The sequence below is a fragment of the Actinomadura flavalba DSM 45200 genome (genome assembly GCF_000374305.1).
GTDB lineage: Bacteria > Actinomycetota > Actinomycetes > Streptosporangiales > Streptosporangiaceae > Spirillospora > Spirillospora flavalba.
Genome location: NZ_KB894094.1, coordinates 591,505 through 705,063, shown reverse-complemented (window position 1 = coordinate 705,063; position 113,559 = coordinate 591,505). Strand labels below are relative to the sequence as shown.

The 113,559-nt window shown below is 73.8% G+C and carries 105 protein-coding genes and 1 pseudogene (2 of these 106 cut by a window edge); 56 read left to right on the top strand and 50 right to left on the bottom strand.

Annotated elements, in window-relative coordinates; translation table 11 throughout:
* Window positions 1-884 carry the 3' portion of a D-cysteine desulfhydrase family protein gene (locus tag C229_RS0112820; RefSeq protein ID WP_018655482.1) on the top strand. It extends 112 nt beyond the left edge of the window, so only the last 884 of its 996 coding nucleotides appear in the window; its start codon lies beyond the left edge, outside the window; its stop codon occupies window positions 882-884.
* 167 nt (window positions 885-1,051) lie between these two features.
* Here C229_RS0112820 and C229_RS0112815 read toward each other — a convergent pair whose 3' ends face one another.
* The 4 genes from C229_RS0112815 to C229_RS0112800 form a co-directional block, all read right to left on the bottom strand.
* On the bottom strand, window positions 1,052-1,246 hold the full coding sequence (locus C229_RS0112815; RefSeq protein ID WP_018655481.1) for a hypothetical protein: 195 nt from the start codon (window positions 1,244-1,246) through the stop codon (window positions 1,052-1,054).
* A gap of 119 nt (window positions 1,247-1,365) precedes the next feature.
* Window positions 1,366-3,174, bottom strand: coding sequence for an endonuclease/exonuclease/phosphatase family protein (locus tag C229_RS0112810; RefSeq protein WP_026313730.1), 1,809 nt, complete (start codon window positions 3,172-3,174; stop codon window positions 1,366-1,368).
* 110 nt (window positions 3,175-3,284) lie between these two features.
* Window positions 3,285-4,373 carry an alcohol dehydrogenase catalytic domain-containing protein gene (locus C229_RS0112805; RefSeq protein WP_018655478.1) on the bottom strand — a complete coding sequence of 363 codons (1,089 nt, stop codon included), beginning with the start codon at window positions 4,371-4,373 and terminating at the stop codon, window positions 3,285-3,287.
* 36 nt (window positions 4,374-4,409) lie between these two features.
* A complete protein-coding gene (locus C229_RS0112800; protein WP_026313729.1) occupies window positions 4,410-4,601 on the bottom strand; it encodes a ferredoxin in 192 nt (63 codons plus the stop codon).
* Window positions 4,602-4,700: 99 nt separating this feature from the next.
* Here C229_RS0112800 and C229_RS0112795 point away from each other — a divergent pair, with 99 nt between their 5' ends.
* Window positions 4,701-5,390, top strand: a complete 690-nt coding sequence (locus C229_RS0112795; protein WP_018655476.1) for a class I SAM-dependent methyltransferase — start codon at window positions 4,701-4,703, stop codon at window positions 5,388-5,390.
* A gap of 48 nt (window positions 5,391-5,438) precedes the next feature.
* Here C229_RS0112795 and C229_RS0112790 read toward each other — a convergent pair whose 3' ends face one another.
* The 9 genes from C229_RS0112790 to C229_RS0112750 all read right to left on the bottom strand — a co-directional run bounded on the left by C229_RS0112790 (window position 5,439) and on the right by C229_RS0112750 (window position 14,990).
* Window positions 5,439-6,566 carry a prenyltransferase gene (locus tag C229_RS0112790; RefSeq protein WP_018655475.1) on the bottom strand — a complete coding sequence of 376 codons (1,128 nt, stop codon included), beginning with the start codon at window positions 6,564-6,566 and terminating at the stop codon, window positions 5,439-5,441.
* On the bottom strand, window positions 6,556-7,317 hold the full coding sequence (locus C229_RS0112785) for a class I SAM-dependent methyltransferase (RefSeq protein ID WP_240487241.1): 762 nt from the start codon (window positions 7,315-7,317) through the stop codon (window positions 6,556-6,558). Before C229_RS0112785 ends, C229_RS0112790 begins: the two co-directional genes overlap by 11 nt.
* A gap of 43 nt (window positions 7,318-7,360) precedes the next feature.
* Complete coding sequence (locus tag C229_RS0112780) at window positions 7,361-8,653, bottom strand: glycosyltransferase family 4 protein (protein WP_018655473.1); 1,293 nt, start codon at window positions 8,651-8,653, stop codon at window positions 7,361-7,363.
* A gap of 28 nt (window positions 8,654-8,681) precedes the next feature.
* Complete coding sequence (locus C229_RS0112775) at window positions 8,682-9,914, bottom strand: cytochrome P450 (RefSeq protein ID WP_018655472.1); 1,233 nt, start codon at window positions 9,912-9,914, stop codon at window positions 8,682-8,684.
* A gap of 25 nt (window positions 9,915-9,939) precedes the next feature.
* Window positions 9,940-11,190, bottom strand: coding sequence for a cytochrome P450 (locus C229_RS0112770; RefSeq protein ID WP_026313728.1), 1,251 nt, complete (start codon window positions 11,188-11,190; stop codon window positions 9,940-9,942).
* Between the two features lie 141 nt (window positions 11,191-11,331).
* Window positions 11,332-12,489: a steroid 3-ketoacyl-CoA thiolase gene (locus C229_RS0112765; RefSeq protein WP_018655470.1), complete on the bottom strand. Its 1,158-nt coding sequence runs from the start codon at window positions 12,487-12,489 to the stop codon at window positions 11,332-11,334.
* Window positions 12,490-12,553: 64 nt separating this feature from the next.
* Window positions 12,554-13,795 carry a cytochrome P450 gene (locus C229_RS0112760; RefSeq protein ID WP_018655469.1) on the bottom strand — a complete coding sequence of 414 codons (1,242 nt, stop codon included), beginning with the start codon at window positions 13,793-13,795 and terminating at the stop codon, window positions 12,554-12,556.
* A gap of 122 nt (window positions 13,796-13,917) precedes the next feature.
* Window positions 13,918-14,562, bottom strand: coding sequence for a dihydrofolate reductase family protein (locus tag C229_RS0112755; protein ID WP_018655468.1), 645 nt, complete (start codon window positions 14,560-14,562; stop codon window positions 13,918-13,920).
* Window positions 14,563-14,585: 23 nt separating this feature from the next.
* The gene (locus C229_RS0112750) at window positions 14,586-14,990 is read right to left on the bottom strand and encodes a VOC family protein (RefSeq protein WP_026313727.1); all 405 of its coding nucleotides are present in this window, start codon (window positions 14,988-14,990) and stop codon (window positions 14,586-14,588) included.
* A gap of 243 nt (window positions 14,991-15,233) precedes the next feature.
* Here C229_RS0112750 and C229_RS0112745 point away from each other — a divergent pair, with 243 nt between their 5' ends.
* Window positions 15,234-16,040, top strand: a complete 807-nt coding sequence (locus C229_RS0112745; protein ID WP_155884775.1) for a hypothetical protein — start codon at window positions 15,234-15,236, stop codon at window positions 16,038-16,040.
* Here the strand turns inward: C229_RS0112745 and C229_RS34930 are convergent.
* Window positions 16,029-17,696, bottom strand: a complete 1,668-nt coding sequence (locus tag C229_RS34930) for a serine/threonine-protein kinase (RefSeq protein ID WP_051108948.1) — start codon at window positions 17,694-17,696, stop codon at window positions 16,029-16,031. The two genes, C229_RS0112745 and C229_RS34930, sit on opposite strands and share 12 nt — an antisense overlap.
* Before the next feature lie 400 nt (window positions 17,697-18,096).
* On the opposite strand from C229_RS34930, the gene C229_RS0112735 reads away from it, so the two are divergent.
* Both C229_RS0112735 and C229_RS32805 read left to right on the top strand, forming a co-directional pair.
* Window positions 18,097-18,507, top strand: coding sequence for a cell division protein SepF (locus C229_RS0112735; protein ID WP_018655465.1), 411 nt, complete (start codon window positions 18,097-18,099; stop codon window positions 18,505-18,507).
* 99 nt (window positions 18,508-18,606) lie between these two features.
* Window positions 18,607-19,131, top strand: a complete 525-nt coding sequence (locus C229_RS32805) for a hypothetical protein (RefSeq protein ID WP_018655464.1) — start codon at window positions 18,607-18,609, stop codon at window positions 19,129-19,131.
* 42 nt (window positions 19,132-19,173) lie between these two features.
* On the opposite strand, the gene C229_RS0112725 is transcribed toward C229_RS32805, so the two are convergent.
* A complete protein-coding gene (locus C229_RS0112725; protein ID WP_018655463.1) occupies window positions 19,174-20,049 on the bottom strand; it encodes a LysR family transcriptional regulator in 876 nt (291 codons plus the stop codon).
* A gap of 81 nt (window positions 20,050-20,130) precedes the next feature.
* On the opposite strand from C229_RS0112725, the gene C229_RS0112720 reads away from it, so the two are divergent.
* Entirely contained in the window at window positions 20,131-21,339 is a 1,209-nt protein-coding gene (locus C229_RS0112720; protein ID WP_051108961.1) for an MFS transporter, read from the top strand.
* 489 nt (window positions 21,340-21,828) lie between these two features.
* Here C229_RS0112720 and C229_RS0112715 read toward each other — a convergent pair whose 3' ends face one another.
* The 3 genes from C229_RS0112715 to C229_RS30330 form a co-directional block, all read right to left on the bottom strand.
* Window positions 21,829-22,587: a maleylpyruvate isomerase family mycothiol-dependent enzyme gene (locus tag C229_RS0112715; RefSeq protein ID WP_026313725.1), complete on the bottom strand. Its 759-nt coding sequence runs from the start codon at window positions 22,585-22,587 to the stop codon at window positions 21,829-21,831.
* Between the two features lie 139 nt (window positions 22,588-22,726).
* Window positions 22,727-22,969, bottom strand: coding sequence for a FitA-like ribbon-helix-helix domain-containing protein (locus C229_RS0112705; protein ID WP_026313724.1), 243 nt, complete (start codon window positions 22,967-22,969; stop codon window positions 22,727-22,729).
* Window positions 22,970-22,984: 15 nt separating this feature from the next.
* Complete coding sequence (locus C229_RS30330; RefSeq protein ID WP_018655458.1) at window positions 22,985-24,109, bottom strand: cytochrome P450; 1,125 nt, start codon at window positions 24,107-24,109, stop codon at window positions 22,985-22,987.
* 888 nt (window positions 24,110-24,997) lie between these two features.
* On the opposite strand from C229_RS30330, the gene C229_RS0112695 reads away from it, so the two are divergent.
* The 5 genes from C229_RS0112695 to C229_RS0112675 are packed head-to-tail and all read left to right on the top strand — an operon-like array spanning window position 24,998 to window position 30,315.
* Entirely contained in the window at window positions 24,998-26,023 is a 1,026-nt protein-coding gene (locus C229_RS0112695; RefSeq protein WP_018655457.1) for a 3-oxoacyl-ACP synthase III family protein, read from the top strand.
* A complete protein-coding gene (locus tag C229_RS0112690; RefSeq protein WP_018655456.1) occupies window positions 26,023-26,775 on the top strand; it encodes a glycosyltransferase family 2 protein in 753 nt (250 codons plus the stop codon). Before C229_RS0112695 ends, C229_RS0112690 begins: the two co-directional genes overlap by 1 nt.
* Window positions 26,772-27,917: a cytochrome P450 gene (locus tag C229_RS0112685; protein ID WP_018655455.1), complete on the top strand. Its 1,146-nt coding sequence runs from the start codon at window positions 26,772-26,774 to the stop codon at window positions 27,915-27,917. Before C229_RS0112690 ends, C229_RS0112685 begins: the two co-directional genes overlap by 4 nt.
* The gene (locus tag C229_RS0112680; RefSeq protein ID WP_051108947.1) at window positions 27,914-29,395 is read left to right on the top strand and encodes a class I adenylate-forming enzyme family protein; all 1,482 of its coding nucleotides are present in this window, start codon (window positions 27,914-27,916) and stop codon (window positions 29,393-29,395) included. The genes C229_RS0112685 and C229_RS0112680 overlap by 4 nt, the downstream gene beginning before the upstream one ends.
* Entirely contained in the window at window positions 29,392-30,315 is a 924-nt protein-coding gene (locus tag C229_RS0112675) for an NAD-dependent epimerase/dehydratase family protein (protein ID WP_026313721.1), read from the top strand. Before C229_RS0112680 ends, C229_RS0112675 begins: the two co-directional genes overlap by 4 nt.
* A 60-nt stretch (window positions 30,316-30,375) precedes the next feature.
* Here the strand turns inward: C229_RS0112675 and C229_RS33550 are convergent, their stop codons facing one another.
* Together C229_RS33550 and C229_RS0112670 are read right to left on the bottom strand one after the other, a co-directional pair.
* Window positions 30,376-30,594 (bottom strand): hypothetical protein, encoded by a 219-nt coding sequence (locus C229_RS33550; RefSeq protein WP_081639846.1) that lies wholly within the window; start codon window positions 30,592-30,594, stop codon window positions 30,376-30,378.
* 38 nt (window positions 30,595-30,632) lie between these two features.
* Window positions 30,633-30,857: a hypothetical protein gene (locus C229_RS0112670; RefSeq protein WP_018655452.1), complete on the bottom strand. Its 225-nt coding sequence runs from the start codon at window positions 30,855-30,857 to the stop codon at window positions 30,633-30,635.
* Window positions 30,858-31,057: 200 nt separating this feature from the next.
* Between C229_RS0112670 and uraD the strand changes: the two genes are divergently transcribed.
* From uraD to alc, 11 genes are read left to right on the top strand one after another with little or no spacing between them, the layout of a single operon-like run.
* Window positions 31,058-31,561, top strand: coding sequence for a 2-oxo-4-hydroxy-4-carboxy-5-ureidoimidazoline decarboxylase (uraD, locus tag C229_RS0112665; protein WP_018655451.1), 504 nt, complete (start codon window positions 31,058-31,060; stop codon window positions 31,559-31,561).
* Window positions 31,558-31,875, top strand: coding sequence for a hydroxyisourate hydrolase (gene uraH, locus C229_RS0112660; protein WP_018655450.1), 318 nt, complete (start codon window positions 31,558-31,560; stop codon window positions 31,873-31,875). The genes uraD and uraH overlap by 4 nt, the downstream gene beginning before the upstream one ends.
* A 1-nt stretch (window position 31,876) precedes the next feature.
* Entirely contained in the window at window positions 31,877-32,740 is an 864-nt protein-coding gene (pucL, locus tag C229_RS0112655) for a factor-independent urate hydroxylase (protein WP_018655449.1), read from the top strand.
* 7 nt (window positions 32,741-32,747) lie between these two features.
* On the top strand, window positions 32,748-33,623 hold the full coding sequence (locus C229_RS0112650; protein ID WP_018655448.1) for an FAD binding domain-containing protein: 876 nt from the start codon (window positions 32,748-32,750) through the stop codon (window positions 33,621-33,623).
* Window positions 33,623-34,093: a (2Fe-2S)-binding protein gene (locus tag C229_RS0112645; RefSeq protein WP_018655447.1), complete on the top strand. Its 471-nt coding sequence runs from the start codon at window positions 33,623-33,625 to the stop codon at window positions 34,091-34,093. Before C229_RS0112650 ends, C229_RS0112645 begins: the two co-directional genes overlap by 1 nt.
* Entirely contained in the window at window positions 34,090-35,445 is a 1,356-nt protein-coding gene (locus C229_RS0112640) for an 8-oxoguanine deaminase (RefSeq protein WP_018655446.1), read from the top strand. The genes C229_RS0112645 and C229_RS0112640 overlap by 4 nt, the downstream gene beginning before the upstream one ends.
* A complete protein-coding gene (locus tag C229_RS0112635; RefSeq protein ID WP_018655445.1) occupies window positions 35,445-37,748 on the top strand; it encodes a xanthine dehydrogenase family protein molybdopterin-binding subunit in 2,304 nt (767 codons plus the stop codon). Before C229_RS0112640 ends, C229_RS0112635 begins: the two co-directional genes overlap by 1 nt.
* 14 nt (window positions 37,749-37,762) lie before the next feature.
* Entirely contained in the window at window positions 37,763-38,512 is a 750-nt protein-coding gene (locus C229_RS0112630) for a hydroxypyruvate isomerase family protein (RefSeq protein WP_018655444.1), read from the top strand.
* Complete coding sequence (locus tag C229_RS0112625) at window positions 38,509-39,636, top strand: glycerate kinase (protein ID WP_033424240.1); 1,128 nt, start codon at window positions 38,509-38,511, stop codon at window positions 39,634-39,636. The genes C229_RS0112630 and C229_RS0112625 overlap by 4 nt, the downstream gene beginning before the upstream one ends.
* 39 nt (window positions 39,637-39,675) lie before the next feature.
* Window positions 39,676-40,971 carry an allantoinase AllB gene (allB, locus tag C229_RS0112620; protein ID WP_051108946.1) on the top strand — a complete coding sequence of 432 codons (1,296 nt, stop codon included), beginning with the start codon at window positions 39,676-39,678 and terminating at the stop codon, window positions 40,969-40,971.
* Window positions 40,968-42,095, top strand: coding sequence for an allantoicase (alc, locus tag C229_RS0112615; RefSeq protein WP_240487217.1), 1,128 nt, complete (start codon window positions 40,968-40,970; stop codon window positions 42,093-42,095). The genes allB and alc overlap by 4 nt, the downstream gene beginning before the upstream one ends.
* A 72-nt stretch (window positions 42,096-42,167) precedes the next feature.
* Here the strand turns inward: alc and C229_RS34925 are convergent, their stop codons facing one another.
* On the bottom strand, window positions 42,168-42,398 hold the full coding sequence (locus C229_RS34925; RefSeq protein WP_018655440.1) for a DUF397 domain-containing protein: 231 nt from the start codon (window positions 42,396-42,398) through the stop codon (window positions 42,168-42,170).
* A 142-nt stretch (window positions 42,399-42,540) separates the two neighbouring features.
* Here C229_RS34925 and C229_RS30325 point away from each other — a divergent pair, with 142 nt between their 5' ends.
* Window positions 42,541-44,394: a serine hydrolase domain-containing protein gene (locus C229_RS30325; RefSeq protein ID WP_081639845.1), complete on the top strand. Its 1,854-nt coding sequence runs from the start codon at window positions 42,541-42,543 to the stop codon at window positions 44,392-44,394.
* On the opposite strand, the gene C229_RS0112600 is transcribed toward C229_RS30325, so the two are convergent.
* Window positions 44,373-44,825, bottom strand: a complete 453-nt coding sequence (locus C229_RS0112600) for an NUDIX hydrolase (protein WP_018655438.1) — start codon at window positions 44,823-44,825, stop codon at window positions 44,373-44,375. The genes C229_RS30325 and C229_RS0112600 overlap by 22 nt on opposite strands.
* A 169-nt stretch (window positions 44,826-44,994) precedes the next feature.
* Window positions 44,995-45,609 carry a TetR family transcriptional regulator gene (locus tag C229_RS0112590; RefSeq protein WP_155884773.1) on the bottom strand — a complete coding sequence of 205 codons (615 nt, stop codon included), beginning with the start codon at window positions 45,607-45,609 and terminating at the stop codon, window positions 44,995-44,997.
* A gap of 217 nt (window positions 45,610-45,826) precedes the next feature.
* Between C229_RS0112590 and C229_RS0112585 the strand changes: the two genes are divergently transcribed.
* From C229_RS0112585 to C229_RS0112565, 5 genes are read left to right on the top strand one after another with little or no spacing between them, the layout of a single operon-like run.
* Window positions 45,827-47,437, top strand: a complete 1,611-nt coding sequence (locus C229_RS0112585) for an AMP-binding protein (RefSeq protein ID WP_018655435.1) — start codon at window positions 45,827-45,829, stop codon at window positions 47,435-47,437.
* Window positions 47,437-48,516 (top strand): acyl-CoA dehydrogenase family protein, encoded by a 1,080-nt coding sequence (locus C229_RS0112580; RefSeq protein ID WP_018655434.1) that lies wholly within the window; start codon window positions 47,437-47,439, stop codon window positions 48,514-48,516. The genes C229_RS0112585 and C229_RS0112580 overlap by 1 nt, the downstream gene beginning before the upstream one ends.
* Before the next feature lies 1 nt (window position 48,517).
* Window positions 48,518-49,690 carry an acyl-CoA dehydrogenase family protein gene (locus tag C229_RS0112575; RefSeq protein WP_018655433.1) on the top strand — a complete coding sequence of 391 codons (1,173 nt, stop codon included), beginning with the start codon at window positions 48,518-48,520 and terminating at the stop codon, window positions 49,688-49,690.
* Between the two features lie 9 nt (window positions 49,691-49,699).
* The gene (locus C229_RS35760; RefSeq protein WP_018655432.1) at window positions 49,700-50,968 is read left to right on the top strand and encodes an OB-fold domain-containing protein; all 1,269 of its coding nucleotides are present in this window, start codon (window positions 49,700-49,702) and stop codon (window positions 50,966-50,968) included.
* Entirely contained in the window at window positions 50,965-52,128 is a 1,164-nt protein-coding gene (locus C229_RS0112565) for a lipid-transfer protein (RefSeq protein ID WP_018655431.1), read from the top strand. The genes C229_RS35760 and C229_RS0112565 overlap by 4 nt, the downstream gene beginning before the upstream one ends.
* Here C229_RS0112565 and C229_RS0112560 read toward each other — a convergent pair.
* Together C229_RS0112560 and C229_RS34920 are read right to left on the bottom strand one after the other, a co-directional pair.
* Window positions 52,125-52,769: a TetR family transcriptional regulator gene (locus tag C229_RS0112560; RefSeq protein WP_018655430.1), complete on the bottom strand. Its 645-nt coding sequence runs from the start codon at window positions 52,767-52,769 to the stop codon at window positions 52,125-52,127. The two genes, C229_RS0112565 and C229_RS0112560, sit on opposite strands and share 4 nt — an antisense overlap.
* A 71-nt stretch (window positions 52,770-52,840) precedes the next feature.
* Window positions 52,841-54,058: an RNA polymerase sigma factor gene (locus C229_RS34920; RefSeq protein WP_018655429.1), complete on the bottom strand. Its 1,218-nt coding sequence runs from the start codon at window positions 54,056-54,058 to the stop codon at window positions 52,841-52,843.
* A gap of 192 nt (window positions 54,059-54,250) precedes the next feature.
* Between C229_RS34920 and egtA the strand changes: the two genes are divergently transcribed.
* Genes egtA through egtD form a run of 4 tightly spaced genes read left to right on the top strand, consistent with a single transcriptional unit; the run spans window position 54,251 to window position 58,429 of the window.
* Window positions 54,251-55,444, top strand: coding sequence for an ergothioneine biosynthesis glutamate--cysteine ligase EgtA (gene egtA / locus C229_RS0112550; RefSeq protein ID WP_026313718.1), 1,194 nt, complete (start codon window positions 54,251-54,253; stop codon window positions 55,442-55,444).
* Window positions 55,441-56,733 (top strand): ergothioneine biosynthesis protein EgtB, encoded by a 1,293-nt coding sequence (egtB, locus tag C229_RS0112545; protein ID WP_018655427.1) that lies wholly within the window; start codon window positions 55,441-55,443, stop codon window positions 56,731-56,733. The genes egtA and egtB overlap by 4 nt, the downstream gene beginning before the upstream one ends.
* The gene (gene egtC, locus C229_RS0112540) at window positions 56,733-57,494 is read left to right on the top strand and encodes an ergothioneine biosynthesis protein EgtC (RefSeq protein ID WP_018655426.1); all 762 of its coding nucleotides are present in this window, start codon (window positions 56,733-56,735) and stop codon (window positions 57,492-57,494) included. Before egtB ends, egtC begins: the two co-directional genes overlap by 1 nt.
* Window positions 57,479-58,429: an L-histidine N(alpha)-methyltransferase gene (gene egtD, locus C229_RS0112535; protein WP_018655425.1), complete on the top strand. Its 951-nt coding sequence runs from the start codon at window positions 57,479-57,481 to the stop codon at window positions 58,427-58,429. Before egtC ends, egtD begins: the two co-directional genes overlap by 16 nt.
* 22 nt (window positions 58,430-58,451) lie before the next feature.
* On the opposite strand, the gene C229_RS0112530 is transcribed toward egtD, so the two are convergent.
* The 3 genes from C229_RS0112530 to C229_RS0112520 form a co-directional block, all read right to left on the bottom strand.
* Window positions 58,452-59,198 (bottom strand): SGNH/GDSL hydrolase family protein, encoded by a 747-nt coding sequence (locus C229_RS0112530; RefSeq protein WP_051108945.1) that lies wholly within the window; start codon window positions 59,196-59,198, stop codon window positions 58,452-58,454.
* A 163-nt stretch (window positions 59,199-59,361) separates the two neighbouring features.
* Complete coding sequence (locus C229_RS0112525; RefSeq protein WP_018655423.1) at window positions 59,362-59,904, bottom strand: cysteine dioxygenase; 543 nt, start codon at window positions 59,902-59,904, stop codon at window positions 59,362-59,364.
* The gene (locus tag C229_RS0112520; RefSeq protein WP_026313717.1) at window positions 59,894-60,814 is read right to left on the bottom strand and encodes an amidohydrolase family protein; all 921 of its coding nucleotides are present in this window, start codon (window positions 60,812-60,814) and stop codon (window positions 59,894-59,896) included. The genes C229_RS0112525 and C229_RS0112520 overlap by 11 nt, the downstream gene beginning before the upstream one ends.
* Window positions 60,815-60,927: 113 nt before the next feature.
* On the opposite strand from C229_RS0112520, the gene C229_RS0112515 reads away from it, so the two are divergent.
* Window positions 60,928-61,935 carry a LacI family DNA-binding transcriptional regulator gene (locus tag C229_RS0112515; RefSeq protein ID WP_018655421.1) on the top strand — a complete coding sequence of 336 codons (1,008 nt, stop codon included), beginning with the start codon at window positions 60,928-60,930 and terminating at the stop codon, window positions 61,933-61,935.
* A 4-nt stretch (window positions 61,936-61,939) separates the two neighbouring features.
* On the opposite strand, the gene C229_RS0112510 is transcribed toward C229_RS0112515, so the two are convergent.
* Window positions 61,940-63,400 carry an aromatic amino acid ammonia-lyase gene (locus C229_RS0112510; protein ID WP_018655420.1) on the bottom strand — a complete coding sequence of 487 codons (1,461 nt, stop codon included), beginning with the start codon at window positions 63,398-63,400 and terminating at the stop codon, window positions 61,940-61,942.
* 308 nt (window positions 63,401-63,708) lie between these two features.
* Between C229_RS0112510 and C229_RS0112505 the strand changes: the two are divergent.
* The 4 genes and pseudogenes from C229_RS0112505 to C229_RS0112490 all read left to right on the top strand — a co-directional run.
* A pseudogene (locus C229_RS0112505) lies at window positions 63,709-64,452 on the top strand (ABC transporter ATP-binding protein); the annotation flags it as partial.
* 101 nt (window positions 64,453-64,553) lie between these two features.
* The gene (locus C229_RS0112500; protein ID WP_018655418.1) at window positions 64,554-65,297 is read left to right on the top strand and encodes an ABC transporter permease; all 744 of its coding nucleotides are present in this window, start codon (window positions 64,554-64,556) and stop codon (window positions 65,295-65,297) included.
* On the top strand, window positions 65,294-65,992 hold the full coding sequence (locus C229_RS0112495; RefSeq protein ID WP_018655417.1) for an ABC transporter permease: 699 nt from the start codon (window positions 65,294-65,296) through the stop codon (window positions 65,990-65,992). Before C229_RS0112500 ends, C229_RS0112495 begins: the two co-directional genes overlap by 4 nt.
* A gap of 50 nt (window positions 65,993-66,042) precedes the next feature.
* Window positions 66,043-66,951: an ABC transporter substrate-binding protein gene (locus tag C229_RS0112490; protein ID WP_018655416.1), complete on the top strand. Its 909-nt coding sequence runs from the start codon at window positions 66,043-66,045 to the stop codon at window positions 66,949-66,951.
* A gap of 559 nt (window positions 66,952-67,510) precedes the next feature.
* Here C229_RS0112490 and C229_RS0112485 read toward each other — a convergent pair.
* The 3 genes from C229_RS0112485 to C229_RS0112475 form a co-directional block, all read right to left on the bottom strand.
* Window positions 67,511-67,828 carry a helix-turn-helix domain-containing protein gene (locus tag C229_RS0112485; protein ID WP_018655415.1) on the bottom strand — a complete coding sequence of 106 codons (318 nt, stop codon included), beginning with the start codon at window positions 67,826-67,828 and terminating at the stop codon, window positions 67,511-67,513.
* A gap of 58 nt (window positions 67,829-67,886) precedes the next feature.
* Window positions 67,887-68,324, bottom strand: coding sequence for an Hsp20/alpha crystallin family protein (locus C229_RS0112480; protein WP_018655414.1), 438 nt, complete (start codon window positions 68,322-68,324; stop codon window positions 67,887-67,889).
* A gap of 657 nt (window positions 68,325-68,981) precedes the next feature.
* Complete coding sequence (locus C229_RS0112475) at window positions 68,982-69,752, bottom strand: IclR family transcriptional regulator (protein ID WP_026313716.1); 771 nt, start codon at window positions 69,750-69,752, stop codon at window positions 68,982-68,984.
* Between the two features lie 92 nt (window positions 69,753-69,844).
* On the opposite strand from C229_RS0112475, the gene hutH reads away from it, so the two are divergent.
* From hutH to C229_RS0112435, 8 genes are all read left to right on the top strand, one after another.
* Window positions 69,845-71,389, top strand: a complete 1,545-nt coding sequence (gene hutH, locus C229_RS0112470) for a histidine ammonia-lyase (protein ID WP_026313715.1) — start codon at window positions 69,845-69,847, stop codon at window positions 71,387-71,389.
* A 582-nt stretch (window positions 71,390-71,971) separates the two neighbouring features.
* The gene (hutU, locus tag C229_RS0112465) at window positions 71,972-73,627 is read left to right on the top strand and encodes a urocanate hydratase (protein WP_026313714.1); all 1,656 of its coding nucleotides are present in this window, start codon (window positions 71,972-71,974) and stop codon (window positions 73,625-73,627) included.
* Window position 73,628: 1 nt separating this feature from the next.
* Complete coding sequence (locus C229_RS0112460; RefSeq protein WP_018655409.1) at window positions 73,629-74,831, top strand: allantoate amidohydrolase; 1,203 nt, start codon at window positions 73,629-73,631, stop codon at window positions 74,829-74,831.
* A gap of 100 nt (window positions 74,832-74,931) precedes the next feature.
* The gene (locus tag C229_RS0112455) at window positions 74,932-76,284 is read left to right on the top strand and encodes a formimidoylglutamate deiminase (protein ID WP_018655408.1); all 1,353 of its coding nucleotides are present in this window, start codon (window positions 74,932-74,934) and stop codon (window positions 76,282-76,284) included.
* On the top strand, window positions 76,281-77,435 hold the full coding sequence (hutI, locus tag C229_RS0112450; RefSeq protein WP_018655407.1) for an imidazolonepropionase: 1,155 nt from the start codon (window positions 76,281-76,283) through the stop codon (window positions 77,433-77,435). The genes C229_RS0112455 and hutI overlap by 4 nt, the downstream gene beginning before the upstream one ends.
* 52 nt (window positions 77,436-77,487) lie before the next feature.
* Window positions 77,488-78,057: a TerD family protein gene (locus tag C229_RS0112445; RefSeq protein ID WP_018655406.1), complete on the top strand. Its 570-nt coding sequence runs from the start codon at window positions 77,488-77,490 to the stop codon at window positions 78,055-78,057.
* Between the two features lie 16 nt (window positions 78,058-78,073).
* Entirely contained in the window at window positions 78,074-80,170 is a 2,097-nt protein-coding gene (locus C229_RS0112440) for a TerD family protein (protein ID WP_018655405.1), read from the top strand.
* Between the two features lie 66 nt (window positions 80,171-80,236).
* The gene (locus tag C229_RS0112435) at window positions 80,237-80,782 is read left to right on the top strand and encodes a ferritin-like domain-containing protein (protein WP_018655404.1); all 546 of its coding nucleotides are present in this window, start codon (window positions 80,237-80,239) and stop codon (window positions 80,780-80,782) included.
* On the opposite strand, the gene C229_RS0112430 is transcribed toward C229_RS0112435, so the two are convergent.
* The 3 genes from C229_RS0112430 to C229_RS0112420 are packed head-to-tail and all read right to left on the bottom strand — an operon-like array spanning window position 80,779 to window position 83,450.
* Window positions 80,779-81,264 (bottom strand): flavin reductase family protein, encoded by a 486-nt coding sequence (locus tag C229_RS0112430; protein WP_018655403.1) that lies wholly within the window; start codon window positions 81,262-81,264, stop codon window positions 80,779-80,781. The two genes, C229_RS0112435 and C229_RS0112430, sit on opposite strands and share 4 nt — an antisense overlap.
* Window positions 81,249-82,952 carry a signal peptide peptidase SppA gene (gene sppA, locus C229_RS0112425; protein ID WP_026313713.1) on the bottom strand — a complete coding sequence of 568 codons (1,704 nt, stop codon included), beginning with the start codon at window positions 82,950-82,952 and terminating at the stop codon, window positions 81,249-81,251. Before sppA ends, C229_RS0112430 begins: the two co-directional genes overlap by 16 nt.
* 21 nt (window positions 82,953-82,973) lie before the next feature.
* Window positions 82,974-83,450 (bottom strand): PaaI family thioesterase, encoded by a 477-nt coding sequence (locus C229_RS0112420; RefSeq protein WP_018655401.1) that lies wholly within the window; start codon window positions 83,448-83,450, stop codon window positions 82,974-82,976.
* A 147-nt stretch (window positions 83,451-83,597) separates the two neighbouring features.
* On the opposite strand from C229_RS0112420, the gene C229_RS0112415 reads away from it, so the two are divergent.
* Complete coding sequence (locus tag C229_RS0112415; protein WP_018655400.1) at window positions 83,598-84,476, top strand: NUDIX hydrolase; 879 nt, start codon at window positions 83,598-83,600, stop codon at window positions 84,474-84,476.
* Window positions 84,477-84,480: 4 nt separating this feature from the next.
* Here the strand turns inward: C229_RS0112415 and C229_RS0112410 are convergent, their stop codons facing one another.
* The 3 genes from C229_RS0112410 to C229_RS0112400 form a co-directional block, all read right to left on the bottom strand.
* Complete coding sequence (locus tag C229_RS0112410; protein ID WP_018655399.1) at window positions 84,481-84,843, bottom strand: ACT domain-containing protein; 363 nt, start codon at window positions 84,841-84,843, stop codon at window positions 84,481-84,483.
* Between the two features lie 9 nt (window positions 84,844-84,852).
* Window positions 84,853-87,102: a 1,4-alpha-glucan branching protein GlgB gene (gene glgB, locus C229_RS0112405; RefSeq protein WP_026313712.1), complete on the bottom strand. Its 2,250-nt coding sequence runs from the start codon at window positions 87,100-87,102 to the stop codon at window positions 84,853-84,855.
* A gap of 328 nt (window positions 87,103-87,430) precedes the next feature.
* Window positions 87,431-87,637 carry a hypothetical protein gene (locus C229_RS0112400; protein WP_018655397.1) on the bottom strand — a complete coding sequence of 69 codons (207 nt, stop codon included), beginning with the start codon at window positions 87,635-87,637 and terminating at the stop codon, window positions 87,431-87,433.
* A gap of 141 nt (window positions 87,638-87,778) precedes the next feature.
* Between C229_RS0112400 and C229_RS0112395 the strand changes: the two genes are divergently transcribed.
* Window positions 87,779-88,537 carry a GntR family transcriptional regulator gene (locus tag C229_RS0112395; protein WP_018655396.1) on the top strand — a complete coding sequence of 253 codons (759 nt, stop codon included), beginning with the start codon at window positions 87,779-87,781 and terminating at the stop codon, window positions 88,535-88,537.
* A gap of 33 nt (window positions 88,538-88,570) precedes the next feature.
* Here C229_RS0112395 and C229_RS0112390 read toward each other — a convergent pair whose 3' ends face one another.
* The 6 genes from C229_RS0112390 to C229_RS0112360 all read right to left on the bottom strand — a co-directional run bounded on the left by C229_RS0112390 (window position 88,571) and on the right by C229_RS0112360 (window position 95,673).
* Entirely contained in the window at window positions 88,571-88,984 is a 414-nt protein-coding gene (locus tag C229_RS0112390; protein WP_018655395.1) for a VOC family protein, read from the bottom strand.
* A complete protein-coding gene (locus tag C229_RS0112385; protein ID WP_018655394.1) occupies window positions 88,981-89,847 on the bottom strand; it encodes a helix-turn-helix domain-containing protein in 867 nt (288 codons plus the stop codon). Before C229_RS0112385 ends, C229_RS0112390 begins: the two co-directional genes overlap by 4 nt.
* Before the next feature lie 43 nt (window positions 89,848-89,890).
* Window positions 89,891-90,187 (bottom strand): WhiB family transcriptional regulator, encoded by a 297-nt coding sequence (locus C229_RS0112380; RefSeq protein WP_018655393.1) that lies wholly within the window; start codon window positions 90,185-90,187, stop codon window positions 89,891-89,893.
* A gap of 322 nt (window positions 90,188-90,509) precedes the next feature.
* Window positions 90,510-91,802 (bottom strand): maltokinase N-terminal cap-like domain-containing protein, encoded by a 1,293-nt coding sequence (locus C229_RS30320; RefSeq protein WP_033424239.1) that lies wholly within the window; start codon window positions 91,800-91,802, stop codon window positions 90,510-90,512.
* A 2-nt stretch (window positions 91,803-91,804) separates the two neighbouring features.
* Window positions 91,805-93,541 (bottom strand): maltose alpha-D-glucosyltransferase, encoded by a 1,737-nt coding sequence (treS, locus tag C229_RS0112370; protein WP_026313711.1) that lies wholly within the window; start codon window positions 93,539-93,541, stop codon window positions 91,805-91,807.
* Between the two features lie 146 nt (window positions 93,542-93,687).
* Window positions 93,688-95,673 carry an alpha-1,4-glucan--maltose-1-phosphate maltosyltransferase gene (locus C229_RS0112360; RefSeq protein WP_018655390.1) on the bottom strand — a complete coding sequence of 662 codons (1,986 nt, stop codon included), beginning with the start codon at window positions 95,671-95,673 and terminating at the stop codon, window positions 93,688-93,690.
* Window positions 95,674-95,942: 269 nt separating this feature from the next.
* Between C229_RS0112360 and glgP the strand changes: the two genes are divergently transcribed.
* The gene (glgP, locus tag C229_RS0112355; protein WP_018655389.1) at window positions 95,943-98,495 is read left to right on the top strand and encodes an alpha-glucan family phosphorylase; all 2,553 of its coding nucleotides are present in this window, start codon (window positions 95,943-95,945) and stop codon (window positions 98,493-98,495) included.
* 87 nt (window positions 98,496-98,582) lie between these two features.
* Here glgP and C229_RS34195 read toward each other — a convergent pair whose 3' ends face one another.
* Genes C229_RS34195 through C229_RS0112340 form a run of 3 tightly spaced genes read right to left on the bottom strand, consistent with a single transcriptional unit; the run spans window position 98,583 to window position 100,076 of the window.
* Window positions 98,583-98,756: a hypothetical protein gene (locus C229_RS34195; RefSeq protein WP_018655388.1), complete on the bottom strand. Its 174-nt coding sequence runs from the start codon at window positions 98,754-98,756 to the stop codon at window positions 98,583-98,585.
* Window positions 98,743-99,744 (bottom strand): hypothetical protein, encoded by a 1,002-nt coding sequence (locus tag C229_RS0112345; RefSeq protein WP_018655387.1) that lies wholly within the window; start codon window positions 99,742-99,744, stop codon window positions 98,743-98,745. Before C229_RS0112345 ends, C229_RS34195 begins: the two co-directional genes overlap by 14 nt.
* Window positions 99,745-99,773: 29 nt before the next feature.
* Complete coding sequence (locus C229_RS0112340; protein WP_018655386.1) at window positions 99,774-100,076, bottom strand: hypothetical protein; 303 nt, start codon at window positions 100,074-100,076, stop codon at window positions 99,774-99,776.
* A gap of 154 nt (window positions 100,077-100,230) precedes the next feature.
* On the opposite strand from C229_RS0112340, the gene C229_RS0112335 reads away from it, so the two are divergent.
* Window positions 100,231-101,376 carry a sensor histidine kinase gene (locus C229_RS0112335; RefSeq protein WP_169513830.1) on the top strand — a complete coding sequence of 382 codons (1,146 nt, stop codon included), beginning with the start codon at window positions 100,231-100,233 and terminating at the stop codon, window positions 101,374-101,376.
* 123 nt (window positions 101,377-101,499) lie between these two features.
* Here the strand turns inward: C229_RS0112335 and C229_RS0112330 are convergent, their stop codons facing one another.
* Window positions 101,500-102,261, bottom strand: a complete 762-nt coding sequence (locus C229_RS0112330) for an SWIM zinc finger family protein (RefSeq protein ID WP_018655384.1) — start codon at window positions 102,259-102,261, stop codon at window positions 101,500-101,502.
* Entirely contained in the window at window positions 102,258-105,353 is a 3,096-nt protein-coding gene (locus tag C229_RS0112325; protein ID WP_018655383.1) for a DEAD/DEAH box helicase, read from the bottom strand. The genes C229_RS0112330 and C229_RS0112325 overlap by 4 nt, the downstream gene beginning before the upstream one ends.
* A 101-nt stretch (window positions 105,354-105,454) precedes the next feature.
* On the opposite strand from C229_RS0112325, the gene C229_RS0112320 reads away from it, so the two are divergent.
* The 7 genes from C229_RS0112320 to C229_RS0112290 all read left to right on the top strand — a co-directional run bounded on the left by C229_RS0112320 (window position 105,455) and on the right by C229_RS0112290 (window position 113,433).
* Window positions 105,455-106,228, top strand: coding sequence for an enoyl-CoA hydratase/isomerase family protein (locus tag C229_RS0112320; protein WP_018655382.1), 774 nt, complete (start codon window positions 105,455-105,457; stop codon window positions 106,226-106,228).
* Window positions 106,229-106,385: 157 nt separating this feature from the next.
* Window positions 106,386-107,153: an SDR family NAD(P)-dependent oxidoreductase gene (locus C229_RS0112315; RefSeq protein WP_026313709.1), complete on the top strand. Its 768-nt coding sequence runs from the start codon at window positions 106,386-106,388 to the stop codon at window positions 107,151-107,153.
* A 118-nt stretch (window positions 107,154-107,271) separates the two neighbouring features.
* Complete coding sequence (locus C229_RS0112310) at window positions 107,272-108,219, top strand: acyl-ACP desaturase (protein ID WP_018655380.1); 948 nt, start codon at window positions 107,272-107,274, stop codon at window positions 108,217-108,219.
* A 136-nt stretch (window positions 108,220-108,355) separates the two neighbouring features.
* A complete protein-coding gene (locus tag C229_RS32800; protein ID WP_051108944.1) occupies window positions 108,356-110,170 on the top strand; it encodes a serine/threonine-protein kinase in 1,815 nt (604 codons plus the stop codon).
* A gap of 23 nt (window positions 110,171-110,193) precedes the next feature.
* Complete coding sequence (locus tag C229_RS0112300) at window positions 110,194-111,444, top strand: protein kinase family protein (RefSeq protein WP_033424238.1); 1,251 nt, start codon at window positions 110,194-110,196, stop codon at window positions 111,442-111,444.
* 235 nt (window positions 111,445-111,679) lie between these two features.
* Window positions 111,680-112,459 carry an electron transfer flavoprotein subunit beta/FixA family protein gene (locus C229_RS0112295; RefSeq protein WP_018655379.1) on the top strand — a complete coding sequence of 260 codons (780 nt, stop codon included), beginning with the start codon at window positions 111,680-111,682 and terminating at the stop codon, window positions 112,457-112,459.
* A gap of 23 nt (window positions 112,460-112,482) precedes the next feature.
* On the top strand, window positions 112,483-113,433 hold the full coding sequence (locus tag C229_RS0112290) for an electron transfer flavoprotein subunit alpha/FixB family protein (RefSeq protein WP_018655378.1): 951 nt from the start codon (window positions 112,483-112,485) through the stop codon (window positions 113,431-113,433).
* Window positions 113,434-113,501: 68 nt separating this feature from the next.
* Here the strand turns inward: C229_RS0112290 and C229_RS34915 are convergent, their stop codons facing one another.
* Window positions 113,502-113,559: the end of a serine/threonine-protein kinase gene (locus C229_RS34915; protein ID WP_051108943.1), read on the bottom strand. The gene runs 1,703 nt beyond the window's last position; the window shows 58 of its 1,761 coding nt (coding positions 1,704-1,761); its start codon lies beyond the right edge, outside the window; it ends in the stop codon at window positions 113,502-113,504.

The window sequence follows — 113,559 nt, the reverse complement described above, 5'->3', positions numbered from 1 at the left end:
GCGGCCCGGACGTCTGGATCAAGCGGGACGACTGCACGGGCCTGGCGTTCGGCGGCAACAAGACCCGCAAACTGGAGTTCCTGCTGGGCCGGGCGAAGGCCGAGGGGCACGACACGATCGTCACGTTCGGGGCGGTCCAGTCGAACCACGCGCGGCAGACGGCGGCGGCGTGCGCGCGGCTCGGGCTGCGCTGCGAGCTGGTGCTGAACCGGTCGGTGCCGAGGTCGGACGCGCTGTACGAGACGAACGGCAACGTCCTGCTGGACGGCCTGCTCGGCGCGAACGTCCACCTGGTGGACGGGCTGGACGAGACCGTCGCCGTGCTGGAGGAGATCGGCCCGGCGCACGTCGTCCCCACCGGCGGTTCGGACGCGACGGGCGCGCTCGGCTACGTCGCGGCGGCGGCCGAGTTCGCCGCGCAGCTCACCGCGCCCGGCGGCCCCGGGCACGTGGACCGGATCGTGGTGGCGTCGAGCACGACGGGCACGGCGGCGGGTCTGGTGCTGGGCCTGGCCGAGGCGGGGGTGACGGCGGAGGTCGAGGCGATCTGCGTCTACGAGCCCGCCGACGTCACCCGCGCCGCGCTGGACGCGCTGCTCGCCGACACGGCGGCGCTGCTGGACGTGCCCGTCCCGGCGGGCGGCTACCGGGTGCGCGACGACTGGTTCGGCCCCGGTTACGGCGTCGAGACGCCGGAGATGGCCGGTGCCGTCCGGCTGTTCGCCCGCACCGAGGGCGTGCTGCTCGACCCCGTCTACTCGGGGAAAGCCGCCGCCGCGCTGGCCGGGCTCGCGCACGCGGGGGAGGTCGGCGCCGGGGAGACCGCCGTGTTCTGGCACACCGGCGGCGCCCCGGGCCTGTTCGTCTATCCGGACGTGTTCTGAGCGGCGTCAGCCGTTGCAGCCGCAGCCGCACCCCTTGGGGCACGAGCAGCCGCCGCCGTGTCCGCAACTACATGCTTTGACCATGCCGGGACGGTAACGCCGCGCACACGCCCCGGACTATGGCCGTGACGGCAGGGCATCCTGCCCCTGCCGTCACGTTCCGGGCGTCACGGGTCGATGTGGAGGTCGACGCCCAGCAGGATGAGGAACCACAGCAGGACGGCGAGGATGGCGCTGAAGACGCGCTTGACCAGGTCGGGCGTGATGTAACCCCGGTCCCAGGCGACGAACAGGCCGATGAGCAGGTAGATCAGCCCGACCAGGCCGATGCCCCGGCGCCCGTAGCCGTAACGGCGCACCATGGGTGCTCCTCTCGTGGCGGCAATGACGCCTCGGAGGTCCCCCGCAAGATCCAGAAGAAACACGAAGCTCTTTCAGGACCGTTCCGAAAGCGTGCCTGGAACGTCCGAAATGATGGTGATCAGGGCGCTGCCTCGATCCGGACGAGCGCCGGATCACGCTCTCCGGCCCGGTCCGCGAACTCGGCCGTCCGGTGCACGATGTCCGTCTCGTGCCGCCGCGCGGCGAGCGGCGGGCTCACCAGGATGTGGTCGAGCGCGCGGGCGTGGCCACCGGCGACCGACGTGTACCGGCGCGGCTCGGGCACCTCGCCGGTCAGATCGCGCAGCCCCGTCTCCCCGGTCAGCCGCTTGACGGGCCCGCCGTCGCCCGGCTCGTTGAGGTCGCCCGCGACGATCACCGCCGCGTTCCGGTCCGCCGCGCGCACCGAGTTCACGAACCCGGCGAGCACCCTGGCCTGCTCGTCGCGCCGGGCCGTGCTCGGCCGCGCGGGCGGCTGGTGCCGCCCGAACGCGGGCTGGTCGTCGGTGATCGCCGGGTACCACTGGCCCGCCACGACGATGAGCGGGCGGCCCCGCCACGTCAGCTCGCCCGCGACGGGCTTGCGCGTCTCCCGCCACGCCGGGTCGGCGGGCGCGACCCGGCCGGGACTGTGCGACAGCCGGACCCCGCCCCCGGCGGGCACCGCCCGGACGGGCGCGTTCGCGGCGCCGGGCCGGTCCACGAACGTCAGCCCCCGGTCGGTGCGGAACAGGAACCCCAGGCGCGGGTTGGCGCCGGTCTCGCCGCCGTCGGCGTTGTCGCGCGGCGCGATCGACCGCCAGTCGTAGGCGGGCCCGCCCACCGCGCTGATCGCGGTGATCAGCTCGGCGGCGGACTGGTCGGCCTCGGTGGTGCCGTCGTCGGCCGGGCCGCTGTTGTCCTGAAGCCCGGCGATCGTGATCAGGTCGGGCGCGGCCAGTCCCTCGGCGATGTCGCGGGCCAGGACGAGCAGCCGCTCGGCCGGGGTGTCGGGATGCAGGCCCGCCAGGTCGAGGGTGGCGATGGCCAGCTCCCCGGGCCGCTGCGCGCGGGCCGTCTCGCGGGGCAGCCCGCCGTCCTGGCGGCGCGGCGCGGCGGTGAGCAGCAGCCGGAAGTCGCCCCGGCCGTAGTCGAGGACGCCGTCGTTGGCGCCGGGCAGCCGGTCCCCGACGTTCATCGCGGGCAGCGGCGCGAGCGCGTCGTCCAGCAGGACGCGTTCGGGGCTGGGCGTCCCGGCGCGCTGGAGCAGCCCGCCGCGCGCGGTGCGGTCGCGGGTGCCCGCGCCCCCGGCGGGCAGCACCGGCACCTCGCCCCACCGGGACGGCCCGGCGGCGACGGCGTCCACCACGCGGACCCGCATCCCCTCCAGCGACTCGTAGAAGTCGACGGCGTTCCGCTTCACGTCGAATGCGCGGCGCTCCACGTCGTGCGCGGGGCCGGGGGAGACGGCGGGCGGCGCCTTGCGCCCGCCGGGGCCGAGCACGACGGGCGGCGGCAGCGGCACCCCGCGCGCCGTGACGGCGACGGCCGTGGCGTCGATCTCGGTGCGGGACAGGTGCGCGGCGGCGCCCGGACCGGCCCGGTACTCCCCGACGCGCCCGTCCACCCGGACGGCGTCGCCCACCGCGACCCGCGCGGACGTGCGGTCGAACACGAACACGGCCTCGGAGGTGGCGTCGTCGCGGTCGGGCGCCGGGTCCTGCATCCAGAACCCGGTGCCGTCCCGGGCGGTCACGACGCCGGTCACGCCCGCGACGGGCCGTCCGGCGAGCGGCGAGACGTGCCCGCCGCCCTGCACGTCGCGGATGCGGGGCGCGGCCGGGGCACCGGCACTGGCGGGGGTGCCCGCCAGCGGCAGCGTGACCATGACGGCCGCGAGCACCGCTCCGGCCTCCCGCGCTCCGCGCACCCGTCCTCCCGAGATCGCTTCGTGGTGAGAGGTCCCATTGCAGCACGGATGGACGGTCCGAGACGGTGTTCTTCAGGACACAGTGGGCGTGTCCGGTGGAAACAGTGTCCTCAGTCGAAAAGCACGACCTGGCGGATCACGTCGCCCGCGCGCAGCGCCGCGACCGCGTCGTTGATCTCCTCGAAGCCGATGCGGCGCGAGATGAGGCCCTCGATGTCGAGCCGTCCCGCGCGCCACAGGTCCACGAAGCGCGGGATGTCGCGTTTGAGGTCGCAGCCGCCGTAGAGGGACGCCTTGAGCGACTTGCCGTCGAACAGCAGCGTGAAGGCGTCGGTGGTGAAGGCGTCGTCGGCCGCGCCCGCCCCGACGACGATGACGTCGCCGCCGCGCCGCGTCGCGCCCCACGCCGTCGCGATGGCGGCGGACTTCCCGACGACCTCGAAGACGTAGTCGAAGCCCTGCCCGGCGGTGAGGAGGTTCTTGGTGTCCTCCAGGCTGTCGAGCGTGGCCGTGTGCGTCGCGCCGAACCGCTCGGCGACCGGGTGCTTGGCCTCGTTGGGGTCCACGGCGAGGATCGTGGCCGCGCCGGAGATCCGGGCCCCCTGGATCACCGACAGCCCGACGCCGCCCGCGCCGATCACCGCGACCCGCGCGCCCGGCTCGACCTTCGCGGTGTTGACGACGGCGCCGACCCCGGTGGGGATGCCGCAGCCGAGCAGCGCCGCGTACTCGAACGGGACGTCGTCGTCGATCTTGATGACGCCCTGCCAGGGGAGCACGACCTCCTCCGTCCACGTGCCGGTGCCGGCCATGCCGTAGGCGGGGGTGCCGTCGCCGAGCCGGAACGCGGGCTCGCCGAACGACCGCGCGATGAACGTCATGCACAGGTACGGCTCGCCGCGCAGGCACTCGGGGCAGGCGCCGCAGTCGGGCGTCCAGTTGACGACGACGTGGTCGCCCGGCGCGACGGACGTCACGTGCGCGCCCACCTCGCTGACGACCCCGGCCCCCTCGTGCCCGACGACGGTCGGCGGCACGGACGGCAGCACCCCCGTCATCGTGGACAGGTCGGAGTGGCAGACGCCCGTCGCCCTGATCCGCACCTTCACCTGATCGGGCCCGGGTTCGACGGTGGTGACGTCGTCGCGCAGGTCGAGTTCCTTGTCACCGACGGCGTGCAGGACGGCGGCACGGGCCATGGGTTCAGCCTCCACAGTGAGGGGGTGGGACGGGGCCTACTCTTCGATGCTCAACGCGGCCTTGGGGCAGGACCGGACGGCGTGCCGGACGCGGTCGGCCTCCCCGGCGGGCACGTCGGGGGCGAGGATCACCAGCTCGTCCTCGTCGGTGAGGTCGAACACCTCGGGGGCCAGTCCGACGCAGACGCCGTTGGCCTCGCAGACCAGGGGGTCGACGGTCACTCTCATCGCCTTCTCCACCCCGAAAGTAGAACACGTTCCAGTCTCTGGGGGCAAGGGTGCGGAGCAGTCGTGGATCTTCGCTAGAGTGCGCGCCGGAGGCGATAGATGACTGAGCACACCACCGCGCGGCCCCCCGCCCCGCCCCCCGCCATGCCGGCCGACCTGCTGCGCGCAGCCCGCGCCGCCAAGGGCTTCATGCCCGAGGTCGAGGGCGTCGCGCTCTACGAGACGGCGGTGGAGTTCGGCGCCCGCCACCCCGGCGCCCCGCTGCTGGAGGTCGGGACGTACTGCGGCAAGTCGGCCGTCTACTTCGGCGCGGCCGCCCGCGAGACCGGCGGCACGCTCGTCACGGTCGACCACCACCACGGCTCGGAGGAGAACCAGGCCGGCTGGGAGCACCACGACCCGTCCCTGGTCGACCCCCTGACCGGCCGCATGGACACCCTCCCCAAGTTCCGCGCCACCATCGGCGCCGCCGGGCTGGAGGACGAGGTCGTCGCCATCGTCGGCGCCTCCCGCACCGTCGCCCGGTTCTGGCGCACCCCCCTCGCCCTGCTGTTCATCGACGGCGGCCACGCCGAGGAGTGGGCGCAGGCCGACTACGCCGACTGGGCCCCGCACGTCCTGGTCGGCGGCGCCCTCGCCATCCACGACGTCTTCGCCGACCCCGCCCACGGCGGCCAGGCCCCGTTCCACGTCTACGAACGCGCCCTCGCCTCCGGCGCCTTCACCGAACACCGCGCCGAGGGCTCGCTCCGCGTCCTCGAACGCACCTCCGACATCCCCGTGGCCTGACGCGACGAGGGGGCGGCCGCCGGGCCGCCCCCTCGTCGCGTCTCGCCGTCAAAGCCGTGTGCGCACCGGATTCGCGACGAATCCCAGCTCACACCCGCAGGCCGCCGGGTCCGCCGCGATGGACGGGCCCAGCGGACGTCCCGCGATCTCCTTGAAGAGGCGGGCGCCCGGGGAACCGTCGTGCAACGCGTCGGCGGCCAGCACGACGGCGGCGGCCGTGTAGGTCGAACGGTCGCCCGGGAAGTGCCGCTCGTTCGCGAACTGCCAGCCCGTCCAGTACGAGCCGTCCTCGTGCCGCAGGTGCTGGATCGTCGTGAACAGCTCCAGCGCCCGCGCCCGGTCGCCGGCGGCGTCCAGCGCGAGCACCAGCTCGCAGCTCTCGGCGGCCGTCACCCACGGCTGGTCCGACACGCACCGGCACCCGATGCCGGGCACGACGAACGTCTCCCACCCCTGCGCGAACCGCGCCGTCGCGGCCGGGCCGCGCAGGGCGCCGCCGAGCACCGGGTAGTACCAGTCCATCGAGAAGCGCGACTTGTCAGCGAACGCCTCGGGGTGCGCGGCGACGACGTGGCCGAGCTGGTCGGCGGCCAGCTCCCAGTCCGGCCGGGGCTCCCCGATGCGCTCGGCGAGCGCGACCGCGCACCGCAGCGCCTGGTAGATCGACGAGCACCCGGTCAGCAGCGCGTGATCGGCGGCCTCGCCGTTCTCGTGCCTGATCCACAGGATCTCGCCGCGCCGCGTCTGGAGCCCGAGCGTGAACTCGATCGCGCGCCGGACGGTCGGCCACATGGCGCGGGCGAACGCCTCGTCGCCCGTCATCTCCAGCTCGTGCCAGACCCCGACCGCCACGTAGGCGGCCTGGTTGGACTCCCCGCCGGGCTCGGTGACCTTGCCGAGCACCCACTTGGCGGGCCACGACCCGTCCGGGCGCTGCACGCTGGCCAGCCAGGTGTACGCGCGGCGGGCCGCGTCGTTCAGCCCCGCGACGGTGAGCGCCATCGCGGCCTCGACGTGGTTCCACGCGTCGACGTGCCCGGGGACGCCGTCGGTCGGCGTGAACCACGGGATCGCTCCGGACGGTTCCTGCTGGGCGGCGATGCTGCGCGCCGTGGCGACGACGTCGTCGGCGGTCAGCACGCCCGGCACGGACGGCGGCACGATCTCAGACAGCATCCGCCGTCTCCTGGACGGGGGCGGTGGACTCGGCGGCGGAGCCGGGCTTGGTGAAGTACACCACGACGCTCTTGCCGATCAGCGGGTTCATGACGCGCTCCGCGACGCGCGTCGCCAGCGGCCGCTTCATGATGTCCCACACCAGCACCTGGTGGTACGCCTTGGCGAGGGGGTGCTTGTCGTTGTCCACCCCGACCGCGCACTTGATCCACCAGTACGGCGCGTGCAGCCCGTGCGCGTGGTGGTGCCCGCCGACGCGGAACCCGATCGACTTGAGCTTGGCCTCCAGCTCGGCCCGCGTGTAAATGCGGACGTGCCCGCCGGGCGCGGTGTGGTAGTCCTCCGACAGCGCCCAGCACAGCCGCTCGGGCAGCCACGCCGGGACGGTCACGGCGAGCTGCCCGCCGGGCCGCAGCACCCGCAGCAGTTCGCGCATGGCGCGCATGTCGTCGGGGATGTGCTCCAGCACCTCCGACGCGATGATCTTGTCGAAGTGGCCGTCGGGGAAGGGCAGGTCGAGCGCGTCGCCCTGCACGGTCGTGGCGTTGCCGCCCTCGGGCACCTCGCCCTCCAGCCGCATGGCCCCGAACATCGTCTCGACACCGGCCAGCTCGTCGGCGTCCATGTCGAAGGCGACGACGTCGGCACCCCTGCGGTACAGCTCGAACGCGTGCCGCCCGGCACCGCATCCCATGTCCATGACGCGTTCGCCGGGGGTGACGCGGAACCGCTGGAAATCCACGGTCAGCAGGGTCGTGCTCCTTCCGTACTGGGGACGCCCGCGCGGGTGTCCCTCATGCCTTGCGCCTGCTCGCGGCGGCGAGCCGCAGGTAGTCCCGCTGCCGGATGGCGGCGCGGTAGTGGTCGACGGTGGCCTGCGCCACCGCGCGCCAGGCGTACCGCTCCTGGACCCGGGCGAGCCCCGCCGCGCCGCGTTCGGCGCGCTCGGCGGGGGAGTCGTGCAGCCGCCGCAGGACGGTGGCGAGTTCCTCGACGTCGCCGGGCGGCACCAGGACGGCCGCGTCACCGACGACCTCGGGCAGCGCGCCCGCGCGGGACGCCACCAGCGGAGTCCCGGACGCCATGTGCTCGACGGCGGGCAGCGAGAACCCCTCGTACCGGGACGGCACGACGGCGATCTCGGCGGACGCGAGCAGCTCGCCCAGCTCCGCGTCGCTGACGCCGGACACGAACCGGACGCGGTCGCCGAGGGCGAGTTCGCGGATGAGCCGTTCGATCGGGCCGTCCTTGCGCGGCTTGCTGACCACGACCACGTGCACGTCGCGCTCGGTGGCGACCTTGGCGACGGCGCGCAGCAGCACGTCCACGCCCTTGATGGGCGCGTCGGCGCTGGCCATCGCGACGATGCGGCCGGGGACGCGCTCGCCGCGCGGGTGGAAGATCTGCGTGTCGACGCCGAGCGGCAGGATCTCGATGTCGCGCGGGTCGACCCGGAAGTCCTTGACGATGTCGACCTTGGACGAGCCGGACACCGTCAGCACCGGCCCGATCCGCCGCGCGACCTGCGCCTGCATGCCGACGAACCCGTACCAGCGGCGCTTGCCGAGCTTCTGGCCGAGCCCTTCGGCGGCCTCCAGCTCGATGCGCCGGTCGACCGAGATGGGGTGGTGGATGCTGGTGACGAGCGGCAGCCCGAGCCGGCCGATGCCGAGGTTGCCGAACCCGAGCACCTGGTTGTCGTGGACGACGTCGAAGTCGCGGCGGCGGCGCCGCAGCTCGCGCAGCACGCGGAGGCTGAACGTCAGCGGCTCGGGGAAGCCGCCGGTGCGCATGTGGGCGAACTCCAGCACGTCGATCCAGTCGCGGAACTCGCCGCGCGCGGGCGTGCGGAAGGGGTCCTCGTCGCGGTAGAGGTCCAGCGAGGGGACCTTGGTGAGGACGATGTCGTCGCGGTCCAGCTCGGGATAGGGCTGCCCGGAGAGGACCTCCACGCGGTGACCGAGATCGCTCAGCTCGCGGGTCAGATGCCGCAGATAGACGCCCTGGCCGCCGCAGTGGGGCTTGCTCCGGTAGGAGAGCAGCGCCACGCGCAGGGGACCGTCGGACGTCTGGACCGCCTCAGTCACGCCAGCCCTCGCCCACGCAGCACTCCCGTCACTCGCGGGGCACCGGGCGCACGCGCACCGGCATCCCCTTGATGCCATTGATGAAACTAGACCTTAGCCTCCGCACGTTACCCGACAGTTCGATATTGGGCATGACGTCCAAAAGTGTTCGTAAGAGCACACGCAGCTCAAGCCGGGCCAGGTGGGCGCCCAGGCAGAAGTGCGGGCCGCCGCCGCCGAAGCCGAGGTGCGGGTTGGGATCGCGGCCGACGTCGAACACGTCCGGACGGTCGAACACGGCCGCGTCGCGGTTGGCCGAGGCGTAGAACACGACGACCTTGTCACCGGCCGCGATGCGCCGCCCGCCCAGCTCGGTGTCGGCCGTCGCCGTCCGCCGGAAGAGGTTCACCGGCGTCACCCAGCGGACGATCTCGTCGGCGGCCGGGGCCACGAGCGCGGGGTCGGCGCGCAGCCGCGCCCACTGCCCGGGATGCTCGAAAAGTGCCAGCATTCCACCGGACGCGGCGTTGCGGGTCGTCTCGTTGCCCGCGACCGACAGCAGCATGACGAACAGCTCGAACTCGTCGCCGGTGAGCACGGTCCCGTCGGGGGCCGGTTCGAGCAGCCGCGTCACGATGTCGTCGCGGGGCTCGGCCCGGCGCCGCTCGGCGAGCCGCGCCGCGTACGCGTACAGCTCGGTGGCGGCCTGCATGCCCGCCTCGGGCCCGGTCTGGAACTCGGGGTCGTCGGCGCCGATCAGCGTGTTGGACCAGTGGAAGATCTTCTCCCGGTCCTCGGCGGGGGCGCCGAGCAGTTCGCAGATGACCAGCAGCGGCAGCGGCGCCGCGATGTCGGTCACGAAGTCGGCCGTGTCGCCGCGCCGGGCGACGTCCGTCACCAGGTCACGGCAGATGTCCTCGATGTGCTCGGCCAGCGCGCCGATCGCCCGGGGCGTGAAGCCCCGGTTGACCAGGCCGCGCTTGCGGGTGTGGTCGGGCGGGTCCTGGTTGAGCATCATCATGCGCTGGAGCGCGAGGTTCTCCGGATCGGGCTCGTCGAACAGCGCCAGCCGCTCGTGCGAGGAGAAGAGATCCGGACGGCGCGAGACGTGGACGACGTCGGCGTGCCGCGTCACCGCCCAGAAGGGCGGGTTGCCGCGCGCCGGGTCGCCGTGGTGCCGGTGGACGGGGTCGTGCTCGCGCAGCCAGGCGAGCTGCGCGTACGGGACGCCTCCCTCGGCGTAGACCTGCGGGTCGGCCAGCTCGATGTCGGGCGCGGCCATGGGACCTCCTCGCGGGGCCGGGGCGTCAGGTGCCGTGCCGAGCGGACGGCGTGAACTCCACGCGCAGCTCCTTGACGCCGTTGACGAAGTTGGACCGCAGCCGGCGGGCCGGGCCCGCCGGGCGGATGTCGGGCAGCCGGTCGAGCAGGGTGTCGAACAGGACGGCCAGCTCCAGCCGTGCCAAATGGGTGCCCAGGCAGAAGTGGGGCCCGCCGCCGCCGAAGCCCAGGTGCGGGTTCGGGTCGCGGCCGACGTCGAAGGTGAACGGGTCGTCGATGGCGCGTTCGTCGCGGTTGGCCGAGCCGTAGAACAGCACGACCTTGTCGCCCTTCCTGATCTCCCGGCCGCCGAGCACGGTGTCGGCGCGGGCGGTGCGGCGGAACAGGTTGATCGGGCTCGTCCAGCGGACGATCTCGTCCGGGGCGGTGCGCAGCAGGGACCGGTCGGCGCGCAGCCGCTCCCACTGGTCCGGGTGGTCGAAGAACGCCTGCATGCCGCCCGCCGAGCCGTTGCGGGTCGTCTCGTGCCCGGCGATGACGAGCATCAGCAGGAAGAGCTGGAACTCCTCACCGGACAGCCGGTCGCCGTTCTCGTCCGGCTGGAGCAGCGCGGTGGCGATGTCGTCGCGGGGGTCGGCGGTGCGCTCCTCGGCCAGCCGCGCCGCGTACGCCATCAGCTCACCGGCGAACCGGGCGGCCGCCTCCTGCGCGCCGTTCAGCTCGGGGTCCGCGAAGCCGATGATGCGGTTGGACCAGTCGCAGATGAGGTCGCGGTCGGTGACGGGCGCGCCGATGAGTTCGCAGATGACGTAGGCGGGCAGCGGGGCGGCGATGTCCGCGACGAAACAGGCGTTACCGCGCTCGGCGACGTCGTCGATCAGCTCGTTGCAGATGTCGCGGACATGCCCCTCCAGCTTCTTGATCATGCGCGGGGTGAAGCCCCGGTTCACCTTCGCCCGGTTCCGAGTGTGGTCGGGCGGGTCCTGGAACAGCATCGTCATGCCGTACAGGGCGATCTCGTCGTCGGTGAACTCCTCGTACATCGACGTGCGGACGTGGCTGGAGTAGAGCTGCGGGTTGCGGGAGACCTCGATGACGTCGGCGTGCCGGGTGACGGCCCAGAAGCCCGGGACGTCCGGGTACAGGTCGCGGTGCCAGTGGACGGGGTCGTGGTCGCGCAGCCGGCGGAACTGCTCGTGCGGGATGCCGCCCCGCTCGTAGACGCCGGGGTCGATGACGTCGATGTCCGAGGTGGTCGCTGGCGTGGAGGCAGGCATGTCGTCCTTCGTGCCGGGGGCTTCGGGACCGCGTCGCGCCACGCGGGCTCTCGGTGTTGCACCGATCGCTTGCTTGGGTTCGTTTCTAAGATGAGACTCCAGTCTCGTCAAGGGTCTCCGGGGTCAGACGAGGGTGCCGGGTCAGACACGTTCCAGGATCGTCGCGCTGGACAGGGCGCCGCCGCAGCACATCGTGACCAGCGCCGACGTCGCGTCCCGCCGCTCCAGCTCGTGCAGCGCCGTCGTGATGAGCCGCGCGCCCGTCGCGCCGACCGGGTGGCCGAGCGCGATGGCGCCGCCGTTGACGTTCACCCGGTCCATGTCCGGTTCGTGCACCGACGCCCACGACAGCACGACCGACGCGAACGCCTCGTTGATCTCGACCAGGTCCACGTCGCCGATCGCCATCCCGGCCCGGTCGAGCACCCGCCGCGTCGACTGGACCGGGCCGTCCAGGTGGTAGTACGGCTCCGCGCCCACGAGCGCCTGGGCGCGCAGCCGCGCGCGGGGGCGCAGGCCGAGCGCGCGGGCCCTGGCCTCGTCCATGACGAGGACGGCGGCGGCGCCGTCGGAGATCTGCGACGACGTCCCGGCCGTGTGCAGGCCGTCGCCCATCGCGGGCCGCAGCCGGGCCAGTCCCTCGACGGTCGTCTCCCGCAGGCCCTCGTCGCGGTCGACCACGCGGGTCTCGGTGGTCGGGTTGCCCTCGGCGTCCAGGACGGGCGCGTCCAGCGGGGCGATCTCGCGGTCGAACCGGCCGTCGGCCCGCGCCTTGGCGGCGCGCTGCTGGGAGCGGGCGCCGAACGCGTCCAGGTCGGCGCGGGTCAGGCCACGGCGTTCGGCGATGCGCTCGGCGGCGCCGAACTGGTGCGGCATGTCCAGCGACCAGTCGTCCGGGCGCGGGTTCGCCGGGAGCACGTTGGAGCCGAGCGGCGACCGGCTCATCACCTCGACGCCGCAGCCGACCGCGACGTCCACGACCCCCGCCGCGACCTGCGCCGCCGCCAGGTGGACGGCCTGCTGCGCCGAGCCGCACTGCGCGTCGAGCGTCGTCACGCCCGCCTGCCACGGCAGCCCCGCGTACAGCCACGCGTACCGGCCGACGTGCCCGCCCTGCTCGCCCGCCTGCGTCACGCACCCGGCGAAGACCTCCTCGACCTCCGCCGGGTCCAGCCCCGACCGGTCGAACAGGGCGTTCAGCGCGTGCGCCAGCACCGCCTGGGCCTTGAGCCCGGCGAGCGCGCCGCCGCGCCTGCCGATCGGGGTGCGCACCGCTTCGACGATCACCGGCGTGCCCATGGAGCCTCCCGGAGGGGGTGGAAATCGGCTTCGACTGTAACGCGTTCTAGTTTTTCCGGGAAGGTCACGCGTACCGGACGGGGAACGACTTCACGCCGTTCAGCCACGCCGACCGCAGCCGCGCCGGCTCGCCCGCCGCGCGGATGCCCGGCATCGCGTCCGCGATGGCGCCGAACATCAGCTCGATCTCCAGCCGGGCCAGGTTCGCGCCGATGCAGTAGTGCGCGCCGGTGCCGCCGAACCCCAGGTGCGGGTTGGGGGAGCGGGTCACGTCGAACTCGCCGGGACGGTCGAAGACCTCCTCGTCGAAGTTCGCCGAGCTGTAGTACATCGCCACCCGCTCGCCCGCGCGGACGGTGACGCCGCCCAGCTCCACGTCCCGCGTCGCCGTCCGCTGGAACGCGATCACCGGGGTCGCCCAGCGGACGATCTCGTCCGCCGCGCCCGCCGGGCGCTCGGCCCGGAACAGCTCCCACTGCCCGGGACGCTCCAGGAACGCGGCCATGCCGTGCGTGATGGCGTTGCGGGTCGTCTCGTTGCCCGCCACCGCCATGAGGATCATGAAGTAGCCGAACTCGTCGTCGGTGAGGCCGCGTCCGTCCACGTCGGCCTGGATCAGCTTGGTGACGATGTCGTGCGCCGGGCAGCCGCGCCGCTCCTCGGCCAGCTCCATCGAGTAGCCGATGATCTCGGCCGCCGCGCAGGCCGGGTCGCCCTCGTAGTCGGGGTCGTCGTAGCCGAGCATCTGGTTCGACCAATCGAACAGGCGGCCCCGGTCGCGCTGCGGCACGCCCATCAGCTCCGCGATCGCCTGGAGCGGCAGTTCGGCGGCGATCTCGGTGACGAAATCGCCCGCGTCCCCCTTGCGGCGCGCCTCGGCGACGATCCGCTCGGCCCGCTCGGTGAGCGCGTCGCGCAGGCCGTTGATGACGCGCGGGGTGAACCCGCGCGCGACGATCTGACGCAGCTTGGTGTGCTGGGGCGCGTCCAGGTTCACCAGCAGGTTGTTGCGCTGGACCTCCAGCTCGTCGTGCCCGAACGTCCCGTTGAACCGGATGATCGCCCCGTTGGCCTGCGACGAGTACAGCGCCGCCTCGCGGCTGATCTCCTTGACGTGCGCGTGCTTGGTGACGACCCAGAACCCGTCGTCGTCGAACCCCGTGACGCCGCGCGGCTGGGGGTTCCAGAAGGGCCGCGCGGTGGCCCGCAGCGCCGCGAACTCCGCGAGCGGAATCCGGTCGGCCATGAGGTCGGGGTCGCTGAAGTCGAATCCGTCCGGCACGACGGGGTGGGAGGTGGCGGTCATCGGCGCTGCTCCTGACGCTCGCGAACGGGCGATTCCCGCCACCGTAGAACGCGTTCTACCCTCCCTTCAAGGCAAATGAGACATGAGTCTCACCACATGTCTCACCCGCAGTCTCACGGTTGCTACTTGCGCCAGAAGATGTGGTGCGTCACGCCGCTGGGGCTCGGGACGACGTCCAGGTGGTAGCGGTCGCGCAGGTCGTCGGGGGAGTCCCACAGCTTGAGGCCGGTGCCGAGTTCGATCGGCGAGACGGCGACGTGCAGGGTGTCGACCAGGTCGGCGTCGAGGAACGCGCGGACCGTGGAGACGCCGCCGCCGAGGCGCACGTCCTTGCCCTGGGCCGCCTCCCGCGCCCGGTCGAGGACCGAGGCCGGGTCGCCCCGGACGAAGTGGAACGTGGTGTCGGACAGCGTGAACGACGGGCGTTCGTGGTGGGTCAGCACGAAGACCGGGGTGTGGAACGGCGGCTCGTCACCCCACCACCCCCGCCACTCGTGGTTCTCCCACGGGCCGCGCTCGGGGCCGAACTTGTTGCGGCCCATGATCTCCGCGCCGATGTTGTGGGAGAAGTCCCGCGTGAAGTAGTCGTCCAGGCCCCGGCTGCCGCCGGGCGCGGTGCGGTTCGGCCAGCTCGCCGTCGCCGTCGCCCACGTGACCATCGGGCCGGGGTCGACGTGCCCGAACGGCCGTTCCAGCGTCTGGTCGGCTCCGGCGCCGATGCCGTCGCTGGAGACGAAGAAGTTCTGCACCTTCAGTAGCTGCGTCATGCTCGTGTCCTCGCTGTTCCGGTTCAGTCCGTGACGATCTGCCAGAGGTGGCCGTCGGGGTCGGCGCAGGTGGCCGTGTACCCCCACGGTTGCCGGACGGGTTCGGCGAGGACGTCCCCGCCCGCCGCGCCGACCCGGCCCACCGCGCCGTCGACCTCGGCCTCGGACGCGACGGACAGGCTCAGCAGGCACTCGCTCGTCCCGGCGGGCGCCGCGGCCCGGTCGCCCAGCACCCAGCCGAACCCGCCGGTCGGGATGAACATCAGCACCGCCCCGTCCCCGAGCCGGAACTGCAACGGCTCGGGAACCCCGTCGTCGGCGGCCTCCCCGAACGCCTCGAACCCGAACGCGTCCCGGTAGAAGTCGTACGCGCGCCGCCGATCGGCGGTCGCCAAACTGATCACGAAGGGCCCGGCGAACACAGACATCCCAACACCTCTCTCACAAGAAACGACCACCCGTCCAGACCAGCCCTACCCACGAAACTCATCGCCCGCGCAGGTCGCCCGCTCCACCTGCCGCCTGTCGGAACGTAACGACAAAGGGCAAACGTTGCAGGTCGGGCATCGGGTGATCCGTATGCAGTTGTGCGCCGTTCGGGCTCTTTCTCGCCTGTTCGCCGGACGGGTCGCTAGTGTGCTGGGGGCAGGTTCGCGGGAGGGAAGGCAGACGTGCGAGGAGTGCTGCGCGGCGGAGCGCGGGGAGCGGTCGTCGCCGGGCTGGCGTTCGCGCTGACCGGCGCGGCGTGGCTCGCGCGGCCCGCGTCGATGCCGGGGCCCGTCGCGGACCGGCCCGCCGCCGCCCGGCCGGGGCCGCTCACCGCCGACGACCCGTTCCGCGGCTCGCCCGCCGCCGCGTACCGGGACGGCGAGTTCGGCATCGTCACCCCGAAGCCGCGCGCGATGGCGGGGTTCACCGCGCGTGAGGTCGCGCTCGCGTACTGGCACGTCCGCAAGATGATCTCCGCCGCGAACCTCGACCGCGGCGCCGTCTACGAGGGACGCCCCGACGCGCTCGCCGCCCTGCTCGAAGCCGAGCAGGGCGCGCTGCTGCGCGCCGACGCGTCGCGGCGCGCGTGGATCACCGCGTTCGCGCCGGGGTCCACCAGCGAGGCGAACCCGACCGTGAAGGTCAAGGGGACGATCACGTCGCGCGCCGCCGCGCACCACGGCGCCCCGGCCGTCCGCGTGCGGGGGCGGCACAACTTCGTCTACGCGGTCCGGCCGCCGTCGGGGAACGGGCCGGTGGCGCGCGTCGTCGTCCGCCGCGCCACCGACATCCTCATCTACCGGCAGGGCCCGGCCGTGAAGCTGTGGCTGCTGGACAGCGGGCACGCGGCGGCGGGCGTCCGCTGCGACGTCCCGGCGGGCGGGCTCGTCCCCGACTTCGCGCGCGGCGGGCGGCCCGGCGGCACCGTCGACCCGTACGACCTCAAGGCCGACGTCCCGGCCGGCTGCCGCCCGGTCTCACGCGTCTGACGGCGGCGTCCAGCGGGCCCCGGCGAACCGCGCGGCGGCGGCGCGGACGTCCGCCGGTGCCGCGCGCACGTTCCTCATCCGCGCCAGGACGGTCCATCCCCGCCCGCCCGCGCCCGGAACGCGCCGCGCCACCAGCGCCGCCGACCCCCGCCGCTCCCGCACGGTGATCTCCGCGACGTCGTCCCAGCGGAGCACGACCGCCCGCCCGTCCCCGCGCACCCGGACCCCCTCGGGCTCGAACCGCAGCTCCGCGGCCCGCGCCAGCCGCACGACCCCCCGCACCGCCTGAGCCCCGAACAGGACGATCAGCGGCGCGCACACCAGGACCGTCCGCCCCTGACTCCACCCCCCGGCCACCAGGAGATACACCAGCGCGGCCACGGCGATCCCCAACCCCGCGACCCCCACGCCCAGGTCCCCCCGAGCCCGCCGCTTGACCACCCGAAACACAACCCGCCCACCCACACCCCGCCCGCCGGATTCCCGCCCGTCCGCGTCGCGTGCGGTCATGTCCAGCCCGGCGGCGTCTCGCCCGGCCCCGCCCTGCCCGTCCCCGCGCTGCGCGGCCATGCCTTGCGCGGCCGTGTCCCGCGCGGGCATCTCCCGCCCGGCGCCGTTCCGCCCGGCCGCGTCCTGCGCGGCTGCGTTCCGCCCGGCCGTGTCGTGTGCGGGTTCCTCCAGTGTGGTCACGTCTCGGGCGGGTGCGTACGGCGTCGGCGTGTCGCGTGCGGTCGCGTCTCCGGGCGCGCTCCAGCCGCTCGCATCCGGTTCGCTCGCGTTCCGCTCGGCGGAGTCCCGCGTGGTCGCCGGGCCTGCGGGCGTCGGGCGCTCCGCCGCGTCGGCGCGGGGCGGGTGCGCGCCGGGCGCGGCCAGCCGTTCCACCAGCGCGGCGGGGCCGGGCCGCGCGTCCGGGTCCTTGGCCAGGCACGCGGCGACGACGTCGCGCAGCGACGCGGGCAGGCCGTCCAGGTCGGGTTCCCCGTGGACGACGCGGTACAGCAGCGCATGCGTCGGGCCCTCGCCGAACGGCGCGACGCCCGCCGCCCGGCACAGGACGACGCCGAGTGCGAACACGTCCGCCGCGGGCCCGGACGCGTCGCCGGTGACCTGCTCGGGCGCCATGTAGCCGGGCGTGCCCGCGCTCGCGCCCGTCCGCGTGAGGCTGGTGGCGTCCAGCGCGCGGGCGATGCCGAAGTCGATCACCCGGGGGCCGTCGGCGGCCAGGATGATGTTCGACGGCTTGAGGTCGCGGTGCGCGATCCCCGCCCGGTGCACCGCGTCCAGCGCCTCCGCCAGCCCGGCGCCGAGAGCGAGCAGACCGGCCTCGGGCAGCGGCCCGTCCAGGTCGAGCGCGTCGGCGAGCGACGGCCCGGCGACGTGCGCGGTGACGAGATAGGGCGGGTCGCCGTCGGGGTCGGCGTCCACGATCGGCGCGGTGTGGAACCCGCCGACGCGCCGCGCCGCGTCCACCTCGACGGCGAACCGGCGCCGGAACTCGGCGTCCCCGGCCAGCTCCGGCCGGATCACCTTCACCGCGACGGCCCGCCCGCCGGGCGACCGCCCGAGGAACACCGCGCCCATCCCGCCGCTGCCGAGGCGCCCCTCGATCCGGTACCGCCCGACCTGCTCCGGATCTACCGCGCCGAGCGCCTCCATGAACCGTCCTTCCACGCGAATCGGGGCCTTCCGCCCGTCCTACCGCGTGGCGCGACACCCGTATAAGCGACTCAGCCCACGATGATCGCCCCGGCTTTGTCTCCGCAGGCGAACCGGCCGCATGATCGCGCAATTCCCGGGAAGGACTCCTCGGACATCCTGACTTTGATCATGACGGGAGTAACGGATGTCGCACTGAATCACCGCGACCGCCGCGAATACGGCTGGCGCACCGGGTGCGCTGTCGGCAGGATGGGACGGACGTGCGTCGGCGCGCCGCCGGGCGGGGAGCCCCGGCATCGCGTACCGTCGGCCGGGTCAGATGCCATCGCTAGGACACAGCCATCTGCGCACGGTCTCACGGACGGCGAGCACGCGGCGCACAAAGATGGAGGCTCGTGTGGGACTGCGCAAGGCCGGTGCCTGGCTCGGCATCGTGGAAGAGGGCGACGTCATGGACCCCCATGACGATCGCTACCCCGGCGACGCCTTCGACGGCCCCGACGAGCCCGGCGACGCGATCTCCGGCCCCGAGGGCGTGCAGATCGCCATGGTGCGCCCGCAGACGTTCCTCGACGCGGCCACCGTCGGCGAGTATTTCCGCCAGGACCTTCCCGTCATCATCAACCTGTGCGACATGGAGGACGCCGACGCCAAGCGCATCGTCGACTTCGCGTCCGGCCTGATCCTCGGCCGCCAGGGCGACATCGCGCGCCTCTCGCGCCGCATCTTCCTCATCCTTCCGGCGAACTCCAACCTCATCACCGACCAGGGCACCCGCACCGACGAGGGCTTCTTCAACCAGGCGTGACGTGTTTCCTCCCGTCCTGTGCGGTGAGGAATGCCCGTGCGGGGCGGTGAGCCCCGGGCCGTGTGAGGCGGTCTGCGACGACTTGGGGAGGCACGCGGCATGAAGCGCGAGGACATGGAGCGCAAGAACGCCGAGACGCCCGGCGGCGACTACGTCAACGACGGGATTCTCGACCCCGCGCAGACGCTGGACGGCGAGCCCGGCGAGGACCCGCTCGACCGGGGCGTGACCGTCCCCGACCACTGGTCGACGGCGCAGCGCTACGGCACCACCGGCGACGAGCAGCGCGAGGGCGAGACTCTCGACCAGCTCCTCTGGGAGGAGGAGCCCGACCCGGCCCTGGACGTGGACGCCGAGTACACCGGCGCCGCCGAGCCCCGGGCCCGCCGGTTGGAGGCCGACGACGCCCGCGACGGCGAACCGGCCGCGTTCGACCTCGACGACGGCTCCGACGCGGGCCCCGAGGAGACCGCGATGACCGTCAAGGACGAGGACGACGCCGCCGATCTCGGCATCGTCGAGGAGGCCACGGCGGGCGAAACGCTCACCATGGCCGACTCCGACGCCGAACGCGACTTCGACCACGACCAGCTCCCGCACGGCAAGTCCCGCGAGGACGGCTGACCCCCGTGCCGCCCCCGCCGTCCGGGGGCGGCGCCGTGGTCCTCAGCCCGGGGCGTGGCCGAGGACGGCGAGGAAGGCCAGCGTCGCGGGGGACGGTGACGGCGCCGTCCAGACGAGGTGCTCGTTGCGCGTCGGTGCGCCGGAGACGCGGCGGACGGGCAGATCGGGATGGTGGGCGGCGTACGCCGACGGGAGCAGCGCGACGCCCATGCCGCGCCGGACCAGGTCGGCCAGCAGCGTGCCGCTGGTGACCTCCATGACGACGTCGCGGCGGACGCCCGCCGCCGCGAACGCCTGGTCGGACTGGACGCGGCCCGCCGTCCCGGCCGGGAAGTCCAGGAACGGCTCGTCCGCGAGGTCGGCGAGCGTCAGGGGCCCGGCGGTGGCCTCCGGATGGCCCGGGGGCGTGATCAGCACGTGCTCGTCGCGGGCGAGGATCGTGCCGTGGACGCCGCCGGGGTTCGCGCCGGGCGCCAGGCCGAGGAAGGCGGCGTCCAGGACGCGTTCGCGGACCTGGACGAGCATCGGGTCGCTGCCGCCGGTGCGGACGGTGACGCGGACCTGCGGATGGCGGGCGCGGTAACGCTCCAGGACGTCGGGCAGATCGACGGCCGCCATGGTCGGGATGACGCCGACGGCGAGGCGCCCGCGCACCTCGCCGGTCGCGGCGGCGACCTCGGCGCGGGCCCGGTCGGCCGCCTCCAGGGCCTGCCGGGCAGCGGGCAGGAACGCGCGTCCCGCCGGGGTGAGGCGGACGCTGCGGCTGGTGCGGTCGAACAGCCGGGCGCCGAGTTCGCGTTCGAGCTTGGCGATCTGGTGGCTCAGCGCCGACTGCACGACCTGGTGGTGCTCGGCGGCGCGGGTGAAGCCGCCCGTCTCGGCGACGGCGACCACGTACCGCATCTGCTGGAGGTCCATGCGATCCATCGTGCTTCACGATGGATGGGATGAACAACATGTGTTGGACTCATGGATCAGTCCGGCACCAAGCTGGGCACCATGACGAACACGACGGTCCGGGACGTACCGGCTCCCGCGCGGGGGCTCACACGCGGCCTCCTCCTGCTGATGTCGGTCGCGACGGGACTGTCCGTGGCGGGCAACTACTTCGCGCAGCCCCTCCTCGACCTGTTCCGGCACGAACTGAACCTCGGCCCCGCGATGGCCGTCCTCATCGTCACCGCCGCGCAGGTCGGCTACGCGCTCGGGCTGCTGCTGCTCGTCCCGCTCGGTGACCTGCGGGAGCGGCGCGGCCTGGCCGTCGGGCTCTTCGGCGCGACCGCCGTGTTCCTCATGGTGTCGGCGGCTGCCGTCAATCCGCTCATGCTGTTCGTCGGCACCGCGCTGACGGCGCTGACGTCGGTGGCCGCGCAGGTCATCGTCCCGTTCGCGGTGACGCTCGCCGCACCCGCCGAGCGCGGGCGCGTGATCGGGACCGTCATGAGCGGGCTGCTCGTCGGCTCGCTGCTGGCCCGCACCGCGTCCGGCGGGCTCGCCGAACTCGGCGGGTGGCGGACCGTCTACTGGGTGAACGCGCTGCTGATGGCACTCGTGGCGCTGCTGCTGTGGCGGCGGCTGCCGACGCTGTACACGCCCGTCGCGCTGTCGTACCCGGCGCTGCTGCGCTCGACGGCGTCGCTGCTGCGGACCGAACCCGTCCTGCGCCGCCGCGCCGCGATGGGCGCCCTCGGGCTCGGGTCGTTCAACATGTTCTGGACGGCCGTGACGTTCCTGCTCGCCGGGCGGTACGGCTGGGGCGAGGCCGCGATCGGCCTGCTCGGCCTCATCGGCATCGCGGGCGCCGTCGCCACCCCCTACGCGGGACGCCTCGCCGACCGCGGCCACGTCCAGCGCCTCACCGGCCTCGCCGCCGCCGGTCTCACCGTCGCCTGGCTCCCGCTGCTGCTCGGCTCCCGCTCGCTGGCCTGGCTCATCGTCGGCGCGGTGGCGCTGAACGTCGCGCAGTCGGTGCTCCTCAACGCCAACCAGAACGTCATCTACGCCCTCAACCCCGACATCCGCAACCGCCTGAACTCGGCGTTCATGACGTCGTTCTTCGTCGGCGGCGCCGCAGGCTCCGCCCTCACCGCCGCCCTCTGGCCCCGCTGGGGCTGGCCGGGCATCACCCTGATCGGCGCCACCCTCGCCGCCGCAACCTTCACCCTCTGGCTGACCGACCGCCGCCCACCCCGCCCAAACGCGAAGTAACCCTCCCGACACAGACCCTCGCGCCCAGCGCGGAGCGCTGCCCTACGAAGGGGGCACGCCGACCGACCGCAGGCCGAGACGACCGGGCGCGGAACAGCGCTCGCGAGGCGGGCCTGTTCGTGCGCAGCGCGAGCGCTGTCCTGCGACGCAGACGCAGACGTTGACCGACCGCCGTCCGAGCCGACCGCGTGGGTAGGGCGCGCCCGGCGCGGGCCTGCTCGTGCGCTGCGCGGAGCGTTGCCTTCCGAAGGAGCACGCCGACCGACCGCAGGTCGAGACGGCCGGGCGTGGAGCAGCGCCTCCGACGCGGGCCTGTCCGTGCGCTGCGGCGTGCCGTCCTGCGGACGCGGACGCTGACTGACCGCCGTCCGAGCGTGGGTAGCGCTTCCGGCGCGGGCCTATCTGCGCGCCGCGCGGAGTGCCTGCCCGCCGAACGCAGCACGCTGACCGACCGTTCGTCGTGGTGGGTGCCGGGTGGGTTCGCCGGGGTCAGCCGAAGGTGAGGCGGTCGTACCAGAAGTGGTAGAAGGCGGCGTCGCCGAGGACTTGTACGGCTTCGTTGTCGGCGGGGAGGCGGCGGTACGTGGTCAGGAAGAGGTCGGTGACGGGTGCGCGGACGGCGACGGCGGCCTTGGCGTGGTCGGGGCGCCAGGTGATCGTCTTGCCGGTGAGGTCGAGGAGCCATTCGGCCTCAGTGTCGGTGGCGTGCAGGTGGACGGTGCGCCCGGGGCCGAGGAGTTCCTTCTTGCGGGGGTCGCCCAGCACGAACGGCAGCGTGAGGAAGTCGAAGAGCTCGTCGATGCCGTCCGCGGCGACGGCGGCGTCGACGGTGAAGTCGGCGCCGTTCGCGAGGAAGGCGTCCGCGCGGTGCACGACGGTCTCGAACGTCATGCGGCGGGCCCAGTACGCTGACGCACCGGGGCCCGCCCACGTCCAGACGGGCCGGTCGGGCCCGGCGTTCCGCAACGTCTCGGCCAGCCGCCCGGCCCCGTCGAGCAGCCAAGCCGCGTGTCCGGCCAGGTCGTCGGGCGCGTCGTGGCGCACCGTCGGCGGGGGCTCGCTCGCCCCGGTCCGCACGATCGTCTCCGCCCACCGATGCGCGACCCCTACATGCCGCACCACCGTGCGCAGCGTCCATCCGGGACACGTCGGAACGGGCGTCCGCCCATCCGCCCCGTCCAGCACCGCGGCGAGCAGCCCCGCCTGAAGCACGATCTCCCCGCAATACCGCTCAAACGCCAACGCCATACCCCCAACCTAAACGCTCACCCCCGCCCCGAGCGCGCGCGGCGGGCCAGGTGGGCCACAGCGAGCGTGGCGACGCAGGGCCGCACGTTGGCGGTCGGCTCGCGTCTCATCAGCCCTGCGATGACGTCGTCCAGAACGATCACTCGAAGTCTGCGCCGCGAGGTCGTTCGTCGCGCGGGAGAAGATCCGGTTCTGTGCCGTTCAGTCCGCCGAAGCGTCGGAGCAGGGCGGTCGCGAGATTGTCGCCGTCCTCGGGCTCGCGGACGGCGTCGGTCAGGATGACCCGGATCTCCGCCTCCATCGAACGACCATGGCGCGCCGCGCGGCGGCGCAGTCGTCGCTGTACCTCATCGTCCAGATTCGTCACGCTGACCGCTGCCATGGACACCTCCCTTTGTCAGTAACGCTCGGCGGGTCTCACGAGCAGGCGCTTATAGGCGGGGACGAGGACGTTGCGGGCGGGGGTGCGGGAGGTGATCTCGTAGGGGCGGCCGTCGGCGTGGACGGTTTCGAGCATGGCGGTGATCTGGTGGCGTGCCACGGCGGCGCCGAGGCAGAGGTGGCGGCCGGCGCCGAACCAGAGTTGGCGGGTCTCGGGTGGCGGCGGGCGGTGCAGGTCGAAGGGGCCCGCGAGGTTGGTCGCGTGGCGGACCAGGAGGACGACGCGGTCGCCCGCGCGCACGGCGCGCCCCGCCAGCACGGTGTCGCGGGCGACGTGGCGGCCGATGATCGGGGCCGGGGCGGCGACGCGCAGGCCCTCGCGGACGGCGTCCGGGCGCAGCGACGGGTCGGCCAGCAGCGCGTGCTGCCCGCCGGTGTCGTGCAGCAGCGCGACCGTGCGGGACGTCCCGGACGCGCCCGTCTCGGTGCCCGCGATGACGAGCAGCGTCGCGAGCCCCGTCGCCATCGGCAGGCCGAGGCCCAGTTCGCGGCAGCGGCCCAGGAGCGTGTCGGACCCGCCGGTGCGGTAGGCGTCCGGCACACCGGCGGTGATCTCGGCGACGACGGCGCGCGCCCGCTCCAGCGTCCCGGACGCGAGGTGCGTCGAGGCCGTGGTGCCGAGCGCGAGCGACGCCAGCCGTTCCCCGGCGGCGAAGAGCCGCGCGTACACGGTGTCCGGACGGTCGGACGGCAGCCCGAGCAGGTCGGCGACGAGCCGTCCGGCCAGGACGCGCGCCGCCCCGGCGACGTCCACGGTCTCCCCGGCCCGCAGCCGTGCCGCGAGCCGCGCGTGGTGTGCGCCCTGCGCGCGGGTGACGAGCGTGCGTGCGGCCTCCTCGGTGAACAGGTCACGGACGTGCGTGCGGATCTCGACATGCCGGGCGCCGCCGAAGAACTCCGCCATCTCCGGCCCGAAGAGCTGCGTCCACAGGTGCCCGACGCCGCCCTCCCCGGTCATCGTGAACACGGCCCCGTCGTTGAGCACCTGCCGCGCCACCACGGGATCGGCGACGACCCACCCGATCCGTGGCACCCGCGTGACGGCCCCGAGCCCCCGCCCGGCGGCCAGCAACGCGAACAACCCCCGATTCCCCGCCCAGAGCAACCGATCCTCATGCGTCAGCCCCGACGCGCCCCTCCCACCCGGCCCCCCGCCGAACCCCACCGCACGCCGCCACCCCCGGGCGGCGTCACCCCCGGCGGAGTACCCGCCCCCGGCGGGGCGTGCCGCAGGCGGCCCCGGTTCAGGGGCCACGAGCGCGTGCGGGCCGGGCACGTGCGGGCCGGGCACGTGCGGGCCAGGCGTGTGCGGGCCGGATACCTGCGGGCTGGGCGCCTGCGGGCCGGGTGTGTGTGGGCCGGGCGCCTGCGGGCTGGATGCGTGCGAACTGGGCGTGTGTGAGCCGGGCGCCTGCGGGCCGGGCGCGTATGGGCCGGGCGCCTGCGGGCTGGATGCGTGTGTACCGGGCGCCTGCGGGCCGGACGCGTGCGAACTGGGCGTGTGCGGGCCGGGCGCCTGCGGGTCGGATGTGAGCGGGCCGGACGTGTGTGGGTCGGGTGTGCCTTGGCCGGATACCTGCGGGCTGGGCGCCTGCGGGCCGGGTGCGTGTGGGCCAGGCGTGTGCGGGCCGGACGCCTGCGGGCAGCGCGCCTGGGGACCGGATGTGCCTGGGCTGGGCGTGTGCGGGCCGGATGTGTGCGGGCCGGGCGCTTGTGGGTGGGGTGTTTTGGGGTGGGTGGTGGGCGGTGGGGTGCAGGTGGGTGGCGGGGGAGGGTCGTTGTCGGGTGGTGTGGGCACGGGACGAGTCTGGTGGGTCGCTCGGGTGCAGGTCACAGGTGGGGTACTCAATTCGGGCGAGTGCTGATACTCAGGGTGAAGCGGGCTACTGTGCGCGGTGGTACGTGCGTCCGGGCGCGCTGCCGGGGCGCGGGTGCGTCCGGGCAGGGTGCAGGGACACGGCCGTACCGCATGACGTACCAGGGGGTCCCCGGCATCATGAGAGCCCGTATCAGCGCCGTCGCGGCGCATCTGCCCGCCGCGACGCTGACCAGCGCGCAGGTGGAGGAGCGGGTCGCCGCGAGCGGCCCCTACCGGCCGCATCCGACGATCGTCGAGCGGATGACGGGCATCCGCACCCGGCACGTGCTGCCCGACGACGAGCAGGCGTCCGACCTGGCCGTCCACGCGGCGCGGGCCGTGCTGGCCGAACGCGACCTGGACCCCGCCGCGCTCGACCTGCTGATCTTCGGCTCGGCCTCGCAGGACCTCATCGAGCCCGCCACCGCGCACATCGTCGCCGCGAAGCTCGGCGCGACCTGCCCGGTGTTCGACGTCAAGAACGCGTGCAACTCCTTCCTCAACGGGCTCCAGACCGCCGACGCGCTGATCCGCACCGGGCAGGCCGAACGGGCGCTGGTGTGCACGGGGGAGAGCCCGTCGCGGGCGATCCGCTGGAGCGTCGCCGACCGGGCGGCGTTCGTGGACGCGTTCGCCGGCTACACGCTCTCGGACGCGGGCGCCGCCGTGCTCGTCGAGGCGGCCCCGGACGGCGGCGTCTTCTACCGCGACTTCGCCGCCGTCTCGGCGGCCTGGCGGGTCGGCACGCTGCCGGGCGGCGGCTCCATGCACCCCCGCGACCCCGACTACACCTACTTCAGCGGCGACGGCCGCAGGCTCAAGGACGTGTTCGTCGGCGAGGGCCCGGAGATCTTCCTGACGGCACTGGAGAAAACGGGCCTGACCTGGGACGACTTCGCCGTGGTAGCTGTTCACCAGGTCACCATGCCCTACCTGGAACTCCTCCGGAGCCTCCTCGGCATCCCTGTGGATAACCTCGTCATCACCCTCCCCGACCACGGCAACGTCGCGTCCGCGAGCCTCCCGCTCCAGCTCGCCACCGCGTGCGCGCAGGGCCGCTGCGGCCCCGGCGACAAGGTCGCGCTGATCGGCCTGGCGGGCGGCGTCAGCCTCGGCGTGACGTTCCTGGAGCTGTGATGCGGCTCTGGATCGTCGTCCCCGCCTACAACGAGGAGAGGTCGATCGCCGCGACGCTGGAACGCCTCGCCGCGCAGACCGACCCCGACTTCACCGCGCTCGTCGTCGACAACGCCAGCGTCGACGCCACCGTCTCCGTCGTGCACGCGTTCGCCGCCGCGCATCCCAAGCTCGACCTGCGCATCGTCGGCGAACTGGACAAGGGCACCGGTTCCGCCGCCGACACCGGCATGCGGCACGCGATCCGCGCCGGCGCCACCCACCTCGCCCGCACCGACGCCGACTGCCTGCCCGCCCCCGAGTGGGTCGCGGCCGTCAAGCGCGGTTTCGACGACGGGCTGGAGATGGTCAGCGGCCCGCTGCGCCCGCGCACCGACGAGTTCCCGCTCAAGCTGTGGGAACGCCGCCTGCTGCCCGCCGTCGTGGAGCTGGCCGCCCTGTTCGGACGGTTCCGTCCCGGCAACCAGGACCCGCTGTACCTCGGCCCGTACGTGATGATGCCCGGCTGCAACATGGCGATCACCGCGTCCCTGTACGAGCGCGCGGGCGGGTTCCCGCGCACCCGCATCGAGGACGTCCACGAGGACCGGGCGCTGGTCAACCGCGTCCGGTACCTGACGTCCGCCTACGGGCTGCGCAAGGACGTCGTCGTGTACGGGTCGGTCCGGCGGCTGCGGGCGTTCGGGCTGGTCCGGACGCTCGGCTGGTACGCCGACCACCGCTACCGGCCCGACGTCGTGGACGTCCGGTGAACTGGGAACGCCGCCTCTACCTGGCCGCCCACCCCGTCGCGTACCCGCTGGTGCGCGGGCTGGGCCGGGCGGGGCCCGTGGTGCGGGTGCCGGGCGTCGGCGTCGTGGTGAACGACGCGAAGGTCGCGCGGGACGTCCTCATGGACGGCGACACCTTCCGCAAGGACGGCCCCGGCGCGCCCGGCGAGCTGTGGACGCCCGTGCTCGGCCCGTCGGTCCTGCTCAACATGGAGGGCGCGGCGCACCGGACGCTCCGCCGCAAACTGACCGGGCTGTTCACGCCCGCGTCCACCGACGCGCTGGTCGCCGAGTACCTCGCGGGGCCGCGCGCCGAGCTGACGAGGCGCCTGGAACGCGGCGAACCGGTCGATCTCGTGGACACCATGAAGGTCATGGCCGGAACCGTGATCGGCGCGGTGATCGGCCTTGAATCCGGCGACTACCGGGGCCTGTTCGAGCAGGGCGAGCGCGTCGTCGGCATGGTGTCGCTGCGCACCCGGCGGCTGTCGCCCGCGCAGGTGGCGCGGGCGCGCGCCGTCCTGGACCCGCTGGGCGACATTGCCGCCGCGTCCTACGCGTCCGGTGACGACACGACGGTCATGGGCCGGATGCGGTCGCTCGGCCTGTCGGCGGACGAGGCGCGCGGCGCGGCCGGGGCGTTCTTCCTCACCGGCACCGAGACGGTCGCGACGCTCGTCCCGCGCCTGGTCGCGCTGCTGCACGACACCGGGACGCTCGCCCGCGTCGCCGCCGACCGGTCGCTGCTGGACGCGGCGATCGACGAGGCCATGCGCGTCACCACGCCGACACCGGTGATGCTGCGCAGCGTCCACGCCCCGGCGAGGCTGGCGGGCCGCCGCGTCCGGCCGGGGGACCGGGTGCTGATCGCGACGCACAACTGCTGCCGCGCCCTCGGCCCGTTCGACCTGGACCGTCCGCATCCGCCGGAGATGCGGCGCCTCTGGTTCGGCGCGGGGCCGCACTTCTGCCTCGGCTACCCCCTCGCGCAGAGCGAGATCCGCGCCGTGATGACGACGCTCCTGGACGCGGCCCCGCTGGAGATCGTCCGCCGCACCGCCGCGCGGAACGTCCTCATCCCGACCTACCGGACGTTCACCGTCCGAAAGGGGGCACCGGAATGAGTCTCGTGCGGCGCCTGCTCGACCAGGCGGCGGCGACGCCCGACGCCGTGGCGCTCGTCGCGGCCGACGGGAGCGAGCTGGCCTACGGCGACCTGCGGCGGCGGGTGCTGGCCGTCCGGCACGGGCTGCTGGACGCCGGACTGGAGGCCGGGGACGGGGTGCTGTTCTCGGTGCGGCCATCGGCGGAGTCGCTGGTGCTGGCGCTCGGAGTCGTGGCGGCGGGCGGCGTCGTCGTGTTCGCCGACCCGGGCGCCGGGCCGGAGATGTTCACGGCGCGGCTGGCGCTGGCGAAACCGCGCTGGTCGGCGGCGGAGGCGGTGGTGTACGCGGGGAGCCGGGTGGCGCCCGTCCGGGCGTACGCGCGGCGGCGCGGGCTGCTGCTGCCGAACCTCGCGGAACTCCCGGTGCACGGGCACGTCTACACCGGGCGGTGGCTGCCCGGAGTGCCGCGCGGGGCGCTGCCGTACGCCGCGCTGGAGCGCGGCCCCGCGCCCGAACCGGACACCGACCCCGACCCGGACGCCCCGGCCGCCGTGATCTTCACGTCGGGGACGACGGCGAAGCCGCGCGCCGTCGTCCACACGCAGACGTCGCTGGCCGCCGCGCTCGACCTGTTCCGGGCGCGGCTCGCACTCGAACCCGGCGACATCGTGCACACCGACCAGCTCATGCTCGGCCTGCCGACGCTGATCGCCGGTGCCCGCTGGTCGCTGCCGCCGCTGGGCGGCACCCCGGAGCGGTTCGCCCGGGACCTGGAGATGCGCGGCGCGACGCACACGTTCTGCGTCCCGGTGCACCTCGCGGAGATCCTGGACGTCGCGCCGCGCCTGCCCGACGCGCTGCGGTACGTCCTGCTCGGCGCGGCTCCGGCGCCCGCCGCGATCCTGCGCCGCGCCGTCGCCGCCGCCCCGGCCGCCGAGGTCCTGTCGGTGTACGCGATGACCGAGATCCTGCCGGTCGCGATCGCGTCCGCGCGCGACAAACTCGCCCACACCGGACCCGGCGACCTGCTGGGAGCGCCGCTCACCGACGTCGCGTTCACCGACGACGGCGAACTCCTGCTCGCCGGACCCAGCCTCTGCCGGGGCTACCTCGGGGACCCGCCCCTCACCCGGCTCGCGACCGGCGACCTGGCCCGGCTGGAGAACGGACGTCTCGTCCTGGACGGCCGCAAGAAGGACATGCTGATCCGGGGCGAGTTCAACCTCTACCCGGGCCTGTACGAACCGGCGATCAACGCGCTGCCGGGCGTCACGGAGGCCGCCTACGCCGGGGTTCCCGACCCGGACACCGGGGACGAGGAGGTCGTCCTCGCCTACGTCGGCGACGCCGACCCGGACGCGCTGCGCCGCGCCCTGCGCGACGTCCTCGACCACGACGCCCTGCCCGACCGCGTCGTCCGCGTCCCCGACCTGCCGCGCTCGGGCCGGGGCCGCAAACTCGACCGTGCCGCACTCGCCGAAAGGTTCTCCCCATGAGAGTCGCCGTGACCGGAGCGTCCGGATTCGTCGGCGGCGCGGTCTGCCGCGCCCTGACCGCCACCGGCGCCACCGTCCACGCCTACGGCCGCCGCCTCCAGCCCCCCGACGGCCACCTGGACGGCGCCCCCTACCGTCCGTGGGACATCACGACCGGCCCGCTCCCGGACCCGCCCGGCGTCGACGCCGTCGTGCACTGCGCGGGCAGCGTCACCGACTGGGGCCCGGCCGAGGCCCTGTTCGCGACGAACCACACCGGCACCCGCAACGTCCGCGACACGTGGCCGTCCGCCCGGTTCGTCCACATCAGCACCGCGAGCGTCTACGACCCGTACCGCCCGCAGGTGATGGCCCGCGAGTCCGAGGCTCCGGTGGGCCGCTACCTCAACGCCTACGGCGCATCGAAGGCGGCGGCCGAACGCGCCGCCCTCACGCACGAGAACGCGGTCATCCTCCGCCCCCACGCCGTCTACGGCCCCGGCGACACGACGCTCCTGCCCCGCGTCCTGTCCTCGGTGCGAGGCCGCTACCTCCCCGCCGTGGGAACCGGCCACCAGCACATCAGCCTGACGTCGATCACGAACCTCGCAGCAGCCTGCCTAGCGGCCCTGACGTCCCCACTCGGCACCTACAACATCACCGACGCCGAACCGATCACCCTGGACGAAGCCCTACGCGCGATCCTGAAAGAACGCAACATCAACGCCCGCCCGATCTACCTCCCACAAGCCCCGGCAAAGGCCCTGGCAACAGCGATAGAAGGCACCTTCCTCCTGACAAACCGCCCCAACCCCCCACGCCTCACCCGCTACGCCCTCAGCCACCTAGCGGTAGAACGCACCCTGGACATCACCAACGCCCGCACCTACCTCCCCTACCACCCAACCCCCACCGACTTCACCGGCGCCGCGAACTGGTGACGCACATGCGATGAGGGCGTTGCACCCGCCGAGACGATGCGGGCGGGGGCCAGGGTGCGGTCAGCTTGTGTCGACGGAGTTTTGTTGGCCTGGGTAGCCCGGCTTTTCGCCGGGGAGGGCTACGTGTTCGCCGTCCAGGGTGTCGTTCGGGGTGGGTGGGGTTTCCGGGGGCGGGGGTGCTTGTTCTACGTCGGTGTCGCCGGGGTCCTCGTCTACGGGGGCGCCCGCGTTGACGCCCTGGGGTTCGATGAGGTCTTCGTGTTCGCGTTTGTCGGTCATGGGTGGGCTCTACCCGTCTGCCGGGCGGGTAACGTGCGTCAGCTCGTTTCCAGAGAGCGTTGCTGGCCCGGGTGGCCGGGGAGCTGGCCGGGGAGGCCGACCTGCTCGTCGTAGAGTTCGCCGGCCGAGATGGCGCGGTCGGGCGGCGGCGGGGTGGGGGCGTGGGGGGCCGGGGTGGCGAGAGGGGTTCCGATCGGGCCGCCGGCGTTGATGCCCTGTGATTCGATCAAGCCTTGGTCGGACTCGGGTTCCAGGTGCAGCATGCACGTCGGGATACCCCGTCCTAGGCAAGAAATCATGTTTTGCGAGGTTTAGGGTGTTCCGCCACGTCAGTGGGGGAGGTTGGAGTAAAGCACGAAGAAACCCGGACGACGAGGTCGGGGTTCGGAGGTCCGGACTCTCGACCCGCGACCCGGCCGGGCGGTGTACTGCGAGCAGCCCCACCGGAGGCGAAGGAGGCCGGGTGACGATCGAGCGGTTCAACGCGCTGCCGACGGCGGACGCACTCGCCGGGCTGCGGGCCTGCTGCGCATCGGAAGCCTGGGCGAAACGGGTCGAAGCGGAACGCCCCTACGCCGACCTGCCCGCGCTGCGCACCGCCTCCGACGCCGCGTTCACCGAGCTGACCTGGGGCGACGTCGCGCAAGCGCTGTCCGCCCACCCGCGCATCGGCGAACGCGCGGACGGCCCGGAACGCGAGGCGGCCTGGTCGCGCGGCGAGCAGTCCGGCATGGACGACGCGGCGGAGCAGACCCGCCGCGCCCTCCACGACGGCAACCGCGCCTACGAGGAGCGCTTCGGCCACGTCTACCTCATCTGCGCCACCGGCCTGACGCCGGACGCGATGCTCGACGCGCTCCACGAACGCCTGACCCACGACGACGCGCGCGAACGCGACGTCGTCCGCGCGGAACTCGCCAAGATCGCCGCGCTGCGGCTGGCCAAGCTCACGGGGGAGACGCCATGACGCTGTCCACGCACGTCCTCGACGCGGCGCGCGGCGCGCCCGCGCCCGACCTGGCGGTCCGGCTGGAACGCCGCGACGACGTCGGGCTGTGGACGCTGCTCGCCGAGGCGAAGACCGACGCGGACGGACGCATCCGCGCCTGGCCCGGCGGCGACCCCGGCCCCGGCGTGCACCGGCTGGTGTTCGACACCGCCGCCCTGTCGGACTTCTTCCCCGAGGTCACGGTCGCCTTCACGATCAAGGACCCCGAACAGCACCTGCACGTGCCGCTGCTGCTCAGCCCGTTCGCCTACTCGACCTACCGAGGGAGCTAGATTGACCGTCCTGCTCGGTCCCAACCGGTACGGGAAGGCGGAGACGCGCGTCGTCCGCGTCACCCGCGACGGCGACGTGCACCGCCTCAAGGACTGCAACGTCTCGGTGTCGCTGTCGGGGGAGATGGAGGACGTCCACCTCACCGGGGACAACGCGGCGGTCCTCCCCACCGACTCGCAGAAGAACACGGTCTTCGCGTTCGCCCGCGAACACGGCATCGGGGAGATCGAGGACTTCGCGCTGCTGCTGGCGCGGCACTTCACCGACTCCCAGCCGACGATCCAGCACGCCCGCGTGGAGGTCGAGGAGTACGCGTGGGAGCGGCTGGCGGGCCACTCGTTCGTCCGGGCGGGTACCGAGGTGCGCACGGCGGTCGTGCACAGCGCGGGGACGGGCGGCGCGGAGAGCGTCGTGTCCGGCCTGCGCGACCTCGTCGTGCTCAACTCGACCGACAGCGAGTTCCACGGCTACATCCAGGACGAGTACACGACGCTGCCGCCGACCAACGACCGCATCCTGGCCACCGAGGTCACGGCCCGCTGGCGGCACCGCGGCACCGGCGCCGACTTCGCCGCGTCGTTCGCGTCCGCGCGCGCCTGCCTGCTGGAGGCGTTCGCGGGCACCTACAGCCTGTCGCTCCAGCAGACGCTGTACGCGATGGGACGCCGCGTCCTGGAGACCCGCCCGGAGCTGTGCGAGGTGCGGCTGGCGATGCCGAACAAGCACCACTTCGACGTCGACCTCACCCCGTTCGGGCTGGACAATCCCGGTCTGGTGTTCCACGCCGCCGACCGCCCGTACGGGCTCATCGAGGGCACCGTGCTGACCGGCGACGCGCCGCCCGCGTCCGCCGCCTGGGAATAGGAGGGGCATGGAGTTCCTGCGCCCGACGACCTGGGCCGACGCGCTGGACGCCCGCGCCGGCCACCCCGACGCGCTGCCGATCCAGGGCGGCACGGACGTCATGGTCGAGCTGAACTTCGACGTCCGCCGCCCGGCCGCGCTGCTCGACCTCGGCCGCGTCGCCGGGCTGACCCGGTGGGAGGAGTCCGACGGCCGTCTCCGGGTCGGCGCGGGCGTCCCCTATGCCCGGCTCATCACCGAGCTGGGCGACCGGCTGCCGGGCCTGGCGCAGGCGTCCCGGACGGTCGGCTCGCCGCAGATCCGCAACCGGGGCACGGTCGGCGGCAACCTCGGCGCGGCCTCGCCCGCCGGGGACGCGCACCCGCCGCTGCTCGCGGGCGGCGCGGAGATCGAGGTGGAGTCGGCGGCGCGCGGCGTCCGGATGATCCCGGCCGCCGAGTTCTACACCGGCGTGAAGCGCAGCGCGCTGGAGCCGGACGAGCTGATCCGGGCGTTCTGGACGGACCCGGCGCCCGGCCCGCAGTACTTCTCCAAGATCGGCACCCGGAACGCGATGGTCATCGCCGTCTGCTCGTTCGCCCTCGCGCTCGACCCCGGCAACGCCCGCGTCGGCACCGGCATCGGGTCGGCCGGGCCGACGCCGCTGCGCGCGGACGAGGCCGAGGACTACCTGGCCGCCGAACTCGACTGGGCCGGGCGCGGCCCGCTGCCGGACGCCGTCGCGCGCCGCTTCGGCGAGCTGGTCGCCGGGGCCGCCCGTCCCATCGACGACGTGCGCGGCACCGCCGCCTACCGGCGGCACGCGGTCGCCGTCCTGGCGCGCCGCACCCTGACCTGGGCGTGGAACGACTACACCGGCGCGGCCGGAAGGAGGGCGTCCTGATGCGCGTGAACCTCACCGTGAACGGGTCACCCGCGACCGTGGACGACGTGTGGGAGGGCGAGAGCCTGCTGTACGTCCTGCGCGAGCGGATGGGGCTGCCCGGCTCCAAGAACGCCTGCGAGCAGGGCGAGTGCGGGTCGTGCACGGTCTACCTGGACGGCGTTCCGGCGTGCGCGTGCCTGGTCGCGGCCGGGCAGGCCGAGGGCCGCGAGGTCCGCACCGTCGAGGGGCTGGCCGAGGGCGACCGGCTGGACGCCGTGCAGGAGGCGTTCGTGGAGGCCGGGGCCGTGCAGTGCGGCTTCTGCACGCCGGGCCTGGTCGTGCAGTCGCACGACCTGATCGAACGCGTCCCCGACCCGAGCGACGCCGAGATCCGCGAGGCCCTGGCCGGGAACCTGTGCCGCTGCACCGGCTACGAGAAGATCATGGACGCCGTGCGGCTCGCGGCCCGCCGGAAGGCCACCCGATGATCACGCGGATCATCGAGCACGCGCATGTCGTGACCGTGTCCGGCGAGGAGTACCCGGACGGGCACATCGTCGTCGAGGGCGACCGCATCGCGGCCGTCGGCGCCGGGCCCGCCCCGGCCGTCGAGGGCGCGGAACGCATCGACGGCACCGGCCGCCTCGCCACGCCCGGCCTGGTCAACACCCACCACCACCTGTACCAGTGGGCCACGCAGGGCTTCGCGCCGGACGGGACGCTGTTCGAGTGGCTCGTCGCGTCCTATCCGACGTGGGCGAAGATGGACGCCGAGGTCGTCGCGGGCGCGGCGAGCGCGGCGCTGGCGTGGCTGGCGCTGTCGGGCTGCACCACCACGACCGACCACCACTACGTGTTCCCCTCCGGGCGCGGCGACCTGTTCGCCGCCGAGATCGAGGCCGCCGCCGAGGTCGGCGTCCGGTTCCACCCGTGCCGGGGCTCGATGGACCGGGGCGCGTCGCAGGGCGGCCTGCCGCCGGACGAGGTCGTGGAGGACCTGGACACGATCCTCGCCGCGACCGAGGCCGCGATCGACCGGTACCACGACGCTTCGTTCTCCTCGATGCTGCGCGTCGCCGTCGCGCCTTGCTCGCCGTTCTCGGTGTCGCGGGAGCTGATGACCGGGTCGGCGGCGCTGGCGCGCGCGAAGGGCGTCCGGCTGCACACCCACCTCGCCGAGACGCTGGACGAGGAGGAGCAGGTCGCCCGCGAGTTCGGCACGACCCCCGGGCAGTACATGGAGGAACTGGGCTGGCTCGGTGACGACGTGTGGTTCGCGCACGCCGTCCACCTGCACGACGCCGACATCGCGCGGTTCGCCGCGACCGGGACGGGCGTCGCGCACTGCCCCAGCTCCAACGCCCGGCTCGGCGCCGGGATCGCCCGGGTGAGCGACCTGCTGCGCGCGGGCGTGCCGGTCGGGCTCGGCGTGGACGGGGCGGCGTCGGCGGAGTTCGTCCCGCTCGCGGGGGAGGTCCGCCAGGCGATGTACATGCAGCGCGCCCGGTACGGCCCGGGCGCGCTGTCGGCGCGCGCGGCGCTGGAACTGGCCACGCTCGGCGGCGCCCGCTGCCTGGGCCGCGAGGCCGAGATCGGCTCCCTGGAGCCGGGCAAACTGGCCGACATCGCCCTGTGGCGCGTGGACGGCTTCTACGAGGCCGCCGCCGACCCCGTCCTGGCCTTCGCCTACGGTCGCACCCCGCCTCTGGACCGCCTGCTGGTCGGCGGGCACGTCGTCGTCCGCGACGACGAGCTGGTCACGCTCCCGCAGGACGAGGCGGGCCGCCGGGGCGCGAACGCCCACCGGCGCCTGCTCAAGCTCGCGGAAGGGGTCGGCTGATGGCGGTTCCGGTGAAGAGTCCGGGCAGGGTCGCGGCGCCCGGCGGGGGCGGGGTGGGCGAGAGCCCGCTGCGGCCCGACGGGGCGCTGAAGGTGGCGGGGGAGTTCGCCTACGCGTCCGATCTGTGGATGGACGGGATGCTGTGGGGCTCCACGCTGCGGAGCCCGCACGCGCGGGCCCGGATCGTGGCTCTGAACATCGGCCCGGCGCTGGCGCTGCCCGGGGTGCGGGCCGTGCTGACCAGCGACGACGTGCCCGGCAAGAAGTACTTCGGCATCGACCACACCGAAGATCAGCCCGTGCTGGCGATCGGGGAGGTGCGGCACCAGGGGGAGCCGGTCGCGCTCGTCGCCGCTGACCATCCCGAGACGGCGCGGCGGGCCGTGGAGCTGATCGACGTCGAATGGGACGTGCTGGAGCCGATCACCGACGCGCGCGCCGTCGTGGCCGACCCGGGTCTGCACCGCGTGCAGCAGCGCGGCGGGATCGTCCGGTACCAGCCGGTCCGGGTGGGTTCGGTGGAGCGCGGACGGGAGGAGGCCGAGGTCGTCGTCACCGGCGACTACGAGGTCGGCATCCAGGACCAGGCGTTCCTGGGCCCCGAGGCCGGGCTCGCCGTCCCCGCCGAGGACGGCGGCCTCGACCTGTACGTCGCGACCCAGTGGATTCACAACGACCTCAAGCAGATCGCGCCGTGCCTCGGGCTGCGCGACGACCAGGTCCACATGACGATGGCCGGGGTCGGCGGCGCGTTCGGCGGGCGCGAGGACCTGTCGATGCAGATCCACGCCGGGATGCTCGCCCTGCACACCGGACGCCCGGTGAAGATGTCGTACAACCGGTACGAGTCGTTCTTCGGGCACGTCCACCGGCATCCCGCCCTGATGCGGTACGAGTACGGCGCCAAGCGGGACGGGACGCTCGTCTACGCCGACGTCGAGATCATCCTGGACGGCGGCGCGTACACGTCGTCCACGATGAACGTCGTCGGCAACGCGGCGTCGCTCGGCGTCGGCCCGTACGAGATTCCGCACATCAAGATCGACGCGTACGGCGTCTACACCAACAACCCGCCGTGCGGCGCGATGCGAGGGTTCGGCGCGGTCCAGGCGTGCTTCGCGTACGAGTCGATGATGGACCGGCTCGCGGAGGCGTGCGGGATCGGTCCCGTCGAGGTGCGGCACCGCAACGCCGTCGCGCAGGGGTCGGTGCTGGCCAACGGGCAGGTGATCGACTCCCCGGCGCCGCTCGCGGAGATGCTGGAGCGGCTGGAGGCGATGCCGCTGCCGGGCGTCGCTGACCTCACGGACCTGCGCAACCTGCCCGGCGGCGCGTCCCAGACGACGCACGGCGAGGGCGTCGTGCGCGGCATCGGCTACGGGGTCGGGCTCAAGAACATCTGCTTCTCCGAGGGTTTCGACGACCTGTCCACGGCGCGCGTCCGGCTGGAGGTCATCGGCGGCGAGCCGACCGCGCTCGTGCACACGGCCGCCGCCGAGGTCGGGCAGGGGCTCGTGACGCTCAAGGCGCAGATCGCGCGGACGGAACTGGGCATCGAACGCGTCGTCATCGCCCCGGCCGACAACCGGGTGGGCGACGCCGGGTCGTCCAGCGCGTCGCGGCAGTCGTACATGACGGGCGGCGCGGTGAAGACGGCGTGCGAGGCCGTCCGGGCGCGCGTCCTGGACCTGGCCGGGGCGCGGTTCGGGCTGGACGACCTGACGCTGCTCGGCGGTTCCGTGGTGTCCCGCGCGCAGGGCGCCGTCGCGACGCTCGCGGAGGTGCTCGGGGACGCCGTCGTCGAGGAGACCCGCGAGTACCACCACCGGCCCACGCAGCCGATGGACCCGGCGACCGGCCAGGGGAACAGCCACACGCAGCTCGCGCTGTGCGTGCACCGGGCCGTGGTGGACGTGGACGTGGACCTCGGGCTCGTCAAGGTGGTCGAGCTGGCCGCCGTCCAGGACGTCGGGAAGATCCTCAACCGGCTGTCGCTGGAGGGCCAGATCCACGGCGGCAGCGCGCAGGGACTCGGGCTCGCGGTCATGGAGGAGATCGTCGTGCAGGACGGGCTGGTGCGGAATCCGTCGTTCACCGACTACCTCATCCCCACCATTCTCGACATGCCGCCGATGCGGCTGGACATCCTGGAGAATCCCGACCCGAACGCCCCCTACGGCCTGCGCGGCGCGGGGGAGCCGCCGACGCTCTCGTCCACGCCCGCGATCGTGGCGGCCGTCCGTGACGCGACCGGGAAGGCGCTCACGCGGGTGCCGGTCCGGCCGGAGCACATCGTCGCGTGATGGGGGGACCTTCCGTGCGTTTCGCCGTCAACGGCTCGATCCTGTTCACCGAGCTGCCGCTGCTCGACCGGCCCGCCGCCATCGCCGCCTCCGGGTTCGACGCCGTCGAGTTCTGGTGGCCGTGGGCGTCGCCGGTGCCCGATCCCGCCGAGGTGGACGAGTTCTGCGCGGCGCTGGCGTCGGCCGGGGTGCGGCTCGTGGCGCTGAACGGGTACGCGGGGGACATGGCGGCGGGGGAGCGGGGCGTGCTGTCCGATCCGGCGCGGATCGCGGAGTTCCGGGCGTCGGTGCCGGTGCTGGCGTCAGTCGCGGAGCGGACCGGGGCGGCGCGGTTCAACCTGCTGTACGGGACCGGGGGCTCGGACGCGGTCGCGGACGCCAACCTGGCCTACGCGGCGTCGGTGCTGCCGGGGACGGTGCTGCTGGAGCCCTTGTCGCAGGTGCCGGGGTATCCGCTGCGGACGGCCGCAGATGTCGTGGCCGTCCTGGATCGGGTGGATCTGCCGGACGCGGCGCTGCTGTTCGATACGTACCACTTGACCGAGAACGGGGACGACCTGCTCAAGGTCGTGGCCGAGTACGGCGGTCGTGTCGGGCATGTGCAGGTGGCGGACTCGCCCGGCCGGGGGCGCCCCGGGACGGGCTCGATCGACTTCCCGTCCGTGTTCGCCGCGCTGGCGGACGCCGGGTACGACGGCCCGGTCTCGCTGGAGTACCTGCCGGGCGGGCCGTCCGCCGACGCGTTCGGGTGGCTCGCGCGATGAGCGGGCACGTGCTCGTCGCGCCGGACAAGTTCAAGGGCTCGCTCACCGCAGCCGAGGCCGCCGAGGCCATCGCCGCCGGGCTCCGCGACGCCGACCCGGGGCTGCCCGTCGTCCTGCTTCCCGTCGCGGACGGCGGCGACGGGACGGTCGACGCGGCCGTCGCGGCGGGGTTCGCGCGGCGGCACGCGACCGTGACGGGCCCGGCCGGGACGCCGGTGCGCGCGTCGTACGCGGTCTCGGGGACGACGGCGGTGGTCGAGCTGGCGGAGGCGTCCGGGCTCAAGCGGCTCGCGCCGGGCGAGTTCCACCCGCTGACGGCGTCCAGCCTCGGCACGGGCGAACTCGTCGCCGCCGCCCTGCGCGGCGGGGCGACGCGCATCGTCCTCGGCCTCGGCGGCAGCGCCTGCACCGACGGCGGCACGGGCTTCCTCACCGCTCTCGGAGCCCGCTTCCTGGACGCGACCGGCACCCCGCTCCCGCCCGGCGGCGGGGCCCTCCGCGACCTCGCCGCCATCGAACCCGGCCCGGTGCCCGATGCGCAGATCATCGTCGCGAGCGACGTGGACAACCCCCTCCTCGGCCCCCACGGCGCAGCAACGACCTTCGCCCCCCAGAAGGGCGCCTCCCCGCAAGACGTCCACGCTCTGGAAGCGAGCCTCACCAACCTGACCCGCCTCACCCACCCCGCCCTCGGCTCCGGCGCGGAGGGCTCCGCCGACCATCCCGGGGCGGGTGCGGCCGGTGGTGTCGGCTTTGCCGCTCTTGCCTATCTGGGTGCGGAGTTGCGGCCCGGTATCGCCTATCTGCTCGATCTGCTCGGGTTCGCCGCGAAGGTCGACGGGGCGCGGCTCGTCATCACCGGTGAGGGCTCGCTCGATCCTCAGACGCTTCGGGGTAAAGCGCCGGTCGGTGTGGCGCGGGCGGCGGCCGCTGCGGGCGTTCCGGTGATCGCCCTCGCGGGCCGCCGCGCGCTCGGCCGCGACGAGGCGCGCGCGGCGGGCTTCCGTGCCGTCCACGCCCTGACCGACCTCGGCGCCGACCCGGCTCGCCTGATGCCCGAGGCCGCCACCCTCCTGCGCCGCCTCGCCGCCGACGCCGTCCGCGACATGCCGGACTTCAGATGACAACGGACACGACGTTCGGGGGGTGCGGTGAAGGCTGAGTTGGTGGTGCGGTCGCGGCGGGTGGTCTTGCCCGGGGAGGAGCGGGCCGCTGCGGTCGTGGTGCGAGACGGGACGATCCTCGCGGTCGTCGCGTATGACGCCGACGTGGACTGCGTGGACGACGTCGATCTCGGTGACGTCGCGCTGCTGCCGGGGATCGTGGACACCCACGTTCACATCAACGAGCCCGGCCGGACCGAGTGGGAGGGGTTCGCGACGGCGACGCGGGCGGCGGCGGCCGGGGGCGTCACCACGCTGATCGACATGCCGTTGAACTCGCTGCCGCCGACGACCGATGCCGCCGCCCTCGCCGTCAAGCGCGACGCCGCGCGCGGCGCCGTGTTCGTGGACGTCGGGTTCTGGGGCGGCGCCGTCCCCGGCAACGTGGCCGACCTGCGCCCCCTGCACGACGACGGCGTGTTCGGCTTCAAGTGCTTCGCATCGGATTCGGGCGTCCCGGAGTTCCCCCCGCTGGACGAACCGGGCATGCAGGCCGCTTTCGCCGAGATCGCCGCCGTGGACGGCCTCGTGATCGTCCACGCCGAGGACCCGGCCGTCCTCACCGACCCCACCGGCGGCGACTACGCGGCCTTCCTGGCGTCACGCCCGCCGAGCGCCGAGCGGCGCGCCGTCGAACGCGTCATCGCGCTCGCCGAACAGACCGGCGTCCGCGCCCACGTCCTGCACCTGTCGGCCGCCGACTGCCTCGCGCCGCTCGCGGACGCGCGGGCGCGCGGCGTCCGCGTCACCGCCGAGACGTGCCCGCACTACCTGACGCTGACCGCCGACGACGTCCCCGGCCCGGCGGGCACGGCGTTCAAGTGCTGCCCGCCGATCCGCGACGGCGCCAACCGCGACGCGCTCTGGCGCGGCCTGGCGGGCGGCGTGATCTCCTGCGTCGTCACCGACCACTCGCCGTCCACGCCCGAACTCAAGCGCGGCGACTTCGCGACGGCCTGGGGCGGCGTCGCGTCGCTGCAACTCGGGCTGTCCGCCGTCTGGACCGAGGCCCGCGCGCGCGGCCACGCCCTCACCGACGTCACCGCGTGGATGGCCGCGAACACCGCCGACCTCGCGGGCCTGACCGGACGCAAGGGACGCATCGCCCCCGGCCACGACGCCGACCTCGTCGCCTTCGACCCCGACGCGGCGTTCACCGTCGACCCCGGCGCCCTGCACCACCGCCACCCCATCACCCCCTACGCGGCCCGGACCCTCACCGGCCGCGCCACCCGCACCTGGCTGCGCGGCACGCCGATCGGCGCGCGACCCCACGGCACGCTGCTGTGCCGGTGAACGAGAGAGGCGACGCGATGGGTGCCTTCCACGACATGCCCGACCTGGCGGGACGAGTCCTCGGCGGCTCGGTCCTCGCCGCCAGCGACGAGTCGTTCGAGGCCAAGGAGAACCTCCTCAACCCGTGGGTTCCGACGTTCCGCGAGGGGACGTTCGGCCCGAAAGGCCAGGAGTACGACGGATGGGAGACGGCCCGGCGGCGCCCCGACGAGCACGGCGACCTCGGCCACGACTGGGCGCTCGTCCGGCTCGGCCTCGCCGGGGTGATCCGGGGCGTCGTCATCGACACCGCCTGGTTCAAGGGGAACTATCCGCCGCACGCGTCCGTCGAGGCGTGCGCCGTGGACGGCTACCCGTCCGTGGCCGAGCTGGCCGCCGCCGACTGGACGGAGATCGTCCCGCGCAGCCCGCTCGACGGCGACGCCGCGCACGCGTTCCCCGTCGACCTCGAACGGCGGTTCACGCACGTGCGGCTGAACATGTTCCCCGACGGCGGCATCGCCCGGCTGCGCGTGCACGGCGACGTCGTTCCGGACCCGGCTCTGCTCGCCGGCCTCACCGTCGACCTGGCCGCGCTGGAGAACGGGGCGCGGGTCGTCCGCTGCTCGAACATGTTCTACTCGTCGCCGGACAACATGCTCTTTCCCGGCTCGGCCCGCAACCAGGCCGAGGGCTGGGAGACGGCCCGCCGCCGCGACCTGACCGGCCACGACTGGGCCGAGATCCGGCTGGCCGCGCCCGGCATCGTCCGCGTCGCCGAGATCGACACCACGCACCTGAAGTTCAACGCGCCCGCCGCCGTGACCCTGTGGGGCCTGGACGGACGCGCCGCAGACACCGGCGACCCCGCCGCTTGGCGCCCGCTGCTCCCGCGCACCCGCGTACAGCCCGACACCCGGCACCGCTTCCGCGTCCCCGGCGCCGACGAGATCACCCACGCCCGCCTCGACCTGCACCCGGACGGCGGCATGGCCCGGCTGCGCCTGCTGGGCGACCTCACCCCGGCCGGTCTGACGGCCCTCACGGACCGGTTCCAGCGCCTGCGCGATCCGCAGCGCGACGACGGCCGACCCCTTCTCGCCGATCGTCGGCCGACCGCGCCTCCCACCGCGCGGCGTCCGTGAAACGCGGCATGGGGCCATCGTCGTTCCGCGGGCGCGGGCGGGGCGGCGGGACGACCGCCGCCCCGCGCGACCTCACGCCTCTTCGGGCTCTTCCAGGAGGTCGTCGAACTCGCCGTCCTTGACCCCGGCGACGAACGCGTCCCACTCGGCCTCGGTGAAGTAGAGGATCGGCCCGTCCTCGTTGTTCGCGTCCCGCATCACGACGGCCCGCTCCCCGAAGTCCTTGTGGTTCACCGGGACATCCTTGGCGTCCACGAACTCGATGATCACACCGTCACTGATGAAGGGCTCCGGCTGGCTCACTGCCCCACCTTGTCTCTGGTCGATTCAGGGTCGCACCAAGAGTAGTGGGGCACCGACACCCGCGCGGGGTGTTGCCAGGTCCACCCCGGCGCCGGTGTCCAGGCACCTGCCGTGGCGCGGCGCGGATTCATAGCGTCGAGGCATGAAGATCAGCAGAGGGGTTCTCCTTTTCGCGGCCGTCGTCGTGATCGGCGGTCTTTCGCCCGTTGCCGCGAAGGGCGCCGAACCCGGATTCGGGGCATTTCTCGACGAGGCCGTGCCCGCGCAGCTCGCGGAGCTGAAAGTGCCGGGGGCGGCCGTGGTCGTCGTGCGGGGCGGGCGGCAGGTGTTCGCCAAGGGGTACGGGTACGCCGACGCCGCGCGGCGGACGCCCGTCGACCCGGACCGCACCGGGTTCCAGGGCGGGTCGATCGCCAAGGCGTTCACGGCGACGGCCGTGCTGCGGCTCGTCGAGCGGGGGCGGGTCGACCTGGACGCCGACGCGAACCGGTACCTGAAGGACGTGCGGATTCCCGACACGTACCCGGGGCGGCCGGTGACCGTCCGGCACCTGCTCACTCACGCGGCGGGGTTCGACCCGCGCGTCATCGGTGAGGCGGCGGCCGGGCCGGGCGGCCTGACGTCGCTGCGCGAGCACCTGCGCGCGTCGGCGCCCGCGCGGATTCGCCCGCCCGGTGCGGTGTCCTACGACAATCACGCGTTCGCGTACGCGGGGCTGCTCGTCGAGGACGTGTCCGGGCGGCCGTTCGACCGGTTCGTCCGGGACGAGATCACCGGGCCGCTCGGGATGGCGCGGACGTCGCAGACGCAGCCGCGTCCGGCCGCGCTCGAACGGTCCCTCGCGACCGGCCACCGTCCGGACGGGGCGGGGCAGACGCCGGTGCGCGGGCGGTACGTCCGCAGTGCCCCGACGGGTGGGGTCGTCACGACCGCGACCGACATGGGCCGGTTTCTGAACGCGCATCTCGGCCACGGACCCCGCGTCCTCACCGACGCCACCCGCCGCACGATGCAGGCCCGCCACGCCGGGGCGCCGGGGCTGCCGGGCGTCGGCCTCATGTGGGAACGCCGCGAACGCGCCGGCCGCCTCGCCGTCGGCAAGGACGGCGACACCCTCGGCTTCCACGCGGGCATGGCGCTGCTGCCCGCCACGGACACCGGCGTCTTCGTCGTCTACAACGGCGACGGCACCACCGGCACCGGCGCCACGGCGGCCCGCACCCTCCTGGATCGCTTCACCGACCGCTTCGGCGGCCCCGCCCGCCAGTCCGCCGCAGCGGTCCCGGCGCGCTCGCTCGACCGCTACACCGGCACCTACCGGACGCTGCGCACGACCCGCAACGACCTGACCCGCGTCCAGGCCCTGACGGGCGCCGTCACGGTCAGCGCGGAGAACGGCGGCCTCGTCACGCGAGGCCACCTCTCACCCGACCCCGACCGCACGGAACAGCACTGGACGCCCGTGGGTGACGGCCTCTTCCAGGAGCGCGGCGGGCCTGACCGCCTGAGCCTCACGTCCGGCCGTCTGGCCACGTCCGCCGACCCGACGTCCACCTACGAACGCCTGCCCTGGTACGCGACCCCGCCCCCGGCCCAGCTCACCCTGGCCGCCGCCGTCCTCATCCTGCTCCCGACGACCGTCCTGCTGCCCCTGATGTCCCTCCGCCGCCGAGCACGCGGCTCCCGTCTGGCGACCGCGCTCGCCTGGACGACGAGCCTCCTCGTCGCGGGCTTCCTGGCGGCCACGGCGGCCCTGATGTCCGACCCCAACCGCACCAACGAAATCCTCTACCTGGGCGACGACCCGCTGCTCACGACCCTGACCGTCCTCCCCCTCACGATCGCGGCGGCGTCCCTGGCCCTCCTGGCCACCACGGTCACCGCCTGGCTGCGCGGCTGGTGGACCCGCCCCACCCGCCTCCACCACACGGCAACAACCGTGGCCACCTGCGCCTTCACCGCAGTGGCCGCGTCCTACGGCCTCCTGGGCGCCTGACCATGAAGCACCCGCGTACCGTCATGAACCCGCACAAACGGCCCACCGGCACACAACGCGTCGGTCACCCGAACCGCCCGCGCCTCGGGCATCAACGCGACACTCTCGTCCAAGGTGAGCCAAGCGACATCAAGGGCCTCATCCGTCACCGAGACGACCCCGCCGATGGGCCGACACAGGAACGCGAGCGTCACCACGCCAAGCCGCATGTTCTTGTAGACCCCGGTCAACCGCCCGACCTCGACCTCGACCCCGGTCTCCTCCAGAACCTCCCGGGCGACACCGGCTTCGGGCGCCTCGTCCAGTTCGAGCACCCCACCGGGCGGCACCCACCGCCCGTCATCGGCCCGCCGGATGGCCAGCACCCGCCCATCGGCACGCCGCACCACCCCGGTAACGCTCACCGAATGCCGCGCGACGTCCCGCCTCACGACACCGTCCACTCGTACGACAGCTTCCACAACTGCCCCGGAAACACGTTGACCACCACTTCGACCGGCCGATCGGCACCGTCGAACGCGACCCGCACGACCTCCAGCACGCATCTCCGCGTATGGCGTCGTCCAGATCGCGGGGGCGTGATTAGCGGGGACGCCCGGGTCAGAGGTCGTCGGGGATGAGGCGTTGGGCGGCTGTTTCTAGGCGGGATTGGATTTCTTCTGTGGTGGTGTGGCCTCGGAGCATTTCGATCATTTCCATGATCCAGATGCTGCCGAGGGAGCGGACCAGGGTGCGGCGGGGGTCGTTCTGGGGGATCGGGGGTTCGGTGCCGGTGGCGGCGTGGAGCATGAGGTTCGTCAGGCGGTCGCCGAAGTTGGTTTTCACGTCCGAGAGGAGGAGGGAGCGGATCAGGGCTTCGGCCAGTTCCGGTTCGCGCATCAGGCCCCGGGTGGCGCGCATCAGGACGTCCACCGCTCGGGCGGGGGGCGTGTCGGTGCTCGGGGGGCGGCGTTCGATGCTGGTCTGGAGGAGGTCGAGTTCCTCGCTGACGACGGCGACGACCAGGTCCATCTTCGACGGGAAGTAGCGGTAGAGGGTGCCGAGGGCGACGCCCGCGCGTTCGGCGACCGTGCGCATCTGCATCGCCTCGACGCCGCCGCGCGAGGCCAGGGCGGCGGCGGCCTGGACGATGCGGCGGCGGCGCTGGTGCTGGCTGCGCGACCGGGCGCCGCCCGGCGCGGCCGGCTCGCCGGTGGTCACCGGTTCTGCTGTCACGGGAATCCCTCTCTCAGAGCGCACCCGCAAGCCTACAGGGAACACGAGAACGTGTTATCCCAACGCGCCACGTCTCCCGCCCGCCCGGCCGTCAGCGTTCGCTGACTGGGGCAACGGACACGCCGCCGTGACGCCAAGATCATGCCTCTGGACACAGACTAGAATCTGTTCTAGTTTTCTCGCGTCGGACACGTTCCGAGGCGGAGGAGGACGAGCGGTGACGGTGGCGGACCTGCTGGCGGCGCGCCGGGACGACCCCCGCCCCGGGCTCGTCCACGCGACCGACGGCCGCCGCTGGACCTGGGCCGCCGTCGTCGCCGAGAGCGCCCGCCGCGCCCGCTGGCTCGCCGCCCGCGCGGCCCCCGGCCGCCCGGCGCACGTGGGCGTCCTGCTCGACAACGATCCCGAGACCGTGTTCCTGCTCGGCGGCGCCGCGCTGTCCGGCGCGGTCGTCGTGGCGCTCAACCCGGCGCGGTCCCCGGACGAGATCCAGGCCGACGCCGAGCGCGCCGACTGCGACCTCGTCGTGGCCTCCGCCCGGCACGCCGCGCGGCTGGCGTCGCGCGCGCGGCCCCCGGTCGTTCTGCTCGACGACCACGTCGCCGCCCTCCCCGAAGACGGCCCGGACACCGCCGTGCCGGTCACCGACACGACGCTGCTGATGCTGATCTTCACGTCGGGCACGTCCGGCGACCCGCGCGCCGTCCGCGTCACCCACCGCAAGGTCGAGGTCCCGGGCGCGGTGCTCGCCGACCGCCTGCTCACCCCGGACGACGTCGTCTACTGCCCGATGCCGCTGTTCCACTCCGGCGCCATCATGGCGGCGCTCGCCCCGGCGCTCGCGGCGGGCGCGTGCCTGGTGATCCGCCCGAGGTTCTCGGCGTCGGGGCTGCTGCGCGACGTCCGCGCGCACGGCTGCACGTACCTGCACTACGTCGGCAAGGCCCTCTCCTACGCCCTCGCCACCGAGCCGACCCCGGACGACGCCGCCAACCCGCTCCGCGTCGCGTTCGGCAACGAGGCCGCCCCCGCCGAGCAGGACGCGTTCGCCCGCCGCTTCGGCTGCCACGTCATCGACGCCTACGGCTCGTCGGAGACCGCGATCAGCTTCGCGCCCGGCCCCGACACGCCGCGCGGCTCCCTGGGCCGCCTCACCCCGGGCGTCGCGATCCTGAACGCGGACGGCGAGCCCTGCCCGCCCGCCGCGTTCGACGCGCACGGCCGCCTCACCAACGCCGCCGACGCCGTCGGCGAACTCGTCGCGCGCGACCACGGCCTGTTCGACGGCTACTACCGCGACGACGCCCCCGACCGCCTCCGCGACGGCGCGTTCCACAGCGGCGACCTCGCCTACCGCGACGCCGACGGCCACGTCTACTTCGCCGGCCGCGCCGCCGACCGCCTGCGCGTGGACGGCGAGAACCTCGCCCCCGTCCCCATCGAGCGCGCCCTGGCCGGGCTGCCGGGCGTGCGGCGGCTCGCCGTGTACGGGGTGCCCGACCAGGCGTCCGGCGACCAGGTCATGGTCGCCCTCGTCACCGACGCCTTCGACCCGGACGCGTTCGCCGCCCACCTGCGCGGCCGCCGCGACCTGGCGCCCGTCGCGATGCCGCGCTACGTCCGGATCACCGCCGAGCTGCCGATGACGGCGTCCGGCAAGGTCCTCGGACGCGTCCTGGCCGCCGAACGGTGGCACACCGCCGACCCCGTCTGGTGGCGGCCCGGCCGCGACCTCGCCTACCGCCGGATGACGCCGGAGGACCGCGCCGCGCTCGCGGCCGGGTTCGCCCGGCGCGGCCGGTCGTCTCTGCTGGAAGGGAACCGCTAGTGGACTTCGACCTCGACGAGACCCATCGCGACCTGCGCGACCTGGCCGCCGACGTGCTGGCCCGCGAGGCCGCGACCGACCGGCTCGACGCGCACGAGCGGACCGGCGACGCCTACGACGCCGCGACGTGGCGCGCCCTCGCCCGGGCCGGTCTGCTGGGCGCGCTCGTTCCGGAGGAGCACGGCGGCGCGGGCCTGGGCGCGATCGCGCTGACGGTGGTGCTGCGCGAGGCCGGCGTCCGCACGGCCCCCGTCCCGGCGTACGCGACGCTGGCGCTGGCCGCGCTTCCCCTCGCCCTGCACGGCACCGGCGCGCAGAAGGCACTCTTGGCGGGCGTCGCGTCCGGCGAGACGATCCTGACCGGCGCGTACCGCGAGGCCGGCCCGGCGGGCGAGGTCCGCGCGACCGCCCGCCGCGAGGGCGACCGCCACCTGGTCACCGGCGTGAAGACGTTCGTCCCGTTCGCCGCGCAGGCCGCCCGCATCCTCGTGCCCGCCCGCACCGAGGACGGCGAGATCGCCGTGTTCCTGGTCGAACCGGACGCCGCGACGCTCACCGACCACCCGTCCGCCACCACCGACCCCCTCTACCGCGTCGAACTCGACGGCGCCCCCGGCGACCCCCTCGGCCCCGGCGCCTGGACGACGCTGCGCCGCACCGCCGTCCTCGGCGCCGTCGCGCTCGCGTCCGGCGTCATCGACGGCGCCCTCACCCTCACCGCCGACTACGTCAAGACGCGCGAGCAGTTCGGCCGCCCCCTCGCCCAGTTCCAGGCCGTCACGATGAACGTCGGGGACGTCTACATCGCCAAGCGCGCCCTGGACGTCGCCGTCTGGTCGGCCGCGTGGCGCACCGAGCACGGCGACCCCGACGCGGACCTGGCCGTCGCCGCGTACAACGCCGCGGGCCCCGTCGTGCAGGCCCTCTACACGTGCCAGCACCTGCACGGCGGCATCGGCCTGGACGTCACCTACCCGCTGCACCGCTCCTTCGCCTGGGGCAAGCACGCCGGGCACCTGCTCGGCGGCGCGGACGACCAGCTCGACACCCTCGGCGCCCTCGTCGCACAGGAGGTCTGACATGTTCATCGACCTGACGCCCGACCAGAAGCGGCTCCGCGACGAGCTGCGCGGCTACTTCGCCGCCTGCCTCACCGACGAGCAGCGCGCGGGCATCGCCGACGACCCGTTCGGCACCGCCTACATGGCGCACTGCCGCCGCCTCGGCGCCGACGGCATGCTCGGCGTCGCGCTGCCGGAGGAGTACGGCGGGCGCGGCTTCGGCCCGATGGAGCAGCAGATCTTCGCCAACGAGATCGCCCGCGCCGAGGTCCCGTACCCGATCATCACGCTGAACTCGGTCGCGCCGACGATCCTCCAGTACGGCACCGAGGAGCACAAGAAGCGCTTCCTGCCGAAGATCCTGGCGGGGGAGTGCCACTTCGCGATCGGCTACAGCGAGCCGGAGGCGGGCACCGACCTGGCGTCGCTGCGCACCACGGCCGTCCGCGACGGCGACCACTACGTCGTCAACGGCCAGAAGATCTTCACCTCCGGCGCCCACTACGCCGACTACATCTGGATGGCGGCCCGCACCGACCCCGGCGCCAAGAAGCACAAGGGCATCTCGATGCTCATCGTGGACTGCGCCGACCCGGGCTACTCCTGGACGCCGATCGTCACGATGGACGGCCGCCACCACACCAACTCGACCTACTACCAGGACGTCCGCGTCCCCGCCGACCTGCTCATCGGTGAGGAGAACAAGGGCTGGGACCTCATCGTCAACCAGCTCAACCACGAACGCGTGACGCTCGGCCCGGCGGGCAACATCGGCCACACCTACGACCGGTTCGCCGCCTGGGCGCGCACCACCGAGGGCCGCGACGGGCGCCCGCTCATCGACGTCCCGGACGTCCGCCGCGCCGTCGCGCGCGTGTACGCGTACCTGCGCGTCAACGAACTGCTGAACTGGCAGGTCGCCGCCAACATGGACCTGGGCTGGCTCGGCGCCGCCGACGCGTCCGCCACCAAGATCTACGGCTCGGAGCGGATGCAGGACGTGGGCCGGATCGTCGGGGACGTCCTGGCCCGGCACGGCGATCCGGGCGATCCGGTCACCGCCGCGTTCATCGACCGGCTCGACCACGGCGTCAAGGGCGCGCTCGTCCTGACGTTCGGCGGCGGCGTCAACGAGGTGCAGCGCGAGCTGATCGCCATGATCGGGCTCGGGCTGCCCCGGGCGCCCCGCTGAGGAGGCCGCGTGCACGACGAACTGACGGCGCTGGCGGAACGCCTCGCCGCGCTCGGGGACCGGCCCGGGGTGCCCTGCCCGGACCCGGTGAACGCCGCGATGATCCGCAACTGGACGCAGGCGCTCGGTGACACCGGCGACTGGTCGGAGCTGGCGCCCCCGGCGATGATCCAGGTCTGGTCGATGCCGGGCCTCGGCGCGGCCAGGGCCGGGTCGATCGCGGACGAGCCGCTGCGGCTGCTCGACGGCGCGGGCTTCACCGGCGTCGTCGCGACCAACTGCGACCAGACCTACGACCGGTACGTCCGGGTCGGGGAGGCGCTGCGGTCCACGATGCGGTTCGGCGGTGTCACCGGGCCCAAGAAGACGGCGATGGGCGAGGGGTACTTCGTCACCTGGTTCCAGAGCTGGTGGGACGAGGACGGCGCACGGGTCGCGGAGATGCTGTTCCGCGTCCTGAAGTTCCGGCCGCGCGGGGCGCCGCGCCGCCCGTCCGGCGGCCGGTATCCGCTGCGGCCCGCCATCGGCCCCGACACGCGGTTCTTCTGGGACGGCGTGGACGCCGGGGAGCTGCGCGTCCAGAAGTGCGCCGACTGCGCCGCCCTCCGCCACCCGCCCGGCCCGATGTGCCCGGAATGCCACTCGGTCGAGCGGGACCACGTCGTCGCCGCCGGACGCGGGACCGTGCACAGCTACGTCGTCCACCACCACCCGCCCGTCCCCGGCCGCACCCCGCCGTACGTCGTCGCCGTCGTCGAACTGGACGAGGGCGTCCGGATCGTCGGGAACGTCAACGGCTGCGACCCCGCCGACGTGCACGTCGGAATGCCCGTCCGGCTGGTCTTCGAGCGGATGGACGACGACCTCGTCCTCCCGCAGTGGACCCCGCTGGACGCCCCCGACCCCGAGCCGCCCGCCCCGCGCCCCGAGGGGCTCGACATCGCGCTCACCCCGACGTTCGTCATCGCGACCGCCCTGGCGACCCGCGACCACACGCCCGTCCACCACGACCCCGCCCTCGCGCGGGCGCAGGGGTCGCAGGACATCTTCCTCAACATCCTCACCACGATCGGTCTCGTCCAGCGCTACGCACTGGAACGGGAACCCGGCGCGGAACTCGCGTCCATCGCCGTCCGCCTCGGCGCCCCCGCCTACGCGGGCGACACCCTCACCCTCACCGGCGGCCCCGCCGCCGACGGCACGTACACGGTCCGCGGCCTGGTCTCCCTCGGCGACCACGTCACCGCGACCGTCCGGTTCAAGGAGCCGCACCCATGACGCTGTCCGGACGCGCGGCCATCGCCGGGATCGGCGCCACCGAGTTCTCCAAGGAGTCCGGCCGCTCGGAACTCCGGCTCGCCGCCGAAGCGTGCCTGGCCGCGATCCACGACGCGGGCCTCACCCCCGCCGACGTGGACGGCCTCGTCACGTTCACCGCCGACGCCAGCGCCGAGATCGCCGTCCAGCGCGAACTGGGCATCGACGCGCTGCGGTTCTTCTCCCGCGTCGACTACGGCGGCGGCGCCGCCTGCGGCACCGTCGCGCACGCCGCGATGGCCGTCGCGACCGGGCAGGCCGACGTCGTCGTCTGCTACCGGGCGTTCAACGAGCGGTCCGGGCACCGGTTCGGGCAGGCCGGGGCGTCGTCGCGGGCCGACTCGACCGGGCTGGAGTTCTCCTGGCACCTGCCGTTCGGATTCGCGACGCCCGCCGCGTGGGTCGCGATGCAGGCGCGCCGCTACATGCACGACCACGGCGCCACCAGCGAGGACTTCGGCCGCGTCGCCGTCGCGATGCGGCGGCACGCCGCCACCAACCCGAAGGCGTGGTTCCACGGGCGGCCCATCACGCTGGAGGAGCACCAGGCGTCCCGCTGGATCGTGGACCCGCTGCACCTGCTGGACTGCTGCCAGGAATCGGACGGCGGCGTCGCGCTCGTCGTCACCACGCCCGAGCGCGCCCGCGACCTGCCGCACCCGCCCGCGGTGATCCGCGCCGCCGCGCAGGGCACCGGCCCCGGGCAGATGATGATGTTCGGCTACTACACCGGCGACCTGGCCGCGCTCCCGGCGATGAACACGGTCGGCACCCGGCTCTGGAAGCAGTCCGGCCTGACGCCCGGCGACGTCCACGTGGGCATCCTCTACGACCACTTCACGCCGTTCGTCCTCATGCAGCTCGAAGAACTCGGCTTCTGCGGACGCGGCGAGGCCCCCGGCTACGTCGCCGACGGCGGCATCGAACTCGACGGCCGCCTCCCGGTCAACCCGCACGGCGGGCAGCTCGGCGAGGCGTACATCCACGGCATGAACGGCATCGCCGAGGCCGTCCGCCAGCTCCGCGGCACCGCCGCCAACCAGGTGGCCGACGTCGAGCACGTCCTCGTCACCGCCGGCACCGGAGTCCCCACCAGCGGCCTCGTCCTCGGCACCGGCTAGCCGGTGGCGTCCTCCAGGCTGGCGAAGGCCTCGTCGAGCGCGTCGGACAGGACCGTGTAGGACATGCCGCCGTTACGGACGACGACCATCGCGGCCTGGAAGGTGCTCACGATGCAGGACGCCTGGACATGGGGCCCGATGTCGGTGTCGGGGTCGGCGCCGGTGCGGCCCGCGACGATCTCGGCCGTCTCGCGGAGCAGGGTCTGGGCGTTCTGGAGGCTCGCGGCCAGCAGGGTCGGGCTCTCGTCGAGCATCCGCAGCAGGCACGCGTACCGGAAGTGGTCGAAGCCGAGCTCGCCGCGCTCGTAGGCGCGGGTGACCGTGACGATGCCCCGGCGGGCGGCGGTGAAGACGGGCTCCTCGCGCGGGCGGTTGGCGATGGCCGTGAGCGTGACGTCCTTCTGCTCCGCCTGGAAGGTCAGCGCGACCTCCTCCTTGGAACCGAAGTACCGGAAGAACGTGCGGGCCGACACCCCGGCGGCGTCGGCGATCTCGTCGACCGTCGTGGCGTCGTAGCCCTTGGCGTCGAAGAGGGTGAAGGCGGCGTCGACCAGGTTCTCCCGGGTCAGCTGCTTCTTCCGCTCCCGCTTTCCGGTGGGAGGCGCCTCGTTCTTCCCGAGGGAGGGTTCACTCGCGATCATGCAGACAGCCTAATTCGCACAGGTCAACTTCGAGTAACCGAATCTGTCAGAAGACGGCCGGAGCCGGACGTCTACTCGCCGCTCGGCGACGGTTCGGGCGTCGTCGGGTCGGGCGAGGGCGGCGGGGTCTCGGCCGGGGGCTCGGGCGTCTCGGTGGGCGGCGGCTCCTCCGTGGGCGGCGGCTCCTCGGTCGGCGGAGGCGTCGTCGGGGGAGGGGTCGTCGGAGGCGGCGTCGGCTTGGGCGTCGCGGACGGGGGCGGCGTCGGGGACGGCTTGCCCGGCTCGCTCGGCTTGATCGTCGCCGGCTTGTCCTTCTTCGGCTTGTCGGCCTTGGGCGGCGCGGCCGGGGCGGAGTACGGCGGCGCGTACGGCGGGATCACCGGGGCGGGGTCGCTGCCGTACTGCGTCGTCGGGCCGGTCGCCGGCGACGTCGCGGCCGTCTTCGGCGTCGGCGTCTCGGTCGGCGCGGACGTCCGCTGGACGATCGGCTCGGTGGCCGAAGGCCCGGTGCTGTCGCTCGTCGTCGGCATGGCGGCCAGGTCGCCACCGCCGCCGCCCTTGCCGGACGGCCACGCGGCCAGCAGCCCGATCGTCGCGGCGACCGAGGCGGCCACCCCGGCGACCGCGCCCGCGCCGCGCGCCAGGCCCTTCTTGGACCGCGCCCTGTGCTCGGGCAGCGGGCCGATGACGACGAGGGGGTTCGGCGCGGTCAGCGTCGCCAGCGACTCGGCGGGCAGCTCGTCGCCCCACGCGATGACCTTCTCGCGCAGCCCGGCGGGCGGGTCCTGCGGGGAGCGGTCCGCGAGCAGTTCGGGCAGGCGGCCCTTCTCGAACGCCGTGATCAGCTCGGCGTCGGACTGGGCGGCGCCGCGCATGAGGGCGTCCAGCACGCCGCGCTCCAGCCGGGCGCGGGCCGCCTGGAGGAGGGCGTCGGCGGTGTCGGGGGCGACGCCGAGGACGCGGCCGGTGTCGGCGACGGTCAGCCAGTCGCCCGCGCGTAGGAGCAGGGCCTCGCGGTGGTCGGCGCGCAGTGCGGCGGCGGCGCGCAGCAGCGTGCCGCCGGCCTCGAACACCGGCGGGCGGCCGGAGAACGCGCCGCGCTCGGCGCAGGCCGACCGCGCGAGCGCGTACAGCCAGAGGACGCGGTCGCCGCGCAGCGGGTGCCGCAGGGCGGCGGCGAAGGTGTCGGCGACGGCCTCGGGCGCCTCGCGGTCGCCCAGCAGCGACCAGCAGTAGGCGTGCAGCCGGGCGGCGTTGCCGTCGTAGAGGGAGCCCAGGTCTCCGCGCATGTGACCTCCAGTCCCTGCGTTCTCCGACGAAACGGTAGGAATCGGGACTCTAGTGCAGCCGGTCAAGGGCCGGAAGCCCGCGCCAACCTTCCCCCCGAAGTCTTGAGAATTCTCGACAAGTTCTGATTGCTGATCCGGTTCACCCGGGAAGGCTCCCGTCCCGTCACGGCATCCGGCGAACCGGGAGAGGCGATGCGAGGACTCACGGTGCACGACGTGCACCGGTACATCCGCGGAGTGTGTTTCAAGAACGGCCCGCCCGGCACGGTCGGCGCGGAGACCGAGTGGTTGGTGACGGCCGCGGCCGACCCGGCGGCGCACGTGCCCGCCGCGGGCGTCCGCGCGCTCGTCGCGGCGGCCGGTGACCCGCCCGGCGGCAGCCGGGTCACCTACGAGCCCGGCGGGCAGATCGAGCTGAGTTCCGCGCCCTGCGCCGACCTCGGCACCCTGCACCGCGCGCTGGCCCGCGACATCGCGCACCTGCGCGTCGCGCTGGAGCCCGCCGGGCTGACGCTCACCGGGCGCGGCGTCGACCCGCTGCGGCTGCCCCGCTTCCAGGCCGAGCATCCCCGCTACCGCTGCATGCGGGACTACTTCGTCGCGTCCGGGTTCGCCGACGCGGGCCTGGCGATGATGTGCACGACGGCGTCCGTGCAGGTCTGCGTCGACATCGGTGCCGACGCCGCCGACGCGGCCCGCCGCTGGTGGCTCGCGCACGCGCTCGGCCCGGTGCTGGTCGCGGCGTTCGCGAACTCGCCGGTGCGGTCCGGGCGGGCGACGGGGCTGCGCTCGTCCCGGCAGGGCATCTGGACCGACCTGGACCCCTGCCGGACGCTGCCGGTCTGCGACGTGCACACCGACCCGGCGCAGGCGTGGGCGCGGTACGCGCTGGACGCCCGCGTCATGGTGCGCCGCACCGCCGAGGGCGGCTGGCTCGCAGACCCCGGCATGACGTTCGGGGAGTGGGTCGCCACCGGCGAGCCCACCGAGGACGACCTGGTGTACCACCTGTCCACGCTGTTCCCCCCGGTCCGCCCGCGCGGCTGGCTGGAACTGCGGATGATCGACGCGCTGCCGGGCCGGTACTGGCCGGTGCCGGTCGCGGTCGCGACGGCGCTGCTGGACGACCCCGCCGCATCGGCGGCGGCCGAGGAGGCCGTCGCGCCGGTCGCGTCGCGGTGGTCGGAGGCGGCCCGCGACGCCCTCACCGACGCGCCGCTCGCCCTGGCCGCCCGCGCCTGCTTCGCGGCGGCGATCGAGGCGCTGCCCCGGCTGCGCGGCGGCGCGCTCGTCCCGCTCGTCGCGGAGTACGCGGCCCGCTATGTGGAACGGGGCCGCTGCCCGGCCGACGACATCGCACCACGGATGCAGGAGGTCGCGTCATGACCGAACAGATCAGGGAACTGCTCGCGGACGAGCTGGGCCGGGTGCGCGAGCGCAGCTTCGGCCTGACCACGTCGGTGCTGGACGACCGGGCGCTCACCGCGCAGGTGTCGCCGCTGATGTCACCGCTCGTCTGGGACCTGGCGCACGTCGGGAACTACGAGGAGCTGTGGCTGCTGCGCGCGGCGACGGGGGCTGAGCCGCTGCGGCCGGAGATCGACGGGCTGTACGACGCGTTCGAGCACCCGCGCGCCGAGCGCCCGGCGCTGCCGCTGCTGCCGCCGAAGGAGGCGCGCGCCTACCTGGCGACCGTCCGGGCGCGGGTGCTGGACACGCTGGAGCACGCGCGGTTCGACACCGACGACAGGCTCACCCGGGACGCGTTCGTGTACCGGATGGTCGTGCAGCACGAGCACATGCACGACGAGACGATGCTCGCCACGCACCAGCTCCGCACGGACGCCGCCCTGCTCGACCCCGGCGCGCCCGCGCGGGCCGGACGGCCTGGCCCGGCGGAGGTGTTCGTCCCCGGCGGGCCGTTCACGATGGGCACCGACCGCGATCCGTGGGCGCTGGACAACGAGCGCCCCGCGCACACCGTCGACGTGCCCGCCTTCCACCTGGACGCCGAGCCGGTCAGCAACGCCCGGTTCGGTGCGTTCATGGCGGCGGGCGGCTACGGCGAGCCCCGCTGGTGGACGACCGAGGGCTGGGAGTGGCGCACCACGTCCGGCAAGCGCGCGCCCGGGTTCTGGACGCGCGAGGGCGACGGCTGGGTGCGGCGCCGGTTCGGCCGGACCGAGGAGATCCCGCCGGACGAGGCCGTGCAGCACGTCTGCTGGTACGAGGCCGACGCCTACGCGCGCTGGGCCGGGCGGCGGCTGCCGACCGAGGCCGAGTGGGATAAGGCCGCCCTCTGGGACTCCGACGCGGGCCGCGCCCGCCGCTACCCGTGGGGCGAGGAGTACGAGGAGCGGCACGCGAACCTGGGCCAGCGGGCGCTGCGGCCGTCGTCGGACGGCGCCTACCCGGACGGGGCGTCGCCGTACGGCGCGCGCCGGATGGTCGGTGACGTGTGGGAGTGGACGTCGTCGGACTTCGCCGCGTATCCGGGGTTCCGGGCGTTCCCGTACCGGGAGTACTCCGAGGTGTTCTTCGGGCCCGAGTACAAGGTGCTGCGCGGCGGCTCGTGGGCGACGCACCCGCTGGGCGCCCGGGGCACGTTCCGCAACTGGGACTACCCGATCCGGCGGCAGATCTTCGCCGGCTTCCGCACCGCCCGGGACGCCTGATGTGCCGCCACGTGGGCTATCTCGGCCCGCCCCGCACGCTGCACTCGCTGGTGTTCGACGGCGAGCACTCCCTGGAGCACCAGGCGTACGCGCCGCGCATGACGCAGGGCAACCTGCTCAACGCCGACGGGTTCGGCGTCGGCTGGTACGCGGGTAATGGCCCGCCCCTGCGGTTCCGGCGGGCGCAGCCGCTGTGGACGGACGTGTCGTTCGCCGAGATCGCGCGGTCCGTCGCCACGTCGTGCGGTGTGGCCGCCGTCCGGTCGGCGACGGCCGGGTTCCCGGTGGACGAGTCGTGCGCGCAGCCATTGCGGGCCGGGCACCGCCTGTTCAGCCACAACGGCAAGATCATCGGCTATCCGGAGGTCGAGGACAAGCTGCGCGAACTCGCCGGGGGAGTCGCGGGCGTGCCGGACGCCCGCGCCCCCGTCGACTCGGCCGTGCTGCTCGCGCTGGCCGCCCGGAACTGGCGCGACGGCGCCGGGCTCGGCGCGGCGCTCGCGGCCGTCGTCACGACGGTCGCGGCGCTGGCCGACGGCCGCTACAACCTGCTCGCCGCCGACGGTGCCGCGCTCGCCGCGACCACCTGGGGCGACTCGCTGTTCGTCCGGGAGACGCCGGGCGCGGTCGAGGTGGCGTCCGAGCCGCTCGACGGCGCGCCCGGCTGGCGGGCCGTGCCCGACCGCTCCCTGCTCACCGCCGACCTCGCCGCCGGTGTCACGATCACCCCACTCGAAGGAGCACCGTGGACCGCCACCTGACCGACGACGACCTGGCGGCGGCCCTGCGCCGGGACGTCCGCGCGGGCCTGACCGCCACCCCCAAGACGCTGCCGCCCAAGTACTTCTACGACGAGCGCGGCAGCCGCCTGTTCGAGCGGATCACCGAGCTGGACGAGTACTACCCGACCCGCGCCGAACGCTCGATCCTGCGGGAGCGGTCGGCCGAGATCGCCGAGGCGACCGGCGCGGAGACGCTGCTGGAGCTGGGCGCCGGGTCGGGGGAGAAGACGCGGCTGCTGCTGGACGGCCTCGCCGCGACGCTGCGCACCTACGTGCCGGTGGACGTCAGCGGCGACTTCCTCGCCGAGACCGTCGCGAAGATCGCGGCGGACCTGCCCGCGCTGGACGTCCACGGCGTCGTCGCCGACTACGAGCGGCACCTGCCGCTGCTGCCCGCCGGTCCGCGCCGCCTGATCGCGTTCCTCGGCGGCACGGTCGGCAACTTCCACCCGGCCGACCGCGCGGAGTTCCTGGCCGCGCTGCGCGCCACGATGCGGCCCGGGGACGCGCTGCTGCTCGGCGCCGACCTCGTGAAGGACCCGTCCCGGCTCGTCCGCGCCTACGACGACGCGCAGGGGGTGACGGCCGACTTCAACCGCAACGTGCTGCGCGTCCTGAACAAGGACCTCGGCGCCGACTTCGACGTCGCGGCGTTCGAGCACCGGTCCGTCTGGGACGCGGACAACGAGTGGATCGAGATGCGCCTGCGCGCCACCCGCGCGCAGCGCGTCCGCGTCGCGGCCCTCGACCTGGACGTCGCGTTCGCGGCGGGCGAGGAGATGCGCACCGAGATCTCCGCCAAGTTCCGCCCGGCCGGTCTGGAGGCCGACCTGAACCGGGCGGGCCTGGCCCTCACCGAGTTCTGGACCGACCCCCCGGGCGACTTCTCCCTCTCCCTGTCCGTCCCGGCCTGACGCGCCCCGTCCGCGTCCGCGCTCAGCGGGCGCGGACGGGGTGGGCGAGGTCGAGGCGGCGCAGGTCCTGGACGAGGCGGGTGGCGAGGTAGCGGTGGCCCGCCGGGGTGGGGTGGACGCCGTCGGGGCGGATGTAGGTGGTGGCGTTGCCGGTTCCGGCGGACTGGTCGCCGGTGATCCACTGTTCGGCGATGGGGTCCACGAAGGGGATCTTCGACTCGGCGGCGACGGCGGACAGCGCGTCGCGGACGGCGAGCGCGGTGGGCGGCGGGGCCTCGTGGCCCCACAGCGGGCCGATGAGGACCTGCCGGGTGCCGGGCCAGCGCTGGGCGGCGAGGCGCAGCAGCTCGCGGGCGGCGCCGGCGACCTGGACGGGCGGGAAGCGGGTGTCGTTGTGGCCGCCGGAGACGATGAGCAGGTCCGGCGCGGGGCGCCAGCCGAGCTGGGCCTCGAACAGCGGCCCGAACGCCTGCGCGCCGGTGCCCGTCGAGACGAAGCCGGTGCCCGCGCGTCCGCCGAGGAACACGTGCCAGCCGAGCAGCCGTCCCGTGGCCGAGGCGTAGGTGGTCTCGGGGCGGGTGGTGCGGTTGCCGACCGTGTAGGAGTCGCCGATGAACATCACCACGGGTGAGGCGGCCACCGGAGGCGGTGTCACCGCGGGCGCGGACGCGGCCTCCCCGACCGACGTGCCGAACGCGGTGCAGCCGCTGAGCGGCAGCGTGCCGAGGGCGAGGAGCGCGGCGGCCCGGCGCACGCGGAGAGAACGCATGGAGACTCCGCCGTGAATCAGGGGGATTGGGAGGTTGAATCCTATCGGCGGTAGAGCGTGTTGGTAACGGGGTAAAGGTCGGTGATCGAAGCCGGGCGGAACGACAGTGGGGGCGTCCGGCCCCCCACGGGCCGGACGCCCCCACCGCGCCCCTGGTCGGCGGTCAGTCCTCGTCGAGCGGGCGCAGCTCGTCGGCGTAGCTGACCGAGAGGCGCCGCATCAGGCCGTCGTCGCTGATGGAGTACTGGCCGAGGCGCCACAGCGGCGGCGAGTACGCGTGGATCGACACGCTCGCGGGGGCCGTGCCCGTCATGCGGTGGATGTGCTCGGGCCCGAAGCACATCGACGCGCCCTCGCGCAGCGCGACCTCCACGTGCTCGCCGCCGATGCGCGGGTTGTTCTCGGCCAGTTCGCCGCTGACGACCCGGACGGCGCCCGACGAGATGTCGTGATCGTGCCAGCCGGTGTCGTTCTCGGGCGTCCAGCACAGCAGCCACACGTCCACGTACTCGTCCCGGTAGAGCGACGCGTAGTGCCGCTCCCCGTCGGAGAAGGCGACGTGCCGCCGCCACACGTCGGGCCGGTCGGCCAGCTCGTTCACCAGGTCGAGCAGCTCGCGCTTGTCCAGCGCGCGCGGCGGCAGGCCGGTGAGACACGGCGCGGCACCGGGGGTTTCGACGGCGGCGCTGAGGACGTCAGCGGACATGATCTCGCTCCTCTCCGGTGAGCAGGCGGTGCGGGTTGGCCACGCGGAACGCGTGGAACGCGGCCTCGCCCAGGGCGAGGTCGCGCGGGTCGGCATACGGCCGGTCGGAACCGTGCACGACGACGTCGACGCCGAGCGCGCGGACGATCGCGTCCGCCGCCCGGGGACCGTAGGAGGACGTGTCCAGGAACGCGTCCCGGTCGATCTCGCCCCGGCCGCCGCCGCGCGCGGCGACGCGCTCGCCGTGCAGCGGCGCGAGCCCGGCGAGCAGCGCGAAGCAGGCCCGCAGCCGGGGATGCCGGGGGCGGCCGAAGGCGCGGAAGGCGTACCAGGCGGCGTGCATCTGCTGGACGTAGGGGACGACGGCGGGCCACCACGACGGCACGTCCCCGGCCGCGACGGCCGGGCCGGGGTGGACGAGCAGCGGCAGGCCCCGCTCCTCCAGCAGGTCGAGCAGCGGGGCGCAGCGCGCGAACCCGGCGGCGTCGGCCAGCGCGGTCGCGGGGAGCTGGAGCCCGGCCAGGCCCGCGTCCAGCGCGGCGGCGGTGGCCGGGGCGTCGATCGTGTGGACGCTCGCCGCCGCCCACGACCCGAACGGCGCGGGGAGCGCGGCGGCGCCCTCGTGGTAGGCGGCCAGCAGCGGCGCGGCCTGCGCGGGCGGCAGCGTCTCGACGCCGAGCGGGGACGACAGCGAGATCAGCGCGCGGTCCAGCCCGTCGGCCTCGGCCCGGGCGGCGCGGGCGGCGACGTCGTGGTCGGCGGGGTTCACCGGGTACGGGGGCTCACCGTCGAGATAGAGGGTCCAGTCGTCCAGGTAAGGAGGAGTTCGCCGGGCGCGCAAGGCGGCGAGAAAAGGCGGGGTCCACAGGTGCTGGTGCACGTCGGTGCCGCGCGCTCCCGTCCCCGTCACCGCGATGCCCCTCACTGAACCGGTTAACTGATGCGATTCAGTGAACCGGTTCAGTCGCCGCGCCGTCAAGTCGCGGACCGCGTTCCGTCGGACACAGCCCCTAGGCTGTTCCCGTGGCGGACAGGCGCAAGCGCGCGACCATCCGTGAGGTGGCCCAGGCGACGGGGTTGTCGCCCGCGGCCGTCTCCTACGCGCTGCGCGGCATCCAGACCTCCGAGGAGACGCAGGAACGCGTCCGCGCCGCCGCCGCCGAACTCGGCTACGAGGCCCACCCCATCGCGCGGGCCCTGGCCAGCGGGCGCACCGACCTCGTCGGCCTGCTCTGCGGCTCCCTCGAAGACTACTGGCAGCAGTCCCTGGCCACCGGCATCGGCCGCGCCCTGCTCGACCGGGGCCGGTACGCGCTCATCGTCGACGCCGGCGGCGACCCCGAACGCGAGCTGGCCCTGGCCCGCCGCCTGCGCGACCAGCGCGTCGACGGCCTCATCGTGCAGCCGCTCGACCCGTCCGCCGCGCTGTGGGCCGACCTCGCCGAGGCGCTGCCGGTCGTGTCCATCGGCGACGCGCTGCTCGGCGGGCAGTCGCAGGGCGAGGTCGTCTTCGACAACCGCACCGGCGTCACGCTCGCGCTGGAGCACCTGCGCGACCTCGGCCACCGGCACGTCGGCGTCCTCACCCCCACCGGGGACAGCACCCCCGACCGCCCCGCCGACGTGCACGTGCACGCCGAGGCCGACCGGCTCGGCCTGCGCGCCGAGGTAGCGGTCGCGCCGCAGTCGCTGGAGGGCTCCACCGCCGCCGCGCACCGGATGCTCGACCGTCCCGGCCGCCCCACCGCCGTCTTCTGCTTCTCCGACGTCATCGCCTACGGCGTCTACGCCGCCACCCGCGACCTCGGCCTCGCCGTCCCCGGCGACGTCGCCGTCTGCGGCTACGACAACCACCCCATGTCGGCGCTGCTCACCCCGCCGCTCACCACCGTCGACTGGGACATCGGCGGCATCGTCGAGTCCGCCGTCCGGCTCGTCTGCGACGTCATCGACGGCAAGCCCCGCCGCCGCCGCGTCGTCCGCGAACCCACCCTCTTCGCCCGCGCCTCCACCGAACCCGCCGGGGCATGAGGTGTCACAGGAGGCGGGAGAGCGGCGGGAGCAGGTCGGCGGCGGTGGCGATGTCGGCGTCCAGGGGACGGTCGGCGATGCGGTCGTCCAGGACGGCGTCGGCCAGGTCGTAGGCGGCGCGCAGCGGGCCGCCCGCCGGGGCGCGGCCCTGCATCCGCAGCGCGCGGACGGCCGCGTACAGCTCGCAGCCCAGCCCGATCCGGTACGCGGCGGCCGCCTCGGTCGTCGCCCGCGCCGACTGCGTCGAGAACCCCGCGTGCTCCTCGACGCCCCGCGACAGCACGGCGCTGCCGAGCGCGGCGGGCGTCGCGAGCCGCCGCACGTCGGCGAGGGCCGAGTGCGCGACGTACTCCAGGATCATGATCCCCGACGACGCCTCGGTCTCCGCCTGGAACGGGTACAGACCGGTGAACGCGGGCTCGGCGAGCGTCCCGAGCCGCGCCGCCGACAGCGCCATCGTCTGGAACAGCGCGGCGCGCACGCCGTCCAGCGCGAGCCCGACGTAGGCGGTGTGGAAGTTCCCGTTGTGCCAGACGGTCCGCTGCGCCGGGTCCACCAGGGGGTTCTCCGCCGCCGCGTTGATCTCCCGGTCCACGACGTCCTCGGCGTGCCGCAGCGCCTCCAGCGCGGGCCCGTGCACCTGCGGGAAGGCCCGGTAGCCGTACGGGTCCTGGATGCGGGCGGGCACCGGGTGGTCGAAGGCGAGCAGGGTGCGCACGGCGGCGGCGGTGTCGCGCTGGCCGGGGTGCGGGCACGCGTCGTGCACGGCCGGGGCGTACGGCTCCTCCGAGCCGTGCACCGCCAGCAGCGAAAGCGCCGCGACCACGGTCGACGCCGACAGCAGCGTCCGCAGGTCGGCCGCGCCGAGCGCCGCCTCCCCGAGCGTGGCCGCGTTGGAGGAGATGAACGCCAGCGCGTCCGCCGACCGCAGCCGGAACCCGGGGCCGCTCGCCGGTCCGCCGTCCGGGCCGCCGAGCCAGGCGCGCTCGCCGAGCAGGCACAGCGCCGTCGAGGCGAGCGCCGTCAGGTCGCCGGTGCCGATCGCCCCGTACACCGGGACGGGCGGGCGCAGCCCGAGGTTCAGCGCGTCGGCCAGCGCGGGCAGAACGCCCGGGTCCACCCCCGAGCCGCCCGCCGCGAGCTGGTTGAGCCGCACGGTCAGCATCGCCCGCGTCGTCTCGGCCGCCGTCAGAGGCCCGGCACCGGCGGCGTGGCTGCGCAGCAGGCGCAGGCCGTGCGCGTCGGCGTCCTCCCACTCCACGTCCACGACGCGGTTCGCGCCGACGCCCGTCGTCCGCCCGTACACCGGCCGCCGCTCGGCGACCTCGCGGGCGGTCTCCCAGGCGGCGCGGGCCCGCGCGACGCCCTCGGGCGCCAGTTCCACCGGCACGTCGTCGCGCGCGGCCCGCGCCACGAGCGCGCAGGTGAGCGAGGCTCCGTCGATGACGATCCGGCTGCTCTGCACGGGCTTCCGTCCTCTCCGTCCCAACCTGTGACAATGACGATTCTCACGCCGCCCCGGTCCCGCCGCGTCGCCGGAGGACGGGCGGGCGCGCCGCCTTCGATAACGATTCGGCTGTCGCCGAGGGGCACACCGTACTTTCTTCCCAATTCAGGTCGGTAAGCTCAAGATCGGACGGTGGCCACGCCGGGCACGAACGCGTGGGTGTGGAGTGGTTACTGTGGGGAAGATGTCGTTCCGATCATCACCGGGCCGGGCCCGGCAGGCAGCGAGGCGACGGCGTTCCGGCGCCCCGATGAGGACGTGAGCGTGTGATCACCTTCGAGGGCGTGACCAAGCGCTACCCCGACGGAACCGTCGCGGTGGACGATCTCGACCTGGAGATCGACACCGGGCGCATCACCGTGCTCGTCGGCCCGTCCGGGTGCGGCAAGACGACCACGCTGCGCATGATCAACCGGATGGTCGACGCCACCGAGGGCACGATCGCGGTGGACGGGAAGAACGTCCGCGACGTCGACCCGCCCACCCTGCGGCGCGGCATCGGCTACGTCATCCAGCAGGCCGGGCTGTTCCCGCACCGCACCATCGAGGACAACATCGCCACGGTGCCGCTGCTCCTCGGCCGCGACAAGAAGCAGGCCCGCACCGACGCCCGCGCCCTCATGGACCGCGTCGGCCTCGACACCGCCTTCGCCAAGCGGTATCCCGCGCAGCTCTCCGGCGGCCAGCAGCAGCGCGTCGGCGTCGCCCGCGCCCTCGCCGCCGACCCGCCCATCCTGCTCATGGACGAGCCGTTCTCCGCCGTCGACCCGATCGTCCGCGCCAACCTCCAGGACGAGTTCCTGCGGCTCCAGGACGAGCTGGAGAAGACGATCGTCTTCGTCACCCACGACATCGACGAGGCCGTCAAGCTCGGCCACCGCATCGCGGTGTTCCAGGTCGGCGGCAAGCTCGCGCAGTACACCACGCCCGACGAACTGCTCGACGCCCCCGCCAGCGACTTCGTCCGCGACTTCCTCGGCGGCGACCGGGGCATCCGGCGGCTGCGCTTCACCCAGGAACTCGACGCCGAGGTCGCGATGGGCGGGCCGTCCGGGCCGCCCACCGGCTCGACCGGCGCCACGCCCGCCGGGTCCGCCGAGGCGGGCGAGCGGTGACGCCCGCCCTGGCCGCCGAACTCGGCGGTGAGCCGCTCTTCCGCTGGAGCTACGTCCGCGACAACCTCGACGGCCCCATCTGGGAGTCGCTGAGCGAACACCTCGTGCTGTCGTTCACGCCCGTCCTGCTCGGGCTGCTGATCGCGCTGCCGCTCGGGCTCGCCTGCGCACGCTGGACGCGGCTGTACCCGCCGGTGCTGGCCGCGACGAGCGTCCTCTACGCGGTGCCCGCGATCGGGCTGTTCGTGGTGTTCGTCGCCTTCACCGGCCTGACGTACACCACGGTCATCGTCCCGCTGTCCCTCTACACGCTGTCGGTGCTCGTCCCGAGCGTCGTGGACGGGCTGCGCTCGGTGCCCGAGCACGTCCGGCAGTCCGCCGTCGCGATGGGCTTCGGGCCGCTGCGGCGGCTCGTCCGCGTCGAACTGCCGATCTCGCTGCCCGTCGTCATGGCGGGCCTGCGCGTCGCGACCGTCGCCAACATCAGCCTGGTCAGCGTCGGCGCTCTCATCGGCATCGGCGGGCTCGGCCAGCTCATGATCACCGGCATGAAGTGGCCCGGCGGCAACTACCCGACGCCGATCATCGTCGCGATCGTCCTCATCGTCGCGCTCGCCGTCGTCGCCGACCTGGTGCTGCTCCTCGTGCAGCGGCTCCTCACCCCCTGGCAGCGCGCCGGCCGGGGCGCCCGCCGCGCCGCCCGCCGCGAGCGCGCCGCCCGCCTGGAGGAGGCCCGGTGAACTCCATCTGGAACGCGCTGTCGTGGTTCGGGCAGTCCGCGCAGTGGTCCGGCCCCGACGGCATCCCCAGCCGCCTGTTCGAGCACGTCTGGTACTCGCTGCTCGCGTTCGCGATCACGGTGCTGGTCGCGCTGCCGCTCGGGCTCGTGCTCGGCCACCTGCGGCGCGGCAAGCCCGCCGCCGTCGCCGGGTTCCTCGTGCTGTCGTCGGCGAACGCGGCGCGGGCGCTGCCGACGCTCGGGCTGCTCATCCTCGCCGTCGTGCTCACGTCGATCGGCGACCTCGTCCCGATCCTCATCCCGCTCATCGCGCTGGCGATCCCGCCGGTGCTCGTCAACACCTACGCGGGCGTCCAGCAGGTCGAGGCCGGGCTGCGCGACGCCGCCGAGGGCATGGGCATGACCGGGCGCCAGGTGCTGCTCCGCGTCGAACTGCCCGTCGCGATGCCGCTGGTGCTGCTCGGCCTGCGCACCGCCCTCATCCAGATCATCTCCACGGCCACGATCGCCGCGATCGTCGGACTGGGCGGCCTCGGCCGCTACATCATCGACGGCTACGCCCGCCAGGAGTACGACTCCATGGCCGGGGGCGCGCTGCTCGTCATCGCGCTGGCCGTCCTCACCCAGCTCTTCTTCGCCGCCGTGTACCGCCTCACCGTCTCGCCCGGTGTCCGCAGCATCACGGCGACCACCTGAACTTCGCCCCGCCGCCCCCGGCGCGGGTGGCAACCGAAAGGAAAACCCCAATGTCGAGGATCACCCGCGGTGTCGCGGCTCTCGCCGCCGCCGTCCTGGCCCTGACCGCCTGCGGGGGCGGCGACGACGACCCGCTGTCGGGTACCGGCTCGTCCGGCGACGCCATCGTCATCGGCGGCGCCGACTTCCCCGAGAGCGGCCTGATCGGCGAGATCTACGCCCAGGCGCTGGAGGCCAAGGACATCAAGGTCGAGCGCAAGTTCGGCATCGGGTCGCGCGAGGTCTACTACAAGCAGGTCGAGTCCGGCGCGATCCAGGTGTTCCCCGAGTACAACGGGGCGCTCCTCGCGTTCATCGACAAGGACAACGCGGCGTCCACCTCTGAAGAGGTCAACAAGGCGCTGACGGAGAAGCTGCCCGCGCAGCTCGGCATCCTCACCTCGGCGCCGGCCGAGAACAAGGACTCGCTCGCGGTGACGGCGGCGACGGCGCAGAAGCACAACCTCAAGTCCATCGAGGACCTGAAGTCCGTCGCGTCCACGTTCGTCGTCGGCGGCCCGCCGGAGTTCAAGACCCGCAAGCAGGGCCTCGTCGGCCTCAAGGACGTCTACGGCCTGGAGTTCAAGAGCTTCAAGTCGCTGGACACCGCGGGCCCGATCACCGTGTCGAACCTGACCGGCGGCCAGATCCAGGCGGCGAACCTCTTCTCGACCGACGCCTCGATCAAGAAGAACAACTTCGTCGCGCTGGCGGACCCGAAGAACGTCTTCGGCGCCCAGAACGTCACGCCGCTGATCAACAAGGGCCGCGTCAGCACCGACGCCCAGTCCGCCCTGAACGCCGTCTCGGCCAAGCTCACCACGACGGCCCTCCAGGACATGAACACCGACATGGCGGACAACAAGACCGACCCGGCCGCCGCAGCCAAGAAGTGGCTCAGCGCCAACGGCCTCTCCTGACCAAGCGACACCCCGACGGCCGCGCGCTCACTCGACCGCGCGGCCGTCGCCGTGTCCACCCGACCCCACCCCGAAACGCACACAGGCCGCCAGCGCACAGGCCACCCACCGACCGTCCGGCCACCTCCACCCGGACCCAGAGTCCACAGGCGCGGGGGTGGCGCGGGGGTGAGGTGGGGTCGCGCGGGGCGGCGCGGCGCGGGCGTTGTGCGCGCGGTGGCGGGGGTGCAGTGGCGCGGGGTGCGGTGACGCGGAGGTGGGGTGGGGTCGCGCGGGGTGGGGTCGCGCGGGGTGGGGCGGCGCGGGCGTTGGGCGCGCGGTGGCGGGGGTGCGGTGGCGCGGGGTGCGGTGGCGCGGTGGGGTGAGGCGGGATCGCGGGGGCGGCGCGGGCGTGGCGCGGCGCCGGGGTGGCGGGGTGCGGTGGGGTGGCGCCGTGGCGTGGGGCGGCGTCGTGGCGTGGGGTGGCGTCGTGTGGGGTGGGGTGGCTTGTGCGGGGTGGCTAGTGCGGGGTGGCGTGGGCGGGCGTCGGGTGCGTTCGGCGTGGGATGCGGGGGCTTGGTCAGGGGGTGCGGGTTTGTTCGGCTAGGCGGTGGGCCAGGGTGTCGCGTTCGCGGGTGAGGGCGGCTATCTCGTGTTGGAGGGCGATGATGCGGCGGATGGCCGGGAGGGTCATGCCCTCGTCCATCAGCGTGACGACCTCCTGGATGCGGCCGATCTCGTTGCGGCTGTAGCGGCGCTGGCCGCCGGCCGAGCGGTGCGGGGAGACGACGTCGTGATCGTCGATGCGGCGCAGGAACGCCTGCCGGACGCCGAGCATGTCGGCGACCTGGCCGACCGTGAACAGGGCGGCGTGCTCGTCGTCCATCGGCAGGGTCATCGGGGCTCCTCTGCGGCGGGGGACGGCCCCGGTGGCGGGGCCGTCCCGGGCCGGTCGGTCAGCTCTTGATCGCCTTGCGTCCGCCGCCGCGCCGGATCTCGACCCGGCGCGGGCGCGCCCGCTCCAGGACGGGGATGCGGACGGCGAGGACGCCGTTGTCGTACGCGGCCTCGATGGCCTCGGCGTCCAGGTGCTCGGACAGGTAGACACGCCGCGTGAACGTGCCCATCACGCGCTCGCGGACAAACAGCCGCTCGCCCTCGGCGTACTCCTCGTCGCGGCGGGCGCTCACGGTCAGCACGCCGCGGTCGACGGTCACCTCGATCGAGTCGGAGTCGATGCCGGGCAGGTCGAACCGCAGCACGACGTCGTCGGCGCGGCGCACGCCGTCCATCGCCATCGTGGCCGCGCCCTGCCCGGCGCCGTCGGACCGGGTCAGGCGGTCGAACTGCCGCTCGAACTCCTGGATGAACGGGTCGATCGACGTCAGCAACATGGTGCATCACCTCCGAAGATCCCCGGCGCGCGCGCCGGGTCGTCCTGTCCTCCTGCCGGGAGGAAACTTGTAACTGAGATTGTAAGTAACTTCGCTCCCGTGTCAACATCTGGCGCTCGTGTCAACGCCAGCCGAGCGGCGGTGGGTCACACGTCTTGGCGAGGAGCCGCCATCGGCCTCATGCCCGCCCGCCAAAACACGTCCTCCACCAGGTGTCTGGCCCTGCCGGGCGCCTGGCCCCCGTCGGGTGTCTGGCCCCCGTCAGACATCTGGCTCGCGCCGGGTGTCTGGCTCGCGTCGGGCGTCGGCTCGCGCCGGGTGTGTGGCTCGCGTCGGACGTCGGCTCGCGTCGGACGTCTCGCTTCCGGTCGGGTGTCTGGGCCCGTCAGGCGTCGGACCTGTCGGGTGTCTGAGCCCCGGACCCGTCGGGTGTCTGGCTCGCATCGCGTGTATGGCTCGCGTCGGGCGTCGCCTCGCGTCGGGCGTCTCGCTTCCGGTCGGGTGTCTGGGCCCGTCAGGCGTCGGACCTGTCGGGTGTCTGAGCCCCGGACCCGTCGGGTGTCTGAGCCGTCAGGCGTTCGGCCCTGTGGGGTGCTCGGCCCTGTCAGGCGTTCGGGCCCGTCAGGCGTTCGGCCCTATCGGGTGTCTGGGCTTCGGTCAGGTGTCTGGGCGCGGTGGGCGGCCTGCTAGGCGGGCGGTGAGGGCTGTCGCGGTGGTGCGGACGCGGGCGGCCAGGGCGGGCCAGGAGTCCGGGGGGCGGTCGGCGCGGGCGAAGGTGACGGTCAGGGCGGCCGCGGGGTGGCCCGTGTGATCGAAGGCGCACGCGGCGATGCTCGCGAAGCCCTCGGTGACCAGGCCGTCCTCCGCCGACCACCCGCGCGCGGCGTCCGTCGCCAGGTCGCGGCGCAGGGCCGTCAGCGTCGCCGGGCCGCGTCCGGTGCGGTCGACCAGCGGCCCCGGGTACAGGGCGCGGAGCTGCGCCGGGGGCAGGTGCGCGAGCAGGGACCGGCCGCTGGCCGTCAGGTGCGCCGGGAGCCGGACCCCGACGTCGGTCACCAGCGTCGCGTGCCCGCGCGGCTGCTCCTTGAGCAGGTACAGTGTCTCGGCGCCGTGCAGCACGCCGAGCTGGACGATCTCCCCGGTGCGGTCGACCAGCCGACGCAGCAGCGGCCGGGCCAGCCGCTCCAGCGGCCCGTGCCGCAGGTACGCCGACCCCACCTCGAACGCGGCGACGCCGAGCCCCCACCGCCGCTCCTCGGGCACGTACGCGACGAATCCGTCCTCGGCCATCGCCGCCAGCAGGTGGTACATGCTCGACCGCGGAACCCTCAGCTCCCGCGCGATCACCGACGCGGGCAACGGCCCGGCCGACGCCGCCAGCACCCGCAACACCCCCAACGTCCGCCGCGCGGCAGGCACCTGATCCATGCCCCCAGTGTCTCGGATACGAGACGGTGTCGGTCGGTGGGCTCTCCCGGGGGGTTGATCAGGGCTGTTGGCTGGTGGGTATGAGTTTCGGCATGGGGGAGACGAAAGTCCTGGTCGGTCCGGAACCGCCATCGGCGGCGGACGTTGTGGCGGTTGCTCGGCACGGGGCCGCGGTCGTCATCACCGAGGCGGCCGACCGGGCGATGGCGGCTTCGCGCGCCCACATCGAGGAACTGGCGGCGCGGCCGCTGCCCGTCTACGGGGTTTCGACCGGGTTCGGGGCACTCGCGACGCGGCACATTCCGCCGGAGATGCGGACGAAGCTTCAGCTCAACATCGTGCGGTCGCATGCCGCCGGGTCGGGGCCGCCGGTGGAGCGGGAGGTGGTGCGGGCGCTGATGCTGCTGCGGCTGCGCACGCTCACGACCGGCCGCACGGGCGTGCAGCCCGCGACCGCGCACGCGCTCGCGGGACTGCTCAACGCGGGCATCACGCCGGTCGTGCACGAGTACGGCAGCCTCGGCTGCTCCGGCGACCTGGCGCCGCTCGCGCATGTGGCGCTCGCCCTCATCGGTGAGGGCGACGTGCACGACGCCGGCGGACGGCTGCGTCCCGCCGCCGAGGCGCTGGCCGACGCGGGCCTCGCACCGGTGACGCTCGCGGAGAAGGAAGGTCTGGCGCTGCTCAACGGCACCGACGGCATGCTGGGCATGCTGCTGCTCGCGCTGGACGACCTGCGCGCGCTGCTCCGGCACGCCGACCTGGCCGCCGCGATGAGCGTGGAGGCGCTGCTCGGCACCGACCGCGTCTTCGCCGCCGACCTTCAGGCGCTGCGCCCGCATCCGGGGCAGGCCGCGTCGGCGGCGAACCTGCGTGCGCTGCTCGCGGACTCGCCGATCATGGAGTCGCATCGCGGCCCCGAGGACACCCGCGTCCAGGACGCGTACTCGCTGCGCTGCGCCCCGCAGGTCAACGGGGCGGCCCGCGACACGCTCGCGCACGCCGCGCTCGTCGCGGACCGGGAGCTGGCGTCGGCCGTCGACAACCCCGTGGTGCTGGCGGACGGCCGTGTCGAGTCGAACGGCAACTTCCACGGCGCGCCCGTCGCGTACGCGCTCGACTTCCTCGCGATCCCCGCGGCCGACGTCGCGTCGATGTCCGAGCGCCGCACCGACCGGATGCTCGACCGCCACCGCTCCTACGGCCTGCCCGCCTTCCTGGCCGACGATCCGGGCGTCGACTCCGGCCACATGATCGCCCAGTACACCCAGGCGGCGATCGTCTCGGAGCTGAAGCGTCTGGCGGCCCCCGCCAGCGCCGACTCGATCCCGTCCTCGGCCATGCAGGAGGACCACGTCTCGATGGGCTGGAACGCCGCCCGCAAGCTGCGCCGCACCGTGGACGGCCTCACCCGGGTGCTCGCGATCGAGATCCTCACCGCCGCCCGCGCCCTCGACCTCCGCACCCCCCTCCGCCCGGGCCCCGCCACCGGCGCCGCCGTGGCCGCCCTCCGCGCCCACGTCCCCCCACCCGGCCCCGACCGCTACCTGGCCCCCGAGATCGAGGCCACCACCGCCCTCGTCCGCACCGGCGCCCTCCTCCAGGCCGCCGAATCCACGACGGGCCCCCTCCCATGAGCCCGTCCACACCCGGGCCCGCAACCCAAGCCGTCTCGTGCCCAGCCCGCCGCATTCACGACGGGCACTCCCGTATGAGCCCGTCCACACCCGGCACCGGCGCCGCTTCACGTTCAGGCCGCCGAGTCCACAACGGGCCCGCTCGGGTTGTCCCTTCCGCACCCTGGCTCCTCGCAACTCGCGCTGCGCCTTGTTCAGGCTGCCGAGTCCACGACGGGCCACGGATGGCCTCGTCCGCCGCCCGCGCCATCTGGTACCCGGGCGGCCGAATCCACCACGTGTCCTCTCGGATGGCCCCGTCGACGCCCGGGCGTGCCACTCGCGCCGCTTCGTGTTCAGGCCGAGGCCACGGCGGGCCCTCGCGGGTGGCCCTGTCCGCGCCCGGGCTTGCCACTCGGGCTGCTTCGTGTCCCGGCCGCCGAGTCCACAGAGGGGCTTCGCGGGTGGGCCTTCGTGCTTGGGGGCGCTGGCCGCTTTGGGGCTCATCCGGTCGGTGGGGTGGGTGGTCTTCGGGGAGGTTGGGCCTCCTGTTGTTCGTCGGGGTCGGTTCGTCGTCGTTCTTGTTGAGAAGGAGTTCTCGGTATGGCTGGTGCTAGGCCGGTGCGGGCCGCGCGCGGGAGTGCGCTGACCGCCAAGGGGTGGCCGCAGGAGGCCGCGCTGCGGATGTTGATGAACAACCTGGACCCCGAGGTGGCCGAGCACCCGGACGAGCTCGTCGTCTACGGCGGGACGGGACGGGCCGCGCGGTCGTGGGACGCCTACGACGGGATCGTGCGGTCGCTCACGGACCTCGAAGGCGACGAGACGCTGCTGGTGCAGTCGGGGAAGCCCGTGGGGATCTTCCGGACGCACGAGTGGGCTCCCCGGGTGCTGCTGGCGAACTCCAACCTGGTGCCGCAGTGGGCGGACTGGGAGGAGTTCCGGCGGCTGGAGGCCGAGGGACTCACGATGTACGGGCAGATGACCGCCGGATCGTGGATCTACATCGGGACGCAGGGCATCCTCCAGGGGACGTACGAGACGTTCGCCGCCGTCGCCGAAAAGCGGTTCGGCGGCAGCCTCGCCGGGACGATCACGCTCACCGCCGGGCTCGGCGGCATGGGCGGCGCCCAGCCCCTCGCCGTCACGATGAACGGCGGCGTCGCGATCGTCGTCGAGTGCGACCCCTCCCGCATCGACCGGCGCGTCGCGCACCGCTACTGCGACGTGCAGGCCGACACCCTCGACGACGCCCTGCTGCTCGCCGAACAGGCCCGCGACGACCGGCGCGCGCTCTCGATCGGGCTGCTCGGCAACGCCGCCGACGTCGTCCCCGAACTGCTGCGCCGCGACGCCCCCATCGACATCGTCACCGACCAGACCAGCGCCCACGACCCCCTCGCCTACCTGCCGCGCGGCGTCGCGTTCGCCGACATGGCCGCCGAGCGCGAACGCGACCGCGCCGGGTTCATCACCCGGGCCGGCGAGTCGATGGCCGCGCACGTGGAGGCGATGGTCGGCTTCCAGGACGCGGGCGCCGAGGTGTTCGACTACGGCAACTCGATCCGCGGCGAGGCGCAGCTCGCCGGATACGACCGCGCGTTCGACTTCCCCGGCTTCGTGCCCGCCTACATCCGGCCGCTGTTCTGCGAGGGCAAGGGGCCGTTCCGGTGGGCGGCGCTGTCGGGCGACCCCAAGGACATCGCCCGCACCGACCAGGCGATCCTCGACCTGTTCCCCGACAACGAGCCGCTGCGGCGCTGGATCACGATGGCGGGGGAGCGCGTCCACTACCAGGGACTCCCGGCGCGGATCTGCTGGCTCGGCTACGGCGAGCGCGACAAGGCCGGGGCCCTGTTCAACGACCTGGTGGCGCGCGGCGAGGTGAGCGCGCCGCTCGTCCTCGGCCGGGACCACCTCGACACCGGCTCGGTCGCCTCGCCCTACCGCGAGACCGAGGCGATGAAGGACGGCTCGGACGCCATCGCGGACTGGCCGCTGCTCAACGCGCTGCTCAACACCGCCTCCGGTGCGACGTGGGTGTCGATCCACCACGGCGGCGGCGTCGGCATCGGCCGCTCGATCCACGCCGGGCAGGTGTGCGTGGCCGACGGGACGGACCTCGCCGCGCAAAAGCTCGAACGCGTCCTCACCAACGACCCCGGCACCGGCGTCATGCGGCACGCCGACGCCGGCTACGACCGGGCCGGGCAGGTCGCCGCCGAGCGCGGCGTCCGCATCCCCATGGCGGAGGGCTGAGGTGACGTTCGAGGCCATGTGGGCGGACCTGCTGCCGGTGGGCAGGTCGGCGGCGACGGGCGGATACCACCGGTTCGCGTGGACGGCGCCGGAGCTGGAGTGCCGCGCCTGGTTCGAGGCGGAGGCGGCGGGGCGCGGCCTCGCGCTGGAACCGGACGCCAACGGCAACCTGTTCGCCTGGTGGTATCCGGCGGACGGACGCCGGGACGGCGCCGTGCTCACCGGCAGCCACCTGGACTCGGTGCCCGGCGGCGGCGCGTTCGACGGACCGCTCGGCGTCGTGACGGCCTTCGCGGCACTGGACGCGCTGCGCGAGCGCGGGTTCGCGCCCCGGCGCCCGCTCGTCGTCGCGGCGTTCGCCGAGGAGGAGGGCGCCCGGTTCGGCGTCGCCTGCCTCGGATCGCGGCTGCTGACGGGCGCGATCACGCCGGAGCGGGCGCGCGCCCTGCGCGACGGGGACGGCGCCACGTTCGCGGACGTCATCGCGGAGCACGGCCTCGACCCCGCCGCGATCGGCCCGGACGAAGCGCTGCTGGGCCGTCTGGCGTACGGGGTGGAGCTGCACGTCGAGCAGGGCCGCGCCCTGGTCGGCCCGGTCGGCGTGGCCAGTTCGATCATCCCGCACGGCCGGTGGCGCTTCGGCTTCACCGGCCAGGGCGACCACGCGGGCACGACGGCGCTCCGCGACCGCCGCGACCCGATGCTGCCCTTCGCCGCGATGGTCCTGGCGGCGCGCCAGGCCGCCGAGCGCAACGGCACCCTGGCCACGGTCGGCAAGGTCGCCGTGGACCCGGGCGGGGTGAACGCGATCGCCGCGTCGGTGACGGCGTGGCTCGACGGCCGGGGACCGGTGGACGACGCCGTCCGCCGCACGGTGACCGAGATCGAGCGCGCGGCGCGTCTGGCGGCGGTGGGCCACGACGTCAAGGTGGACGTGGCGGAGGAGTCGTACACGCCGCTCCTCGACTTCCCCCACGCCCTGCGCGACCACCTGCGCGCCCTGCTCGGCGACGTGCCGCTGCTGCCCACGGGCGCCGGGCACGACGCGGGCATCCTCGCCGCCCGCATCCCCACCGCCATGCTGTACGTCCGCAATCCGACCGGCATCTCGCACGCCCCCTCCGAACACGCCGACATCCCCGACTGCCTGGCGGGCGTCACCGCCCTCGCCCAGGTCCTCGAAGACCTCCTGGAACACCCATGATGCAGACCCGTGACACGCTGTGCACCCCACCGCCACAGCCTGTGGATAACTTCACGAAGACCCAGGTCAGCGGCCTCTCGCACGCGGGGCCGGTGGTCGCGTGAGGCGGTGGCATGCCGAGTGGGCGTGGGTCGGCGGCGCGGTCCTGCCCCACGTGTTGCTGGAGGCGGAGGGCGACCGGTTCAGCGAGGTACGGGCCGGGGCGCCGGCGCCGTCGGACGCCGTCCGGCTGCCCGGGCTGACGTTGCCGGGGTTCGCCAACGTGCACTCGCACGCCTTCCACCGGGCGCTGCGCGGGCGGGCGCAGGCCGGACGCGGCACGTTCTGGACCTGGCGGCAGCGGATGTACGCCGTCGCGGACCGGCTCGAACCGGACACCTACCGGGCGCTCGCGACGGCCGTCTTCGCGGAGATGGCGCTCGCGGGCGTCACCGCCGTCGGTGAGTTCCACTACCTGCACCACCGCCGCGACGGCTCGCCCTACGACGACCCGAACGCCATGGGACGCGCGCTCATCGACGCCGCCGCCGACGCGGGCGTCCGCATCACCCTGCTCGACGCCTGCTACCTGCGCGGCGGTTTCGACGCCCCGCTCGACGGCCCGCAGATCCGCTTCGGCGACGGCACCGCCGCCGCCTGGCGCGACCGCGTCGCCGCGCTCCTGGACGACGTACCCGCGCACGCCACGATCGGCGCCGCCGTCCACTCCGTCCGCGCGGTGCCGCCGGACGAGATCGCCGCCGTCGCCGCCCACGCCCGCGCGCACGCGCTGCCGCTGCACGTCCACCTGTCCGAGCAGGCCGCCGAGAACACCGCCTGCCTGGCCGCCCACGGCGTCACCCCGGCCGCGCTGCTGGACGGCGCGGACGCGCTCGGCCCGCGCACCGTCGCCGTCCACGCCACCCACCTCACCGACGCCGACATCGCCCTGCTGGGCGGCACCGCCACCGGCGCCTGCGTCTGCCCCACCACCGAACGCGACCTCGCCGACGGCCTCGGCCGCACGGGCGACCTGGCCGCCGCCGGATCGCCGCTGACGCTCGGGTCCGACCAGCACGCCGTCATCGACCTCCTCGAAGAGGCCCGCGCCCTCGAACTGCACGAACGCCTGCGCACGCGGCGGCGCGGCCACTTCACCGCCGCCGAGCTGCTGACGGCGCTCACCGCGACCGGCCACGCCGCGCTCGGCCGCCCCGACGCGGGCTCCCTCACGCCCGGCGCCACCGCCGACCTGGTGACCGTCGCCCTGGACTCGGTCCGCACGGCGGGCGCCGACCCCGCCGAGGCCGCCGTCTACGCCGCCACCGCCGCCGACGTCACCCACGTCGTCAACGCCGGACGCCCGGTCGTCGACGACGGCCGCCACCTGCTCGTCCCCGACGTCCCCGGGGCGCTGGCGAGCGCGATCGAGGCGGTCACGCGACCGCGCACCGAGGGGGAGGAGCGCCGATGAGCACGCTGATCCGGGGCATCGGAGAGCTGGTCACCAACGACCCGGACCTCGGCACCCTGCGCGACGCCGCGCTCGTCCTGCACGAGGGGCAGGTCGCGTGGACCGGCGCGTCCGACGCGGCCCCCGCCGCCGACGAGGTGTACGACGCCCGGGGCCGCTGCGTGCTGCCCGGATTCGTCGACTCGCACGCCCACCTGGTGTTCGCCGGGCAGCGGTCCGCCGAGTTCGCCGCGCGGATGAGCGGCCGCCCCTACAAGGCGGGCGGCATCCGCACCACCGTCGCGGCGACCCGCGAGGCGCCCGACGACGACCTGCGCGCCAACCTGCGCCGCCTCGTCGCCGAGATGGCCCGGCAGGGCACGACGACGATCGAGTGCAAGTCCGGCTACGGCCTCACCGTCGAGCAGGAGGCGCGGTGCGTCCGCATCGCCGCCGAGGAGGCCGACGAGGTCACGTTCCTCGGCGCGCACGTCGTCCCGCCCGAGTACGACGACGACCCCGGCGGCTACGTCCGCCTCGTCACCGGCGCCATGCTCGACGCGTGCGCGCCGCACGCCCGCTGGATCGACGTGTTCTGCGAGCGCGGCGCCTTCGACGGCGAGCAGGCCCGCGAGGTGCTGGAGGCCGGGATCGCCGCCGGGCTGCTGCCGCGCGTGCACGCCAATCAGCTCCGGCAGGGGCCGGGCGTCGGGCTGGCCGTCGAGCTGGGCGCGGCGTCCGCCGACCACTGCACCTACCTGTCGCGCGCCGACGTGGACGCGCTCGCCTCGTCCGACACCGTCGCGACCCTGCTGCCCGGCGTCGAGTTCTCCACCCGGCAGCCCTACCCCGACGCGCGGCGCCTGCTGGACGCGGGCGCGACCGTCGCACTGGCCACCGACTGCAACCCGGGGTCGTGCTTCAGCTCCAGCATGGCGTTCTGCATCGCGCTCGCCGTCCGGGAGATGGGCATGACGCCGATCGAGGCCGTCCGGGCCGCGACGCTCGGCGGCGCCCGCGCGCTGCGCCGCGACGACGTCGGGCACCTGTCCACGGGGGCGCGCGCCGACGTGCTCGTCCTCGACGCGCCCTCGCACGTGTTCCTCGCCTACCGGCCCGGAGTGCCCCAGGTCGCCGCCGTATGGCGGAACGGTGTCCCCGTCGTTCGGTAGGGTCGTCGCGAACGGGGCGTTCCGGTCCCCGTGGCGGGGAAGGAGACGTTTCGTGTCGGTCTCGATGGTCAAGGGCCAGCGGATCTCGCTGGAGAAGCCCGGCGGCTCGCTCACGATGGTGCGCATGGGCCTCGGCTGGGACGCGGTGAAGAAGAAGGGGTTCTTCGGCTCCCGCGAGCAGGAGATCGACCTGGACGCGTCGGTCGTGCTGTTCGCCGACGGGCAGCCCGCCGACGTCGTGTACTTCGGGCAGCTCACGTCCAAGGACGGCTCGGTCCGGCACACGGGCGACAACCTCACCGGCGCGGGCGACGGCGACGACGAGTCCATCATCGTCGACCTCACGCGCGTGCCCGTGCACGTGACGTCGCTGGTCTTCACGGTCAGCTCGTTCAACAACCAGAGCTTCGACCAGGTCGCCAACGCGTTCTGCCGTCTCGTGGACGAGCAGACCAACGCCGAGCTGGCCCGCTACACGCTCACCGGCGGCGGCCAGCACACCGCGATGATCATGGCGAAGCTGTACCGCCACGGCGACGGCTGGAAGCTGAACGCGATCGGCGAGCCCGGTCAGGGCCGTACCTTCCAGGACATGTTCCCCTCGATCGCCGCCCACGCCTGACCGCCGCCTCCCCCCGATGGCCGAGATGACGAGCGGGGCGAACGCGCCCCTGCCCCCGGGCACGCTGACCGTCACCGCCGAGTGCGGCGCGCCCGCCGACGTCAGCGCGCTGCTGGTGGACGCGCGGCTGAAGGTCCGCTCCGACGCCGACGTGGTGTTCTACAACGCCCCGTCCGCGCCCGGCGTGCGGTGGTCGCACGAAGGCGGGCAGCGCCTCACCCTCGACCTCGCCGCCGTCCCCGGCGACGTGCACGCCGTGCTGGTCGCGCTGTCGCTGGCCGACGGCACGTTCGGAGCGCTGCCGCCGCCCCGGCTGGCCGTCGTGTCCGGCGGCGCGGACGTCGCGTCGTTCACGGTGGCGAACCTCGGCGTCGAACAGGCGATCGTGGGCTTCGAGCTTTACCGCCGCGCGGACGCGTGGAAGATCCGCGCCCTCGGCCAGGGCTACGCGGGCGGCCTCGCCGCCCTCCTCACCGACCACGGCGTGGACGTCGACCCCCCGGCTCCCGCGCCCCGGCCCACCCCCGCGCCCTCGCTCCACACCACGCCCGCGCAGGGCACGCCCGCGCCGTTCGCCCACGGAGCCCGGCACTCCGCGCCCGGCCACGGCGCCCACCCCGACCCCGGTTCCCCGCCGGGACAGAGCGGGCACGGTTCACATCCCGGGCATGGCCCATCTACGGCTTCCCCGCACGCGGGCAGTGCGGCGGGACAGACCGGGCAGGGCCCGCACGCAACTTCACCGCCCCGCCCAGGTGGTTCGCCGCAGGCGGGCGGCGGGGCCGGACAGGGCTCGCAGGCCGGTTCGCCGCCGCGCGCGGGTGGCTCGCCGGGGCAAGGCGGGCATGGTCCGCCGCAGGCAGGCGGCGGGGCGGGGCTGGGCTCGCAGGCCGGTTCCTCGCCGCAGGCGGGTGGTTCGCCGGGGCAAGGTGGGCATGGTTCGCCGCAGGCGCACGGCGGGGCGGGGCTGGGCTCGCAGGCCGGTTCGCCGTCGCAGGCGGGTGGTTCGCCGGGGCATGGCGGGCACGGTTCGCCCGTTGGCTCTCCAAGTGCGGGTGGTTCGCCGGGGCAGGGTGGGCCTGGGTCTTCGCAGGTGGGGAACCAGGTTGGGTTCGTGGAGCGGGCTTGGCTGGTGTGGGAGGACGCTAGCCGGGCGGTGGCCGCGCATCGGGCGACGACCGAGCACGCGCTGCGGTTGCGGGACTCGGCGGGCGGGAGCGCCGCCGGGCGGCCCGCCGAGCTGATGGCCGCCGCGAACGAGCGGCTGGCCGCCGACGCCGCGCAGCTCGCCGCCGAACTCGGCGACGCGGGCGGGCACGTGCCGCCGGAGCTGGCGCCGTTCGACGCGCCGTCCTGGCTGACCTGGCAGCCCCGCGCCGACGTCGCCGACGGCATCCTCCTCGGCCACCTCGGCACGCCCGAGATGCCCGGCCTGCGGATGCCGCTGGTCATGCGGATGCCGTGGCGCAGCGGCGTGTGGATCACCGGCGGGCCGGTGCCGGGCGCGGCGACGGCGTTCACGTGGTCGCTCGTCACCCGGTTCCTCGCCGCGCTGCCGCCCGGCCTCGCCGGGATCGAGGTCGTGGACGCGTCCGGCCTGTCCGGCGCGCAGTGGGTCAACGGGCTCGACCCGCGCGTCCGCGACACCCTCGCGGGCGGCGGCGCCGTCGCCGGGCCGCAGGCGTCGGAGCGGCTGCGCGCCCTGCTCGACCTGGTGGACCTGCGCGGCGTCGGCGGCGAGGCCGACGAGCTGCCGCCCGGCCTGCGGCCCGGCCCGCCGGTGCGGCTGCTGGTCGTGCTGGACGTGGGCGCCGCGCTCGACGGCGACGACGCCCACCACCTCGTCCGCCTCGCCGAGGACGGCCCGGCGGCGGGCGTCCCGGTGCTGCTGGCCGAGACGGGCGCCCCGGCGGGCGAGTCGGTGCGCGCGATGCGCGTCCGGCAGGCGTGCGGCGCGAGCCTGCCCGGCGGCGAGGACACGATCCGCGACGGCTGGACCGGCCACGACTGGACGCTCACCCCCGACACCCTCGCCGACGCCCGCGAGGGCGCGGCCCCGGCGCTGCTCGCCCACGTCCTCGGCGCGCACGCGCGGGCGGTGACGGGCGGGTAGGCGGTTGAAGCCCGCTCCTCGGGTACAAGGCCCCGCGACACCGCGACAGATCCCGAGGGGGCGACGATGGCCGAGTTCCTGACCGACATCAAGACGCTGCGTGAGAACGCTCGGCAGGAGATCCTGAAGGGCCCGATCACGCAGGCGTACGGCGCGGACGTCGACCGGGTGATCCAGGTGCTGAACGAGGCGCTCGCGACGGAGATCGTCTGCACGCTGCGCTACAAGCGGCACTACTTCACGGCGACGGGCATCCACGCCGAGACGGTCGCCGCCGAGTTCCTGGAGCACGCCAAGGAGGAGCAGGAGCACGCCGACCTGCTCGCCGAGCGCATCGTGCAGCTCGGCGGCGAGCCCGACTTCTCCCCGGACACGCTGACGACCCGCTCGCACGCCGAGTACGACGCCAGCCTCGACCTCGTCGAGATGATCAAGGAGGACCTGGTCGCGGAGCGCATCGCGGTCGCGTCCTACACCGAGATCGTCCAGTGGCTCGGCGACAAGGACGTCACGACCAAGCGCGTCTTCGAGAACCTGCTGGCCCAGGAGGAGGAGCACGCCGACGACCTGCGCGGCCTCCTCGAACGCCTCCCCGACAGCCTCAAGAGCTAGAGGTACCGGCGCGACGCCCGGACGAGCGGCGGCCGCGACGCCGTGTAGGCGACGGCGAGCGGTTCGGCGATGAACAGGGTGTGGTCGCCCGCCTCGACGCGGTCGCGGGTCGCGCACTCCAGCGCGGCCACGCCGCCGTCGGGGATGAGCGCGTCGGACGCGGTGCCGCGCCGGTGCGGCTCGGCGGCCAGCAGGATGCGGGCGCCGGGACGGCCGGCGGCGGCGAACCGCCCGGCCAGAGCCCGCTGGGACGACGCCAGGATCGTCGCGGCCCAGCGGTCCCGGCGGTGCAGCACCTCGGTGAGGTACGAGGACGTCGTCATGCTGACGAGCACCAGCGGCGGGTCGAGCGAGACCGACAGGAACGACGTCACCGTCGTCCCGTGGTCGTCGCGGCCGTCGCGGACCGTCAGCACGACGACGCCCGTCGCGAAGCCCGCGACGGCCTCGGCGGCGTCGGCGGTGCTCAGCGGATCTCCCACGCGCCCGGCAGCGTCAGCGGCCCCGCCGCGGGCAGGCCCAGCCGCGCCGCCGCGCCGCTCAGCGCGCCCCAGCCGTCGAAGCGGGCCGACGCGGCGGTGCGGTCGTCGCTGGACTCCGGCGGGCGCAGCCGGTCGAGCGGGGAGCCGTGCGGGAACGGCCGGACGGGCGCCGTCGCGGCCAGCCCCGCCTTCTCGCGGGCCAGGCCGAGCGCGTGGTCGAGGCCGCCCAGCTCGTCCACCAGGCCGTTGGCGTGGGCGTCGGCGCCGGTCCAGACGCGTCCGCGCGCCAGCTCGTGCATCTTCTCGGGCGTCATGCCCCGGCCCCGCGCGGCCTTGCCGGTGAAGTCGGCGTAGATCGCGTCGAGGGAGGCGTTGACGCGCGCCCACTCGGAGTCGGAGAAGTCCTTGGTGGCGGAGAACATGCGGGCGTGGTCGCCGGAGGTGACGTGCCCGAGCCCGACGCCGACGCGGGCGAGCAGGTCGTTGACGACGGCCTTGCCGACGACGACGCCGATCGACCCGGTGATCGTGCCGGGCTGCGCGACGATCGTGTCGGCGCCCATCGCGACGTAGTAGCCGCCGGACGCGGCGACGTTCCCCATCGACACCACGACGGGTTTGCCCGCCTCGCGGGCGAGCTGCACCTCGCGCCAGATCGTGTCGGACGCGACCGCCGACCCGCCGGGGCTGTTCACCCGGAACACGATCGCCTTGACGCGGTCGTCGCGGACGGCGGCGCGGAACGCGGCGGAGATCGTGTCCGACCCCATCGACGGGCCCTGCGTGGGCAGCGGCCCGCCGCGCCCGGAGCGGCCGAGCCGGATCGGCCCCTGCCCGGTGATCAGCGCGATCGCGTCGTGCTTGCCCGGCTTGGGGAGCTTCTTCGCGACGCTCTGCGCCCGGTTGTACCGGTTGACGAACCGCAGCAGCGGCTGCCCGCCGACGCGCTCGCGGACGTGCGCGTACACCTCGTCGCGGTAGCCGAGCCGGTCGACCAGGCGCGCGTCCAGCGCCTCGGCGGCCAGCAGCGGGCCCCGGTCGATCAGCGCGCGCACCTCCGCGACGTCGATGCCGCGCGCGGCGGCGACACCGGCGGCGATCTGGTCGGCCAGGGAGTCGACGAGCCGCTGCGACGACTCCTCGTGCGCGGGCGTGTAGGCGCGTTCCATGAACGTGTTCGCCATCGTCTTGTACTCGTGCCGCTTGGCGAACTCGGGCTTGACGCCCGCCTTCTCCAGCGCGCCGCCGAAGAACGGCTCCTCCAGCGCGATGCCGGTCAGCCCGACCTCGCCGGACGGCTGGAGCCACACCTCGTCGAACCCGGTCGCGAGGTAGTAGGGGACGTTGCCGCGCCCGCCCTCGCCGAACGTCTCGGCCCAGGCGACGGCGAGCTTGCCCGCCGCGCGGAACGCGGCCACGGCGTCGCGCAGCTCCTGCGCCATCGCCAGCGCCGTGCCACCGGACACCTTGACGACGAGCGCCTTGACGCGGGGGTCGGTGCGGGCCCGCCGCAGCCCGCCGAGCACGTCGTGCAGGTGCGTGCGGCGCAGCGTCATGAGCGCGGACAGGGGGTCGGCGGGGGGAGCCTCCACGATCCCGTCCGCGAGGTCGAGTTCGAGGATCAGCGGGGCCGTGCGGCGTTCGCGGGCCTCACGGATGACGTTCACGACTGTACCGGGGTCCACCATGGCCCCAGCCTATGCGGTGGGTCAGCGGGCGAACGCGCGGTTCGGCAGGACGCTCGCGCTGGCCTGGGCGGCGGGACGGCCGTCGGGTCCGGTGAGGACGGCGTTGGACACCAGGCGGACGGAACCGGGGTGCACGCAGGTGCCGACGACGGTGTACCGCGTGCCCGCCAGGACGGGACGCAGGTAGTCGACGTTCAGGTTGAGGGTGAGCATCGGCATGAACCTGGCGCCGGTGGACGCGCCCGCGAGGCAGACGGCGTTGTCGAGGATCATCGCGATGTAGCCGCCGTGCACGGTGCCGCCGGGGTTGCACAGCTTCTCGGCGGGCGTCCAGGAGATCTCGACGTGACCGGGCTCGGCGCGGGTGATGATCTGCCCGATGTGGTCGTTGATGTCGGTGAGCTGGGGGAACCTGCCGTCGGCGATGGCCTGGATCAGTTCCGCGCCGGTGGCGTTGTTCCACAGGTCGGCGGTCGCGCTGTCGATGTCCAGGCTCAACGGGGGTCTCCTCACGGGTGCGATCAGCCGAATCGTATTCGGTTCGGGGTGCGGCGGGCGATGTGCGGTTGCTCACCGGCGTCGGCTGAAAGCTGACAAATGACGTGTCCACCGTACTGAGACGACCCGGAGGATAGGTTCGTCCGCATGGCTGACGGTGACGGCGACGGCTGGGCGCGCTGCGTCCAGGGCCACACGCATTGGGGCCGGTACGGGGCGTCGGGCCTGCTGCTGTTCCACCGCGACGCCGCCGGGATCGTCCGCGTCCTGCTCCAGCAGCGCGCCTGGTGGGGGATCGGCGGCGGCACGTGGGGCATGTTCGGCGGCGCCCGGCACAGCCACGAGGACCCGGTCGCCGGGGCGCTGCGCGAGACGGCCGAGGAGTCCACACTGGACACCGCGCTGGTCCGGGTGCACGGCGCGTCCGTCGAGGACCACGGCGGCTGGGCCTACACGTCGGTGATCGCGTCGGTCGCGGAGCGGCCGGTCGTGCGGGCCGCGTCGCGGGAGACCCGGCGCGCCGCCTGGGTCCGGGCCGAGCGGGTGCGGGACCGCCGGCTGTTTCCCCCGTTCGCCCGCGGATGGACGTCTCTGGAGGTCGCTTTGAGCCGGATCGTGCTGGTGGTGGACGCGGCGAACGTCGTCGGGGCGCGCGCCGACGGCTGGTGGAAGGACCGCGCGGGCGCCAACGCCCGGCTGCGCGACGACCTGCGGACGCTGGCGTCCGGGGGCGTCCGCCTGCCGGAGGGCGCCGCGCCCTATCCGCTGGCCTACCCGGAGATCGTCCTGGTCGTGGAGGGGGCGGCGCGCGGCGTCGCCGCCGAGCCCAGCCCGGACGTCACCGTCGTCGCCGCGCCGGGCAGCGGCGACGACCACATCGTCGCCCTCGTCACCGACCCCGACCCCGACGTCCGCTACCTCGTCGTCACCGCCGACCGCGAACTGCGCGCCCGCTGTGAGGCCGCGGGCGCGTCCGTGCTCGGCCCGCGCTGGCTGCTGGACCGCCTGCCCGCCCGGCGCCGCTGACGGCTCAGCCCACGGTGACGCGGACGCCCGCGCCGCGCAGCGTCCCGGCGGCGCGCTCGGCGTCGTCCTCGGGCACCAGCACCAGGTCGGCGTGGTAGGTCGAGGCGACGAACACCGGCAGCGCGGCGTCGGCGAGCGGCGCCAGGATCGCGGCGAGCACGCCGGGCGCGCCCGTGCCGGACGGGGTGTCGGCGTAGAAGCCCGTCCAGCGCTCGGCCTCGACCCAGGGCGGCGCCTCGCGCACGACCGTCAGCCCCTCCGGCGCCCGGACGAGCGCGACCCACTCGTCGTCCTCGGGCAGCGTCGCGTGCGCCAGATGCTCCACGACGAACCGGCCGGGCACGCGGTGCAGGTGCGGAACGCTCATCCGCCGACCCTATGACGCCCCGGGCGTGCGAGGCTCGGCGGGCGTCTCGTCCGGAACGAGCCACACCGCGCCCAGCGGCGGGACGCGCAGCTCCGCCGACGCGGGCATCGCGTGGTGCGGGACGTCGTGCGCCTCGACGCGGCCGAGGTTGCCGACGCCGCTGCCGCCGTACTCGAACGCGTCGGTGTTGAGCACCTCGCGCCAGACCCCGGTGTGCGGCAGGCCGATCCGGTAGTTCTCGTGCGGGGCGCCGGAGAAGTTGAACGCGCACGCCAGCACCCGGCCGTCGCCGCCGCGCCGCAGGAACGTCAGGACGTTGCCGCTCGCGTCGTTGGCGTCGATCCACTCGAAGCCGTCGGGCTCGTTGTCGCGCGCCCACAGCGCGGGAAACTCCTTGTAGCGCCGGTTCATGTCGCGGACGAGCTTCTGCACGCCGATGTGGTGGGCGCCCTCGGCGGCGCTGTCGAGCAGCCACCAGTCGAGCCCCCGGTCCTCGGCCCACTCGGCGCCCTGCCCGAACTCGCCGCCCATGAACAGGAGCTGCTTGCCCGGATGCGACCACATGTAGGCCAGCAGCACCCGCAGCCCCGCGAACTTGTTCCACGAGTCGCCGGGCATCTTGCCGAGCAGCGACCCCTTGAGATGGACGACCTCGTCGTGCGACAGCGGCAGCACGTAGTTCTCGGAGAACGCGTACACCAGCGAGAACGTCAGCTCGCCGTGGTGGTAGTTGCGGAACAGCGGCTCGTGCTCCAGGTAGTGGAGCGTGTCGTGCATCCACCCCATGTTCCACTTGAACCCGAACCCGAGCCCGCCCAGGTGCGTCGGCCGCGACACCCCCGGCCACGCCGTCGACTCCTCCGCGATCGTGACGACGCCGGGGCTGCGCTTGTAGACGGTCGCGTTCATCTCCTGGAGGAACGAGATCGCCTCCAGGTTCTCCCGGCCGCCGTAGATGTTCGGCGTCCACTGGCCGTCCTCGCGCGAATAGTCGAGGTAGAGCATCGAGGCGACGGCGTCGACGCGCAGCCCGTCGACGTGGAACTCCTCCAGCCAGAACGCGGCGTTGGCGACGAGGAAGTTGCGGACCTCGGTGCGGCCGAAGTCGAACACCAGCGTGCCCCAGTCGGGATGCTCGCCGCGCTGCGGGTCGCCGTGCTCGTAGAGCGTGGTGCCGTCGAAGCGAGCCAGCGCCCACTCGTCCTTGGGGAAGTGCGCGGGCACCCAGTCGACGATGACGCCGACGCCCGCCTGGTGCAGCCGGTCGACCAGGTACCGGAAGTCGTCGGGGTCGCCGAACCGGGACGTCGGCGCGTAGTACGACGTCACCTGGTAGCCCCAGGACGGCCCGTACGGGTGCTCGGCGACCGGCAGGAACTCCACGTGCGTGAAGCCCATGTCGGAGACGTAGGCGGTCAGCTCCTCGGCCAGCTCCCGGTAGCCGAGGCCCTGCCGCCACGAGCCCAGGTGCACCTCGTAGACGCTCATCGGCTCGTGCACGTAGGAGCGTTCCTTGCGCTGCTCCATCCACGCGTCGTCGCCCCAGGCGTAGGCGCTGGTGAAGACGCGTGACGCGGTGCGCGGCGGCTGCTCGGCGTACCGGGCCATGGGGTCGGCCTTGCCGCGCCACTGCCCGTCGGCGCCGAGGATCTCGAACTTGTAGGCGTCGCCGTCGCCGGCGCCGGGCACGAACAGCTCCCACACGCCCGACGAGCCCAGCGACCGCATCGGGAACGCGCGGCCGTCCCAGTGGTTGAACTCACCGATGACGCGGACGCCCCGCGCGTTCGGCGCCCACACCGCGAACGCGACGCCGGTGACCTCGCCGAACGCCGACGCGTAGGCGCGGGTGCGGGCGCCGAGGGCCTGCCACAGCTCCTCGTGGCGGCCCTCACCGATGAGGTGCAGGTCGAGTTCGCCGAGCGTGGGCAGGTGGCGGTAGGGGTCGTCCTGGACCGACTCGGTGCCGTCGTAGGTGACGGCGAGGCGGTAGTCGGGGACGGCGAGCGGCGGCTGCTCGGGGTCGTCGCCGGACAGGGCGGTGCCGGGCGGGATCGTGCCGGTGAACACGCCGCCGTGGTAGTGCCGCAGCCGGTGGCGCTCGCCGTCCGGCAGGACGACGTCGACGCGGTCGGCGAGCGGGCGCAGCGCGCGGATCATGATGCCGTCACGGCCGGGGTGCGCGCCGAGGACCGAGTGCGGATCGTGGTGTTCGCCGCCGACGAGCCGGTCGATCTCCGCGCGCGTCACTCGTGCCATGGTGATGTGGCTCCCTCCACCGCCTGACCGTCTGGCCTGCCTCGCAGGCGCTCTACCCGGTCGGAGCCTGATCCAACGCGGGCGACCCTCCGCATTTACCCACTTTCCGCACTTCACTCACGTTGCGTGGCGCGGACGTGACGGGCGGGTGCCCGCGCGGGCGGCGGCGTCTTCGCCAGGGGTCGCGCCGATGGCCGGCGCCCGCGCGGTCACGTTCGCGGGGAAGTGCCTCTCCTGTCACCCGGACGCCAGAGGTATCTGGCGTCACGGCGGCCCGGCCCGCCCCCGTACGGCGGGCCGGACGCCGTCTCCGGCGCGGCGGCCCGGCTCATCCGCGACCCCGCTGCTCGGTCAGCAGGGCCCGCAGCCCGGGTTCGTCGTCGGCCGCGACGGTCATCGCCTGACCGGCTTCGAGCTGGGCGTCCGTCAGGTCGCCCCGGCGGGTGGCGTACCAGCGTCCGGCGTCGCTGCGCCACACCAGCCAGGCGGGGAACTCGGACTCGACGGAGGACTTCGCGTCCTCGAAGTCGCCCATCGCGGTCGTCCTTTCCCCGGGGAGGCACTTCTGTATACAAAAGTCATACCGAGGCGGTGGAGTGTCAAGCTGTCCGTAAGCGGACCGTCTCCCCGGGGTTAGCGCGTCGCCCGCGCCCCCGGGGCGGAGGAGGTGACGCGAGTGCGGGAAGGTCCGGCCTACCGGCGCATCGCCGCCCTGCTGCGCGCCGAGATCCGGGCGGGCGCGCTGCCGCCCGGGTCGCGGCTGCCGACGATGGCGCGGCTGCGCGAGCGGCACGGCGTCTCGGAGATCGTCGTCCGCCAGGCCATCGCGATGCTGCGCGGCGAGGGACTGGTCGAGACGCGCCGGGGCGGCGGCACGATCGTCCGTGCGGTGCCGCCGCTGCGCCGCGTCGCGATGGACCGCTACCGCGCCTTCGCGCCGCGCCCGGACCCGCCCGCGACGACGTTCACGCGCGAGCGCGACCTGGCCTGGTCGGACTACCGGCTCGACCGGACCTTCGCCCGGGTCGAGGCCACCCCCGAGCTCGCGGAGCTGTTCGAGCTGCCGGACGCGACGCCGCTGCTCCGCCGCCACTTCGTCTTCCACGCGAAGGGGACGCCGCAGCAGATCTCGACGAACTACCTGCCGTGGTCGCTCGTCGGCGGCACCCCGGTCGCAGACCCGGCGAACGAGCCCTGGCCGGGCGGCACCCTCGCCCAGCTCGGCTTCCTCGGCCACGCGGTCACCCGCGTCGAGGAGGCGGTCCGGGCCCGCATGCCGACGCCGGACGAGTCCGCGACGCTGCGCATGGCCGACGGCGTCCCGGTCGTCACGATCACCCGCCGCCTGCTCGCGGGCGCCCGCGTCATGGAGGTCTGCCGCGACATCGTCCTCCCGGCCGACCAGGTCGTCCTGGACTACTCCCTCGACCTGTGACCCGCCCCGGACGGCGGGGCGGGCCGCCCGGCGTCAGGACGTGCCGGATTCGCCCCGGTAGGAGCCGAAGGACCACAGGTTGCCCTCGGGGTCGGCGGCGATGAAGTCGCGGCCGCCGTAGCTCTCGTCGCGGGGCTCGCGGACGATGGCCGCCCCGGCGGCCTTCGCCCGGGCGTACAGGTCGTCCACGTGGTCGGTGACGACGTAGACGCCCGCCTTGCCCGGTTCGCGGGACCAGTCGGCGCCCTCGTCCTTGACCGAGCCGAGCATGACGCCGCCGCCCTCGGGCCAGTCGAGCTGGGCGTGCTGGACGACGTCGCCGTCGGCGTAGACGGCGGTCGCGACGAAACCGAACGTGCCGGTCAGGAAGGCGATGAGCCCGTGGGCGTCGCGGGCCGACAGGGTCGGCCAGACGACGGGCGCGGGCGTGGTCTCCGAAGTGTTCATACCTCGGAGTCTTCCCCGCGCCGGTGGCCCCCGGCTTGGATGTTTCGGCGCTCCTCGGAGATCCACGCGCTCGGCGCGAGCCCGGCGAACTCCCGGAACTCGCGCGCGAGGTGCGCCTGGTCGCAGTAGCCGTGGCGGTGCGCGACGCCGGCGAGGGCGGGCTCGCGCCCGGCGGCGACGGCGGCGGCGATGGCCTGCCGCGCCGCGTCGAACCGCATCAGGCGGCTGACGCCCTTGGGGCCCAGGCCGAGTTCGCGGCGGAACAGCGTGCTGAGCTGCCGGGCGCTGAGCCCGACGTGCCGCGCGAGCCCGTCCACCGAACCGCGTCCGCGATGCCAGGCGAGCCAGCGCCACGCCTCGGCCAGCTCGTCGCGGGGCGGCCGGGCGCCGGACCGCTCCCGCAGGAACCCGTCCACGACGGCGAACGCCGCGTCCCACGACGGCGCCTCCCGCAGCCGCTCCCAGACGTCGGTGACCCCCGGCCCGATCAGGTCGGCGGCCTCGACGGCACCGGTCCCCAGGTCGGCGGCGCGCACGCCGAACAGGGCGCGGGCGGCGAGCGGGTGCACGGCGAGCTGCACGCCGGACTGACGTTCGGGCTGCACGACGTAGGTGGGCCGGGGATGCAGCCCGGCGACGAGCACGTCGCAGCCGAACCCGCCCGCGCCACGGACGGCGGCGGGGTCGTCGGCGCCGACGACCGGGCCGTCGAGCGAGAAGATGAACGTCAGGTACGGAGAGGGCAGCCCCCGGTGCAGCGTCTCGGGAAGGCCCGCCGCCCGGTAGCCGACGGCGGACGCGATTCCACCGCCCACCCGCCCGGCGCGGACGAACTCCATGATCGGCGCACCCTGCGCGTCCATGCCCCCAGTATGACCCCGGGCACCGACGGTCCGGCGGGCGGCGTCAGCTCGCCACCAGGTCGCCGTTCTCCTCGTACTCGGCGCGCGCCTCTTCCAGCAGGTCCGCCCACGAATCGACGTCGGGCCTGCGGCGCAGCAGCGCGCGGCGTTCACGTTCGGTCATGCCGCCCCAGACGCCGAACTCGATGCGATTGTCGAGCGCGTCAGCGAGGCATTCCGTTCGTACCGGACATGCGCGACATATCGTCTTCGCCCGGTTCTGTGCCGCACCCTGCACGAACAGCGCATCGGGATCAGCGTTTCGGCAGGCGGCCTGGGCGGCCAGATCCCCAGTCAGCATGAGTCCCCTCGTGGCTCTGGGAAGAGAGTGGAGTCGGCCCGCAGCGGGCGCGGACGCTGCTGGTTGGCTCATGACCGTACGCAAGTGCCGGGGTGACCATCAACCCCCCAAGAGGGCTATGTTTCAACTAGCCAGTCCATGCTGTTGGGGAAGTGACGCCGGGACGCCAAGAGAATGACGTTCGAGTAACATACGACATCCCCACGGAACCATCCTTCACCTGCGTTACGGACATCTCGCTCGAATACCCGATAAGTGGCAGCACGCGCCGCCGGAATGGTCCGTGTGGGTGTGCCCGAAACCTCGCGGAAGTGCGGGAAGGTCAGTTCTGGCGTGTCGTGGTGAGGCGGGAGAGGGCGTTGAGGGGGATGGGCAGCCAGGCGGGGCGGTGGGCGGCCTCGTAGCGGATCTCGTAGACGGCCTTGTCGAGTTCGAGCGCGTGCAGCAGGTCGGGGTGGACGGCGGCGCCGCCCGCCGAGGAGTAGCCGCGCAGGAACGCGGCGCGGGTCTCCTCCGCCCAGGACGACGCGCCGGGCGACGGCTCGCGGGACGCGTCCGCGTCCGAGGCGTGCGCCGCGTAGTCGAACGACCGGAGCATCCCCGCCACGTCGCGCAGCGCCGGGGACGGGGCGCGGCGCTCGGCGGGGGAACGGGCCGGTTCGCCCTCGAAGTCCAGCAGGACCCAGCGGTCGCCCGTGTAGAGGGCCTGGCCCAGGTGGTAGTCGCCGTGCACGCGTTGCAGCGGCGGCGGGTCGTCCAGCGCGCGGACGGTGTCGAAGACCGCGCCGATGGCCTCGGCGTGCGGGCGCAGCTCGGCCACCGTGCGGGACGTCTCGTCGAGCTGCGCGCGCATCGCGTCCACTAGCGCCGCCAGGTCGGCGGACGTCGTCTCCCGGACGTCGAACAGCTCGGCCAGGTCCCGGTGGACGGCCGCCGTGGCCTCGCCCAGCGCCGCGGCCTCGGCCGCGAACGACTCCGCCGACGCCGCCCGCGCCGTCGCCAGCTCCCAGCCGTCCGCCGCCCCGGGCACGTACGCCGACAGCAGCGCCAGGGTGACGGGCTCGTCGCCCTCGTCCAGCTCGATCCAGCCGTGGACGGCCGGGGCGTACGGCGACGCCCGCGACGTCAGCGCCAGGTTGATCTCCAGGTCGGGGCTGCGGCCCGGCGACAGCCGCCGGAACAGCTTCAGGATGTGCGACGTCCCGTACACCAGCGAGGTGTTCGACTGCTCGGCGCCGAGCGGCCGCCCGCCCGCCGCCGTGTCCAGCGCGACGCCGGGCGCCCGCCGGAACCGCAGCGCGCCGGCGGACGTCTCCGCGTCGATCCGGTCGAGCAGCACCGACGCCAGCGCCGGGTCGTGCACGGCGTCGTAGACGACCGTCCCGGGCCCGACCGGCCCGATGAGACCCCCCGGAGCAGCCTCCCCTACCCCCAGATAGAGCTGGTAACGATCAGTGGCGGACCCCTGCTCGACGTCCAGCACCACGAACCGCAGCCCCGGGAACAGCTCCGCCGACCCCGACACCCGGACCGCCGTCACGGGACGGTCCTTCCCGGCGAACCACCGCTGTCGCGGCAGCCAGTGGATCAGCAGGAGCTCCTCGGCGGACGCCACGGTCACTCCTCCTCGGAAGGCGCGGACAGGACGAACCAGTAGAACCCGTGCCCCGGCAGCGTCAGCAGGTAGGGCAGCTCACCGATCGCCGGGAACTCCACGCCGCCCATGCACTCGACGGGCGCGTGCCCCCGGAACCGGCGCAGGTCGAGTTCGACGGGCTGCGGGAACCGCGACAGGTTGTTGACGCACAGGATCGTGTCGGCGCCGCCCCACTGGTTGGACTCGCCGTCGGAGATCTCCCGGACGAACGCGAGCACGCTCGGGTTGGACGCGTTCAGCTCCACGTACTCCCCGACGCCGAACACCGGGTGCTGCTGCCGGATCTCGATCATCTTGCGGGTCCAGTGCATGAGCGACCCGGGGTTGTTGAGCTGCGCCTCGACGTTCACGGCCTGGTACCCGTAGATCGGGTCCATGATCGTCGGCAGGTAGAGGCGGCCGGGGTCGGCGTTGGAGAACCCGGCGTTGCGGTCGGGCGTCCACTGCATCGGGGTCCGGACGGCGTCGCGGTCGCCCAGCCAGATGTTGTCGCCCATGCCGATCTCGTCGCCGTAGTACAGGACGGGCGAACCGGGCAGCGACATGAGCAGCGCGGTGAACAGTTCGAGCTGGTTGCGGTCGTTGTCGAGCAGCGGCGCCAGCCGCCGCCGGATGCCGATGTTGGCCTTCATCCGGGGATCGCGCGCGTACTCGGAGTACATGTAGTCGCGTTCCTCGTCGGTGACCATCTCCAGGGTCAGCTCGTCGTGGTTGCGCAGGAAGATGCCCCACTGGCAGTTCGTCGGGATCTTCGGCGTCTGCGCCATGATCTCCGAGATGGGGTAGCGCTGCTCGCGCCGCACCGCCATGAAGATGCGCGGCATGACGGGGAAGTGGAACGCCATGTGGCACTCGTCGCCGCCGACGGCCGGGTCTCCGAAGTAGTCGACGACGTCGCCCGGCCACTGGTTCGCCTCCGCGAGCAGCACCCGGTCGGGGTACAGCCGGTCGACCTCGGCCCGGACCCGCTTGAGGTAGGCGTGCGTCTCGGGCAGGTTCTCGCAGTTCGTCCCCTCGCGCGCGTACAGGTAGGGGACGGCGTCGAGCCGGAACCCGTCGATGCCGAGGTCCAGCCAGAACCGCAGCACCTCCAGCAGCGCGTCCTGCACGTTCGGGTTGTCGTAGTTCAGGTCGGGCTGGTGGGAGAAGAACCGGTGCCAGTAGTACTGGCCGCGTACCGCGTCGTACGTCCAGTTCGACGCCTCGGTGTCGACGAAGATGATCCGGGCCTCCGGATACTTCTCGTCGGTGTCCTCCCACATGTAGAAGTCGCCGTACGGCCCGTCCGGGTCCGAGCGCGACGCCTGGAACCACGGGTGCTGGTCGCTGGTGTGGTTCATGACGAGGTCGGCGATGACGCGGATGCCGCGCGCGTGCGCCTGGTCGATCAGCTCCACGAAGTCGCCCAGCTCCCCGAACTCGGGGAGGACCCGGGTGTACTCGCTGATGTCGTACCCGCCGTCCTTGAGCGGCGACTGGTAGATCGGCAGCAGCCACAGGCAGTCGATGCCGAGCCACTGGAGGTGGTCGAGCTTGCCGATGAGGCCGCGCAGGTCGCCGTAGCCGTCGCCGTTGGAGTCGGCGAAGCCGCGCACCGACACCTCGTAGAACACGGCCGTCTTGAACCAGTGCGGATCGCGCGGGGTGTCGGGATCGAAGGCGTCGGGCACCGGCTCGTGCGGCGTCGGCTCCTCCACCTCGGCCGGTGCCGCGCCGTGGTGCGGGGTCGAGGTCTGCACGGCGGGCAGGCGCAGGTCGAGCGCGCGGTCGTTGCGCAGGTCGGAGTCGGCCGCGGCGGGAAACTCCTCCCGCCGTGCCGCGGGGTCCTGTTGCTGCGAAGTGCTCAAGTCGCGTTTCTCCGGAGAGTGAAGAGGTGGGCGGGCTGCTCCTGCGGATCGAGCCGCACGTAGTTGAACTCACCCCACGTGTACGAGGCGCCGGTGAGCTCGTCGGTGACGGTGAAGGTCTCGCCGGGAGGCACGCCGAGGGCGGGAAGGTCGAGGCGGACGGTCGTCTCGCGCGGCTGGTGGGGGTTGAGGTTGACGACGGCGAGGACGACGTCGTCCCCGTCGCGGCGGGAGAAGCAGAGGAACTCGCCCTGGTCGGGGTCGTGGAAGGTGAGGCCGCGCAGCCGCCGCAGCGCGGGATGCGCGCGGCGGAAGGCGTTCAGCCGGGTGATCAGCGGCGCGATGGTGCGGCCCTCGCGCTCGGCCGCCTCCCAGTCGCGGGGGCGGTACTGGTACTTCTCCGAGTCCCGGTACTCCTCGCTGCCGGGCCGGACGGGCGTGTTCTCGATCAGCTCGTACCCGGAGTAGACGCCCCACGTCGGGGAAAGCAGCGCCGCGAGCACCGCCCGGATCTCGAACGCGGGACGGCCGCCGTGCACGAGGTACTCGTGCAGGATGTCGGGCGTGTTCACGAACGCGTTGGGACGCATGTAGAACGACGCGTCGCCGGTCAGCTCCCCGAAGTACTGCTCCAGGTCCTCGCGGGAGTTCTTCCAGGTGAAGTACGTGTAGGACTGGTGGAACCCGATCTTGGCGAGCGTGTGCATCATCGCCGGGCGGGTGAACGCCTCGGCGAGGAACAGCACGTCGGGGTCGGTCTCCGCGATCTCGGCCAGCAGCCGCTCCCAGAACCGGACGGGCTTGGTGTGCGGGTTGTCGACGCGGAAGATCCGGACGCCGTGGTCCATCCAGTGCCGGACGACCCGCAGCACCTCGGCGTACAGCCCCTCGGGGTCGTTGTCGAAGTTGAGCGGATAGATGTCCTGGTACTTCTTCGGCGGGTTCTCGGCGTAGGCGATGGTGCCGTCGGCGCGGGTGGTGAACCACTCGGGGTGCTCGGTGACCCAGGGATGGTCGGGGGCGCACTGGAGCGCGAGGTCGAGGGCGACCTCCAGGCCCTGGTCGCGGGCGTAGGCGACGAACGCGTCGAAGTCGTCCAGGGTGCCGAGGTCGGGGTGGATCGCGTCGTGGCCGCCGTCGGGGGAGCCGATCGCCCACGGCGAGCCGGGATCGTACGGCCCGGCCTCCAGCGTGTTGTTCGGGCCCTTGCGGAACGTCGCGCCGATCGGGTGGATCGGCGGCAGGTAGACGACGTCGAAGCCCATGTCCGCGACGGCGGGCAGGCGCTTCATCGCCGTCCGGAACGTTCCGGACATGGGCCCGCGGCGGCCGATCGGGTCGACCGACGCGCCCTCGGAGCGCGGGAAGAACTCGTACCAGCTCCCGGACAGGGCCCGTTCGCGGTGGACGGTCAGCGCGTACCACTCGGTGGCGGTGACCAGCTCGCGGAGCGGGTGGCGCGCTTCGATGTCGCGGACGGCGGGCGCCCAGGCGGCCTCCATCCGGTCGTCGACCGGGACGGTGACGTCCGCGAGCCGTTCGGCGAGCGCGGTGAGGACGGGCCGCTCGTCCTCCGGGACGGCCTCGGCGGCGCGGGTGAACAGCAGCGCGCCCTCGGCGAACATCAGCTCGACGTCCTGGCCGCGCGGGATCTTGATCTCGGCGTCGTGCCGCCAGTGCGCGACGGGATCGCCCCAGGCCACGACGCGGTAGTGCCACGTGCCCGGACGGGTGGGCACGACCTCGGCGGCCAGGCGGTCCTCGCCGGGTGCGATGTCGATCATCCGGACGGGCGGCTGCTCCACGCCGTCGGGATCGCGCAGCACGACCTCGGCGCCCAGCCGCTCGTGGCCCTCGCGGAACACGGTGGCGGCGACGGGCACCGTCTCGTTCTCGACGGCCCGCGCGGACCACCGCCCGCCGGAGACGAGCGGCGTGACGTCCAGGACCGGAATTCGCCCGATCGCACCATTCTTTGGCATCCGTGATGTTCCGGACTCGACCCGCATGCGCCGTCTCCTACCCGTTGCCGACCCGTGAAACCGTCTCGCTCCGCGTCGGGGGGATTACCACTGGATGCCCGCTTCTAACGTGGCGGGAGGGGTACTCCCGCCGACCGGCACCGGCCGCGCGGGCGGGTCGCGCCCCGTGCAAGCGGCCGTCCCGCCAAACCGGGGCGGAGCGGTCCATAGGGTGACGGTCTTGTGGCTCACCTCGCGTGATTCCCGCCGACCCCTTAGCGTGGCGCCACGTGAAGGCCATCCGACGATTCACCGTACGCACCGTCCTTCCCGAGCCGCTGCGCCCGCTCGACGAGCTGGTCCGCAACCTGCGCTGGTCGTGGCACCACGAGACCCGCGACCTGTTCCGCGACCTGGACCCCGCGCTGTGGGACGCCGTCGGGCACGACCCCGTCCGGCTGCTCGGCGAGATCGCGCCCGAGCGCCTGACCGAGGTCGCCGCCGACCGGCGCTTCCTGCGCCGCCTCCAGGACGCCGCCGACGACCTGCGCGACTACGTCACCGGAGACCGCTGGTACCAGGAACAGACCGGCGGACCGGCCGCGATCGCCTACTTCTCGCCCGAATACGGGATCACCTCGGCGCTGCCCCAGTACTCCGGCGGCCTCGGCATCCTCGCCGGTGACCATCTGAAGACCGCGAGCGACCTCGGCGTCCCGATCATCGCCGTGGGCCTGCTCTACCGGCACGGCTACTTCGCCCAGTCGCTGTCGCCGGACGGCTGGCAGCTCGAACGCTATCCGCCGATCGACCCCAACGGCCTGCCGCTGACGCTGCTGCGCGAGAGCGACGGCACGCCCGTGCACGTCAGCGTCGGTCTGCCGCAGGGGCACGCGCTGCGCGCGCAGGTGTGGGTGGCGCGGGTCGGCCGCGTCCCGCAGTTGCTGCTCGACTCCGACGTCGAGGACAACGACCCCGCCGCCCGCGACATCACCGACCGCCTCTACGGCGGCGGCGGCGACCACCGCCTCCTCCAGGAGATGCTGCTCGGCATCGCCGGCGTCCGGGCGATCCGGGCGTACTGCCGCATCACCCGTCATCCCGCGCCGGAGGTGTTCCACACCAACGAGGGGCACGCCGGGTTCCTCGGCCTCGAACGCATCCGCGAACTCGTCACCGAGGACGGGCTCACGTTCGACGAGGCGCTCGAAGCGACCCGGGCGGGCACCGTCTTCACCACCCATACCCCGGTTCCCGCCGGAATCGACCGGTTCCCTCGTGAGCTGATCGCCAAGTACTTCGGCGGCGTCAACGAGAAGGCCGGGGTGCCGTCCGAGCGCATCCTGGAACTCGGCGCCGAGACCTATCCCGGCGGCGACCTGTCCGTCTTCAACATGGCCGTGATGGGGATGCGGCTGGCGCAGCGCGTCAACGGCGTCAGCAGGCTGCACGGCGTCGTCAGCCGCGAGATGTTCGGCGGCCTGTGGGGCGGGTTCGACACCGGCGAGGTACCGGTCGGCTCGATCACCAACGGCGTCCACGCCGGAACCTGGGTCGCGCGCGAGATCCTGGACTGCGGGCCGCCCGCGTCCGACGTCCCCGAGACCGACCTGTGGCCCATCCGGCGGACGCTGCGGGCCCGGCTCGTCGACGAGGCGCGGCGGCGGCTGCGCGAGTCGTGGCGGGTACGCGGCGCCAGCGAGGCCGAGACCGCCTGGATCGACACCGCGCTCGACCCGGACGTGCTCACGATCGGGTTCGCGCGGCGGGTGCCGTCGTACAAGCGGCTGACGCTGATGATGCGCGACCCCGAGCGGCTGCGGGCGATCCTGCTCGATCCGGACCGTCCGGTGCAGATCGTCATCGCGGGCAAGGCGCACCCCGCCGACGAAGGCGGCAAGCGCCTCATCCAGGACATCGTGCGCTTCGCGGACAGTGAGGACGTCCGGCACCGCATCGTGTTCCTGCCCGACTACGACATGGCGCTCGGCCAGGCGCTCGTGCAGGGCTGCGACGTGTGGATGAACAACCCGCTGCGCCCGCTGGAGGCGTGCGGCACGTCCGGCATGAAGGCGGCGCTGAACGGCGGCCTGAACCTGTCGATCCGCGACGGCTGGTGGGACGAGTGGTTCGACGGCCAGAACGGCTGGGCGATTCCGTCCGCCGACGGCCTGTCGGCCCCCGACCGCCGCGACGCGCTGGAGGCGGCGGCGCTCTACGAGCTGATCGAGGACCACGTCGCGGTCATGTTCTACGACCGCGACGCCGCCGGTCTGCCGCGCCGCTGGCTGGAGATGGTCCGCCACACGATCACGACGCTCGGGCCGAAGGTCCTGGCGACGCGGATGCTGCGCGACTACGTCGAGGGCTACTACCGTCCGGCGGCGGACGCGGCCCGCGCCCTCGCGGCCGACGGCCACGCCGGCGCCCGCGAGCTGGCGTCGTGGAAGCACCGCGTCCTGAAGGCGTGGCCGGGCGTCACGGTGGAGCACGTGGAGTCCAGCGGCGAGGAGACCCTGCACGCCGGGGGCGACCTGACGATCCGCGCGGTGGTGGACCTGGCGGGCCTGGACCCGTCGGACGTGGCGGTGGAGGCGGCCTACGGCCGGGTGGACGACACGGACGCGCTCACGTCCCCGTCCTACGTCCCCCTCACCGGCGCCGACCCCCTCCCGGACGGCCGCGCCCGCTACACGGGCCGCATCCCGCTGGCCCGCAGCGGCGCCTACGGCTACAACGTCCGCGTGGTCCCGTCCCACCCGAACCTGGCGGGCCCGTCCGAACTCGGCCTCATAGCCCTCCCCCCGACCCCAGAGGGCCTGACCAACGGAAACCTCCGCTGACCCCACGGGCGGGCGCGGCCTTTGAACCGCGCCCGCCCATCACCCACCAACAACCGCGCCGTGAGCCGTTCGGGGCGCTCACGCTCATCACCGGTCCCACGGCGGTGTCTCGTCCCGTACGTCCTTCTCCTTGCCGCCGAAGGACCGCTCGTAATCGCCGACGGGGGAGTTCCCTTGGACCTTCCCTTCGGGGACGCCGCCCTTGACGCCGCCCTCGCCTTCGGCCTTCGAGCCGGTCGGCCCGTGCTCACCGCCGGCCACGAGGGAACCGTCGAGCCCGCCCTCGCGATCCCATCCTCCTTCGGCGCCACCGATGCCGCTGAAGTCCGAACCCATGATCGGCACCTTGGACCTGTGCTCGACACCCGCGCTCGCGACGCCCCCGCCGTCCATCGTGACGTTCGCGCCGGTCTCGTTCCACCTGGCCGATCTTGTACCGGGCTCCCGCGCCCAGCTTCCAGTCATCGCCCGGCCCGCGGTCGGCGTCGAGGTCGATCTCCTTGAGCGGACGGTCGTACCTGCCGCCGACCTCGCCGGAGTCCCCGCGATTGACGTAGGCCAGCCCGGCGTTGACGCCGTTCTGCGCCAGATGGACAGCGGCGGTCCTGCCGCCTTCTCCGAACGCGGTGGCGAGGGCGGCGTCGGCATGCCGGTTGCCTGCTCGCCGGAGGTCGCTTGCGCCGGCCATCGCGCCACCGGCGAGGACGACGGCACAGGTCTGGCCGGTGGCCGCGAGAACGGCGGTGACGACGGTCGTGATCGTCAGGGCGGCGGCGGCCAGGGCTTGGGCCGGCGCCGCACCGGCGACGGTGAGCGAGGCGAGCGCCAGCGCGTCCAGGTAGACGGCCATGCCCAGCGCGAACGTCGCATGGGAGAGCAGCGCCCACGCCGACACGGTCAGCGTGACGCCCACCGCGCGGCCGTACTGCTCCAGCGCGTCGAGCTGGGCGATGTACTCGCGGACGTGGCCTTCGTAGGCCGTGCGGTCATCGGTCGTCCACGACTGTGCCGGAAGCCGCGCGACCAGCCCTTCGAGTTCCGCCGCCGCCCGCTTGAGGTCGTCCGCGACGGCGCCCCATGCATAGGCGGCCTTCATGATGTCGGCCGGTTTACCGGTCGCCAGCCGGAACTGGAAAGAGATCATGAAGGCGGGCGGCAGGAACAGCGCCGCCGCTGCCGCCATGGGCGTGGCGGCGGCCATCATGCCTTCGGCCGCGCCGGTGACGCCCTGCTCGACACCGCCACCCATGATGATCTTTCTCCCTTGTCGCGTGCGGCTCAGCGCGCGGTATTGGCCTCTTCGGCTCTGCGGTAGTAGACGGCGGTCCTGTCGAGTCTCCGAGCCATCTCGGCGGCCTCGGTCGCCTCGGAATCAATAGCTCCGGCGAAGAACTGGAGAGCGATCGGGTAGCCGACGGCCATCATCGACATGGTGATGCTGAAATCACCGCCTTCCAGGTCGAAGACGCCGTCACCGCCGAGTTTCTGCTTGACCGCATTCAGTTTTTCGACTACCTGCTTCTCCACCTCGCAGCCGTGCATGGCGATGAGCTTTGTGTCCACGGTCTTGGGGGGAGCCACGTCCGCTTCCTTGAGATCGGCGGCAGAGATGGCGGCAGCCTAGGGGAGCGCGGCGATGAGGAGAGGTGAGATGACGAACTTCATGACGGGAGTCGGATCAGGTGTCGAGACGTGATCGGGGTGGCTGCTCGGCGGAGATGTCAGGATGGGCGCCGTGTCGCATTTGGGGACGTGGTGGCCACCGCGGGGCCGGAGCGCGGACGCGCTGCTCGCCTGCGCCGTCTTCGCCTGCCTGGCGGCGGCCCGCGTCGCCGAGACGCTGGAGAACCCCGACAAGACGGTTCATCTCGGCCTGGGCTGGGTCCTGCTGTTCCTGGCCACGGCGGCGCTGACCTGGCGGCGGCGGTACCCGGTCGCGGTGGCCATCCTGACGTTCGCGCTCTGCGCGGCGTTCTATCCGCTGACCGAGCCGGACGGCCCGCTGCTCATCGTCCCCGCCATCGCGCTCTACACGGCCACCGCGCACGGCCATCCGGTCGTGGCGGGCGCCCTGTCGGGCCTGGCGCTGGCCGGGACGTGGACCGCCGAGCTGACCAGCGACGAGACCCACCTGGCCGACGCGTCGATGTACCTGATGGTCGGCTGGTTCGTGGCGGTGCTCGCGATCGGCGGCGTCGTCCGCAACCGCCGCGCCTACCTCGCGGAGGCGGCGCGCCGGGCGCGGGAGGCGGAACGGTTCAGCGCGCAGGAGGGACGGCGGCAGGCGACCGAGGAACGGCTGCGGATCGCCCGCGACCTGCACGACGGGCTCGGCCACAACATCTCGCTGATCAACGTGCAGGCGTCGGCGGCCCTGCACACCCTGGGCCGCGACCCGGACGCCGCCGAACGCGCGCTGACCGAGATCAAACGGGCCAGCCGGGAGACGCTGCGCGAGCTGCGGGAGGCGCTCGGGATGCTGCGCGGGGTGGACGAGCCGTCCCCGCCGCCGGGCCTCGCGGGCATCGCGTCGCTGGCCGGGCGCGCGGGCCGCGAGGTGAGCGTGGACGTGTCCGGCGAGCCCCGCCCGGTTCCCGCCGCGACCGGCGACGCCGCCTACCGCGTCGTCCAGGAGGCGCTGACGAACGTCGCCCGCCACTCCGACGCCGCGACGGTCCGCGTCACGGTCGGCTACGTCCCGGACGCGGTCGTCGTCCGCGTCGAGGACGACGGCCCGCCCCGCACCTCCGCCGAACCCGGCTCGGGCACCGGCCTGCGCGGGCTCCGCGCCCGCGTCGAATCCCTCGGCGGCACCTTCACCGGCGGCCCCGCCGCCACCGGCTTCGCCGTGGAGGCGCGGCTGCCGACCCCGGCGCGCTGATCGAAGACCGCCCGGTCGGCACCGGCGCGCTGACGCGGAGGCCGCGCGGTCGGCACCGGCGGCCTTGCGTGGCCGGTGTCGTCGTGCCGGGGTGCGGCCGCCGCCGTCGGCGCACCGGCGTGGTCAGAACGGGTCTTCGGTGGGCGCCGCGAGGGCGTGGTAAGCGGGGAGGAGGACGTCGGTCAGGGGGCGGCGGCGGATCTTGACCGGGGGAGCGGGAGCGATCTCCAGGACGAACCCCGGGGGCACCGGAGGCGCGGGCGGCTGGGTGCGGAGGGCCGCGAGGCCGGTGGGGGCCGTCCAGAAGCCGGCCGCCGAGAGGGGTTCGTCGCCCGGGACGTCCGTCGCGGCGGTGGCCGGGAGGCGGCGCAGGGCGGTGAGCAGGGCGGCGCGGGAGCGGCCGTTCCACTCCAGGATGAGGAACGGGTCGTCGTCGAACGCCTCGGCCAGCACGTACAGGACGGCCGCCGCGTGCTTGCACGGTTCCCCCCAGTCGGGGCATTCGCACAGGAACCGCAGCGCCTCGGCCGTCATCGGGAACAGCGGATGTCCGGCCGCGCCGACGACGACCTCGATCTCCGGCGGCATGTCCCCGGCGAGCAGCCGCGCCCGGTACACCGCCGCCGACGCCAGCTCGGCCTCGACGGCCGCCCACCCCGCGTCGTCGATCGCGTCGATGCCGAGCACGACCTCGTACGGCTCCTCCTCGGCCCCCCGCACCCGCGCCGTCACCTCGTACGGCGCGACCCGCAGCCCGAGCACGTTCCCCCGGCGCGCGTAGGCCCGGCCCCGCCGCATCCGCTCGGCGTCGGTGAACCCCTCGACCAGGTCGACGAACCGCCGCGACCACCACCGCTCACCGAGCGCCGCAGGGCCGGACGTCATGCGCTCACCGCGTCGGGGGAGAGGCGGAGGACGTCGCGCAGCTCGGCGACCGACAGGTCGGTGAGCCAGTCCTCCCCGGTGCCGACGATGGAGTCGGCCAGGGCCTTCTTGCGCTCGATCATGTCGTCGACGCGTTCCTCCAGCGTGCCGACGCAGACGAACTTGCGGACCTGCACGTTCCTCGTCTGGCCGATGCGGAACGCGCGGTCGGTGGCCTGGTCCTCGACGGCGGGGTTCCACCAGCGGTCGACGTGGACGACGTGGTTCGCGGCCGTCAGCGTCAGCCCGGTGCCCGCCGCCTTGAGCGACAGCAGGAACACGGCGGGCTCGGGGTCGTCCTGGAAGTGCCGGACGAGTTCGTCGCGCGCGTCGCGGGACGTGCCGCCGTGCAGCCACAGCACCGGACGCTCCAGCCGTGCAGCCAGGTGCGGCTGGAGCATCGAGCCGAACTCGGCGTACTGGGTGAAGACCAGCACCTTCTCGCCCTTGTCCAGCACTTCGCCGCAGATCTCCTCCAGCCGCTCCAGCTTCCCGGACCGGCCGGGCAGCCGCGAGCCGTCCTTGAGCAGGTGCGCGGGGTGGTTGCAGACCTGCTTGAGCTTGGCCATCGTCGCCAGGACGAGCCCGCGCCGCTTCTTGTCGTCGGCCTCGGCGATCTGCTCCAGCATGTCGTCCAGCGTCGCCTGGTACAGCGACGCCTGCTCGGGCGTGAGGTTGCAGTAGACCTTCATCTCCTGCTTGTCCGGCAGGTCGGAGATGATCGTGGTGTCGGTCTTGAGGCGGCGCAGGATGAACGGCTGCGTGGCGCGGCGGAGCGTCGCGGCGGCGGCCTCGTCGCCGTCGCGCTCGATCGGCACCGCGAACCGCTGCCGGAACGCCGCGCGCGGGCCGAGCAGCCCGGGGTTGGCGAACTCCATGATCGACCACAGTTCGGTGAGGTGGTTCTCGACGGGCGTGCCGGTGAGCGCGACGCGGGTGCGCGCCGGGATGCCGCGCACGGCCCGCGCCTGCCGGGTGCCGCTGTTCTTGAGCGCCTGCGCCTCGTCGCAGACGACGCGCCGCCAGCCGACGCCGGCGAGCATCTCGGCGTCGCGCGCGGCCGTGCCGTAGGTGGTGAGGACGAGGTCGGACGCCTGCGCCGCGGCGACCAGATCCTCCCCGCGACGGCGTCCCGTCCCGTGATGGACGTACACGCGCAGCTTGGGGGTGAACCGTGCCGCCTCCCGCTGCCAGTTGCCGACCAGCGACATCGGCAGGATCGCCAGCGTCGGCGCGACCGCGGCGCCGTCGCGCCGCTCGTGCGCGAACAGCGCGAGGGTGCAGAGCGTCTTGCCGAGGCCCATGTCGTCGGCGAGCAGCGCGCCGAGCCCGAGGTCGTCCATGAACGCCAGCCAGGCCAGGCCGCGCCGCTGGTACGGGCGCAGCTCGGCCTCGACGCCCGGCGGCGTGGGCAGCGGGGCGAGGCGGCGGTCGGTGTCGCCCGCGAGGAGGTCACCGAAGGTGCCGTCGGCGTCCACGGCGGTGAGCGGCAGCGCGTCGGTGCCCGCGTGGACGACGGCGCGGACGGCCCGGTCGGCGGACATCGTGCCGGTGCGCGGCTGCCGCAGGAAGTCGAGCGCGGCTTCGAGCTGCGCCTCGTCCAGCTCGACCCACCGGCCCCGCAGCCGCACCAGCGGCGTCTTCAACCGGGCGAGTTCAGCGAGTTCGTCTTCGTCGACCGTTTCGTCACCGAGGGCGAGGTCCCAGCGGAACGCCACCATGCCGCGCAGGTCGAACCCGGACGACGCCGCGGCGCCCGCGCCCTCGTCCGGTTCGGTGCGGGTCGTGAACTTCATGCCGAGCCGCGCCTTGCCCGCCCACTGCGGGAGCAGCACGCCGAACCCGGCGGCGGCGAGCAGCGGCGCGGCCGTCCGCAGGAACCGGAACGCGCCCGCCGTGTCGAGCACGAGCCCGGACGGCGTCGGCCCGTCGAGCGCGGGCGCGAGATCGGGGTAGAGCCGCAACGCACGCCCGAGCCCGGCGAGCAACGCGTCCTCCACGCCCTCCAGGAACGCCGCCTCACCCGCCCAAACCAGCTCGGCGGGCACATAAAGACTCGGATCTTCGACACTCTGCACGGCGAATTCAATCCGCCACGCGTCCCAGCCCCCGCCCGCCTGGTCCTCTTCGCGCGGGTCGTGCTCCTTGTGCCCTTCGGGCTCTGCGCGCCTTGTGTGCTCCTCGCGCGGGTCGTGTTCTTCGTGGAGGTCGTGTTGCTCCGGGCGGGCGTTCTCGTCGGCGCCGGGTTCGACCAGGCGGAAGCAGACGCGCAGCGGGCCCGCCGGGCGGTGGGTGGCCGCCGACCAGGCGTCGAGCTCGGCGATGAGGTCGTCGGGGTCGTCGCCGGGTTCGCGGGCGACGAGCGGATCGGGGCCGGTCAGGGCCTCGACCCAGCGTTCGGGCAGGGGAACGCGGTCGGGGACGCGGCCGCGCCGCTCGGGCAGCAGCGGGTGCGGGACGGTGCCGCGAACGGCCGTGTCGGTGAGGCCGTCCAGCGCCTCGCGCAGGACGTCGGCGGCGGGCCGTCCGCCGTCGGCGGCGCGGCAGGCGGCCGGCATCGCGCGGACGAGCGCGGCGAACCGGGCGGCGTCGTCGAGGACGGGCCGCCACCGGGCGAGCAGGTCGCCGTCCTCGCGCAGCAGCGCGGGCAGCACGAGCCCGCCCGCGGCCAGCCGCCGCGCCTCCTCGGCGAGCAGCACCAGGTAGCGCAGGTCGCTGCCGGGGACGATGTCGCCCGCGTGCTCGGCCGCCGCGAGCAGCGCCATCGCCGCGAACGGCTCCAGCACCAGCGACGGCACCCGCCAGGAGGCCAGCTCGGGCACGCCCGCGTGCGGGCGCGGCCCCAGCTCGGCCGACGGCAGCGGCCGCCCGTCGAGCGTCGGCAGCAGCAGGTCGAGCGTGACGCGCAGCGCCCCGGCGACCATCGGCTCGTAGGACGTGCCGGTGAAGTCGCGGGTGGCGAACGGGTGCGCGTCGCCGGGCTCGTCCGGCCCGGTGCGCTCGGCCCACAGGCAGAGCGCGCCGCCCTGCCAGGTGCCGTGCGCGATGAGCATGGCCACGAAGCTACCAGCGGCCTCCGACGCCCGGCGCCCACCGCCCGGAGCGTCCCGATTAAGCTCGGGAGCCGTACCGGCAGCCGAGGGAAGGACGACCCGTGGGCGAGTTCGTGAAGGTCGAGACGCAGGACGGGATCGCGACGATCCGGCTGGACCGCCCGAAGATGAACGCCCTCAACGCGACCGTGCAGCGCGAGCTGATCGAGGCCGCGACGGCGGTCGGCCGCGACGACGCCGTGGCGGCGGTCGTCCTGTACGGGGGCGAGCGCGTCTTCGCCGCCGGTGCCGACATCAAGGAGATGGCCGACATGACGGCGGCCGACATGGCCGCCCACTCCCACACCCTCCAGGACTTCACCAAGGCCCTCGCCGCCATCCCCAAGCCCGTCATCGCCGCGATCACCGGCTACGCGCTCGGCGGCGGTCTGGAGGTCGCGCTGACGGCCGACTTCCGCGTCGCGGGCGAGGGCGCCAAGGTCGGCCAGCCCGAGATCGGCCTCGGCATCATCCCCGGCGCGGGCGGCACGCAGCGCCTGGCCCGGCTGGTCGGCCCGGCCCGCGCCAAGGACCTCGTCTTCTCCGGACGCCACGTCGCCGCCGCCGAGGCCCTGGCGATCGGCCTGGTCGACCGGGTCGTCCCCGACGCCGACGTCTACACGACCGCGACCGACTGGGCCAAGACGTTCGTGGGCGGCCCGGCGGCTGCTCTGCGCGCCGCCAAGCAGGCCATCGACGCGGGCCTGGAGACCGACCTGAACACGGCCCTGGAGATCGAGCGCGTCCAGTTCGCCGCGCTGTTCGCCACCGACGACCAGAAGATCGGCATGCGCGCCTTCGTCGACCGCGCCAAGCCGGACTTCACCGGCCGCTGAGCGCACGCGGCGGCGCCTGAACAGCCGAAAGCCGGAGCGACCCGGGCCGTACCGCAACGACCCGGGCCGCCCCGGCCGTCTGGAGCTTGCCCTCCGCCGCTCTTTACCCACGACTATGCCGGGCAAACCGGGTGATCGACGGATAGCATCTCCGGCCATGCGACAGGCGTACCGAACGGCGCTCGTGACAGGCGCCTCCAGCGGCATCGGCGAGAGCTTCGCCCGGACTCTGGCCCGGCGCGGCACCGGGCTGGTGCTCGTGGCGCGCCGCGCCGATCTGCTGGACGCGCTCGCGCGCGATCTCGTCGAGCGGTACCGCGTCGCCGTCGAGGTGCTGGCCGCCGACCTCACCGACCCCGGGCAGCGCGCGGGTGTCGAGAGCCGGCTGCGCGCCGAGCCGGTGGAACTCCTGGTGAACAACGCCGGATACGGCGCGTTCGGGGCGTTCGCCGAGATCCCGCTGGACGACCAGCTCGCCGAGATCGAGCTGAACGTCACCGCGCTGATGCGCCTCACCCACGCCGCGCTGCCCGGAATGCTGGAACGTGGCAGAGGCGGCGTGCTGAACGTGGCGTCGATGGCCGGGTTCGCGCCGTCGCCCGGCAGCGCCACCTACGGCGCGACCAAGGCGTACGTGGCGTCCTTCTCCGAGAGCCTGCACGCCGAGGTCGCCGGACGCGGCGTCCACGTCACCGCGCTGTGCCCCGGCTTCACCCGCACCGACGAGGAGACCCCGCCGAACCTGCTGTGGCTGCGCCGCGACGACGTCGCCCGCGCGGGCCTGGACGCCGTCGCGACCGGCCGCGCCCTGTGCGTGCCGGGCGTCCAGTACAAGGCGGCGATGCCCGCGCTGAAGCTGGTCCCGCGCCCGCTGCTGCGGGCGGCCGTGAACCGGATGTGGCAGCAGGCGGCCGGCGGGAAGTAGAGGGCCTACAAGAAATGACCGGCTCGATTGTGCGGAGACGGCTTGACGTAAGTCGCCCCTGATCGCGACCATCGAACCTACGCTTTAGTAAGTTACGCGCCGTCAGCGAAGGGTCGTCATGTCCGTCACACCCGAGGAGAAGTTCCAGACCGGCCTCATGCTCGAACTGGAGGGCGTGGCCGAGAAGGAGCTCGACCGCCACCTGGCCGGCGCGGACGAGTGGTTCCCCCACCAGTACGTCCCGTGGAACCAGGGCCGCGACTTCGACGGCCCGCTCGGCGGCGACGGCTGGGAGCCCGGTGACTCCAAGCTCGACGGCGTGGCCCGCGAGTCGCTGATCGTCAACCTGCTCACCGAGGACAACCTGCCCGGCTACCACCGCGCCATCGCCGACGTCTTCGGCCGCGACGGCGCCTGGGGCACCTGGGTCAACCGGTGGACGGCCGAGGAGAACCGGCACGGCATCGTCATCCGCGACTACCTCACGGTGACCCGCGCCGTCGACCCGATCGCGCTGGAACGCGCCCGGATGAAGCACATGGAGATGGGCTACGAGGCCGCGCACGGCACCGCGTTCCTGCACGGCACCGCGTACGTCTCGTTCCAGGAGCTGGCCACCCGCGTCGCGCACCGCAACACCGGCAGGGCCTCGGGCGACCCGCTCTGCGAGCAGATGCTCGCCCGCGTCGCCAAGGACGAGAACCTGCACATGATCTTCTATCGGAACATGGTGGACGCGGCGCTGGAGGTCGCGCCGAACGAGACCATGCGCGCGATCACCGAGGTCGTGAAGAACTTCGAGATGCCCGGCCACGGCATCGAGGGCTTCCTGCGCAAGTCCGTCATCATCGCCAACGCCGGCATCTACGACCTGCGCCTGCACCACGACGACGTCGTCCAGCCGTGCCTGCGCAAGTGGCGGATCTGGGACCGCGAGTTCACCGGCGACGGCGCCAAGGCCCGCGACGAGCTGGCCGAGTTCGTCGCCGCGCTCGACGACGCGGCCACCAAGTTCGAGACCCGCCGCGAGGAGCGCCGCGCCCGGCAGGCCGCCAAGCAGAAGTAGCCGCGAGGCGCCGACGCCGGAGACACTCGGAACCTGCCGGGTGTTTCCGGCGTCTCATGTTTCAGGGCCCCGCCCGGCCGGGGGACGCCGGGTGGAACCGCCGCCGACGATGCGCGAAGGTAGGGTTTGCGAAACGATGAAGGGGGTCGCCACGACCGGGGAAGTGATCGGCCAGTACCGCGTGCTCCGCACCCTCGGGGAGGGCGGGATGGGCGTCGTGTACCTCGGCGCCGACCCGGTCGGCCGCAACGTCGCCATCAAGGTGCTGCGCCCGGCCGTCGCGGGTGACGCCACGGCCCGCCGGCGCCTGGCCCGCGAGGTCGACTCGATGCGCCGCGTGCACAGCCCGCACGTCGCCGAGATCCTCGACGCCGACGTCACCGCCGAGCGGCCCTACATCGTCACGCAGTACGTGCCCGGCCGCACGCTGGAGGAGGTCGTGGAGGACCACGGCCCCCTCGACGCGGCCGAGTTGCAGCGCCTCACCGTGGGGCTCGCCTCGGCGCTGTCGGCGATCCACGGCGCGGGCATCGTGCACCGCGACATGAAGCCCGGCAACGTCATGCTGGTCGACGGCGAGCCCGTCGTGATCGACTTCGGCATCGCGCAGGCGGCGGGCGCGTCCCGGCTGACCGCGACCGGCATGGTCATCGGCACCCCCGGCTACCTCGCCCCCGAGATCATCGAGGGGGAGGACGCCGGACCGCCGTCCGACGTGCACGCGATGGGCGGCACGATCGCCTACGCGGCCACGGGACGCCCGCCGTTCGGCTCCGGCACCTTCGAGTCGATCTTCTACAAGATCATGCAGGGCACGGCCGACCTCGACGGCGTGCCCGACGCGCTGCTGCCGGTGCTGCGCTCGGCGATGGCCCGGCACCCCGCCGAGCGGCCGACGGCCGTGGGCCTGGTGCAGATCGCGCGCCGCATCCACATCGAGGCGACGATCACCGACAGCACCCGCGTGGACGAGCACTACCAGGTGCCCGCCGAGCGGACCGCGATCGACGAGGCGCGCGAGTTCGCCATGCCGACGCAGACGCCCGCCCCGACACCCGCGCCGACTCCGGCGCCCGCGCCGGTGCACAGCCAGCAGCCCCGCGACTTCATGGGCCTGCTGCCGCCCGCCGCGCCGCCGCCCGCGCCCGCGCCGTACGAGGCGCCCTCGCAGGTGAACCCGTCGCAGATGAACCCGTACGCGCAGCAGCGGGCCCCGCAGAACCCCTACGACGACCCGTACGCGCAGCAGCGCCAGGCGCCGCAGCCGCAACCGCAGCAGCAGGCGGCGGCGCAGCGCCCGGACCGGCGCGCCGACGCCGCCGACCGCGAGCGGCGCAAGCCGTTCGGGCTCTACCGCGTCCTCAGCGCGCTCGTGCTCGTCGCGCTGCTGGCGTTCGCCAACATCGCGCCGCTGCTCGCGGTCGGCGTCACGATCGTCGGCGTCCTCGTGCTGCGCGCGGGCGACAGGGCCGCCAAGGGCATGGAGGACCGCCGCACCCGGCGCGGCCCTCGGTCGGGCGACGCGTTCGGCGCGGTGTTCCGGTCGCCGCTGCACCTGCCGGGCGCGGTGATGATGACGGCGCTGCTGGGCGGGCTGTCGCTGTTCGCCGGGGCCGTGATCGTTCTCGTGCTGGTGTTCGCGCAGCCCGAGATGGCCGCGTCCCGCGCCATCGCCTGGGCCGCGATGGCGATCATCGCGCTGCTGGCGCTGGCTCCGGGCAGCGGCGCGTCCCGCCGCCAGCTCGCCCGCATGTGGGGCGGCATCATGCCCCGCACCGACGTCGCCATCGGCGGCGTCCTCATCGTCGGCGTGTTCGCGCTGGTGCTGGTCGCCCTGTCGCAGCAGCAGCCGCCCGACACCACCCCGATCGACGGCATGGGCCGCAGCCTGGAGAACCTCCGGTCCGACATCCGCGACCTCTTCTCCGTCTCCAGTCTCCCGTTCGTCTGACCCGCCGATAGGGTGGCGGCCTGATGAGCGGTGAGACGCAGGAGCGGCTGGGGCCGTATCGGTTGTTGAAGCCGCTGTCCGGCGGGCCCGGCGAGGGGTACCGGGCGGCGGACGCGTCCGGGCGCGACGTCGCGATCCGGTTGCTGGAGCCGGGCCGGGGCGCGCCGGACATCGACGCCATGCGCGGCGTCCTCAGTCCCTACGTCGTGGACGTGCTCGGCGGCGAGCCGACCGGCGACCCCGGGTACGTGGTGTCCCGGTTCGTGCCCGGACGCCCGCTGCCGGCGGAGATCGCCGCGGGCGGGCCGCTGCGCGGCGCCGACCTGCGGGCGTTCGCGGTCGGGCTGGCCAAGGCGCTCGTCGCGATCCACCGGCGGGGCCTCGCGCACGGCGCGCTCGCGCCGGAGACCGTCCTGGTCGTGGACGGCGCGCCCGTCGTCGTCGACTTCGCGCTGGCCCCCGCCGACCCCGCCGCCGACCTCCCCGCCTACGCGCGCGTGCTGACGTTCGCCGCCACCGACGCCGGAACCGACGTCCCGCCCGCGCTCGCGGCCGTCCTGGAGCAGGCCGCCGAGCCGCGCCGCCTCACCGCCCCCGGCCTGCTCGAAGCCGTCACCGCCCTCGATCTCGGCCCCGCCGCGCCGCGCTCCGCCGCGCCCCTCCCGGCGCCGGTCACCGCGCCGCCGGACGTCGCCACGGCGCCGCCCCGGTTCGCGTCGGCGACGCGCGCGGTGCCGCCGGTCATGCAGGGGTGGGCGCGGCTGCTGGCCGTGCTCGTCGTGCTGAACGCCGCCGCGCTGACCGTGCTGCTGCCGGTGATCGGGGTCGCCGCCAACGTGCTCGCGGTGGCCGCGCTGCGGGTGGCGTCGCGGCGGCCGAGCGCCGGGAAGTTCGCCGAGGCGCTGGCCCGGATGGCCGGGACGCTCGCGGTGGCAGCGGTCGTCGCGGTCCTCGTCCCGCTGGCCCTGGCCGGGCTGGCGGCGGGGGGCGTGCGCGTCTCCCCGCTGGACTCGGCCGCCGTGGGCGCCGCCGCCGGGGTGCTGACGCTGTGGACGGCGCCGGGCGTCTCCCAGCCGCGCCGCAAGCTGGAGCTGATCTTCCTGCGCGCCACCGGCCACCCGTACGCCATCGCCGCGATCGGCACGGCGCTCGGCCTGCTGGCCTTCCTCGGCGTCGCCGCCGCGATGTCGCTGACGCCGAGTTTCGCCCCGATGTACGGCTTGCAGAGCTCGGTCGAGGCGTATCTGGCCCGCCTGCACAACGCGCTCGACTAGAGCGTTCCCGGCGGTCCGTGGGTAAGGTCTCACGCACGGGGATTTGCCATGAGGCTACTCATCGGTAACATTTGGGGTGTACAGCCGTAACGAAGACCCCGGCTCCGAAGCGGGTTCGGCTCTTTGACAGGCTGTGCGCCAGCAGCACCGCGTCATCATGCGTCGACCCGGCACGGGCGGCGCCCCCACCGCTATCTCAGCGGCCAACTGAGTGCAGGGAGGTCGGCCACCGGCCATGAACATCGTCGTCCTGGTGAAGCAGGTTCCCGATACGGAGAGCCCGCGCAAGCTGAAGTCCGAAGGCAGCACGCTCGACCGTGGCGCCGCGGACGGTGTCATCAACGAACTCTGTGAGTACGCCATCGAAGAGGCGCTGCTCATCAAGGAGGCCCAGGGTGGCGAGGTGACCGTCGTCACCATGGGTCCCGACAAGGCCACCGACTCGATCCGCAAGTCGCTGGCGATGGGCGCCGACAAGGCCGTCCACCTGGTGGACGACGCGCTGGTGGGCTCCGACGCCCTCCAGACGTCCTACGCCATCCAGCAGGTCCTCGGCCGCACCGGCTTCGACCTCGTCGTGCTCGGCTCGGAGTCCACCGACGCCCGCACCGGCGTGCTCGCCGCCATGCTCGCCGAGCGCCTGGGCGTACCGCAGCTCTCCCTGGCCAACAAGGTCGAGATCAACGGCTCCGCGATCACGATCCAGCGGCAGACCGACTCCGGCTACGACAAGGTCGAGGCTTCGCTCCCGGCCGTCGTCAGCGTCGTGGAGAAGATCAACGAGCCGCGCTACCCCTCCTTCAAGGGGATCATGGCGGCCAAGAAGAAGCCGGTCGAGAGCCTGAGCATCGCCGACGCCGGTATCGACGCCGGCCAGGTCGGTCTGGCCAACGCCTCCACCGAGGTCGTCGACTTCAACGAGGCCCCGCCCCGCGCCCAGGGTCAGATCGTCACCGACGAGGGCGACGGCGGTTCCAAGATCGCCGAGTACCTCGCCTCGAAGAAGTTCGTCTGAGCGGGGAAGGGGATTTAGGAACCATGGCTGAGATTCTCGTCCTCGTCGACCACGTCGACGGAGAGGTCAAGAAGGTCACGCTCGAACTGCTGACGCTCGCCAACCGCCTCGGCGAAGCCGCCGCGGTGTACGTGGGCTCCGGCTACGAGAGCGTCAAGGACAAGCTGGCCGAGTACGGCGCCGGCAAGGTCTACGTCGCGGCCGACGAGGAGCTGACCTCCTACGTCGTCGCGCCGACGGCCGCGCTGCTCGCGCAGCTCGTCGGCGAGAAGTCGCCCGCGGCCGTGCTGGTCGCCGCGACCGGTGAGGGCAAGGAGGTGGCCGGGCGGCTCGCCGTCAAGCTGAACTCCGGTGTCCTGACCGACGTGGTGGACGTGTCCGCCGACCTGGTCGGTGAGCACTCCATCTTCGGTGGCGCGCTCGTCGCGCACGCCAAGGTGAAGACCGGCACGCCGATCATCGCGGTGCGCCCGAACTCCATCGCGCCCGAGGCCGCCCCGGCGACCCCGGCCGAGGAGCAGGTGTCGGTGACGCTGTCCGACACCGACAAGGCCGCCAAGATCGTCGAGTCCGTCGTGGAGGAGAAGGGCGAGCGCCCCGACCTCACCGAGGCCGCGATCGTCGTCTCCGGTGGCCGCGGTGTCGGCTCCGGCGACAACTTCAAGATCATCGAGGGGCTGGCCGACTCGCTCGGCGCGGCCGTCGGCGCCTCCCGCGCCGCGACCGACGCCGGCTGGTACCCGCACCAGTTCCAGGTCGGCCAGACCGGCAAGACGGTGTCGCCGCAGCTCTACATCGCGGTCGGCATCTCCGGTGCCATCCAGCACCGGGCCGGCATGCAGACCTCGAAGACGATCGTCGCGATCAACAAGGACGCCGAGGCGCCCATCTTCGAGCTGGTGGACTACGGCGTCGTGGGTGACCTGTTCCAGATCACCCCGCAGCTCACCGAGGAGATCACCAAGCGCAAGTGACGCGCTGATCGCCTCCGCCGCCCCGGCGAGCGACCTGGAACGGTCGCCCGCCGGGGCGGTCGCTTTTCTCAGCTCGGCTCCGGCACGGGCGCGGCGCTCTTCACCACGGCCGGGTCGAGCAGGCCG

Excerpts from the sequence above, each read along its gene's own strand:
- C229_RS0112815 (WP_018655481.1), bottom strand. The coding sequence starts at position 1,246 with ATGGTGCGCCGTTACGGCTACGGGCGCCGGGGCATCGGCCTGGTCGGG.
- C229_RS0112805 (WP_018655478.1), bottom strand. The coding sequence starts at position 4,373 with ATGGCCCGTGCCGCCGTCCTGCACGCCGTCGGTGACAAGGAACTCGAC.
- C229_RS0112800 (WP_026313729.1), bottom strand. The coding sequence starts at position 4,601 with ATGAGAGTGACCGTCGACCCCCTGGTCTGCGAGGCCAACGGCGTCTGC.
- C229_RS0112795 (WP_018655476.1), top strand. The coding sequence starts at position 4,701 with ATGACTGAGCACACCACCGCGCGGCCCCCCGCCCCGCCCCCCGCCATG.
- C229_RS0112790 (WP_018655475.1), bottom strand. The coding sequence starts at position 6,566 with ATGCTGTCTGAGATCGTGCCGCCGTCCGTGCCGGGCGTGCTGACCGCC.
- C229_RS0112775 (WP_018655472.1), bottom strand. The coding sequence starts at position 9,914 with ATGGCCGCGCCCGACATCGAGCTGGCCGACCCGCAGGTCTACGCCGAG.
- C229_RS0112770 (WP_026313728.1), bottom strand. The coding sequence starts at position 11,190 with ATGCCTGCCTCCACGCCAGCGACCACCTCGGACATCGACGTCATCGAC.
- C229_RS0112765 (WP_018655470.1), bottom strand. The coding sequence starts at position 12,489 with ATGGGCACGCCGGTGATCGTCGAAGCGGTGCGCACCCCGATCGGCAGG.
- C229_RS0112760 (WP_018655469.1), bottom strand. The coding sequence starts at position 13,795 with ATGACCGCCACCTCCCACCCCGTCGTGCCGGACGGATTCGACTTCAGC.
- C229_RS0112755 (WP_018655468.1), bottom strand. The coding sequence starts at position 14,562 with ATGACGCAGCTACTGAAGGTGCAGAACTTCTTCGTCTCCAGCGACGGC.
- C229_RS0112750 (WP_026313727.1), bottom strand. The coding sequence starts at position 14,990 with ATGTCTGTGTTCGCCGGGCCCTTCGTGATCAGTTTGGCGACCGCCGAT.
- C229_RS34930 (WP_051108948.1), bottom strand. The coding sequence starts at position 17,696 with ATGGAGGCGCTCGGCGCGGTAGATCCGGAGCAGGTCGGGCGGTACCGG.
- C229_RS32805 (WP_018655464.1), top strand. The coding sequence starts at position 18,607 with ATGAAGCGCGAGGACATGGAGCGCAAGAACGCCGAGACGCCCGGCGGC.
- C229_RS0112725 (WP_018655463.1), bottom strand. The coding sequence starts at position 20,049 with ATGGACCTCCAGCAGATGCGGTACGTGGTCGCCGTCGCCGAGACGGGC.
- C229_RS0112720 (WP_051108961.1), top strand. The coding sequence starts at position 20,131 with ATGACGAACACGACGGTCCGGGACGTACCGGCTCCCGCGCGGGGGCTC.
- C229_RS0112715 (WP_026313725.1), bottom strand. The coding sequence starts at position 22,587 with ATGGCGTTGGCGTTTGAGCGGTATTGCGGGGAGATCGTGCTTCAGGCG.
- C229_RS0112705 (WP_026313724.1), bottom strand. The coding sequence starts at position 22,969 with ATGGCAGCGGTCAGCGTGACGAATCTGGACGATGAGGTACAGCGACGA.
- C229_RS0112695 (WP_018655457.1), top strand. The coding sequence starts at position 24,998 with ATGACGTACCAGGGGGTCCCCGGCATCATGAGAGCCCGTATCAGCGCC.
- C229_RS0112690 (WP_018655456.1), top strand. The coding sequence starts at position 26,023 with ATGCGGCTCTGGATCGTCGTCCCCGCCTACAACGAGGAGAGGTCGATC.
- C229_RS0112680 (WP_051108947.1), top strand. The coding sequence starts at position 27,914 with ATGAGTCTCGTGCGGCGCCTGCTCGACCAGGCGGCGGCGACGCCCGAC.
- C229_RS0112675 (WP_026313721.1), top strand. The coding sequence starts at position 29,392 with ATGAGAGTCGCCGTGACCGGAGCGTCCGGATTCGTCGGCGGCGCGGTC.
- C229_RS33550 (WP_081639846.1), bottom strand. The coding sequence starts at position 30,594 with ATGACCGACAAACGCGAACACGAAGACCTCATCGAACCCCAGGGCGTC.
- C229_RS0112670 (WP_018655452.1), bottom strand. The coding sequence starts at position 30,857 with ATGCTGCACCTGGAACCCGAGTCCGACCAAGGCTTGATCGAATCACAG.
- uraH (WP_018655450.1), top strand. The coding sequence starts at position 31,558 with ATGACGCTGTCCACGCACGTCCTCGACGCGGCGCGCGGCGCGCCCGCG.
- C229_RS0112650 (WP_018655448.1), top strand. The coding sequence starts at position 32,748 with ATGGAGTTCCTGCGCCCGACGACCTGGGCCGACGCGCTGGACGCCCGC.
- C229_RS0112645 (WP_018655447.1), top strand. The coding sequence starts at position 33,623 with ATGCGCGTGAACCTCACCGTGAACGGGTCACCCGCGACCGTGGACGAC.
- C229_RS0112640 (WP_018655446.1), top strand. The coding sequence starts at position 34,090 with ATGATCACGCGGATCATCGAGCACGCGCATGTCGTGACCGTGTCCGGC.
- C229_RS0112635 (WP_018655445.1), top strand. The coding sequence starts at position 35,445 with ATGGCGGTTCCGGTGAAGAGTCCGGGCAGGGTCGCGGCGCCCGGCGGG.
- C229_RS0112625 (WP_033424240.1), top strand. The coding sequence starts at position 38,509 with ATGAGCGGGCACGTGCTCGTCGCGCCGGACAAGTTCAAGGGCTCGCTC.
- C229_RS30325 (WP_081639845.1), top strand. The coding sequence starts at position 42,541 with ATGAAGATCAGCAGAGGGGTTCTCCTTTTCGCGGCCGTCGTCGTGATC.
- C229_RS0112575 (WP_018655433.1), top strand. The coding sequence starts at position 48,518 with ATGTTCATCGACCTGACGCCCGACCAGAAGCGGCTCCGCGACGAGCTG.
- C229_RS0112565 (WP_018655431.1), top strand. The coding sequence starts at position 50,965 with ATGACGCTGTCCGGACGCGCGGCCATCGCCGGGATCGGCGCCACCGAG.
- C229_RS0112560 (WP_018655430.1), bottom strand. The coding sequence starts at position 52,769 with ATGATCGCGAGTGAACCCTCCCTCGGGAAGAACGAGGCGCCTCCCACC.
- C229_RS34920 (WP_018655429.1), bottom strand. The coding sequence starts at position 54,058 with ATGCGCGGAGACCTGGGCTCCCTCTACGACGGCAACGCCGCCCGGCTG.
- egtA (WP_026313718.1), top strand. The coding sequence starts at position 54,251 with ATGCGAGGACTCACGGTGCACGACGTGCACCGGTACATCCGCGGAGTG.
- egtB (WP_018655427.1), top strand. The coding sequence starts at position 55,441 with ATGACCGAACAGATCAGGGAACTGCTCGCGGACGAGCTGGGCCGGGTG.
- egtC (WP_018655426.1), top strand. The coding sequence starts at position 56,733 with ATGTGCCGCCACGTGGGCTATCTCGGCCCGCCCCGCACGCTGCACTCG.
- C229_RS0112530 (WP_051108945.1), bottom strand. The coding sequence starts at position 59,198 with ATGCGTTCTCTCCGCGTGCGCCGGGCCGCCGCGCTCCTCGCCCTCGGC.
- C229_RS0112525 (WP_018655423.1), bottom strand. The coding sequence starts at position 59,904 with ATGTCCGCTGACGTCCTCAGCGCCGCCGTCGAAACCCCCGGTGCCGCG.
- C229_RS0112490 (WP_018655416.1), top strand. The coding sequence starts at position 66,043 with ATGTCGAGGATCACCCGCGGTGTCGCGGCTCTCGCCGCCGCCGTCCTG.
- C229_RS0112485 (WP_018655415.1), bottom strand. The coding sequence starts at position 67,828 with ATGACCCTGCCGATGGACGACGAGCACGCCGCCCTGTTCACGGTCGGC.
- C229_RS0112480 (WP_018655414.1), bottom strand. The coding sequence starts at position 68,324 with ATGTTGCTGACGTCGATCGACCCGTTCATCCAGGAGTTCGAGCGGCAG.
- C229_RS0112475 (WP_026313716.1), bottom strand. The coding sequence starts at position 69,752 with ATGGATCAGGTGCCTGCCGCGCGGCGGACGTTGGGGGTGTTGCGGGTG.
- hutH (WP_026313715.1), top strand. The coding sequence starts at position 69,845 with ATGGGGGAGACGAAAGTCCTGGTCGGTCCGGAACCGCCATCGGCGGCG.
- hutU (WP_026313714.1), top strand. The coding sequence starts at position 71,972 with ATGGCTGGTGCTAGGCCGGTGCGGGCCGCGCGCGGGAGTGCGCTGACC.
- hutI (WP_018655407.1), top strand. The coding sequence starts at position 76,281 with ATGAGCACGCTGATCCGGGGCATCGGAGAGCTGGTCACCAACGACCCG.
- C229_RS0112440 (WP_018655405.1), top strand. The coding sequence starts at position 78,074 with ATGGCCGAGATGACGAGCGGGGCGAACGCGCCCCTGCCCCCGGGCACG.
- C229_RS0112435 (WP_018655404.1), top strand. The coding sequence starts at position 80,237 with ATGGCCGAGTTCCTGACCGACATCAAGACGCTGCGTGAGAACGCTCGG.
- sppA (WP_026313713.1), bottom strand. The coding sequence starts at position 82,952 with ATGGTGGACCCCGGTACAGTCGTGAACGTCATCCGTGAGGCCCGCGAA.
- C229_RS0112415 (WP_018655400.1), top strand. The coding sequence starts at position 83,598 with ATGGCTGACGGTGACGGCGACGGCTGGGCGCGCTGCGTCCAGGGCCAC.
- C229_RS0112410 (WP_018655399.1), bottom strand. The coding sequence starts at position 84,843 with ATGAGCGTTCCGCACCTGCACCGCGTGCCCGGCCGGTTCGTCGTGGAG.
- glgB (WP_026313712.1), bottom strand. The coding sequence starts at position 87,102 with ATGGCACGAGTGACGCGCGCGGAGATCGACCGGCTCGTCGGCGGCGAA.
- C229_RS0112400 (WP_018655397.1), bottom strand. The coding sequence starts at position 87,637 with ATGGGCGACTTCGAGGACGCGAAGTCCTCCGTCGAGTCCGAGTTCCCC.
- C229_RS0112390 (WP_018655395.1), bottom strand. The coding sequence starts at position 88,984 with ATGAACACTTCGGAGACCACGCCCGCGCCCGTCGTCTGGCCGACCCTG.
- C229_RS0112385 (WP_018655394.1), bottom strand. The coding sequence starts at position 89,847 with ATGGACGCGCAGGGTGCGCCGATCATGGAGTTCGTCCGCGCCGGGCGG.
- C229_RS0112380 (WP_018655393.1), bottom strand. The coding sequence starts at position 90,187 with ATGCTGACTGGGGATCTGGCCGCCCAGGCCGCCTGCCGAAACGCTGAT.
- C229_RS0112360 (WP_018655390.1), bottom strand. The coding sequence starts at position 95,673 with ATGCCAAAGAATGGTGCGATCGGGCGAATTCCGGTCCTGGACGTCACG.
- C229_RS0112345 (WP_018655387.1), bottom strand. The coding sequence starts at position 99,744 with ATGGGTGGCGGTGTCGAGCAGGGCGTCACCGGCGCGGCCGAAGGCATG.
- C229_RS0112330 (WP_018655384.1), bottom strand. The coding sequence starts at position 102,261 with ATGACGTCCGGCCCTGCGGCGCTCGGTGAGCGGTGGTGGTCGCGGCGG.
- C229_RS0112325 (WP_018655383.1), bottom strand. The coding sequence starts at position 105,353 with ATGCTCATCGCGCACGGCACCTGGCAGGGCGGCGCGCTCTGCCTGTGG.
- C229_RS0112315 (WP_026313709.1), top strand. The coding sequence starts at position 106,386 with ATGCGACAGGCGTACCGAACGGCGCTCGTGACAGGCGCCTCCAGCGGC.
- C229_RS0112310 (WP_018655380.1), top strand. The coding sequence starts at position 107,272 with ATGTCCGTCACACCCGAGGAGAAGTTCCAGACCGGCCTCATGCTCGAA.
- C229_RS32800 (WP_051108944.1), top strand. The coding sequence starts at position 108,356 with ATGAAGGGGGTCGCCACGACCGGGGAAGTGATCGGCCAGTACCGCGTG.
- C229_RS0112300 (WP_033424238.1), top strand. The coding sequence starts at position 110,194 with ATGAGCGGTGAGACGCAGGAGCGGCTGGGGCCGTATCGGTTGTTGAAG.
- C229_RS0112295 (WP_018655379.1), top strand. The coding sequence starts at position 111,680 with ATGAACATCGTCGTCCTGGTGAAGCAGGTTCCCGATACGGAGAGCCCG.
- C229_RS0112290 (WP_018655378.1), top strand. The coding sequence starts at position 112,483 with ATGGCTGAGATTCTCGTCCTCGTCGACCACGTCGACGGAGAGGTCAAG.